This window comes from Methylobacterium carpenticola (assembly GCF_042748905.1).
Classification (GTDB): Bacteria; Pseudomonadota; Alphaproteobacteria; order Rhizobiales; family Beijerinckiaceae; genus Methylobacterium; species Methylobacterium carpenticola.
The window spans coordinates 4203814-4315993 of sequence record NZ_JBHZEO010000001.1; the positions used below are offsets into that span (position 1 = coordinate 4203814).

The following is a 112180-nucleotide window of genomic DNA, read 5'->3' on the forward strand; positions in this document are numbered from 1 at the left end:
TGAACGAGGACGGGCAGATCGCCGACGCGCACTCGATCTCGGCGGGTCTCGATTATCCGGGGATCGGCCCCGAGCATGCGTGGCTGCACGAGATGGGGCGGGTCACCTATCTGTCGGCGACCGATCAGGAGACGCTGGAGGCGTTCCGGCTCTGCTCGCTCCTCGAAGGCATCATCCCGGCCCTGGAGCCCGCCCACGCGCTCGCGAAGGTGGCCGAACTCGCCCCGACGAAGCCGCGCGACCACCTCATGGTGGTCAATCTTTCGGGCCGTGGCGACAAGGACATCCCCCAGGTCGCCGAGATCCTGGGCGACACCCTCTGAGGGGGCGAACGCGGCGCGCAAAAGGTGGGCGGAAGGCTGCAACGGTTCCTTGACAGGCCGCCTCCGCCCCTCCTATACCGCGCCCACCGCAGAGCCGGGGGACGCTTCCCCGGCCCGGAGCGGCGGAGTAGCTCAGCTGGTTAGAGCAGAGGAATCATAATCCTTGTGTCGGGGGTTCGAGTCCCTCCTCCGCTACCAACAAAATCCGGCTTTTCCCTCTCAGGATCAGCCACTTAGCTTTTGAAGCCCTGGACCCGTCGTCCGGGGCTTTCTCGTTCTCGGGCGGATTTTTCTGCACGCTTGCCGGGCGATCCGCCTGGATTCGAACGCCCGGGCGGACCATCCGGCAGCCTGCGCCGGGTGGCGTATCCCTTCCAGGCCACGCCTGCACACCCGACCGGCCTTGCTACCGGGCCTGGCCGACGCGAGTCTGCGGCCATGTCCGACGAGTACGACCCTGCCACTGTCCTGCGCGTCCTCGCCGGCATGGAGCCGCCTCGCCGCCCGGCGGGCCACGTCGACGACGTGCCGCCCCGCTACCCCGTCGAGGACGGCCCCGGCGCCGGCGTTCGCATCGAGCTGACGTTGCGCAGGCTCGTGCGTGTCTGGTTGTGAGACCTCCTTGGCATTGGCAACAACCTTGAGCGCTCCTTCCAGCGCGGTGCGATCGGCATTCTTGGCTGCTGCGCCAGCCAGGGCAGGTTTGTCCTTCAGACGTTGGTGCAAGCCCATCTCGGGCGAGAGACCATTCAGGGCACGCCGTCGACGACCATTGTAGGCGACGTTGAAGCCCGCCAGCAGGATTTCCAGATCCTGGTGGCTGTAGATCGTAATGCCGAGCCCCTCGCGTTGCACGCGACCGTTGAAGCGCTCGACCATGCCGTTGGTTTTCGGGGTGTACGGTCTCGTCTTGCGATGCTCGACCTCGTGGCGCCGGCAAGCAGCTTCGACGGCATCAGCCGTGAAGCAGGATCCGCGGTCGGCCAGCAGGTGGGTGACCCGGAAAGGGAGAGCTGCGACGGCCTCATCCAGGAAGACGACGGTTGAGGCGGTGGTTTCGTCATCTTTGACGGAGAGATGCACGAAGCGCGACGCCCGATCGATAGCGACGTACAGATAGCGTTTACGGGTTGATCCGTCCTGGCCGCGCAACTTGGGCCAGTGCTTCACGTCCATATGCAAGAAGCCGATCTCGTATTCCTTGAACGTGCCGTGTGATTTGCGGGACTGGTTTGCGGGCGGGAGACGGTTGAGGCCTTCGGCCTTGAGGATGCGATAGACGGCATCGCGGTTGAGGTGGGGCAGGAAATGGGTGACCACGCAGGTGAGGTCGTCGAGAGGAAAGCCGGTGGAGCGAGAAGGGCGCAGACGATGGCGCGCTCCTCCTCGCTGGCCTTCCACGGCAGGGTGAGGTCGGGCCGAGCGGTCCTGGCAGTCGTCGGTTCCGCGCTTGCGCCACTTGCGGATGGTTTCGGTGAGAGACGCTGTGGCGGCGGGCGAAAACACCGGAGGGCTCACGAGAGCGGGCGATGTCGGCGCGCACGGCAGGTGTGGTGCGGGCGTTGGGGTGGATCGCGTGCATCAGCGCGTCCTCCGGACGGTGGAGCGGTGTGCCCGCTCGAAGTGCCATGCATGCTCCTCAATCGCCCAACGTGCCGCGTCCCAATAACGTTCGCAACCAGACACCGGGGGAGTTCACGCCTGCCACGTTGGCTGCCCCACCCCGGGAGATCGCCCCGTGACCGCTCGCTTCTTGAAACGGATAGCCCGCCGCCCCGCCTGAGCCCCCAACTCGGCGCCCGCCCGCGCGTGCCCCCGTTCCAGCGAGCCTTCCCCGATGACCGACGACGTCCGGCGCCGCGCCCGGCGCCAAGCCCGCATTGCGACCTGCCGCGAGAGTGAAGACCGCCACCGGCGCGCCGTGGCGATCCCGCCGACGCGCACGCCGACGCTCGACGAGCTCCTCGTCGGGGCGCAGCCGATCGGCGGGAGCTCCGTCGAGGACGCTCGGGTCTGGAGCAAGTATCGGATCGACCTGCCGCGCCCCCGGGACTTTCGCGAGGTTCGCCTGCTTCCCGAGTTCCGTCAGATCTGCGAGACGATCCGGCAAAATCTCGGTGGTGCATCGACGCGTGACGACACATGCAGGGTCGGGCGTCCGAAAGGCAAAGATACCGAGAGTGCATTGCTATGAGCGTCTTCGTGTTCTGTCGCTAAATCCCCTTGACGCCTTCGGATCGGAGGATTTTGTCTTCGCTCAGGCGCATCAGTTCTGCGCTGACGGGGCGGTCGCCGCGTTGAAATCGCGGCTGAACTCCACCGTGACGTCGATCTTGTTGGGGATCGCCTTCGCCTCGAACAGCACGTCGGCGATGCGCTGCTCGCGCCGGATCAGCGCGTCGTCGAGCGGCTGGAAGCTGGCCTTGAGGTACGCGGTCGAGATCTTCGCCCGGGCGGGCGTCTGCTTGAGCTTCTCGACGAGCAGCGATTCCACCTTGCCCGTGTTGGCGGAGAACCAGTCCCAATGCCGGCGCAGGCGCGCCAGAAAGTCGGAGAGCGCTGCCTTCTTCACCGGGTCGCGCAGGACGTCGCCGCGGGCCGTCAGGACGTTGAGCGCCGGGATGTCGAGGTCGTCGCTCGTCACCAGGACCTTGGCGGTGCCCCGCTCGATCGCCTCCGCGACCACGATGGCGCTGCCCGAGAAACCGTCCACGCGGCCGGCCAGGAAGGCGGCCGAGGTCGCGTTCTGGTCGGCGAGTTGCACGGGCTCGTAATCCTTGGGGCCGAAGCCGGCCTTCAGGGTAGAGAGCACGTATTGCAGGTAGTTGAAGCCGCCGAAATTGTAGGCCCAGGTCCGGCCCCGCAGGTCGGCGAGTGCGTTCACCCCTGCGGCGGTGCGGCCGACGGTGACGATCGGCGGGTACTGCGCGTCGGTGGCGCGCCAGCCGGCCACGATCTGAAGCGGCACCGCCTCGGGCGTCCAGGGCGCCTTGGCCTTGCCCTGCTCGATGATGAGCGAGGTGTCGCCCATGTGGCCGATGTCGATGGCTTTCGAGTAGAGCGCCGAGAGCTGCGCGGCCGGTCCCGGCAGCACCACCCACTGGATGTCGTAGGGGGCGCCCGCGAGCACGCCGGAGGCGGCGACGGTCTCGGGCAGCGTCCAGTCCTGGAAGCCGACGAGCAGCTTGGTACGGGCCGCGCCGTCCGGCACCGGACCCTCGGCGAAGGACGGCGCCGGCACCAGGGCGAGGAGCACGGCCAGGAGCGCGCGGCGCGAAGGGAGGAGACGGATCGGCATGGCAAGGGCCTCGAACGGGAAGGGGGAGTGCATCGGGATCAGGCGGCCACGTCCGTCGGGGCGACGCCGAGTTCCGCGAGGAGCCGCGCCCGCAGGGCAGCGAAGGCTTGGTCGAGCCGCTGCCGGGGCCGCCGGAGCGGGATCCGTGCGTCGAAGCGGATCCCGCCCCCGGCCAGCACCAGGATGCGGTCCGAGAGCAGGATTGCCTCGTCGACGTCATGCGTGACGAGCACCACGGCGGGCCGGTGGCGCTCGCAGAGCTGGTCCACCAGCGCGTGCATGCGGATCCGGGTCAGGGCGTCGAGGGCCGCGAAGGGCTCGTCCAGCAGCAGCAGGCCCGGCTCCGTCGCCAGCGCCCGGGCCAGCGCGACGCGCTGGGCCTCGCCGCCGGAGAGGGTCCGCGGCCATGCCTCGGCGTGGTGGGTGAGATCGACCTCCGCGAGGGCCGCTTCGGCGCGCCGCCGCGCCGCGCGCCCTCGCGCATGGCCGAGCACGACGTTGCGCCAGACCCGCATGGCCGGCACCAGCCGCGGCTCCTGAAACACCACCGAGCGCCGAGCGGCCACGCGCACCTCGCCCGCGCTCGCCCGGTCGAGCCCGGCGAGGATGCGCAGCAGCGTGGTCTTGCCGGTGCCCGAAGGGCCGAGCAGGGAGACGAACTCGCCGTGGCGTACCGCGAGGTCGACCCCGTCGAGGACGGTGCGCGCGCCGAAGGCGCGGCGCACGCCGCGCAGGTCGAGCGCAAGGGGCGCCTCATCGGCGAGGTCGGGCTTCGCCCGGTCGAGGCGTGCGAGGTTAGGCGAGGACAAGCTTGCCCCTCCATGGCAGCGCGAGCCGCTCGACGCCGCGCATGATCAGGTCGATGACGATGCCGAGAAGCGCGTAGAGGATGATCCCCGCCACGATGACGTCGGCGCGCTGGTTTACGTTGGCGTTGATCAGGATGTAGCCGATGCCCGAGCGGGCGTTGATCTGCTCGGCCGCGACCAGGGCCAGCAGGGCGACGCCCGCCGCGTAGCGCAGCCCGACCAGGATCGACGGGAGGGCAGTGGGCAGGATCACCCGCAGGGCGATGGCGCGCGGCGCGAGATCGAACACCCGGGCCGCCTCGATCAGCTTGGGATCGACGCCCCGCACGCCCGCGTAGGTGTTCAGGTAGACCGGGAAGATCGTGGCCGCGGTGATCAGTGCGATCTTGGCGCCCTCGCCGATGCCGAACCAGATGATGAAGAGGGGGATCATGGCGATGAACGGCACGGTCCGCAGCATCTGCAGGGCGGCGTCGAAGAGTTCCTCGCCCACTTGCCACAGGCCGGCCCCGAGCCCGAGCAGGAGGCCGACGCCGCCTCCGAGGGCGAGGCCGACCAGCGAGCGCGCCAGGGAGGCCGGCAGCGCCTCCTGGAGCTCCCCGGTGGAGATCAGCTCGCCATAGGCCGCGGCGACGTCCGTCGGGGCCGGGAGCACTTCGCGAGCGACGAGGCCCGTGGCGGAGGCGAGCTGCCATGCCGCGAGCAAGAGCAGGGGGGCGAGGGCCCGCGACGCCAGGCGCCGGCCGCGCGCGAGACGGGTCGCAGGGCCCGGCGCGGTCGCGTCGGAGGGCAGGTTCACGAGCGCGAAGGGCGGGGCGCCGGCCGCCGCCTCGCCGCGCGGACGGGTGGGCGCGGCGGCGCTCATGGGGCGAGGCCCACCGGTCCCTGACCGGCCGGCGGCGCCGCGTGCTCCACCGGGAAGGTCCGGAAGCGCACCGTGTCGTCTCGGCCGATCTGCGCCAGGAGGTTCACCTCCCAGTCGAGGTAGGCGCGGAACGCCGCCTGGCGGTCGCCGGCCGCGTGGTAGGGCGAGCGCCAGACGTCGTCGGGCGCGTGGTGGAGGGCCGTCTCGCCGGTCTCGACCGGCAGGCCGGCCGCCCGCCACGCCTGCGTCCCGCCCGCGAGCCGGCGCACGGGCCGGCCGGTCAGACGGGCGAGCTCGGGTGCCGCGTAGGCGGCCAGCACGCCGTCCGGCGAGGTCACGAGGATCTCCCCCTCCGGCAGGCGGTCGAGACCCTCCGCGAGGCGCGCGCGGACCGCGAACAGGGCGCCCGGTACGTGCCCGGCCGCGTAGTCGAGGCTGGTCGCGAGGTCGAGCACGACGGCCCCGCCGCGGGCGAGCAGCGATTCCGCCTGACGCGGCGAGATCGCCTCGGCGGGTCCCTCCGGCGCGCCGAGCGGCGGGATCCAGTCCGGGCCGGCCTCGCGCCGCCCGGGCGGCAGGCGGTAGGCGTAGACCTCCCCCCAGCCGAGCTGCACGAGCCACGATGCCGTGATCGCGGCACGCGCGCCGTTCTCGTCGTCGATCACCACCAGGCGCGCGTTGCGCACGGCCGCGAACCGGTCGATGCCCTGCACCAGTTGCCCGCCCTCGGCCCAGTGGGAGCCGGGCAGGTGCCCGGCCTCGAATTCCGCCCGCGTCCGGACGTCGTAGAGGTAGAGCGTGCGCGCGGGGCGCTCCGCCTCCAACCCCGCCAGCCCAGCCTCGTCCAGCCAGCGCAGCCCGAAGCGGCGGGTCAGGCGCTCGACCGCGGCGCGGGCCTCGGCGAGACCCGCCGGGCTCGGCGCCGGGGCCGGACGGGAGACGCCGTGATCGAGCGCGTAGCCCGCCTTGAGCCAGGCCATCGTGCCGTTCTCGAGGGCGGCGACGGGGTTCGGCAGGCCCGCGTTGATCAGCGCCTGCGCGCCGATGATCGAGCGGGTGCGCCCAGCGCAGTTGACGACCACCAGGGTCGCGGGCGAGCGGACGAGATCGTGCACGCGGTAGGGGAGTTCGGCATTCGGGACCGCGTGGGCGCCCGGGATGCTGAAGGCCTCGAATTCCGGCAGGGTCCGTCCGTCGAGGACGACAAGGTCCTCTCCCGCGTCGAGGCGGCTTTTCACCTCGACGGCCGACAGGTGCGGAGTCCGGTAGGCGTGCTCGACGAACTCCCCGAAGGCTTTGCTGTAGGCGCTCGACCCCGTGTAGGTCTCGCGGCCCGATGCGATCCAGGCCGCGACCCCGCCGTCGAGGAGCGACACGTCCGTGAAGCCGAGGTCCCGGAGGCGCCGGGCGGCGAGGGCGGCGAGGGCGCCGTCGCCGGCGTCCGTCACGACGAGGCGAACGTCCCGGCGCGGCAGGAGGAGCCCGGCGCGCAGTTCGAGCCGGCTGAGCGGCAGGGGCACCGAGAGGAGGATTTGGCCATCGCGGGCCTGCACGCCCTCCTCGCGCACGTCGACGAGCGCGCTCTCGCCGCCATCCGCGAGGAGGCCGGCGAGCGTCGCGACGTCGATGAGCGGGATCGACCCGTCCTCGGTGGTGCGGGGTTCTACGGCGAGCGTCATGGGGCGGGTCCCTCCGGCGGTCAGAAGAAGGCGGCGGCCGGGAGCGGCGTGCCGTCGAGGACGTGGCGGCCGATCGCCCGCGCCTTGTAGGCGACGGGGTTGTGCGAGGAGATCGTCCGGATGTTGCGCCAGTGGCGGTCGAGGCCGGCGCTCTGCGTCGCCGCGGAGGCGCCGCCGACCTCGAACAGGCGCGTCGCCGCGTTCAGGGCGAGGTCGTCCACCACCACCTTGGCCTTGGCGGCCCGCAGAGCCGCCTCGCGGAACAGCGCCTCGTCGGGGGGGCCGGCGAGGGCGGAGTCGAAGGCGAGTTCGAGCGCCTCGGCGGCCCGGAGCACGGCGGCCTCGGCCACGTAGGCGGTGCCGGCGAGCCGGCCCAGGATCTCCTGCAGCAGCGGGTCCTCGGCAGGCTTGTCCGCGACCGCGTGGTAGTAGTTGCGCGGGCGCGAGGTCAGGAGCGCGGCAGCATCCCGCACCACCGCCCGCAGGATGCCGGCGATGATCGCCGTGAGGTAGAGCTGCTGGAAGGTGGCCTCGTGCGGGACGCGCCGCTCCTGCGCGAGGGGCACGACCTCATCGGCGGCGACCGCGACGTCGTCCAGCACCGTGGTGCCGCTCGCCGTCAGCCGCTGCCCGATCCCGTCCCAATCGTCCGTGAGGTCCACCCCCGGTCGGTCGGCCGGGATGATGGCGGCGACGCGCTCGCCCTCCGGCGTGCGGGCGTTGATGAACAGGAGGTCGGCGTAGAGGTTGCCCGTGCTGTAGTACTTGCGTCCGCTCAGCCGATAGCCATCGCCGTGCGGCGCGAGCAGCGTCTCGCTCGTCCCGTCGCCGATGTTCTGCGTGCCGAGTTCGCTCGCCCCGAGGCCGAACAGGCGCCCGGCGCGGATGGCCGCGAGCCAGCCGTCGTAGCCGGCCGCGCCCCGGTTGCGCAGGGCCCTCTCCACGAAGGCGAAGTGATTGCGCAGGATGTGGGGGATGTTGGAATCCGCCTCGCCGAGCGCGATGACGATCTCGTACAGATCCCGCAGCGAGCCGCCGCTCCCGCCCTCGTCCCGCGGCAGCCGGAAGGCACCGAGGCGGGCACCGCGCACGAGGCCGATCGCCTCGACGGCGCTCGCCTCGCCCCGCTCGCGAGCCGCGGCCCCGTCGGCGATCACGCGCAGCAGCGCGGCGAGGTCGGGGGAATCGACGGCGATCGGGCCGTCCGCGGCCGGGCTCGGCCGAAAGGTGGGAACCGTCATGGCAGGGTCTCCTCCAGGAGGGCCTCGGCGAGGGCCTCGGCCGCGGGACGCGGCGCGGCCGGTCGTCGGGCGGGTCGCGGCAGACCGAGGTGTTCGCGCAGCGTCGTGCCCTCGTAGGCGTGCCGGAACACGCCCTTGCGTCGCAGCAGCGGGACCACCGTCTCGGCGAAAGCCGGGAAGCCGTCCGCGATCACGTCCGGCATGACGTTGAAGCCGTCGACGGCGCCCGACCGGAACCACCGTTCGATGTCGTCGGCGATCTGCTCGGGCGTGCCGACCAGCACGCGGTGCCCGGTGCCGCCGCCCTGGGCGCGGATCAGCCCGCGGACGGTGAGGCCGCGCCGGGCCGCCAGCGACACCGCGCCCCGGAAGAACGTCTGCATGCCATGTTCGGGCAGGGCGAGGTCGGCGGGAAGGGGCTCGTCGAGCCGCAGCCGCGCGGGGTCGACCCCCAGGATGCCCGCGAGCCGCCCGAGGCCGTATTCGAGGGGAACGAGGTCCCAGAGCTCCTCCTCCCGGCGCCTCGCCTCCTCCTCCGTGCTGCCGATGACGGTGACGAGGCCGGGGACGATCAGCAGCCCGTCCGGGTCGCGCCCCTCGGCGGCTGCGCGGGCGCGCAGATCACGCGCGTCCGCCAGCGCGTCGTCGAGGGTGTGGGCGACCGAGAAGACCGCGTCGGCATGCGCCGCCGCAAGCGCCTTGCCGTCGTCGGAGCCGCCGGCCTGCACCAGCACCGGATGGCCCTGCGGCGGCCGAGGCACGTTCAGGGCCCCGAGGACGGTGAAGTGCTCGCCCCGCCACTCCGGCGGATGAATCCGCGCCGGGTCGAGGAACCGCGCCGCGTGCCTGTCGCCGACGAGCGCGTCGTCGTCCCAGCTGTCCCAGAGCGCCTTGACCAGGGCAGTGAACTCGGCCGCGCGGCGATAGCGCGCCCCGTGATCGGCCCGCGCCGTGGCCCCGAAGTTCCGCGCGGCCGCCGGATCGGCGGTCGTCACCACGTTGAGGCCGGCGCGCCCGCGGCTGACATGGTCGAGCGAGGCGAAGCGGCGCGCGATGTTGTAGGGCTCGTTGAAGCTCGACGAGGCGGTGGCGATCAGCCCGATCCGCGACGTCGCCGCCGCGACGCTCGCCAGCACGATGGTGGGTTCGAGCGCGTTGAACGGCCGGAACTCGGGCCGGTCCGACAGGGCGGGGATGTCGGCCAGGAAGATGGCGTCGAACGTCGCGCGTTCGGCGAGTTGCGCCACGTGCACGTAGAAGCCGACATCCGCGAAGTCGCGCGGCGCGGAGGCCGGCCAGCGCCACGCGGACGCGAAGGTCCCTGCGTTGAGGAAGTTCAGGTTGAGGTGGAGTTGCCTGGCGCCCATGGCGTCACCACCACCCGTGCGCGGCGTGCGAAACATCGGCAGGATGCGGGAATTGGGGCATCGACAGGGCCGGCTTTCGGTGCATGTGCGACAAGCATCGGCGAGGATCGGGCGGGCACCGCTGGGGTGATACTCGCCCCTCGACGGATCGAAAGGGACATCATGCGCTCCAGAGGGCACATGATGTTCAATTGATCGAGGTTTTAAAGACCTCTGCGGCGGTGTTGAAATTGATCGATGATCGTGATCTCAATGTCAATAAGAAGCAATTTTCTTTGTTTGACTGGGAACGGTGATTTGATCCCATCTTGAGTGGAGCCGGGAGGCCGTCGTTGTGGCGGCGAGGCCCGGCGAGCCCGCTGCGGGGATGCGCCGTGCCGATGCGCTCACCCGGCGAGCGGGGGGCCGCCTCCGTCGACGAGGAGCCGGGTTCCGTTCACGAGCCGCGCGGCGTCGGACAGCAGGAAAGCGACCGCGTTCGCCACATCCTCCGGCAGCCCGGGACCGGGCGTGGCCGCCCGCGTGGCCGGCCTCCCTTGTCCCATCTCCGCCAGCCGGGGCGACGCGATCGGTCCGGGGGCCACGGCGTTGACCCGGATCCCGTCTGGTCCGTAGCGCCGGCCCAGTCCCTGCACGAGGAGGTCGAGGGCAGCATTGACGGAGGAACCGGGGAAGTGGTGCGGCGGCGGATCGATGCCGCCGCGGCCGCTGATCAGGACGATCGCCCCCGCGCCCTGCTTGAGCAGGGTCGGCAGCGCGGCGCGGACCGGCCGCACGGAGCCTAGGACGCACCGGGATCAGCGTCGTCGCGCTGCTCCGGGCCGCGAGGAGGGCGGCCGTGTCCTTCAACTGCTGAGTGCGGACATCGGCCTTGGCCGTTTCCTCCGGGTGGCGCGCGGCCCACCTCGGGTAGGCGGCGCGTCGCGAGAGGAAGTCGCCGATCGCCGGGCGGAGCCTGCGATCCTCGATGGCGGCGGTCCGGGCCGTCACGGAGGTGAAGCCGGGAAAGTCCACGTCGACGTCGCGCGCCAGCGCCACGAGCGTTCCGTCGCCCAGGGCGTCGGCCACGCGTGCCCGGGTCGCAGGCGCGGCCGCGACGGCACCGGCGATCACGGCCGTCGACGTGGCATCAGGGGCCGAGGCCGCCGGTGTCGCGCATCGTCTCGCCGCGCAGGTGGTGTCTGGCATCGGCTTCCTGGGCGCCCGCAGCATCCTGCTGCGCGGCGACGTGGTGCGGGGGCCCGCCACGGCCGCGAGCCTGGGGGCGTGGCCGCATCGCGGCCGGCACGTGGGCAACCGCGCCTTGAAGAACCTCATCGAGCCGCGCGGGTCGCCCGGGCGTCAGAGGCGGGCGGCCTCAACCAGCCAAGCGCAGAATGCGCGAACGGACGGATCCTCCATCCGGGGCTCCGGCACGTAAGTGTAGTAGCTGCGCGCCGGTAGCGCAGGTCCTGGGAACGGGCAGGTCAGCCTTCCGGCTGCGACGTCGTCGGCAACCAGTCGCTCCGGCCCCATCGCCACGCCCAGACCATCGAGCGCTGCTTGCAGCGTGAGGTAGAAGTGCTCGAGCGTGACCGATGCCTGCGGCTCCAGATCCGGCACTCCGGCCGCCTGAAGCCATTGCGGCCAGACCTGAGGAAGCGTTGCCGCGTGCAGCAGCGTGTGGTTGCGGAGTTCCCGCGGCTCCTCCAGCGGAAGTCGCTGCAGCAGCGCCGGGCTGCAGACCGGGATGCGCCTCTCGGACAGGAAAGGCTGTCCGACATGACCCGGTCGCGCGTCCGGACCGCCGCGGATGGCGACGTCGAACGGCTCGACCAAGCGCAGCAAGGGAACGTTCGAGGTCGTCAGCCGGACCTCGATGGCCGGATTTGCCAACTGGAAGCCGGACAGGCGCGGGATCAACCAGCGCAGGGTGAAGGTCGCCAGCGCGTTCACGCGCAACAAGCGCGGCCGGCCGCGTTCCACTTGACGCGTGGTTGCCAGCGCGATGCGGTCGAGGGCCGCGCCGATCTCCGCGAGGTACAGGCTGCCAGCCTCCGTGAGGCTCACGCGCCGGTTGTGTCGCTCGAACAACGGCACGCCGAGCCACGCTTCGAGTGCCTGGATGTGCCGGCTGACAGCGCCGTGGGTGACGCGCAACTCGGCCGCGGCCTGCGTGAAGCTCACGTGGCGCCCGGCGGCCTCGAAGGCCTTCAGGGCGTTCAGGGGTGGCAGGCGGCGTAGCACGCGTCAGATTTCCTCACACGAGTGTCAGCATAAGGCGTTTGTCGGCCGCCTGCGAGTTCGCGATCCTGTGGTGGCCAACAACCCAGGACGCCGGATGCGGCACGCGACAGACTCAACCGCGCCCCTCGACGATGCATCTGCACAGGAGGCGCGGCGCACGCTGGTGGCCACGGGCATCAACCACGCGCTGCACGACGGCTATACCGACCTGCTCTACGTGCTCCTGCCGGTCTGGCAGGGGGAGTTCGCCCTCGGCTACGCCGCGTTGGCGCTGCTGCGCAGTCTCTACAACGGCGCGCTGGCTGCGCTGCAGATGCCTTCCAGCCATCTTGCCGAACGGCTCGGCGCACGCCCGGTGTTGCTGCTCGGTACGCTGCTCAGCGCCGGCGGCTACGCGCTCGCGGGCGCATCCGGCGGGTTGACCGGCCTGTGCGTCGCGCTCACGCTCGGCGGGGCCGGCAGCAGCACGCAGCATCCTCTTGCGTCGGCGGTGATCGCTCGGGCGTACCGAGGATCGGCCCGCGGCCCGCTCGGCACCTACAACTTCACGGGTGACCTCGGCAAGGCCAGCGTGCCACCCCTCGTCGGCTTCCTGCTGACAGTCACGGACTGGCGCTCGGCGCTCTGGCTGATCGCGGGCCTCGGCATAGTGGTTGCGTGTGTGGTCGGCTGCCTGCTGCCGCGTGACCGCACGTCACGACGGGCGATACCCGAACACGCCGTCCCGGCTGCGTCGCGCACCCGCATGGGGCAGGGCGACCAAGCCGGCTTCAGGCTGCTCGTCTCCATCGGCATGCTCGATAACGCCGCACGTCCCGCCTTCCTGATCTACCTGCCGTTCCTGCTGCGGGAGAAGGGGGCCGAGCTGACCACCGTGGGCCTTGCGCTCTCCTTGGTCTTCATCGGCGGCGCGCTCGGCAAGGCGGTCTGCGGCCGGCTCGGCGAGCGCATCGGCGTGACGCGGACCGTGGTTCTGACCGAGACGGGAACAGCCGTCGCGATCCTGGCGGTCATCGCCCTGCCGCTCACGCCTGCGCTCGTCGTGTTGCCAGGGCTCGGCGTCATGCTCAATGGCACGTCCTCCGTGCTCTACGGCACGGTGCCGGAGCTTGCACCGAACGGACGCGTCGAGAAGGCCTTCGCGATCTTCTACACCTGGACGCTCGGCGGCAGCGCGCTTGCGACGCCCCTGCTCTACGGTCCGCTCGGCGACGCGGTCGGGCCGAACTGGGCCGCCATGGCCGCCGCGGTTACGGCCTTCGCCGTCGTTCCCCTCACGCTCGCCTTGTCGCCGCGGCTCGCGACGCATGCGCCGCTGAGGACAGCGTGAAGCACCAAGGCGACCATGCCGATGACCCCGCTCGTCCTCGCCTGCGTCGTGTGCGCCGCGATCCTGCACGCCGGCTGGAATGCGGTGCTGCGCGGCGGCAGTGACCGCCTCTGGTCGATGACGCTGATGATGATCGCCGTTGCCGGTGCCTCGGCGGTGGCAATGGTGTTCCTTCCCTGGCCGAACGCAGCGAGCTGGCCTTACGTCATCGCCTCCGCCCTGATCCACACCGGTTACAACCTCTCCCTCGTGCGCACCTACCGCTCGGGCGACCTCGGGCAGACCTACCCGATCTCGCGCGGCTCCTCGCCCGTCCTCGTTGCGCTCGGCGCGGCGGCGTTCGCGCACGAGACGCTCGGCCTGATCCCGATCGTCGGCGTCGCCCTGGTGTCCGGCGGCATCCTCTCGCTCGCCATCCCGGGTCGGCGGGTGCGGGCCGACTTCTTGCCCGCCGCGTTCACCACGGGTGTCCTGATCGGGGCCTACACCGTCGTCGACGGGATCGGGGTGCGCCTGTCCGGGAACAGCCTGTCCTACGCGGCGAGCATGTTCCTGCTCTGGAGCCTGACGATGCCGGTCCTGTACGTCGCGATGCGCGGGACGCCGCCGGCCTACACCCGCGTGCAGACGGCGATGGCGCTCGGTGGCGGGCTCGTTTCGATCCTGGCGTACGGCATCGTGATCTGGGCCATGCAATACGACGCGATGGGGGTGGTGTCGGCGTTGCGCGAGACCAGCGTGGTGTACGCGGCCATCATCGGGCGGCTCTTCCTCAGGGAGGAGCTGAGCCCACGGCGGATTGCGTCCTGCCTGGCCGTCGCCCTCGGCGCGGCCTGCCTGGCTTGGTGATGGGTTCTCGAGCGAACGGCTGGACGGAAGAAGGAGTGCCGTGATGGGCGACGCGAAGGTTCGATGTGGCCGGTGCCATTGCGGTTCGGTGCGTTTCGAGGTCACGCTCAGCGACGGCTTCGCTTCGATCCGCCGCTGCACCTGCTCGTACTGCCGCATGCGCGGCGCCGTCGTCGCCATGGCGGAGATGGGTGGCGTCAAGGTCCTGCAGGGCGAGGATGCGTTGACGAGCTACCGCTTCAACACCGGCGCGGCACAACACTTCTTCTGCTCTCGCTGCGGGATCTACACGCACCACCAACGGCGATCCAACACCAGCCTCTACGCCGTGAACGTGGCTTGCCTTGACGGCATCAGCCCCTTCGACTTCCCTGAGGTGCCCGTCACGGATGGGATCAATCACCCGAACGACACCGGCAGGCCAGCACGTCGAGCCGGCACGCTGCGCTTCACCCCGGCGGACTGAGGCTCGCCATCACCTGCATACGTCTCATACGGTTTCCGGATGATCGCTTCGCGATGCGGAAACCGGCCTCGCTCAGGCGCCGCGCGGGCTCGTGATACGGTTTCCGAAAGTGATCTTCCGGAAACCGTATCAGGATCAAGCTGCCGCTCTCGCATCGGCCGTGAAAGGTCCGCGTGGCAGCCGATGCCGATCAACCGTGTCATGAAGTCAAACGTCCGGAGAACCGTCGCAAACGGACGTTCCAGACCTGGGTCGCGTGGGGCCGCTTGGGATCACGTGCTCCCGTTCCGCCGTAGTACTGTCACGCTCTGCGGTCCGGCGGGCGTAACTCCTCGAGGGACAGCGGAGGGGACCCGAGCGGTCGGCTGCGGCTGGCAAGGGATTGGCGCCGCGTCCGCAGCGGACGGCAACGCGCGACGTCCAGACCTTCGGCCGCCCCGCCGAGATGGCCGACAGGAGGCCAGGTCCGGTGGTCGGCGCCAAGCCCGTCAGAGCCTGACGCCCTCCAGATAGCCGCGGTTCCAGGTCGGACTGATCAGGATCTCGTTGACGCACACGGACGGGGGCAGCCGGGCCACGAACAGGATCGTCTCCGCGAGGTCGTCTGCCTGCAGCATGCGCGCCTTGTCTTCCGCCGTGACCGGCACGGGACGCTTGTCGATGATGGGCGTCGCGACCTCGCCGGGACAGATGCAGCAGGACCGGATGCCATGGCCGCATTCCTCCTGGTTCAAGCTTTCCGAGAGCGCGACGAGACCGTGCTTGGCGGCCGAGTAGGCCGGGCCCGTCAGTTTGGACACGTAGCGTCCGGCCCAGGATGACACTTGAATGATCAGCCCGTCCCGCTGGGCCCGCATGGCGGGCAGAACGAGGCGTGAGGCATAGAAGGGCCCGTTGAGATCGACTCCGATGACCGTGTCGATGCCGGCCGGGTCGATCTCGCTCCAACCCCGCTTCGGAACGTTCAGGCCAGCGGAATTCACCAGGATGTCGCAGCGACCATAGTGGGACCGAACGGTCTCCCAGGCGCGCTCGACCTCGTCGGCCCGGCCCATATCGGCAGGCGCGATGAGCGCCTCACCCCCGGCCTCCCGGACGAGATCGGCCGTCGCCTCGAGTGTCTCCTGGCTGCGCCCCGACAATGCGAGCCGCACCCCGGCCTTCGCAAGCGCCACCGCGGCTGCCCGGCCGATACCGGAGCCCGCCCCCGTGACCCAGGCGACCTGCCCTTCGATGTTTCGCAGCATGCTCGGTCTCTCCGATGATCTCGCGGTGATCCCTTCGTACGGCTATCAGAATGCTCATTGGCAGAGTTGCTCTTGAGCCATGTGATAGATTGGCTGTTCTTTTTGACCTTGGCTGATGAACGGTCAATACCGAGTGTCCGGAAGGCGATCGTCGCCGGACATTGCAGGCATTGCCCGCGAGGGACCACCCCTGCGCGCCCGGAGCCGCTGCCCGGAAGGGGTGATACGGTTTCCGGAAGATCACTTTCGGAAACCGTATCACGAGCCCGCGCGGCGCCTGAGCGAGGCCGGTTTCCGCATCGCGAAGCGATCATCCGGAAACCGTATGAGCCCCTGCTCCCGGACAGACGCTCCCGGTGCGCTCCCCGCCCACGATCAGGAAGAGGGGAGGCATCTGTCCGACACCGCCTCATGGATATGCCGCGGCCTTGAGCGAGCGGCAGGACGCACGGATTCCGGGCGAACGGGCGGCCTCCAGCATCGGCCTTCGGCCGAGCTCGATCGCTTTTGAGAAGCCTGGCGCCGGGTGGCTGACCGTCGATCCGAGCTGATCCTCAACCCGCGTTGCCGCCGGACTTGGACGGGACGGAGACGGCCGATCTCGCCGCCTCCACGAGTTCGTCCCTCAGCTCGCGGTCGTTGACGGCGCGCGCCAGGATGATGGCTCCCACCATGGTCGACATGGTCGCGAGGGCCTTCCGCCGCCGCCGCTCGGCCAGGCCCGCCGGCAACGCGCCCGCGATGCGCTCCGCCATGCGCCGCACGCCGCGCGTGAAATGGCGGCGCACCACGCTCCCCTGTTCCTCGCGGGTGATGTCGTTGGCCAGCGCCGCGATGGGACACCCCTCGCCAGGGGCGCCGACGTGCCGCTCGTCGAGGTACATCGAGACGAACGCCTCCAACCCGTCGTAGTCGTTCTGCTGCAGGGCCCAGTCGAACGCCTCCGCGACCAGCGCGTCCTTGCTCTCGAACTGATTGTAGAAGCCGCCATGCGTCAGGCCGGCTGCCTTCATGATGTCGGCGACCCCGGCCTCGCGCAGCCCGCGCTCGCGCACCATCTTGGCCGCCGCCTCGACGACCCTCTGGCGATTGAGCCTCGCCTGGTCCTGGGAAACTCTCGGCATGGGCCGCTCCTCGCCATCGCCGCGTGCGGCGCGCCTGCCGTCCTAGGGATGAGCCGCACCGGCCAAAACCCCGTCGACCCCCTGGGCGGCGATCGCCACCGGCGGGCGCCTCACGCGGAACCAGAGGGCGTAGAGCGCCGGCAGGAACAGCAGGGTGAGCAGGGTGCCCACCCCGACGCCGCCGATGAGGACGTAGGCCAGGGCGCCCCAGAACACCGAGTGCGTCAGCGGGATGAAGGCCAGCATCGCCGCCGCCGCGGTCAGGATGACCGGCCGGGCGCGCCGCACGGTCGATTCGACGATGGCGTCGTAGTCCGAGAGGCCCGCATCCCGGTCGTGGTGGATCTGGTCGACGAGGATCAGGGTGTTTCGCATCAGGATGCCCGACAGCCCGATCAGGCCGAGGATCGCGTTGAAGCCGAAGGGCTGATGGAAGACCAGCAGGGTCGGCACGGCGCCCACGAGCCCCAGCGGGGCGGTCGCGAACACCATGAACATGGTCGAGAACGACCGCACCTGCAGCATGATCACGGTGAGCGTCACGATCAGCATCAGCGGGAAGATCGAGACCAGCGCCGTCATCGCCTTGGCGCTCTCCTCCACGGCGCCGGCCGTGTCGATGCGGTAGCCCGGCGGCAGCTTCGCCTTGAGGGCTTCGAGCTGCGGCAGGATCTGCATCGTGACGTCCGGCGGCTGCTTGCCGTCGAGCACGTCGCCCTGGACCCGGATGTAGCTCTCCCGATTGTACCGCTTGAGCACCGCGTCCTCGGTTCGGCTCTCCAGACGGGCGACCTGGGAGACCGGCACCTGCCGCCCGTCCTTGGTCGCCAGCGTCATGTCGGCGATCTCGCCGAGCGAGCGCCGCTCGGGCCCCGGACTGCGCAGCAGGACGTCGACCGTGCGCAGGTTCTCGCGCACCTGGGTGGCCGGCGTGCCGTTGAGCAGGCTCTGGAGCTGCAGGCCGGCCTCCTTCGGGGTGAGGCCGATCAGGCGCAGCCGCTCCTGGTCGAGGGCGAGGTGCAGGCTTGGGGTCCTGTTGCCCCAGTCGAGGTGGACGAGGCGCATGTTCGGGTTCGCGAGCATGACGTCGCGCACCTGCCCGGCGATGCCGCGAATGACGTCGATGTCCGGCCCGACGACCCGGAAGGCGACCGGGAAGCGGATCGGCGGTCCGAACACGATCTGCAGGACGCGCACCCGGGCTTCGGGAAAGCGGCCCTCGTCCACGAGCCTGCGCAGCTTGACCCGGAGCACGTCGCGGGCGGCGCTGCCGTCAGTCTGGACCACGATCTGCGCGAAGGCGGGGTCGGGCAGTTCGGGATCGAAGGAGAGGACGAAGCGAGGCATGCCCTGGCCGACGTAGCTGGTGATGGCCCGCGCCTCGGGCTGCTCGCGCACGGCCGCCTCGACCTTCCGGACGGTCGCCTCCGTGGCGGCGAAGGCCGAGCCGATCGGCAGCGTCACCTCGACGATGAGCTCGGCGCGCTCGGAGTTCGGGAAGAACTGCTGTTCCAGCTTGCCCATCCCGACCACCGCGAGGGCGAACAGCCCGACCGTGATCCCGGCGGCGAGCCACTTGTGGTTCACCGACAGACGCACGAGCCGACGCAGGCGCCGGTAGTTCGGCGTGGCGTAGATCGCGTCGTGGCCGCCGGCCTTCTTCTTGATGTCGGGCAGGAGCTTGACGCCGAGATAGGGCGTGAAGGTGACCGCCACGACCCAGGACACGATCAGCGAGAAGCCCACGACCCAGAAGATGTTGCCCGCGTACTCGCCGGCCGAGGAGCGTGCGAAGCCGATCGGCAGGAAGCCCGCAATGGTGACGAGGGTGCCGGTGAGCATCGGGGCGGCGGTCGCGCTCCAGGCGTAGGTCGCGGCCGCGATCCGGTCCGCGCCCTCCTCCATGCGCACCACCATCATCTCGATCGCGATGATCGCGTCGTCGACGAGCAGCCCGAGCGACAGGATCAGGGCGCCGAGCGTGATGCGGTCGAAGTCGCGCCCGGTCAGCATCATCACGACGAAGACGGCCGAGAGGGTGAGCGGCACCGCGAGCGCCACCACGATGCCGACCCGGAAGCCGAGCGTCAGGAGGCTGACCACGATGACGACCGAGAGGGCGGTGAAGAACTTCACCATGAATTCATGGATGGCGTCGTCGATGACCTTCGCCTGATCGGTGATCTTGGCAAAGGTGATGCCGGTGGGGAGTTCCCGGTGGATCGCCGCCTCCTCGGCGTTGAGCGTCTCGCCGAGGTTGAGCCCGTTATAGCCGGGCTTCATCACGAGGCCCAGCATCAGGGCCGGCTCGCCGTCGTTGCGGATCGCGAAGGTCTTGGGGTCCTCGTAGCCGCGCTTCACCTCCGCGATGTCGCCGAGCTTGAGGCTGCGCTCGCCCGCCGCGACCGGCAGGTCGCGCAGGACGTCGAGGCTGTCGATGGCGCCGTCGAGGCGCAAGTAGACGCGGGGGCCCGCGGTCTCGACGAAGCCGGCCGGGGTCACGTCGTTCTGGTTGGCGAGCGCCGTCAGGAGCTGCTGGCCGGTGATGCCGAGGGTCGCGAGGCGCTGGTAGGAGACCTCGACGAAGATCTTCTGGGCCTGCTCGCCGAGGATGTTGATCTTCTCGACGCCGGCCACCCGCAGCAGGCGCTGGCGCAGGTCCTCGGCGCGCAGCACGAGTTCCCGGTGCGGCAGGCCGCGGGCCTGGAGCGCATAGAGGGCGAAGTAGACGTCCGAGAACTCGTCGTTGAACAGCGGGCCCATCACCCCGCGGGGCAGGGTCGAGGCCTGATCGGAGAGCTTCTTGCGCGCCTGGTAGAACTCCTCCTGCAGCCGCGCCGGCGGCATCTGATCCTTCAGGTAGACCTTCATCAGCATCAGGCCGGGCCGGACCGTCGTCTCGACGCGGTCGTAGTAGGCCAGCTCCTGAAGGCGCTTCTCCAGCGGGTCGGCCACCTGGCGCTGGATCTCGCCCGTGGTGGCGCCGGGCCAGGCGGCCGCGACGGTCATCGTCTTCACCGTGAAGGTCGGGTCCTCGGCGCGCCCGAGCTTCTCGAAGGCGAAGAGGCCGGCCGCCGCCACGGCGACGAGGAGGTAGAGCGTGACCGCCCGCTCGCGGACCGCGAGCGCAGAGAGGTTGAAGCCGGTCATCGGACGATCCCCGTCAGGCTGAGAGGAGCGACACGGACCTTCTGGCCCGCCTTGAGCAGGTGCGCGCCGAGCGACACGATCCGGTCGCCCGCACCCAGGCCGGAGATCACGTCGGCGCTCTCCTCGCCCATGCGCGCGACGGTGACCGGCTGGGCGGAGACGGTGTCGGTGTCCCCGTCGAGGCGCCACACGGCCGAGCCGTGCCCGTCGTCGAACAGGGCACCCAGCGGCACCGCGACCGAGCCGGCGCGCCGGGAATCGGTCAGCTTGAGCTGGAGCGTGACGGTCGCCCCGAGGGGGGCGGCCTCGCCGCCGCCGGAGAGGATGTAGCGGGCGCGGTAGGTGCGGGTGGCGGGGTCCGCCATGGCGGAGAGCTCGCGCAGCCGCGCCGGATAGGTCACGCCCTCCGCGTCGGCGTAGAGCGTCGCCTGGGCCTCGGACCGGGCGGTGCGCTCGCTGCCCTCGGGCAGGAAAACCTCGGCCTCGCGGGCGCCGTCCCGGGCGAGGCGCACGACGGTCTGCCCGGCGGCGACGACCTGTCCGGGCTCCGCCGGCACGTCCATCACGACGCCGTCGGCATCGGCCTGCAATTCGGAGTAGCCGGCTTGGTTCTCGATCTGGCCCGCCTGCGCCTCGGCCGCGGCGAGTTGGGCGGCGGCCGCGTCGGCGGCGGCCTTGTTCTGGTCGTAGGTCTGGCGGGAGGTCCAACCCTCGCCGACGAGCTTGCGGCTGCGCTCCTCGTCGGCGCGCGTCTTGAGCATCTGCGCGCGGGCAGCCTCGACCGCGGCCTTGGCGGAGTTCAAGGCGAGGGCGAAGTCGGTCCTGTCGAGCCGCATGAGCGGCTGGCCGCGCTTCACCCGGTCGCCCGGGTCGACGAGGCGCTCGAAGATCTTGCCAGCGACGCGGAAGCCGAGGTTGCTCTCGGTGCGGGCCCGGATCACGCCGGTGTAGCGGGCGAGGCCGCCGTCGCCGGCGCGAACCTGGACGGTCTGGACGAGCGGCGGTGCCGGGGGCGCCGCCGTCTCGGCAGGGGAGCAGGCCGCCACGGCCAGGGGTGCAAGCACCAGGATCACCTTCGCATCCATCGCCCGTCTCCGTGGTCGGCGCGCTTTAATATGATGGTCATCATCTATTTGGCCGGACGCGGCCGGTCAACGCCTCCGTCCGCCGGCTGTGCGGTGGCGCACGTGCGGGGGCGCGCTCCCCCGGGGCGACGCCCCGGCGGGGCCTTGCCGGTCCCCGGCGGTCGGACACCGAAGGACCGGGCAGGCGGCAGCTCAGCGCCGGTCGTCGACCTCTTCGGTCGAGACCATCACGACCGTCTTCGAGCGGTCGAGGAAGTTCTCGTCGTCCTTGGCGACGATGGCGGCCGAGCCTCCCGAACCCGTCACCGAGAGCGCTGCCTCGATGCTGTCGAACCAGGCTTCCGCGATCCGGCGCCAGGATGCCGGACGGACAGGCGCGCGGAGCCGGTCGGGAACAGCTTCTCCCGCAAGGTCCCGTCGCGATAGGCGGCCTTGAAGGCGACGCGGGACTGCGGGTCGGGGACGAGACGGTCGACCACCGCGCCGAGCGATTCCGGCATCACCGTGCGGACGAGGGTGAAGCCGTCCAGATCATGCGCCCCGGGCGATCGACAGCCGGGCGCCGTGTGTCAGCGCCGGATCGAGGGCGCCGCTCCCCGCGGGGCCGCGGAAGATCGCGGCGAACGGCCCCTCGCCGCGGGACGCCAGCGCCGCGGCCAAATCGCCCTCCGCCGAGGCCGGGCTCGCCAGGGTGACGGTCGTGCCCCCGCCGAGCGTCAGCGTCGCCGTCCTGGCGCGCGTGCCGGCCACGACCTCCTCGCGGATCGCCGCCGCGGCGCCCGCGCCGAGCAGCGCCGCGTAGCGCGCCCGCGCGGCCTCGACGTCCCGCACCGCCACGGTGACGGAGGCGACGCCCGTGACCCCATTCGGATGGTGCCGCACCGCGCCCTCCTGCACCCGCAGCGCCCGGGGCGTGACGTCGCCGCACAGGAACGGGACGTCGGATCCCGGCGAGCGCGCCGTCTTCCAGTCGAGCCGGGCCCCGTCCGGGCGGTGGCGGCCGCCCGCCACCGGGTCGGCGATGTCGAGGCCGCGTCCCTGCGCGGCGGCCACGACGGCGTCGATGTCGTCGGGCAGGAGCGCGTGGTCGAGGAAGCCCTCGCCCGCCCGGTGAAAGACCTCGGACCAGCGGTTTCCCGGATCGGGGCGCCGGAAGGCGATGAGTTCGAGGTAGGCGCCGTCCTGAAGCACCACCAGCACGTTGTGGGTGATGCCGTTCTGGTGCTCGCCGCCGCGGATGACCGTGAATCCCAGCGCCGCGTAGTCGGCGAAGGCCCGGTCGAGGTCGGCGACCGCGATCACGAGGTGGTCGAGGGAGAGCGTCATGGGGTGATCCTCTCTGGCGGTCCGGACCGCGTCCGGGCGGTCGCGACCGCATCAGGCAGCCGGGACCGTCGCCGGGCCGGCCGGGTTCCAGCCTCGCCCCGGGACGGCGGCGAGGAGCGCGCGGGTGTAGGGGTGCTGTGGGGCCGCGAAGACGGCGGCGGTGTCTCCCGTCTCGACCACGGCCCCGTCCTTCATCACGGCGATGCGGTCGCAGATCCGGGCGGCGACGCGCAGGTCGTGGGTGATGAACAGCATCGAGAGACCGAGACGCGCCCGCAGGTCGTCGAGCAGGGCGAGCACCTGCGCCTGCACCGAGACGTCGAGGGCCGAGACCGGCTCGTCGGCGATCAGCAGTTCGGGCTCGACGGCGAGCGCGCGGGCGAGCCCGATGCGCTGGCGCTGTCCCCCCGAGAATTCGTGCGGGAGGCGGTCGACCGCGGCCGGGTCGAGGCCGACGAGGGTGAACAGCGCGCGCGCCCGGTCGAGCGCCGCGGCGCGCGGCAGACCGCGCAGGCGGGGTCCCTGCGCCACGAGCTCGCCGGCCGTGCGGCGCGGGTTGAGCGAGGCGAAGGGGTCCTGGAACACCATCTGCACGCGGTGGGCCTCGCGCCGCATCGCCCGGCGCGATAGGCCGGCGAGGTCGGTGTACCCGAGCCGGATCTCCCCGGCATCGGGGTCGAGCAACCGCACGATGCAGCGGGCGAGCGTCGACTTGCCCGAGCCGCTCTCGCCGACGAGGCCCAGCGTCGTGCCGCGGGGCAGGTCGAGCCCGACCGCGCGCAGGGCCGCGGTCGCGCGGCCGCGGCCGAGCCAGCCGCCCCGGTAGGTCTTCGAGACGCCACGCAGGCGCAGCGCGGGCGGCCCATCGGCGGCGTGGCGGCCCGGGCGCGGGGTGAGCGCGGGCACCGCAGCGATCAGCGCCCGGGTGTAGGCATGGTGCGGGCGGTTCAACACCGCCTCGGCCGGGCCGGTCTCGACGAGTCGCCCGCCCCGCATCACTGCGACCCGGTCGGCGATCTGCGCGACGACGCCGAAATCGTGGGTGATGAACAGGACGCCCATGCCGCGCCGCCGCTGGATGGCGCGGATCAGCTCCAGGATCCGCCCCTGCGTGGTCACGTCGAGGGCGGTGGTCGGCTCGTCGGCGATCAGAAGCGCCGGCTCCAGGGCGAGGGCCATGGCGATCATCACACGCTGGCGCTGCCCGCCCGACAACTCGTGCGGGTAGGCGGCCAGCACCCGGTCGGGATCGGACAGGCGCACCTCGTCGAGGAGCGCGCGGGTGCGGGCGCGGATCTCCGCACCAGAAAGGCGCGCGTGGACGCGGAACACCTCGGCGATCTGGTCGCCCGCGCGGCGCAGGGGGTTGAGCGCCGTCATCGGCTCCTGGAACACCATGGCGACCGCGGCCCCCCGGATCCGGCGCATGTCGGCCTCCGGTATCGCCAGCAGGTCGCGGCCGCCGAACAGCACGCGCCCGCCCTCCGCCGCCACGCCGGGCGGCAGCAGGCGCATCACCGCGGCGGCGAGCATCGACTTGCCTGAGCCGCTCTCGCCGACCACGCAGAGGATCTCGCCCGGCGCTACGGAGAGAGAGACGCCGTCGAGCGCGCGACTGCGGTCGGCCCCGGCGGGCAGCCGCACCGAGAGGGCCTCGACGCTGAGCAGCGTCACGGCCGCACCCGCCGCAGGCGCGGGTTGAGGGCGTCGTTGAGGCCCTGGCCGACCAGGGAAACGCCCAGCACCGTGAGCAGGATCGCGACGCCCGGAAGCGCCGACACGTACCATTGTGTGCGCAGCACCCCGCGTCCCGCCCCGATCAGGTTGCCCCAGGAGGCGACGTTCGGGTCCGACAGGTTGAGGAAGGCGAGGGCGCTCTCCAACAGGATCGCCACCGCCATCACGACGCTGGCGTAGACGATCACCGGCGGCAGGGCGTTTGGCAGGATCTCGCGCAGGATGATCCGGGCGTCGCCCATGCCGAGCCCTCGGCAGGCCTGCACGAAGTCGCGCCCGCGCAGGGACAGCACCTCGGCCCGGGTGAGCCGGGCCACCGACGGCCAGGAGACGAGACCGATCGCTACCGTGACGGTGGTGATCCGCGAGCCGAACACGGCCACCAGCACCAGGAGCAGCAGAAAGCTCGGCAGAGTCTGAAACGCCTCGGTGACGCGCATCAGCCCCTCGTCGACGAGACCGCCGTAATAGCCTGCCACCGCCCCGACCGCGATGCCGATCGCCACCGCGATCAGTGTCGCCGCCCCGCCGATCAGCAGGGAGATCCGGGCGCCATGGAAGATCTGGGCGGCGATGTCGCGTCCGCTCGGATCGGTGCCGAGCCACAGCTTCGGGTTGGCGAAGGGCCATTGCAGCGGGCGCCCGGCGAGGCCGAGCGGATCCTTCGGGAACAGGAATGGCGCGACGAGGGCCGCCGCGATCACGGCGATGAGCAGGACGAGGCCCAGCGCGGCGGCCGGGTTGCGCAGGTAGGCCCGCAGCAGCGTCATGCGCGGCTTCCCGCGGAGATGCGCGGATCGAGCCAGCCGTAGACGAGGTCGACCGCGAAGTTGACCGCCACGACGAGCAGTGCCGAGACGAAGACGATGCCGAGCAGCGTGTTGAGGTCGCGCTGAACGACGGATTCGTAGGCGAGGCGGCCGAGGCCGGGCAGCGCGAAGACGCTCTCGACCACCACGGATCCGCCCAGCATGGTACCGGCCTGCAGGCCGACCAGGGTCACCATCGGCAGGAGCGCGTTGCGCAGGGCGTGGCGGATCACGATGCCGGTCTCGCCGAGGCCCTTGGCGCGGGCGGTGCGCACGAAGTCGAGGCCCATCACCTCCAGCATCGCGGCGCGCATGATGCGCAGGTAGGTGGCGAGGAACACCAGCGCGAGGGTGAGCGCGGGCAGGACCAGGTGGCGCGCGACGTCGAGAGCGCGGCTGAGGCCGGCGAGTCCGCTCCCCACCTCCTCGAAGCCGCCCGCCGGCAGCCAGCCGAGCCGGATCGAGAACAGCACGATCCCCATCAGCCCGAACCAGAACGAGGGCGTGGCGTAGAAGACGAGCCCGAGCGTCGAGATCAGCGTGTCGGGCCAGCGGTCGAGTCGGCGCGCCGCCACGATCCCGAGTGCGACGCCGCCGGCAAACGAGAGCGTCAGCGCGCTGCCCATCAGCAACAGGGTCACGGGCAGCCGCTCGGCGATGACGGTCGCCACCGGCTTGCCGTAGATCGCCGACTCACCGAGGTCGAGGTGGACGAGGCGCCAGAGGTAGCGCCCGAGCTGCGCCGCCGCCGTGAGGTCGAGCCCGTAATGGCGCCGCAGCTGAGCCGCGGTCGCAGGGTCGCCGCCGCCCATCTGGGCCATCAGCGCGTCGACGGTGTCCCCGGGCGCCAGCTGCAGCAGCAGGAACAGGCCCGCCAGGATCATGAGCAGGGTCGGCACGCTCGCGGCGAGCCGGCGCAGGGCGAGGAGCAGCAGGGTCATCGGACCGTTCCGCCGAGTCCGGAGGTCACGCGTCGATCCAGGTGTCGTGCCAGTCCTGCGAGCCCCAGCGGGGCGTGTTGTGGTCGTCGTGCAGGCGCCGACTCGTCGCCGACAGGAAGCTGCGTTCGGTCAGCATCCAGACCGGGATCTCGTCGTTCACCGCCTTCACCCAGGCGGCGTAGAGGGCCTTGCGCTTGGCCGGGTCGAGTTCGGTCGCGGCCGCGTCGACCAGCCGGTCGACCTCGTCCGACTGCCAGCCGTACTGGTTGGTCCAGGGCGCGCCCTTCGGTGAGCCCGAACGGTACCAGACGGTGGTCGAGACGGCGGGGTCGCCCCGGTACTGGTGCCAGCCGGTGGCGAGGTCGAAGTTCCAGTCGCGGTAGACGGTGGCGAGCGCGCCCGCGATGTCGAGCGTGACGATCTCGACCCGGATGCCGACCGCCTGCAGCGACTGCTGGATGAAGGTGGCCAACAGCGGCACGTCCTCGCCGTTCATGATCGGCACGAGCTTCAGGGAGAATCGGGTGCCGCCCGCGCCGCGCCGGAACCCGGCCTCGTCGAGGAGCGCCTCGGAGCGCTTCGGGTCGAACGCGTAGGGCGGCGGGTTGTCCAGGTAGAAGGCGGTCGAGGAGGACGGGATCGGGCCGGTCGCAGGCTTGCCGAGCCCGTACAGGAAGTTCTCGATGAAGAACGGCACGTCGATGGCGTGGGCGATCGCCCGGCGCACCCGCACGTCGGCGAGTTCCTTGCGGCGGGTGTTGAATTCCAGCGTGTTGTTGAAGGCGTTGGCCTCCAGCCCGCGGCTCGACACGGTGAAGCGGGGATCCGTCTTCAGCCGGTCGAGGTCGGCGAGCGCCAGCGCATTGTAGGGCGCGAGCTGCACCTCGCCCGTCTCGAGCGCCGCCGCGGCAGCCGCCTTGTCGAGGATGAAGCGCCAGACGACACGGTCGAGAAAGGGAAAGCCGGCGCGCCAGTAATCCGGGTTGCGCTCCGCGATGATGTACTGTCCGCGCTCGTAGCGCACGAAGCGGAACGGCCCGGTGCCGATCGGCGCGGTGTTGGCCGGGTTGTCGAGGAGGCTGGTGCCTTCGAAGACGTGACGCGGGGCCACGTAGCCGAGGTCGCACAGGGCCCGAAGCAGCAGGTCGAGGGGCATCGGGCGGGCGTATCGGAACACGGCGGTGTGGGGATCGGGCGTGTCCACCGCCTCCAGGTAGAGCTGGAGCTGCGTGCCGTAATTGAGGTGCTTCTTCCACATCTCCAGGGCGGTGAACTGCACGTCCGCGGCCGTGAAGGGCTTGCCGTCGTGCCAGCGCACCCCCTCGCGCAGCCGGAACGTCACGCTGCGCCCGTCCGGGGCGGCCTGCCAGCCCGTCGCCAGCACCGGCGCGGGCCGGCCCTCCCGATCGAGGTCGACCAGCGGCTCGACGATCTTCGAGGTGACCACGTAGACGCCCGTCGAGGCGCGCAGTGCCGGGTTGAGAACGCGCTGCTCGCCGCTGAGCTGCACGGTGAGCACGCCGCCGCGGCGCGGCGCGGCCGCGCGCGCCGCGGGAATAGCGGCACCGAGCACGGCGGCACCGGCGGCGGAGAGGACGTCACGACGGGTCGGGGGCATTCGTCTTGAGCCTGACGGTTGGGGTGCGTGATCGTCGCCGCGGAGCCGCGACCGCGCAATGGATGAGGCGGAGCGAAATCTCTCCGGATCTTGGAAACGACTTCCCTCGGCCGGGGTCAGCCGCAGAAGATCGTTCCGCGGGCGGCGCGCTCATCGGCGCGTCCGCGCGAGGATCCGGCATTTCGGGCGCCCGAACTCTGCCCGGCGCGTACCGGTGGGTCTCACGCGCGGCTCCGGCGCAGCCGCGGGTTCAGGGCGCCGTGCAGCGCGTCGCTGAGCAGGTTGAGGCCCAGGATGGTCAGCACGATGGCGAGGCCCGGGATCGCGGTCATGTACCAGCCGGTGCGCAGGGCGTCGCGGCCGAGCCCCACCATCGAGCCCCAGCTCACCACGTTCGGATCGCCGAGGCCGAGGAACGACAGCCCGGCCTCGGAGAGGATAGCGTTCGCCACCAGCAGGCCCGTCGACACGATCACCGGCGTCCAGGCGTTCGGCAGGATCTCGCGAACGATCAGATGGACGTCGCCCGCCCCCAGCGCGATGCTGGCGCGAACGAAATCCCGCTCGCGCAGGGTCGCGAACTCGCTGCGCACCAGCCGCGCCACGCTGGTCCAGGAGGTCACACCGAGGGCGAAGACGATGGTGGCGATCGACGGCTTGAGGATGGCCACCAGGATGATCGCCAGCAGGAAGGCCGGGATGGTCTGGAACAGCTCGGTCAGGCGTGTCAGCGTCGCGTCGACGCCGCCGCCGTAGAATCCGGCCGCCGCCCCCACCAGGACGCCGATCAGCAGCGAGACGATCGCCGAGGAGAGCCCCACGAGGAGCGAGATGCGGGCGCCGTGCATCAGACCCGCCAGCAGATCGCGCCCCATCAGGTCCGTGCCGAGGGGCGTTGCGGCCTCGGTGCCGGGCCATGTGAAGGGAGCGCCCACCATATCCAGTGGGTCGTCCGGATAGAGCGTGCCGGCCAGGAGCGCCGCACCGGCGACGACGAGGAGGGTGGCGCCGCCGATCAGGATCGACGGCTGGAGGTACCAGCGTCTCACGCGAGTCTTCCTTGCTGCTCGGGATCGGCCTGCGACGCGGCGGCCGTCCGGGGCCGGCGGACCCGCGGATCGAGCCACATCTGGACCAGATCGACCAGGATGTTGGAGAGCACCACCAGCACGGCGCTGAACAGCAGTACCCCCAGGAGCACGGGGATATCGCGGCTCTTGATGGCCTCGAAGGAGAGCTGCCCGAGCCCCGGCCATGCGAACACGGTCTCCACGACGATCGATCCGCCGAGCAGGGCGCTGCTCTGCACGCCGAGCATGGTGAGCACCGGCAGCACCGCGTTGCGCAGGGCGTGGCCGAAGATCACGCGCCCCTCGCGCGCGCCCTTGGCGCGGGCGGTCCGGATGTAGTCCTCGGTCAGGACGTCGATCATCGAAGCGCGCGACAGCCGCGCATAGACGGCGACGTAGTAGATCGACAGGGTGGCGACCGGCAGGACGAGATGGTGCGCCACGTCGAGGGCGCCCCGCCAGCCGGTATAGCGGGCGCTCACGTCGCGGATGCCGCCGATGGGCAGCCATTCGAGCTGCACACCGAACATCACGATCAGCATCAGCGCGATCCAGAACAGCGGAGCGGAGTAGCCGAGCGTCGACAGGCCCGAGATCAGCGTGTCGGTGACGCCGTGGGGTTTGCGGGCCGCAGCGATCCCGAGCAGCAGCCCGATGCCGACCGACAGCGTCAGCGCCGATCCCACCAGGGCAAGCGTCGTCGGCAGCCGGTCGAGCACCAGGCCGAGGACGGGCTCGCCGTAGCGGAAGGAGAAGCCGAGATCGCCCTGGGCCAGCCGCCCCACATAGGCCACCAGCTGCTCCAGGACGTGGCGATCGAGCCCGTAGAGCCGGCGCAGATCCGCCACGTAGTCCGGCGTCACGCTGCCGCTCTCGCTCGCGATCACGTCCACGAGATCGCCCGGGAGGGACTTCAGCAGGGTGAAGTTCAGGACGGCAATCGCGAGAACGATACTCAGCAATTGCAACAAGCGACGAAGCAACGCCAGCAGCACGTCGGATTCTCCGATCCGGGAACCGCCTCGGCCGTTCCCTGGACAATGTGATCGGGCTCGTCCCCGGGACGGACCGCGTCTCATACGATTTCCGGTTGATTGCTTCGCAATGCGGAAATCGGCTTCGCTCAAGCGCCGCGCGGGCTTGCTGAGACGCAATCCGCTTCGATCAAGCGGATTGCGTCTCAGACGGTTTGCTCGAACCAGACCTGCGCGAAGTTGCTCTGGCTGTGGTTGAACGTGTCGGTCACGTTGCGCAGCCGGGCGTCCCAGACGCCGAACCAGCGGAACTCCAGGATGTTGAGAAGCCCGAGATCCGTCTGTGCCAGTTTCTGGAAATCGCGATAGATCGCGATCCGCCTCGCCGGATCGGTCTCCGACTGAGCCGCCTCCAGGAGTTTGTCGGCCTCGGGACTCGCGTAGCCGGACGCGTTGAACCAGGGCGTGCCCTTCGCCTCGGCCTTCGACCAGTAGTGCTGTTCCACCCCGATCTGCGGATCCTGCCAGTTGATGCCCCAGGAACTGACGAGATCGAAGTTGTAGTCGGTGAACACGTTCTTGGTCCACGCGGCGAGGTCGAGCGCGCGCAGCGTCACGTCGATGCCGACCGCGCGCAGCGACTGGCGCACGAACTCGCCGGTGCGGCGGTAATCGTCGCCGAAGGGAATGAAGTCGTGGTTGAGCTTGAAGCGCCAGCCATCGGCCTGCTTCGGGTAGCCGGCCTCGTCCAGCAGCGCTTCGGCCTTCTTGCGATCGAAGGGATATTGCGGCGTATCGGCCGTGTAGAACGTCTTGAGCAGGGACGAGACGGGGCCGCTGGCCGGCACCGCATAGCCGCCCCACACGGTCTTCACCAGCAGGTCCCGGTTGATGGCGTGCAGGATCGCCTGCCGCACCTTCAGTTTGCCGATCACCGGATGGCGCAGGTTGGGAATCAGCCACAGCCAGCCGGCGAAGCCGTTATAGCCCTCCTTGCTGACCACGAGCTTGTCCGATTTGGCGAGCCTGTCGGCATCCGCGAAGGTCACGGGGTTCCGCTCGCCATATTTCGCCACCCCGGTTTCCAGGGCGTTGGCCCGGCCCGACACGTCCGGGATGATCTTCCAGACGATGCCATCCAGGAAGGGCCGCCCGGGCTGCCAGTACTTGTCGAAGCGTTCGAGGCGGATGTGGCTGCCGCGCGCCCATTCCCTGAACACGAACGGGCCGGTGCCGACGGGGCTGTTGTTGTGAGGGTTGTTGGGGATGTCGGTGCCCTCGTAGAGGTGCCGCGGCAGGATCGGCGCGGCCACCACGTCGAGCGCGTTGATGATCACCGGCGTCGGCTTGGCGAGGGTGAGGATCACCGTGTGCTCGTCCGGCGCCTCGACCTTGGTCAGGTGCTGGAAGATGCGCTTGGCCGTCGGTGCGTAGCGCTTCCAGATGACCTCGGCCGAGAACCGCACATCCGCCGAGGTGAAGGGTGTGCCATCGTGCCAGACGGCGCCCTTGCGCAGCGTCAAGGTCCAGGTCAGGCCGTCGGCGGAGGTCTCCCACCGTTCCGCGAGCTGCGGGCGCGGCTTCAGGTCCGGGCCGTACTCCACGAGTCCGTCGAAGATCTTGCTGACGACGGCGCGGGTCGGTGTGGCGGTGTTGATGAAGTAGGCGAGCGTTGGCGGCTCGGGATGGACCACCGCATCCAGCGTGCCGCCCCGTTGCGCGCCGTTCAGGGTGGCGGGTGGCGCCTCGGTGAGCGCAAGAGCCTCGCGGGAGAACAGCGAGCCCACCACGCCTCCGGCGAGCAGCGCGCCGCCGAGCCCGAACAGCGCGCGGCGATCGATGGCGGGCGCCGGCGCGTCGGTCCGCCGGGCTTCGCCGCTCGGTCCCGCGATGCGCATCTCCTCCGGCGGGATTACCGGCGCGGTCTTCGGATCAAGCATGAGCGGACTGCCGTTCATCGAGGGGAATGGGTTGAGCGCCCGGAATCGCCCCGAGGAGCGTCCGGGTGTAGGGGTGACGGGGGGATTGCCAGATGCTCTCGACGGCGCCCGCCTCCACGATCCGCCCGGCATTCATCACCAGCACGCGGTCGGCGATGTAGCGGATGACGGCGAGGTCGTGGGAGATGAACAGGTAGGAGAGCGCGTAGGCGTCCTTCAGGTCGACGAGCAGGTTGAGGATCTGGGCCTGGACCGAGACGTCGAGGGCGGAGACCGGCTCGTCGCAGATCACCAGCTCCGGGCGCAGCACGAGCGCGCGGGCGATCCCGATGCGCTGGCGCTGGCCCCCCGAGAACTCGTGCGGGTACCGGCGGCGCGCCGCGGCGGGAAGTCCGACATCGTCCAGGATGGCGCCGATGCGGCGTTCCCGTTCGAGGCTGTCGGCGATTCCGTGCAGGCTGAGCGCGTGGCCCAGGATGTCGTCCACGCGCTGGCGCGGGTTGAGCGAACTGTACGGATCCTGGAAGATCATCTGGACCCGGCGGCGCCAGGGCAGCAGCGCGCGCCGCGAGAGCGGCAGCAGATCCACGCCGTCGAACAGGATGCGCCCGCTCTCGGGCGGCGTCAGGCGCACGATGGCGCGCGACAGGCTGGACTTGCCGCAGCCCGACTCGCCCACCAGCCCGACCGTCTCGCCGCGCGCCACGGCGAAGGTCACGCCCCGGACCGCCTGTACCGACGCGCCGCCCGACGGATAGGAGATCCGCAGGTCCTCGACCGAGAGCAGGGGTGGCTGATCGGGTTCCCGGGCCGCCGGCCGCGCGGAGCGGGCGGGCGGGCGGACCAGTTCGAACACGTCGCCGCCGCGGTGACGGATCTCCGCGAGGCGGGCGGTGCGGTAATGCAGGGCCTGGCCACCGTGCAGCGAGGCTTCCAGCAGCCCCCGCGTGTAGAGGCTGCGCGGACGGGCGAACACCGTGCGGGTCGGTCCCTCCTCCAGCTTGCGACCATCATGCATGACCGCGACGCGGTCGGCCCACTGCGCCACCACGCCGAGGTCATGGGTGATGAGCAGGACCGCCATCCCGAGATCGCGGCGAAGGTCGTCGATGAGCCGGAGGATCTGCGCCTGCACCGTCACATCGAGCGCCGTCGTCGGCTCGTCGGCGATCAGGAGGCGCGGCCGGCAGGCCACCGCCATCGCGATTATCACCCGCTGGCGCTGGCCGCCGGAAAGCTGGTGGGGATAGTCGTCGAACCGCCGCACCGGATCCGGCAAGCGCACCCGGTCGAGGAGCGCCAGCGCCTCCTCCCGCGCCTGTCGGGGCGAGCGTGTCTCGTGGAGGGTGATCGCCTCCATCACCTGCCGTCCGATGGAGAGCACCGGGTTCAGCGAGGTCATCGGCTCCTGAAAGATGATCGAGACCGCCTTGCCGCGGATGCGCGCGAGGTCGCGCTCCTTCAGCGTGAGCAGATCGCGGCCTTCGAGGGCGATGGCTCCGGACAGCCGCGCCTGGGCCGAGAGCAGGCGAAGGATCGCCAGAGCCGTGGTTGATTTGCCACATCCGGACTCGCCCACCAGGGCCAGCATCTCGCCCGGATCGATGTGGAGATCCAACGATTTCACTGCGGCGTGCCCGGCAAATTGCACGTCGAGTGATCGGATCTCCAGCAGTGGCCCTGGCCCATTGGATCCTGGTGGCCGTCGCAGCCGATCAGCGCCACCGAACATCATCGAATCTTTCAAGTGAACGCGTGCGGATGTGGCGGAGAGTTCCGCCGACTTGCCTGAACCGGCGGTCACGGAGCGATCGCAGATACAAGAAAATCACCATCGCCAGCCATGACGTCGTACTCGACAGCATCCGACCGCGCATCCACGTCAGCGCATCGTTCCGAGGACCGCCGAAGAACCTGCGCTGGTTTCGGTAATGCGCGCGCTAAAGTCAATATTCGAGGTAAAAAAGCAAATTTATCCTATGTAGATGGACATATATGCAATATATCTGTCGCACCGGCGGCAAGGGCAGGCGTTCTGATCCACTGCCGTGATGGCGGGCCGGTCCTCACTGCAACCAGACAGCCGCTCACGTGGCACGGGGGACCGTTCAGAGCAGCGGCCCGGGCGTCGACAAGGCACCCGCGGCGGGCGGGTCTGACCAGCGCGTCGAGGCCGATGAGTAGGGGGTGCTCGTCGTGCTCGGCGGCCGTTCGGCAGGTCCCGCGCGGTCGCTTGGACGATGGCGAGCCAGGTCGCTGCCGCGGTGGCAGGGCCGAACCTCAGCCGCGGCGGGTCGTGCTCCGGGAAGCGCCGGAGGCCGGTCGGGAACATGGTCGATGCATGTCCTTGGCCCCGACAGACGGGGCGGAGCGGTCAGCAGTCCGCCGTAACCGGTCGCGACTCCCTTGACCTATGAAGTGGGCGCGGGAGGCCCGAGCTTACGGCCGGGTCCGGGGACCGCGGAGCGCTCCCCGGCAGGTGCGCTCCGTTCAGAGGTGCGGGTGCAGGCCGCGGACCGGGCTGACGCCCTCCAGCACCGACGCGGCGTGCAGGAGCGTCGTTTCCGCCTGCCAGCTGCCCACCAGTTGCACGTTGATCGGCAAGCCCTCGCGGCTCGTCCCGAAGCGCATCGACAGGCCCGGCAGGCCGGTCACGTTGAGGGGCACGGTCGCGCCCTGGAGGTAGGTCAGGTCGACCGTCTCGCCGTTGATGAAGAGTTCGCTGATGCCGTGCTTGTGCGCCGGGACCGGCAGCACGGGGGTCAGGAGGACGTCGAAGGCCCGGAAGTAGGCCGCGTACCCGTCTCGGAGCCGCTCCGCCGCCTGCTCGGCCGCGACGTAGTCCTCCATCGATGTGTCCGGCAGCGACAGCATGGTCCGGGCCATCTTGTAGAGCGCGTGCTCGGGACGGCCAGCGGTCGCCTCCCGGAAGGCCGGCTTCATCTCCATGACGTGGAGCTTGTTGAACACGTCGAGGGCGAAGTCGCGCTCCAGCGCCGGGATGCGCACCTCCTCCACGTGGTGGCCCTCGCCCCTGAAGGCTTCGGCCGCTGCCCGCACGGTCGCCGCGACCTCGGTGTCGATGGGCCCGAAGCCCGGCCCGACCATCCAGCCGACGCGGAGTTCGCGGTCCGAGCCGACGCCGGCATCGAACGGGACGGTGCTGCTGGCGAAGGCATCCTCGCCGTCGGGACCGGAGAGCTGCGAGAAGGCGAGCGCGAGGTCGCGGATCGAGCGCGCCATCGGGCCGACATGCCAGAAGCGGCGCGGCGCGCGCGGCCAGATACCGGTCATCGGCACGCGCCCGTGGGTGGCCTTCAGCGCGACGATGCCGGTCTGGGCTGCCGGACCGCGCACCGAGATGGCGAGGTCGGTGCCGAGGCCCAGCGGCGACATGCCCGCCGCGATGGCCGCGGACTCGCCGCCGCTCGAACCGCCCGGGGTGCGGGTCAGATCCCAGGGGTTGTTCGAGCGGCCGGAGAGCAGGTTGTCGCTCTCGATCCAGTAAGAGAACTCGGGGAGGTTGGTCTTGGCGAGCAGGATGCCGCCGGCCTTCTTCAGGCGCGCCACGCTTGTGGCATCGGTGTCGGGCACCCGGCCCTTGAAGATGGGCGAGCCGCGCTGGGTGAGCACGCCGGCGGTGTCGATGCTGTCCTTCGCGGTGAACGGCACGCCGTGCAGGGGTCCGAGATCCCCGCCTGCCATGACCGCCGCCTCGGCGTCCCTCGCGGCGACGAGCGCCCCTTCGGCGACCGTGACGATAGCATTGACCTCGGGGTCGACGGCGTCGATCCGGTCGAGGTGCGCCCGCACGACCTCGACGGGGGAGAGCTGTTTCGTTCGGATCAGCTCGGCCAGTCGGGTGGCGTCCGAGACGATGATGTCCTGGGTCATGGCTGCTTCCCTACCTGTCGTTAGGCAGGTCAGAGCTAGGACTGGATTTTTGGCCCGTCAACCCCTAACTAACGGTTGGTAGGTTCGGTGATGCCGGGGGGAGGCTGAGGTGAGTTCGAACGCGAGGGAGTCGATCCTGGCCGCCGCCAGGAAGACCGCGCAGGCGCACGGCTACGGCGGGCTGAGCTACCGCGACCTCGCGGCCGACGTCGGCATCAAGGCGGCGAGCATCTACCACCACTTCGCCAGCAAGGCGGACCTCGGCGCAGCCGTGGCGAGGCGCTACTGGGAGGACACGGCGGCCGAACTCGACGCGATGCTGGTCGAGACCGGCGACCCGGTCCGCTGCCTGCAGCTCTACCCGAACACCTTCCGCCGGTCGCTTGAGGACGGAAACAGGCTCTGCCTCTGCAGCTTCATGTCGGCGGAGTACGCCGATCTTCCGGAGGTCGTGCAGAGGGAGGCCCAGGGCTTCGCCGACGTCAACATCGCCTGGCTCGCCAAGGTGCTGGTCATGGCGGGAGCGGTGAGGCCCGAGGACGGCGCGGCGCGGGCGCGGGCCATCTTCGCCGCGGTATCCGGAGCCCAGCTCTTCGCCAGGAGCCGCTCGGACATCTCCGCGTTTGACGACCTGATCGAGAGCTACCGCGCCTCGGGCCTCTTGCCGGCGTAGAGCCCGATTTGCCGGACGACAGGGCAGCCCGCCGGTTGTCGGACGCGTGCAGTCGCAGGTCGCGACCGGGATGCGCGGCACGGAAGTCGGCAGGCCGTGGCACGAGCCATTTGGCGACGAACGCGGAAACCGTGAATTCGCAAGGTGGCGGTCTCAACCGGCCGACGGGTCGAGTAGCACCCAGAGGCGCGCGATCCTGCCATCGACGACCTCGGCAACGTCCGTTCCAGTGACCGCGACCGGTCCGCCCTCCGGACCGGCCCTCCACCGCAGGGAACCCAAGCCGTGGTGCCCGACAGCCACGCCGATCGGGGTGAACCGGAAGGTGGGCCCGAACTGGTCCAAGAGCTTGCCGGCGACGGCGGCGATGGCGGCTCGCCCCCGCACGACATCGGTCGGCTCGTACATGACGGGATCGGCCACGAAGAGTTCGTCCAGGGCCGCTTTCCGCTTGCCGGCGTCGCGCTCGTTGAAGACGCGCTCCAGGTTGGTGCGCAGCAGCTTGTCGTAATCCGGCTCCTCCGCCGGCGGGGCCTGGGTGTCGGGCACCGATCTTCTCCTTCGAAGCGCGACGCTCGGCGGCCAACCTCGACGGCGGACCCGCCGAACCGAGGGTGCTTGGTGCAGGCTCAGGCGTTGGCGCCGCCGTCGACGGTGATGGCCGAGCCCGTGATCTGCCGAGCCGAGGGGCCGGCGAGGAACACGACCGCCGCGCCGATGTCCTCGGGCTTCCCGAACCGGCCGAGGGCGTTGAAGCCCAACTGCGCCTCCGCGTCGGGCCCCGTGGCCGGGTTGGCGTCGGTGTCGGTCGAGCCGGGATGGACCAAGTTGACCGTGATGCCGCGCGGGCCGAGCTCCCGCGCGAGGCCCTTGTTGAAGGACACGAGGGCCGACTTCGTCATCGCGTAGACCGTCAGCCCGCCGAAGGGCACGCGCTCGGCGAGGGTGGAGCCGATCGAGATGATGCGCCCGCCGTTGGGTAAATGGGCCAACGCCGCCTGGGAGGCCAGGACGACCGCCCGCACGTTGACGTTCAACAGCGCGTCGATGTCGGCGAGCGGGATCTCGGCGACCGGCCCGGCCCGGCCGATGCCGGCGTTGTTGACCAGGATGTCGAGGCCGCCGAGCCGCTCGGCCGCCTCGTCCACGGAACGCTGGACGGCCGCGGGGTCGGCGCTGTCCGCCTGGATCGCGAAGCCGCGGCCGCCGAGACGCTCGATCCTCGCCACCACCTCCCCGGCCCGGGTGGCAGACTTCTCGTAGGTGATAGCGACGTTGGCCCCGGCCTTGACCAGGGTCTCCGCGATGCCCGCGCCGATGCCGCGCGATCCCCCGGTCACCAGCGCGCGCCTGCCCTTCAGGTCGCTCATCATGCTCTCTCCGTTGTCGAAGGACGCGCGTCCGCGGGCCAGATCACCTGGCCGCCGGAACCGGCGTGTTGAGGAGTTGCTGCTCCCAGAGGTAGGCGATGCCGCTGCCGGCTGCGTGCTGCTTGAGCACCTCGGTGAGGCCGACCGCGGTATCCAGCCGGGCCCAGTCGCGCTGCCATTCGGCCGCGAGCGCCAGCCAGGTCATCACGTTCACGCCGGCCCGGACCATGCGCTGGATGGCGACCTCGTGGGCTTCGACCGAAGTGCCGCCGGAGGCGTCGGTGATGACCGTCACGTCCCAGCCCTCGCCCGCGGCCTGGATCGCCGGCATCGCGACGCAGATCTCGGTCCACAGCCCGGCGATGATCAGCTGCTTGCGGCCCGTGGCCTTGACGGCGTCCACGGCCTTCGCGTCCTCCCAGGTGTTGATGAACGTCCGGTCGATCACCTCCTGGCCCGGGAACACGTCGGTGACCTGCGGGAAGATGACGCCGCCGCGCTCCGCGATGACGCTGGTCAGGATGGTGGGCACACCGAACACCCTCGCCGACTTCGCCAAGCCGGTCGTGTTGTTCACGACCATGTGCGGATCGTGGCTGTTCAGGTTCGCGAGCTGGTAGGGCTGGTGGTCGATCAGGACGACGACCGAGTCCTCGGGGCGAAGAAGAGAGCCAAGTCCGTTCCGAAGAGCCATGTCCGAGTTCAACCTCCGTTGGTGCGGGTCTGCGGCGCGCCGGGCATCGACCGCGGCGTCGACGGGACGAACAGTGGCAGTTCCGATATTCGCGCGGTAGGCTGGCGTTCAGCTACACCGTGTCGCGAAACGAGGAACGGAAAGTTGGAGATCGAAGACCTGCGCACCTTCGTCGAGGTCGCCGACACCGGAGGTGTCTCGGCCGCCGCGCGCCGCCTCGGCGTGTCGAAGTCCATCGTCAGTCGCAGGCTCATGCGGCTGGAGGCCGACCTCGGTGTCCAGCTCCTCGCCCGCAACACGCACGGCGCCTCGCTGACGGAGGCCGGGACGACGTTCCGGGATCATGCGGCGCGGGTCTGCGCCGAGGTCGACCTCGCCCGGGAAACGGTGTCACCCGGCGGTGACCTCCGGGGCCGCCTGCGCGTGGCCGTGCCGCTGACGTTCGGCCCGACCCACTTCGCGCCCGTGGTCGCGGAGATGGCCCGGCGCCACCCGCTGCTCCACGTCCATGCGGCCTACGGCGACCGCTTCGTCGACCTCATCGCCGAGGGTTTCGATTGCGCGATCCGCGTCGGGTACCTCGCCGATTCCAACCTGATCGCGCGGCGTGTGGGGCCGATTCACGGGAGCTTCGTCGCGAGCCCGGACTACGTCAGGGCGCACGGCTCGCCGGAGACGCCCGAGGACCTCGCCGGCCATCAGGCGCTCATGCAGGGGACCGAGACCTGGCAGTACACGGACGGCGACGGGGTCAGGACGTTCCGTCCGCAGGGCCGTTTCAAGGCCGACAATGGCGTCGCCCTCGCGGCCGCGGCCGCGGCAGGCCTCGGCATCGCCTGGCTTCCCGACTGCATCACCTACGCCTACGTCACGTCGGGCAGGCTCGTGCGGGTCATGACGCGTCACCCGCCGCCCCCGGCGGCGGCCTACGTCGTTCGGCCACCCGGCCCCCATGCCTCACGCAAGGTGCGGGAGCTGACCGAGTTGCTGATCGAGCACTTCGCGAGCGCGCCGGAGCTTTGGGGCCTGGACGCCGCGGTGCGCGGGCCCGGCGCCTGACGGCAGGCGTTCCGCATCCCGCGACACGGTTCCACGCCCCGCGCGACTACCCGCGCCGCGCGGCTGCCGGATACACGAAGCGTCATTACGGGGCGTCCCGGATGATGGTCTTCCGCCCGGGCGACAGGATCACTGTCGCCGCGGGTGACCAGGGCGCGCGCCTGATGATCCTCGGCGGGGCGACGCTCGCGGGGCCACGCTACATCTGGTGGAACTTCGTCGCGTCCTCCAAGGAGCGCATCGAGGCGGCAAAGGCCGAATGGCGCGCGGAATTGGGGCGAGGGACGCTTCGACCGACCGGCTGGCGACCGGGACGAGCATATCCCGCTGCCGGAATGAGCAGCGCTGAATTGGCATCGTCCGGAGACGCCGTCGTGCGCTGCGGTGGGCCTGAGGTTTCGGCGCGGCTCCGAACGGAGGTCGTCGAGGATGCCTTGCCTTGATCCCGCTCCGGCAACAGACTAGCCTATCATCATGCGTCCGGTCCTCGCCCACACCCAGCGAATGACCCGGCCCGACCGCACGAGGTCCGGCCGGAGAGGGTGACGCGCAACCAGTGCGCGACAGGCGAGAGCGCCGAACCCCAGCCCTTCCGTGCCGTGCGGGAGGGCTTTTCGTTCATGGGTTCGGCGCGTCCACCCTCTCCGCACGGGACGCATCCTCATGCCATTCTCGAACCCCCGCCGCATCCTGATCACCAGCGCTCTTCCCTACGTCAACGGCATCAAGCATCTGGGCAACCTCGTCGGCTCGCTCCTGCCCGCCGACGTGCACGCCCGCTTCCACCGCCAGATCGGCAGCGAAGTGCTGTTCGTCTGCGCCACCGACGAGCACGGCACCCCGACCGAGATCGCGGCTGCCCAGGCCGGGCTCGATCCGCAGGCCTTCTGTGACGCCCAGCACGCCCGGCAGGCCGACATCTATCGTCGTTTCGGGCTGAGCTTCGACCATTTCGGCCGCTCGTCCTCGCCCGCCAACCACGCCCTGACCCAGCACTTCTACCGCCGCCTCGATGCGGCCGGGCTGATCGACGAGCGGCTCGTGCCGCAGGTCTGGTCGCTGACGGACGGGCGCTACCTGCCCGACCGCTACGTGCTCGGAACCTGCCCGCATTGCGGCGACGGCGGCGCGCGGGGCGACCAGTGCGACGCCTGCGGCAACCTGCTCGATCCCGTCGACCTGATCGCGCCGCGCTCGGCGCTGTCGGGCGAGACGCGGCTGGAGGTGCGCGAGAGTCGCCACCTCTTCCTGCGGCAAGCGGCGCTCCGGGATCGCTTGAGCGACTGGCTCGATGCGCGCTCGGGCTGGCCGCCCTTCGTCGCATCCCTCGCGCGAAGCTGGCTGACCGCCGACCTCAAGGACCGCTGCATCACCCGCGACCTCGCCTGGGGCGTGCCGGTACCGAGGCCAGGCTTCGAGGGCAAGGTGTTCTACGTCTGGTTCGACGCCCCCATCGCCTATATCGGTACGACCCAGGACTGGGCCGCCGCCGGACCGGGCCGCGACTGGCGGGCATGGTGGTGGGGCGAGGCAGCGCGCGAGACGACCTACGTCCAGTTCCTCGGCAAGGACAACGTCCCCTTCCACACGGTCGGCTTCCCGGCGACGCTGATCGGCTCGGGCGAGCCCTGGCGCACGGTGGACGTGATCAAGGGCTTTCACTGGCTGACCCACGAGGGCGGCAAGTTCTCGACGAGCCGGGGTCGGGGCGTGTTCCTCGACGCGGCTCTCGACGCGTTGCCCGCCGACCTCTGGCGCTGGTGGCTGATCGCGAACGCGCCCGAGCGCGCGGACGTGGACTTTCAGGCGGCGCGCTTCGCGGCGGAGGTGAACAAGGACCTGGCCGACGTCTTCGGCAACCTCGTGCAGCGCGTGACCCGCTTCGCGCGGACGGCCTTCGACGGGCGCGTCCCTGAGGGCGGCGAGCCGGGTGAAGCCGCGCGGGTCCTGACAGCCGAGGTGAAGGACCGGGTCGCCGCCATCCGTGCGCATCACGAGGCGCGGGAGTTCCGGCGGGCGGCGGCGGAGACGCGAGGCCTGTGGGCGCGGGCGAACGCCTACGTCCAGGAGACCGCGCCCTGGTCGTCCGTGAGGGTGGATCGGGCTCGGGCAGCTTCGGCAACACGTGTAGCCCTGGCCCTCGTCGAAGTGGGGGCGACCGTGGCCTGGAGCATCGTTCCGGACCTTGCGGCGAACGTCCTCCGCGCGACCGGCGCCCCAGCCAGCTCCGGCACGCCGGCTTGGCCTCACGACCTTGAGGGTCTGATCCTGGGCGGGCGGCGGTCCGGTTCGCAGCTGTCGCATGCCTTCGAGCCGGTCACGAAGTTCGGCGCCGCGCACCTCGATTTCGCGTAGGACGATGCGGGCCCGATCGCTCGGACGGCCGCGCCGCCGCGAGCGATCCGTGCAGACGGAAAGTGTCGTTGCTCCATCCAGAGACGCGGCGCGTCGGCGTCGTCGAGCAGCATTTCGGCCGGTCGCTCGCCGATCCCCACCGCGGGCTGGAGAACGACGCCCGGTCGGATCCGGAGGTCGCCGACTGGTCGCGGCGCAGAAAGCGGCGACCGATGCTCACCTGCGCACGCTGCCTGCCAGGGAGACCTTTCGCGCGCGCCTGACGACTTGTTCGACCACGAGCGGGTGACCGTCCCTCATCGCAAGGGCGGACGCCACTTCTGCACATGGATGGGATTGAAGCCGGGGCCGCCGTCAACGGCGACAGCCAAGCATACCGCTCAACGCCTCCCGGCCCTTGCTAAGGCGGACCGGACGACGAGCACGTGTCCAGGATGGATGGCTGCGAGATAGGCACGGCCGAAAAGGGTATGGCAGCGGACCACGCTGGTGGCCGTGAGGATCTCCTGACCATCGTCGCGCGTGTCCAGGAGGAGCGACAGGCGGAAGTCGAGGTGGCGGTCGTCCTCGCCGAGCACGATCTCCCGTGCCGACCGGGAGAGGACGGGAAAGAAGCCGACCCGGTCCCGACCGCCGCGCTCCAGTCGGCTTCGCATCTCACCCGACGTGAGCACGCCGAAGGGCCGCACCGCGAGGTCACGGACCGCCAGCGCGGTCGAGACCCAAGGCGCCGGATTCCGGAGCGCGCGCTCGGCAAGGCTCGCCACATCGTTTGGACCTAGCCCTTCCAGCATCACCGCGAAGGCATCCGCGAGGTCGGCGGCCTGATACCACGCCGCCACTGCGCTATGGGGCGGGAGCGAAACGGATCGCACCGTCGGCCAAGGTGCACGCCGCCAAGCCATGCGTTCCGTCCTGACACGCGCACCCATCGAACAGAGCGCTGGCTCACCGGCGAACCGGTTCGAGCACGCGCGACGCCACTGTCTCCGCATCACCGGAAGGGGAGCAGATGGCGCCCTGCCGGAATCGGAGCCTATACCCGCCGCTCGCCTCAAACACCTGGGCGGTGACCCTGCGGGCCTCGTCGGAGGCGAGGAAGGCGACCACAACGGCGATGTGAGGAGAAGCTCGGCGCACGGCTCCTGAATAGGTCGACCCGGCGGTTGAGCGTGACGAAGGTCGGACGGGACTACGTCCAATGCGCGGCCTCGATCCTCGCCGCGGCCGTCGCGCAGCAGCGCCAGGAACCCAACGGGTGCCTCGAGATCACGGCGACGCACGAGTTCGGGACCACACGGGTCGACGGCTGGATCGCCGCCTTTCTCTCGGCTTGGCCCACGGTTTCCGTGGACGCGGTGTACAGGAACCGTCCCGTCGACGTCGTACACGAGGGCATCGACGTCGCTATTCGTCTCGGCGCGCTGGCGGACCCGGAGTTGTCGGCCCGCAGGCTCGGGGGTGTGGCCTGCGCCCCGTACGCCTCACCCCGCTACCTCGACCGGGTCGGTGCGCTTGGTTCCGTCGACGACCTGAAGGGTCATGACCTCGTCGTGAAGACCTCCGGCGGCCGATGGTCTCCGGTCGAACGGACCACCGCATCCGTTCTCCTTCGAGACCGCATCGCACCGTCCGGCACCGAAACCTCGGAGCCGACGAACACCGAGCGCCGGGTTCCGACCAGGGTGACCCGAGGCACCGCTCCTCCTCGCCGGATGCCGGCGAAGCGGCCTCGACGGGCTGGCCGACGCGCCGGGCCCACCCTGCTTCCTCCTGCCGGAACAGGCGATGCGCACGGGGCGGGAACGGTCATGGTCCAGGGCGCTACTTCGGGCAGGCGGCCCCCGTATCGATCCACGCCTGCGTCAGGTCGCCGAAGATCTTCTGCGTCCCGGGGACCGGCTCCCGGCCCTTGCCGGGATGCCAGCCCCAGCCGACCAGGCCGTCGGTGGCGTGATGCTCATGGATGTCCGCCAGCGAGCGACCGCCGTTCCGCTCCGGGTCCTTGAGCTGCACGCAGATCTCGGCGACCGACAGCCCCATCCAGGCCATGCTGGCCGGAGCAAGCTGCCAAGGGGCGTGTCCGGGTATGTCCCTGTCGTGGCCGAGGGCCGGCAGGTTCTCGGACCCGTGGCAGGAAGTGCAGTGCAGGCCGGACGGGCCGAAGCTGGCCTCGCTGCCGCGGACCATCGGGGGGTGGTGAAGCCGCCGGTCGTCGCCCTGCCGGGGGATGTTGTCGGCGGGATGGCAGTTCATGCAACGCGGGTGCGTGATGACCTTCGCCATCTCGTTGAACAGGGCGACGGATCGTTCGGTCCTGTCCTGTACCGCATCGAAGGCTTCCGGGCGGCGCAACTCGGCGCCGGCCGCGAGGGCCACGGTCGCGGACAGGGCCGCGGCCGCCGTCAGGATCACGATGCGCATGGTCAGGCTCCCATCGCGGCGCGCACCGCCTCGGGACGGATGGGGAGGTCACGGACGCGGGCCCCGACGGCCGCGAAGACCGCGTTCCCGATGGCCGGGGCGATGGAGATGACGCCGGGCTCGCCCAGGCCGACCGGCATGTGGTCGTTGCGCAGGAACTCGATGTCGAGTTCGGGCACGTCCGTCATGCGCACCGGGGTGTAGGTGTCGAGGTTGAGGTCCCGCGGCAGCCCCTTCTCGTATGCCGTGCCCTCGAACAGGGCGAGCGACAGGCCCCAGAGCATGCTTCCTTCGACCTGCGCGAGCGCGCCATCCGGATGGGCGAGCGTGCCGGCATCGAGCACCGATGTCAGCTTCTCGACCGTGATCGCCCCGCTGGAGGCGTCCACGGACACCTGCGCCACGGTGGCGATCCAGGTCGGCATCTCGCGCTCCTGCCCGGTGCCGAGCGCGAGCCCCATGCCCTTGCCGGACGGCAGCGCCTCCCGGCCGGACCAGCCGGACTTGGCCAGGACGCGCTTCAGGACGGCGCGGAGCCGATTGGCCCCGTCAACGGCGTGCGGGGCGGCGCCCCCGTTGCGGCCCTTCGCGCCGAGGAGCGCGAGCCGGTACTCGGCAGGATCACGACCGAGCTTGTGGGCGAGTTCGTCGATGTGCGTCTCGACCGCCCAGGTGGTGTACCCGGGCGCCACCGACCGCAGGTAACCGGGTAGCATCGTGGTGTGCACGAGGTCGTTGCGGATCGCCCGGATTCGTTGAGTCGCCGTGTCGTACCAATGATCCGCGCCGTTGATGGCGAACGGGTCGACCTTCCCGTGACCGTCCGCGCTCGGCGCCAAGAACTCCGGGGAGATCGAGTCGGTCGGCCAGCCCGAGGCGCAGGCGTGGTCGTAGGCGAGAAGCGCGCCCCTGCCGTCGGTCACGGAGCGAACCCTCTGCACGGTGGGCGAGCGCGGCTGGTCGAACTTGGTGTCATCCGAGCGGGCGAAGACGAGTTTGACCGGACGGCCCATCGCCTTCGCGGCGAGCGCGGCCGGGACGATGTACTCGCAGTACAACCGGCGGCCGAACCCGCCGCCGAGGTAGGAGGTCTCGAATACGAGGTCGGCCTGGTCGATTCCGAGCGCCCTGGCCACCAGCGGCAGCGTGATCGACTGCCACTGGTTGCCGGCGTGCACGCGCCATGTCTTCCCGTCCTGCCAGGCCAGGGCGTTGAGCGGCTCCAGCGGCATGTGCAGCGCGGTGTGCGTGCGATAGACGCCCTCGTGAACCTCGCGGGCTTCGGCGATGCGCTTGAGCGGGTCACCCTCCTGAAAGAAGATCCCTCCCGGGCTCTCCGCCGCCACGAGGCGCTGGCCTTCGGCGAGCATCTGCTCATCGCTCGCAGCGCCGCCTTCGGACCGGTACCTGACCTCGATGAGGTCGGCGGCCTTCGCCGCGACGGGCCACGTCTCCGCCACGGCGACGAGCCACCCTTCGCAGGTCCTCGTCGGATCGACGATCTCGACCGTCCGGAGGTAGCCGGGAAGCTTACGAGCGTCCGCGTCGTCCCAGCTCAGGATGCTGTTCCCGTACCGGGTCGGCGGCAGGATGGGCCGCGCGAACACCATGCCGTCGACCGTCCGGTCGATGCCGTAGACGGCGCTGCCGTTCACCTTCGAAGGCACGTCGCGGGCGACGGTGTCGCGGTTGAGGAACCGGCGTTCCGATGCCGGCTTCAGGGCTATCGCCTTGAGCTCCTCCTCCGTGAACTGGCGGCTGACCCGGCCGGAGGAGACGATGTCGGCATAGCTGACCGTCCGCGTGCCGTGCCGGATCTCGCTGTCGCGGGCGATACAGTCCTTCGCGGGCGCCCCGAGCATCCTCGCGCCCGCTTCCAGAAGCGCGATGCGGCCGGCGGCCCCGGCGCGGCTCAGCTGGTCGAAGCTTTTGTGCACGGACCAAGAGCCGCCGGTGACCATGACGCCCCACTTCGGGTCCGTGTCGACGTGCACGACCTCGACGTGGTCCCACTTCGCCTCAAGTTCCTCGGCGACGACGCGCGCCAGCGCGGTGCCGATGTGCTGGCCCATCTCCGCCCGGGTGACGTGGACCAGGATGCGCCCGTCACCGCCGACCTCGTACCAGAGCGTCGGGCTGTAGCCGCCGGACGTACCGCCGCCGAACAAGGGGCCGGCCTTCGCGCCCGGCGGCATGAAGCCCGTCGCGACGGCAGCGCGGCCGAGGGACGCGAGGAACCACCGTCGCGTGACGTCGACCGCGCTCATTGCCGCCCCCCGTTCCGGGCCTGGACGGCCAGCTTGATCGCCTTCTTGATGCGGACATACGCCATGCAGCGACAGAGGTTCGCGGCCATGCCGTTCCGGATGTCGTCGTCGGAAGGATCGGGGTTCTCACCGAGGAGGGCCGCGGCCTGCATGAGCTGACCCGACTGGCAGTACCCGCATTGCGGGGCCTGGGCCTCGATCCAGGCAGCCTGGAGCGGGTGGAGGTCGCGGCCGTCGCCCGCCGTCGCGGCCAGGCCCTCGATGGTCGTGACGGCTGACCCGGCGACGCTCGACACCGGGGTGACGCAGGAGCGCCGCGCCTGGCCATCGACGTGAACCGTGCAGGCCCCGCACTGGGCGACGCCGCACCCGAACTTGGTGCCGGTCAGGCCGAGCCGATCCCGCAGGACCCAGAGAAGGGGCGTGTCGTCGGGCGCGTCGACCTCGACGTCGACGGTGTTGACTGAGAACGAAATCACCTTGCGTCTCCAAACGCGGGCCGATGATTAGGGGGACACACGCGACAGTGCATCTCGAACCGTCCAAGCGTCACTATAGTCGACGCCACGATGCTGGTTTGCCCGTTCCTGCCAAATGCACGCTGGATCCTGCCAAATGCGCCGGTTCGTGGGCGCGCGAGGGCAAGGCACCCCAGGCAAGGCACCTCAGGATTGCCGACGAACCTTGACCGCTGCCGGCGTCATCCGGAAATGCCGCTTGAACTCGCGGCTGAACTGCGAGCCGCTCTCGTAGCCGACATGTCGCGCGACGGCACCGACCTCGCGCGCTCCGCCCTGCAGCAAGTTCATCGCCATGCTCAGGCGAACGATCTTGATGTATTGCAGCGGCGTCTTGCAGGTCGCCGCCTTGAACGCCCGATGAAAGCTTCTGACGCTCATCCCGGCGACAGCGGCAAGCTCATCCAAGGAGAGCGCTCGCGCGGGATCGCGGTGGATCTCCGAGATCGCGCGGGCGATGCGCGCGTGCTGGCTCGATGGTCTCGTCAGGGCCAGGAGCGTGGCCCCGTGCGCACCCGTCAGTGCCCGGTACACGATCTCGTCGGCGATGGAGGTGCCGAGCGCCAGCGTGTCGCTCGGTGAGCGAAGGGCGCGAACGAGACGTCGGGTGGCATCCGACAGCCCGCCGTCGACCGGTGCCGGTTGAAGGCCGGGCGGGAGGAACGTCGGCTCCTCCGGCGCCTGGGGCTGTACCGCGCCAGGTATGTTCGCGAACCGGTTCAGGGCGGGGAGGTCGATGTCGATGGACACTCCTAGCAAGGGGTTCCGCTCGGTGGCATCGCTCGCGCACGCGAATGGGACCGGCACGCTGACGACGAGGTAGTTGTCCCGGTCGTACTCGATCCGCGCACCATCGAGATGCGCCGTCTTCCGGCCGCTGATCAAGATGACGATGCTCTGGTCCGGCAGCGCCGGCGTCCTCTCGATCCTCTCCGTCGACCAGAAAAGCTTCACGCGAGGCGCCAGCGTCTGGATGGTGCCGGAACGCGCGGGAAACTCGTAGACCTCTTGCAGTCCTCTGAATGTCTCCAGGGCGTCGGACATGGGCGTGCCCCTATCGGTTGAGATGAAGCTGCCCGCGTGAGTTCCGGAACCTCGGCACCGCCGGACTTTCGTCGACGCGTGCCCTGGTCCTACGCAGGGGGAGCCTCTTGGAGGCGGGGCGGTCCGATGCGCGGTCGCCCCTCTCGGTGCGGCCGCGCATCCGTCGCCTCCGAAGGGCGTTTTTCGCCTGCGGCCAGGCGGTGGCCGGAGGCAGCGGGCGGCATCGCTCCCAGCTCTCAGCCGTTCGCGAGCCGTTCGAGGAGACGCTCGGCGGCGGGTCCGGAGGAGGCCGGGTTCTGGCCGGTGATCAGCAGGCCGTCGGCGACCACGTACGGCTGCCAGTCGCCGGACTTGGTGAACCTGCCGCCGTTCCGCTTGAGCTCGTCCTCGACGAGGAAGGGCACCACCTGGGTCAGGCCGACCGCCTCCTCCTCGGTGTTGGTGAAGCCGGTGACGTCCTTACCCTCGACGAGCGGCTTCCCGTCAGGCGTCTTGGCATGGCGCAGCACGCCGGGGGCGTGGCAGACGAGCGTGACCGGCTTGCCGGCCGCGAGTGTCGCCTCGATCAGCCGGACCGAAGCGAGGTCTTCCGCCAAGTCCCACAGCGGCCCGTGCCCGCCGGGGTAGAACACGGCATCGAAGCCCTCGTGGGTCACGTCATCGAGCCGGACCGTGGACGAAAGGGCCGCGTTGGCTTCGGTATCGGCCTCGAAGCGGCGGGTCTGGTCCGTCTGGAAGTCCGGCTCGTTGCTCTTCGGGTCGACCGGGGGCTGGCCACCTTTCGGTGAGGCCAGGACGACCTCCGCGCCGGCATCCTTGAACACGTAGTAGGGGGCGGCGAGCTCCTCCAGCCAGAAGCCCGTCTTCCGGCCGGTGTCGCCGAGTTGGTCGTGGGAGGTCAGCACCATCAGGATCTTCATCGTCGTTCTCCGTCGCCAGGGGGTGGCGTGGATCGCTGGGACGGCGGCGCGAACAGCCGCGGCTACGTTCGCTGGCGGTCAGTTGCGGGGAGCCGACATCCCGGCATCGGCACGCTCGGCAGCAATGTCGCGGGCCGGCGTCGCCTTGGCCCGCCGGGGTGCCCCGTTAGCGGCAGGCATCTCCTCGGAACCGGCCATGCGGACGGCGCCGATAACCTCCAGGGTGATGCGCTCTTCGGCCGAGACGGCGGAGCCACCGAACAGGGCGGCTCCGAGTTCGGCGAGCAGGAGGTAGGGCATGATGGTGTGCGCCGGTTGAATGGTCATGGACACTCTCCTCGTTAACGGAATTGAGTAGACTGGTCGTCTTGAACGGCGGCGCGCCGGATCGGGCCTGCAGCGTCGCGATGTCAGGCCGGTCGTGGGTTCAGGGTGCGCCGTGTCGTGGCCATAGCGGCCTCGAACGGCGCGTCGGTGCGGACGATCTTCGCCATGAGGCTCGCACCGAGCCACACGTGATAGAGCATCTCGGCCGTCGCACGCGGCTCGCCGTCGACCTTCAGCGAGCCCTCGGCCACGCCCGCCTCGATGGCGCCCGTCACCCGGTCGATGATACCCGCCGTGCCGCTCTTGAGCGCGAGGCGCATCGGTTCAGACAGGTCCGAGACCTCCGCCGCGAGCTTCACGGCGAGGCACTTGCGCTGGTAGTCGATGCTGCCCTGCGTCGCCTGCCACTTGCGCCAGTAATTCATCAGGCGTTCGGCATGGCTGAGGCCAGGCTGGGCAAGGGTGGCGTCGATGTCGGCAAGGTAATCCTGGAAGTAGTTCTCCAGCAGTGCCTCGCCGAAGGCCTCCTTCGAACCGAAGTAGTGGTAGAACGAGCCCTTCGGCACACCGGCCGCGGCCAGGATCTCGTTGAGGCCGACGCCGGAGAACCCCTTGGCGCCCACGATCCTATGGGCGGTGTCGAGGATGCCTTGCCGGGTGTCGGTGTTGCCGCTCGCCTGTGCCATAACGCTGACATAGCGCTGAATAGACCGGTCGTCTAGTGTCTTTGAGAGAAAGCTTGATTCTCCCTCGAGGTGGTGGACGCCTCTGATACGCTCCCGAGGGGCGAGGAAGACACGGCGGGAGTTCACCCGCGAGTTCAAGCGGGAGGCGGTGGCTCTCCTGGAGAGCGGCGGGCGGCCGCAGATGCCGGTCGCGGCCGAACTTGGCATCCAGCCCTCGATGTTGCGCACTTGGCGCGCCGTCCTCAACGGCGAGGCGTTCCGCTCGCGGAGGGCCGGTCCGGCAGCACCGCCCGCCTCGCCGGTCGCCTCGGCTGATCCAACACACCGACCGCGGCTGCCACTCCGCGTCAGGAGAGGACCGGCGGCACCTCGATGCAGCGGGCCTGAAGGCCTCGATGGGCCGGCGCGGCAATTGCCTGGACGATGCGCCGATGGAGAGCTTCTTCCACACGCTGAAGGTGGAGTTCGTCCATCAGTGCCGTTGGGTGACCCGCGACGAGGCGCGGCGCGACGGGATATCGCCGCGTGCCGGCGCGCCGATCCGGGCAGGAGGGGGCCGAAAACCCCTGGCACGTGGAATCACCATCCTTGCGTTGGGGGTTCGAGTCCCTCCTCCGCTACAAAGTTTCCAACCCCGCTAGACGTTTGGCGGGGTTCTTTGGCGTCTTGATGCAGCTTGTGGCCCGCTATGCTCGGCGACGGCGGTGCTTTGCATCATGTGGCCTGCCAGGCTTTCAGGTCGCGGGACGCCGCACCAGCGCCAGGCCGAGGCCGAGCGCGACCATCGCGGCACCCGACCCTTCGCGCAGGCGGCGGATCAGGGCGGGGTGGGCTGCTGCGCCATCCCGGATGCTGCTCGCCAAGAGGGCGACGGCGATGTCGGCCAGGGTGTTGAGCGCGACCGACACGAAGCCGAGCACCACGAATTGCAGCGCGATGCGGCCCTCGGCCGGGTTCACGAATTGCGGAACGAAGGCGAGGAAGAACGCGGCCGTCTTGGGGTTCAGCGCCTCGACCAGGATGCCTTCGCGGAACGCCCGTTGCGGCCCGACCGGCGGCGTCGCCGGCCCGGTCTTCAAGGCCACCGACGCCTCCCGGCGCGCGGACAGGATGGTGCGCAGCCCGATCCAGACGAGGGTGGCCGCCCCGACCAGCTTCAGCGCGGTGAAGAGTTCCGCGCTCGCGAGCACGATGGCGGACACGCCGAGGCTGCCCGCGAGGACGTGGGCCATGCCGCCCAATCCGGTGCCGACGCTGGAGGCCACACCCTCCGCGCGCCCGCCTGCGAGCGTGCGCGCCGCGACGTAGAAGAGGCCCGGGCCGGGTGTGACGGCGAGCAAGAACGCTGCGGCGGCGTACAGGGCGAGGTGGGTCAGATCGGGCATGAGGACGATACCGGCAGGTTCACGGCGGGATGGGCAGGGCCGCCACGGGTGGCGGCCCGCTCGCAGCGGGACCCGCCGCGACGCCGGGACAGATGCCGGGACACTGGCGTGCTGGAAACGGCCAGTTTTCCGCGTTTGGGGTGATCCAGTCGGCCGAGGCTCGCGCCGCGGTCGTCCCGCTCCCCACCTGCGGGCTAGCCGATCGGGTCCTCGCCCTCATCCGAGGCGGCGGCTCGCGTGTCTCCGCCGTCCTGCCGGTAGGGTGTGCAGGCCGCATAGTCGCGCAGGGCCTCGCGCACGTAGCCGGTCTCGCGGCGCAGGTAGTCGGCGATGGCCGCGCGCAGGCCGGGATCGGCGATGTCGTGGGCGGAATGCATCATCACCGGTCGGTAGCCGCGGGTGAGCTTGTGCTCGCCCTGCGCCCCGGCCTCGACCCGGGCGAGGCCCCGCGCGATCGCGAAGTCGATCGCCTGATAGTAGCAGACCTCGAAATGCAGGAACGGGTGGTCCTCGATGCAGCCCCAGTTGCGCCCGTAGAGCGCCGCGTCGCCGATCAGGTTGATCGCGCCCGCCACGTAGCGGTCCTCCCGCCGCGCCATGACGAGGAGCACGCGCTCCGGCATGCGCTCGCCGAGGAGCGAGAAGAAGCGGCGGTTGAGATAGGGCCGGCCCCATTTGCGCGAGCCGGTATCCATGTAGAAGCGGAAGAAGGCGTCCCAATGCGCCTCCGTCAGGTCGGAACCGGTCACCCACTCGATCGTGATGCCGTTCGCGAGCGCATCGCGGCGTTCGCGCTTCAGGGCCTTGCGCTTGCGGGAGGCCAGCGCCCCGAGGAATGCGTCGAAATCCGCGTAGCCCCGGTTGTCCCAGTGGAACTGCTGGTCGGTGCGTTTCAGGAAGCCGACCTGGCCGGCCGCCGTCCACTGCGGCTCCGGCATGAAGGTGATGTGGATCGAGGAGGCCTTGGTCTCCTGGCGCAGGGCGCGCAGCCCGGCGAGGAGGGCGGCGCAGGCTTCCGCCACCGGCTCCCCGGGCGCGATCAGCAGGCGCGGCCCCGTCACGGGCGTGAAGGGCACGCTGACCTGGAGTTTCGGATAGTACTCGCCCCCGGCGCGGTCATAGGCGTCCGCCCAGCCGTGATCGAACACGTACTCGCCCTGCGAGTGGGACTTGAGATAGCAGGGCGCCACGCCGACGAGGCGGCCGGCGCGCTCCACCGCGACGTGCAGCGGCAGCCAGCCGGTCCGGCCGGAGACGCAGCCCGCCTCCTCGAGGGCCGACAGGAAGGCGTGGGTGACGAAGGGGTTATGGGTCTCGCCGGTTCCCGCCAGCGATTCCGGCGAGAGGGCGCAGCGATCCCAGTCCGCCGCGGGGATCTCGGCGATCCGCGGCACGACGCGCACCGTCAGGGCGTCCGGCGAGGCCGGGCCGCTTGCTGCTTGTCCGCCGCTCTCCATCGCGCAGCACCTAGGCCGGACAACGGCGGGGAGCAAGATGCTGCGACGCAAGACGCTGCGAGGCAGGAGCCGATCCGGCGATGGGGCGTTGATGCCGGCAACGAAGGAGGTGCCTCGCGTGAACCCGACCGCAGAAGCCTGGGATGCCCGCGTCGACCATTGGACCGGACGTCTGCCCGAGCGCGGGCGGCGCTGGCTCGCGTGGCTGCGGGACCCGTCGCGGCGCTGGATCCGCATCCCCGCTGCGATCCTGCTCATCGTCGGCGGATTCCTGTCGATCCTGCCCGTGCTCGGCCTGTGGATGCTGCCGCTCGGCCTCGCGCTCCTCAGCGAGGACTGGCCCGCGCTCAAGATCCCCCTGGAGCAGACCGCTCGCTTCATCGAGCGGCTGTGGCGCAAGGCATTCCCCGGTTGACAAGCGTGGCCGCAAGGCAACGCCATCACGGGAACAGACGTCGCACCGCGTCAGACAGCCATCGTTCAGACTTGATCCACCATCATGTGACGAAGCTCACAGAACCGGAGGCCGGCTTGCCGGATACTGGCCCCGCGTTCGATAGCGGATCGAGTCATGACCCACTTGTATTTCCACTGCGGTCACACCGGCGAGCTGCTCCTCGACTATCGCGGAGCGGAGGTGACCGACCTCACCGAAGCCCGCGACCGCGCGCTGGCGGTGGCCCGCTCCATCATGGAGACGGCCTACGGGCACGAAGACTTCTCCGACTGGTTCGTCTGCGTGGGCGACGAAGAGGACGAAGAGTTGCTGCGCGTTCCCTTCAGCTCGGCCCTGCCGACGCTTCACTGATGCGTGACCGACGCGGCGCGCCGGTCTGGACGCCGCGGAACTCCGCGCCACCTCCCTCCGCATAGGCGGTCGCGCTACAGCGGAATGGCACGGGGCCATTCCGTCGAGCGTCTCGTTTCTGCATCATCGCCGCCGACGGGGGACCGTCGCGGTGCATGATGCTCAGGCGGCGGGGAGGTTCCGGTGCAGCACCCGCGTTCATCCTGCCTCCGGGTGGAAGCTCCCCCGTGACGGCACAGGTTTCGATCGGACGGCTTCTGGCGGAGCTCGGGACCCTGCGCGCGGTCGACGCTTCGGGCCGCATGCGGCGCGTGCTGCGCGCGCAGGAGGAGGCGGGCCTCGCCTTCGCGTTCCGCGCCCGCCAGGTCGCCATCGGCGTGGTGGCGCTCTGGCTGCTGTTCCTGGTCCCGAGCCCGCGCGACCTCTACTATCTCGCCTTCGCGGCCCTGTTCTTCGGCCTGGGCTGGATTCCGTTCCGGCTGCGCCATCACCGGCAGGCGCTGGCGATCAAGCTCGCCTTCGTCCTCCTCGACGCGGCCCTGGTTACGCTCGTCGTTGTCCTGCCGCCGCCCGCCGCTCTCGGCGTCGACTGGCCGATCCAGACCCGCCTGCGCTCGACCGAATACCTCTACCTCCTGCTGCTGCTCGGGGAGGCGAGCCTGTCCTACTCGCCGCTGGCGGTGATCTGGGCCGGCGGCGCCGTCATGGGGGCGTGGTCCACGGCGGTCGTCACGGTCTACTGCCTGCCCGACACGGTGCGCTATCGCGACGTCCTCGCGCAGGTCGGCTCCCTCACGGACGAAGCGGCGCTGCGGGTGGTCTACGATCCGCGCTACGTCGGCCTGTCGTCGTGGTGGACCCAGATGGTGCTGACGGCGCTGCTCACCGGGCTGATCGCCTGCGCGGTGGCGCGCGCCCGGGCGACCCTGCTCGCCCAGGTGCACGGCGACGTGGTGCGCGCGGACCTCGCCCGCTACGTGTCGCCGGACGTGGCGGATGCGCTGACCGCCACCGCGCATTCCGGCTTCGGCGCGCCGCGCGAGCGGGTGGTCGCCGTGCTCTTCGCCGATCTCGTCGGCTTCACGAGCTTGGCCGAGCGCCTCCGGCCGGAGGCGGTCCTGGCGCTCCTCAAGGCCTTTCGCGAGCGCAGCTGCCGCATCGTCTTCGCGCATGGCGGCACCCTGGACAAGTTCCTGGGCGACGGCTTCATGGCGACCTTCGGCTGCCTGAGCGACGAGCCGGGCGCTTCGAGCACCGCGCTCGCCTGCGCGCTCGCGCTTCAGGAGGAGATGACCCGCTGGAACGCCGAGCGCGAGGCGGCGGGCGAGCCGCGGATCGCCCTGTCGATCGGCCTGCATTGCGGGCCGGTGGTGGTCGGGACGGTCGGGGCGCAGCAGCGGGTCGAGTTCACGGTGATCGGCGACGTCGTGAACGTCGCGAGCCGCCTGCAGCAGGCGACCCGGGAACTCGGCGGCAGCATCGTGGCGTCGGAAGGCTGCGTCGCCGAGGCTGACATGGCCGGCCTCGGCCTCGACGGCTTCGGGGACAGCCGGGACCTCGCCCTGCGCGGGCGCAGCCAGTCGATCCGGGTGCGGGTCTGGCGGGAGGTTGCGGCTACGGCTCCCCGTCCGGCGTGAGGGCCGGCAGGGCCGGCAGGGCCCGCGCGTCGGTTTGCGCGGCTCTCAGTGAAACCACGAGCAGCACCCCGGCGAAGAGGGCGAGAGCGACCGCGGCGAGAAGCGGCGTGAGGGCGCGGGCATGCTGGCGCAGGAGCCGGAGCACGGCGCAACCGGCGACGAAGGCGAACGCGGACAGGATGGGTGCGACCTGCATCGGCATGGAGAAACCCGCATCGGACGATCCGCATTCATGGTTGCAGATCGGGACTGCGCCGTCACCGCCGAAGTGGGCGGCCCGGGACGGTCCCGGCGGTCGTCCGCCGGGCACGGCGTGTCGTGCGGGCGGTCCCTCTCGTGATAGGCAGGCGGGATGAGGGCAGCAGGAGGGTCCGCCATGACGGCGGAGGCGATCGCGAGGGCCGAGCGAGCCGGCGAGCCCGGATTCCGGTACGCCGCCATCGCGCCGATCACCGATTTCCAGCGCGTGCTCGACGAGACGGCCTACCGGCCGGTGCCGGACGCGTGGTGGGTGGCGATGACGGACGTGGTCGATTCGACCGCCGCCATCGCGGCCGGCCGCTACAAGGCGGTGAACTTCGCAGGCGCGGCGGCGATCGCGGCGGTCCGCAACGCGCTCGGGGGCGCGGACATCCCCTTCGTCTTCGGCGGCGACGGGGCGAGCCTCCTCCTCGCCCCCGGCGAGGTCAAGCGGGCGCGCGAAGCGCTCGCCGCGACGGTGGCCTGGGTGCGCGCCGAGATGGACCTGAGGCTGCGCGCCGCGCTGATCCCGGTCTCGGCGATCCGGGAGGCCGGCCGCGACCTGCGCGTGGCGCGCTACGCCCCGTCGCCGCACGTCGCCTACGCGATGATGGCCGGCGGCGGCATCGCCTTCGCGGAGCGCGCCCTGAAGCGCGGCCTCTACGCGGTGCCGCCCCGCGAGGGCGCCCGCCCGGACCTGACCGGCCTGACCTGCCGGTTCTCGCCGGCCCGCGCCCGCTACGGCCTGATCCTCTCCGTGATCGTGGTGGGAGTGGAAGGGGCCGATCCGGGGGCCGTGCGGGCGGTCATCGCCGACGTGCTGCGGATCGTCGCCGCCGCGCCCGCCATGGGCCGCCCGCTGCCGGAGGGCGGGCCGCCCCTGCGCTGGCCGCCCGCCGGCCTCGCCCACGAGGTGAAGGCGGGCGATCCGCCGCCGGGCTGGCGCCGGTTCTCCCTCCTCCTGCGCACGCTTGCCGCCCATCTGCTGTTCCGCCTTCACATCCCGGTCGGACACTTCTCGCCCGGCCGCTACCTGCGCGAACTCGTCGAGAACGCGGATTTCCAGAAATACGACGACGGCCTGCGCATGACGCTCGACTGCGATGCCCGCACGGCGGACGCGATCGAGGCCCGCCTGAATGCGGCCGAGACGGCGGGGCTGGTGCGCTTCGGCCTCCACCGGCAGGGGGCCGCGCTCACCACTTGCATCACGCCGGTGCCGAGCGAGAGCAACCACGTGCATTTCATCGACGGGGAGGACGGGGGCTACACGCGCGCGGCCCAGATGTTGAAGGCCAAGGCCGCCGGTGATCCGGGCGCTGGTCCGAGCCCTCGCGATGCTGACCGGCCGCGTTGATCCCGGCCGTCATCTCCTTCAGAACTGTTGGATTGATCATACGGCTCGACCCACCCAACAGCCTCATCCCGAGGTTGGTGGGGGGACAGGCTGCAATACCGATCCAGCAGAGTTCCCAGGGACGGTAATCGATCCCGCTGCAGGCCGATGAACAGCCGCAGCGGCGGCAAGGAACGAAGCGGGCTTGCGCGGGGCCGCGCCAGGGAGGGGCGGCATGGACATCGTGGGCGGCTCGCCTGAGCCGGAGATCCCGTTCCTGGCGCCGCTCGACGCGACGACGGCCGCTGCCCTGCGCGCGCGGCTCGAACCGATCGTGGTGGCGGGCGGACGGGTGCTGTTCGAGCAGGACGCCCCCGCCGACGCGCTCTACGCCCTCGTCTCCGGCGCGGTCGGGATCTCCGCCCGCGATCCCGTGACCGGGACGCCGCGGCCGGTCGCGCGGGTGCGCCCGCCCGAGACCGTAGGCGAGATGGCCCTGCTCTCGGGCGAGCCGCGCTCGGCCACCGCGACGGCTCTGCGCGATTCCTACCTGCTGCGCCTGTCGAAGGCGGCGTTCGACGACCTCGTGGCGCATCATCCGGCGACGATGCTCTACTTCGCGCGGCTCCTGGCGACGCGGCTGCGCAGCGCCTCGGCGCCCCAGCGGATCGCCACGCCGCTGACCTTCGCGGTGATCGGCGTGACGCAGGGCGTGACGGCCGCCGCCTTCGCGGAAGCCTTCGCGGCGGCTCTGCCGGGACGCTCCGCCATGCTCCCGCAATGGCCTCAGGACGCGGACGAGACGTGGTTCCACGTCCTGGAGAGCGCGCACGATCAGGTCGTCTACGCGGCCGAGGCGCCCGGCACGGCCTGGGCCCGTCTCTGCCTGCGCCGGGCGGACCACGTCCTGCTGCTCGCGGGCCCCGCGCAGCCCGCCTGCGCAGACCTTGCGGGTCGCATCGCCATGCCGGTGCCGGGCTGGACGCGCCAGGATCTCGTCGTGGTCACCGCGGCCGATGCCCGCTCTCCGGGACCCCTCGATGCGGAGGTCACGGCGCTGCCGGTGAGCCTGCGGCTCCAGGCCCGGGCCGGCCTCGCGGCGGATGTGGCTCGGATCGCCCGGATCGCCGGCGGCCGGGCGCGCGGGCTCGTCCTCGGCGGGGGCGGCGCCCGGGGCTTCGCGCATCTCGGGGTGATGCGCGCGCTCGCGGAGGCGGGCATCGCCGTCGATCTCGTGGCGGGCACCAGCATGGGAGCGATCACGGGGGCCAGCCTCGCCATGGGCTGGGATCCGGAGGAGATCGCCGCGCACACGGTCGCGGCCTTCGTCGAGACATCGCCGCTCAACGACTACACGCTGCCGCTCACCGCGCTCACCCGCGGCGTCAAGGTCGACCGGCGCCTCGCGCAGCATTTCGGCGAGACCCGGATCGAGGATCTCCGGCTGCCCTTCTTCTGCGTGTCGTCGAACCTGACCACGGGCGCGGCGATGGTCCACCGCGAGGGACCGCTGGCCCTGGCCCTGCGCGCCAGCATCGCCATTCCGGGCCTGCTGCCGCCCGTCCTCGACGCGGCGGGCGTGCTGGTGGATGGGGGCGTCATGAACAACCTGCCGGCCGATCTCATGGCGGCCCTCGGCCGGGGGGCCGTGCTGGCGGTGGACGTGGCCAGCGACCTCGCCCTCGAGACCATGCCCCGGCGGGGATTGCGCGGGCGGCTGCTGCGCCGGGCGCTCGGCGTGCCCCTGGCCATGCCGAGCATCGCCCAGATCCTGCTGCGCGCCGCCACCGTGTCGAGCGATGCCTCGGCGGCCATGGCGCGGGAGCGCGCGACGGCGGTGCTGCGCCCGCCGCTCGCCGGCATCGACCTGCGGGCGTGGCGCAGCTACGCGCTGGTGGCGGAGATCGGCTACCGCCACGCCCGCGCGCGGCTGGAGGAGGGCGCGCTCGACGCCTGGGCGAACGGCATCCCGGATCAGGCGTGAGGCAGGGCGACGGCCGGCGCCTCAGCGGCCGATCTCGACGCCCTCGATCGCGAGGCGCAGGTGCTGCGGCCCGCGCAGCGACGCGCCCGGCCGGTAGGGCGGCGGATCCTCGATCAGCCGGGGATTGCGCAGCCTCCGCGCCAGGGCGACGAGGGCGGCCTCCGCCTCCAGCCGCGCGAGCGGCGCGCCGACGCAGAAATGCAGGCTGCCGCCGAACCCGAAATGCTGGTTGTCCTCCCGGTCCGGGTCGAATCGGTCGGGATCGGGGAAGCGGGCGGGATCGCGGCTGCCGGAGGCGAAGAGCAGCACCACCGGCGCGCCCTCCGGGATCGTCGTTCCGGCGAACGCGATGGCGGCGAGCGCCTTGCGGGTGCGGAAATGGACCGGCGGCTCGTAGCGCAGCAATTCCTCGATCAGCCGCGGGGCGATCTCGGGATCCGTCCGCAGCCGCTCCAGATGCTCGGGGTGGCGCAGGAGCGTCAGCATGCCGTTGGTGATCAGGTTCACGGTGGTCTCGTGCCCGGCGATCAGCAGCAGGATCGCGGTCGCGATCAGGTCGTAATCGCCCATGCGGCCGAGCTTCGGGTCCGCGTTCGTGGCGAGCCCGGTGAGGAGATCGTCCTTCGGGTGCCGCCGCTTGTCCCGGATGAGGTCCTGCATGTAGGCGGCGATCACGTCGAAGGTCTCGATGTTGCGGCCGAGCGTCTCCTCGTCGTGGCGGGCATCGGGTTCGAGGGCCGTGGCGAGCTGCGTCGCCCAGCCGTGGAAGCGCGCCTCGTCCTCGGGCGGTACGCCGAGCAGCTCGCAGATCACCGTCACGGGCAGCGGGTAGGAGAAATCGTCCACGAGGTCGATCGCGCGCGCATCGCGCTGCTTGTCCAGCAGCTCCTCCACCAGGGCATCGACCCGGCCGTGCATGGCCCGGATGCGCGCGGGCGTGAACTCGCGCATCACGTGCCGGCGCAGGGCGTCGTGGTCGGGCGGATCGCGGAAGATGAAGGGCCGGTGCTTGGTCCGCACATGGTCCTTGATCGGGTTGATGATCCAGTCCTTGAGCGGGTTGCCGGTGCGCGGATGCGAGGCGGAGGGCAGGTCCTCCGAGCTGAGCCGCGGATCGAAGATCAGGGCCCGCAACGCCGCATGGGTGGTCACCACGTAGCTGCCGTCGTCCTGCGGGGCGACCGGCGCCTCGCGCAGCCGCTTGTAGAGCGGATAGGGGTCCGGACGGTTCGCCGGGTCCTTGACCTGGGCGAAGAGGGTCGGGTCGGGCATGGCACTCACGCGCGCGCCGGATGGGACGGGAAGCCGGGATCCACCGGGGCGACGCGGCCCTGGTCGGTGGCCCCGAGGATGGGCGGGAAGGGCGCGCCGGCCTCGATCTGCGCCGCGTAGGCCGGCAGCCAGCGGGCGGAATCGAATGAGACCGCCGCGACCGTGCGGCCCTCGCGGCCGTAGGCCGCCACGAAGCGCCGCTCGGCAACGCTGCCCTGCGTGACCGCGACGCTGTCGGCGCGGTTCGTCAGCCCCACCGACTTGATGTTCACGTCGAACTGGCTCGACCAGAAGGCCGGCATCTCCGCATAGGGCGCCTCCTGCCGGCCGAGCAGCGTGCGGGCGGCCTGCGCGGCCTGCGCGACGGCGTGGCCCCAATGCTCGAAGGCGACCGGGCCGTCGGGAGCGAGCGGGTGGGGAAAGCGCGCGACGTCGCCGGCCGCCGCCACGCCCGCCACGGGCTCCCCCGCCGCGTCGAGCACCCGGCAGAACCCGTCGCAGGTCACCCCGCCCGCATCCGCCGCGACGCCGGATCCGGCGAGCCACTCGGTGTTGCGCACGGCCCCGAGGGCGACGATGACGACATCCGCCGCGACCATGCCGCCCCCGGCGAGATGCGCCGCGCGCACCTGGCCCGCCGCATCCGCCTCCAGCGCCTCGACCCGCGTGGCGGGCCGGTAATCGACGCCCGCTCCTTCGAGCATTCCTGCGACGACGCGGCCGATCACCGTGCCGAGCACCGCGGCGAGGGGCGCCGGGTTGGGATCGACCAGCGTCACCGGCAACCCGATCGTCCGGCAGGCGGCCGCCGCCTCGCAGCCGATGAAGCCCGCCCCGATGATCAGCACCCGCCGCGGCCCGGCGGCGAGCGCCGCCCGCAGCCGCTCGGCATCGTCGCGGTTGCGGATGGCGTGCACGCCCTTCAGCGCCGCCTCCGCCGGCCTCGGCCAGGCGCGCGCCCGCGTGCCGGTGGCGATCAGCAGCGTATCGAAGGCGATCCGCTCGCCCGTGGCCAGCGCCACCGCGCGGGCGGAGAGATCGAGCCCCACCGCCGCGGCGCCGAGCCGCCACGCGAGGTCGAGGCCGGGATGCGAGGGCAGGGTGGTGCGGTCGGGTCGTTCCTCGCCGCTGAGCACGCGCTTCGACAAGGGCGGCCGGTCGTAGGGCCGGTGGGGCTCGTCGCCCACCAGGGTGATGGGGCCGCGATGCCCCTCCCGCCGCAGGGCCTCGGCGGCGCGCAAGCCCGCGAGCGAGGCGCCGACGATGAGGGTGTGCCCGGGCTCAGCCACGGTTCTCCTCCGCCTCCGGCCCGGCCTCCAGCAGGATGGCGCGCACCGGGCAGGCCTGCACGGCCCGCTCGATCTCCCGGCGGCGCTCTGCCGGTGGGGCGGGATCGTAGACCAGCACCTCGCTCCCGTGCAGCACGAAGCTGTCCGGCGCCGCGTAGCAGCACTGGGCATAGGCTTGGCAGCGGTTCAGGTCGACGACGACGCGCATGGCTGTCCCTCACCTCCAGTCGCCGCGTCGCGGCCGCGACGCATTGCTGTCACTGCTGACAACACGGGAGCCGGCCATCCGGTTCTGGCACGAGCCGATTCGTCGCGCTGCCGCAAAGGTTACATCCGGGCGCGGAGCGGCTCGGCTCCGGCGCTCCGGAGACCGAGAACCTGCTCGATCGAAGGTGGCGGAGCGGCCGGATCACCGCGCCGACGATCCGGCCCTTCACCAGAGATCTATGCCGATGGAAAGCGCTCGGCCCGCCCGTGCGGCGCGTCGTAGTCGAGCAGGGGGCCCAGCGGCACGATCCCGGTCGGGTTGATGGTGGGGTGGCTCTCGTAATAGTGCCGCTTGATGTGCGTCAGGTTCACGGTCGGGGCGATGCCCGGGTGTTGGTAGAGGTCGCGCAGGTAGCCCGACAGGTTCGGATAATCCGCGATCCGGCGCAGATTGCACTTGAAGTGCCCGACATAGACCGGATCGAAGCGGACCAGCGTGGTGAACAGGCGGATATCCGCCTCGGTGAGGCGCGCGCCGAAGAGGTAGCGCCCGCGGCCGAGCCGGTCGTCGAGGGCGTCGAGTTCCGCGAACAGGGCGCTCACCGCCTCCGCATAGGCGTCCTGCGCGGTCGCGAAGCCGGCCTTGTAGACGCCGTTGTTGACCCGGTCGTAGACGCGCGCATTGAGATCATCGATCCCGGCGCGCAGGTCCGCCGGGTAGAGGTCGGGTCCGGCCGTGCCGAAGGCGCCGTTGAGCATCCGGATGATCTCGGCGGATTCGTTCGAGACGATGGTGTTTCGGCGCTTGTCCCAGAGCACCGGCACGGTCACGCGGCCGGTATAATGCGGATCGGCCTTGAGGTAGACCTCGGAGAGGCGACGGGCGCCGTTCAGGGTGTCGGGGCCGGCGCCCGGCGTGTCGCCGAACACCCAGCCCTCCGCGCCCATGTGCGGATCGACCACGCTCACCGAGATCGCCTCTTCCAGCCCCTTCAGGGCGCGCACGATCAGGGTGCGGTGGGCCCAGGGGCAGGCGAGGGAGACGTAGAGGTGGTAGCGCCCGGCTTCCGCCGGGAAGCCGCCGTCGCCGGAAGGGCCGGGCGCCCCGTCCGCCGTCACCCAGTGGCGGAAGGCGGAATCCTTGCGGACGAACCGTCCGCCGGTCTCCTTGGTGTCGTACCAGCGGTCCTGCCAGACGCCGTTGACGAGCAGCCCCATGCGCGCCTCCTGAGATCCCGGGGGAGATGGAACGGCGGGCGGGCTTTGCCAGCGCTCACGCCCCCGCGGCCTTCAGCTTCTCCCGTGCGAAGGCCTCGCTGTCGAAGCGGTCGTCGGGGAGTCGGCCGAGGAAGCGCTCGGCCATCTCCACCAGGAGCAGGTGCGGGCGCACCCGCTCGACATAGCCCCAGTCGATGCTCGCCGACCACACGAAATGCACCTCGCGAAAGCTCTCGGCGAGGAGGCCGGTGAGGAAGAAGCCGCCGAAATGCGCGCAGGAATCGCCGAACAGCACCAGCCGTCGCGGATCGGCCTGCGGCCCCTCGTTGCGGAACACCGCCCGGGCGCCGACATGCAGCTCCATGGCGCGGCCCTGCGCCTCGAAGGTCTCGAGGAGGGCGTTCGCCTCGACCCGGCTCGCGTCGCGCTGGTACTGGACCATGCGCGCCGTCTCCACCGGCCGCGAGGCCAGCTTCTGCCCGAGATCGAGCACCGCCGCGGTATCCTGGTAGGGCCGCTCGGCGAGGTCCGGGCGCGGGGTGGCGCCGAGCCCGCGCATGATCTCCGCATAGGCGAGCTGGCAGCCCCGCTCGGTCCAGTGCGTATCCGTGCGCAGGTAGAGCGGCCGGTCTTCGCCCCGCGCGGCGCGCATCGGCCCGACGAGGTCGATCCAGCAGCCCGCGGCGGGCGAGCGCGCCATGCGCAACCCGAGCCGGCGGGCCGGCGAGAGGGCGGGATCGACCGCGATCCCGTCGAGCCGGTCCTCGTAGATGCTGATCTTCTCCGGCACCACGACCTGATGGAAGCGAAGCCCGAGCGCCGCCGCGCGGCTTGCGCGCCGCTCGATCAGCCGCCGCCAGCGCCACAGGCGCCAGGCCGCGAGCGGGGTCGCCCGGTACTGGCGGAGCACCTGGTTGGTGCCGCCGACGAGGAAGAGCCAGCCGTCCCGCCCGACATGGACCGCGTTGCTGCGATGGGTCATGGCGGCGCTGTAGCGGGCGGAGCGGCGCCTGAACAGCGCCGGATGGACAAGCCTCGTCCGCGCGCCATCTCGCAGCAACGATGCCGACCGCACCCCTGATCCTCACCCTCGCGATGGACGACACCGCCGCCGCCCGGTTCGACGCGGAGCGCCGGGCGCATTTCCCGCCCGCGCTCAACCGCATCCCGGCCCACGTCACCCTGTTCCACCACCTGCCGGGCGAGGAGGAGCGCGGCATCGCCGAGACCCTGGCGGCGCTCGTGCGCAGCGAGCCCCCCGCCGAGGTCGCGGCGACGGGCCTGCGCTTCACCGGGCGCGGCGTCGCCTACACCCTCGACGCGCCCGCCGTCGCGTCCCTGCGCGGGCGGCTCGCGCGGGTCTTCGCGCCCTGGCTCACGCCGCAGGACCGTCAGGGCTTCCGACCCCACGTGACGATCCAGAACAAGGTCGCGCCCGAGACCGCCCGGGCCCTGCACGAGCGGCTCGCGGCGGCCTTCGCCCCCTTCCGCTTCACTGCCACCGGGCTCCTGCTCTGGCGGTATTGCGGCGGACCCTGGGAGGCCCGGGGCCGTTTTTCCTTCGGCGTGGAGTCGTGATCCCGATGAGCCGGTTCGACCGCCTGCCGATCCCCCGCCACGCCGGCGCCCTGTGGCGGCGCCTGCGCCTCAACGAGGTCGGCCCGCTCGCCTCACTCCTCGCCGTGAGCCTGTTCGGCTTCGGCTTCTTCAAGGTGGCGGGCGAGGTCGCCGAGGGCGACACCTCGGGCCTCGACGAGAAGCTGCTCCTGGCTTTGCGCCGGCCCGGCGACCTCGCCCAGCCGATCGGGCCCGATTGGCTGCCCGAGACCATGCGGGACATCACCGCCTTCGGCAGCGTGTTCGGCATCGTCTACGTCACGGCCTGCGTGGTGCTCTACCTCGCGGGAACGCGGCGCTGGCGCGCGGCCCTGTTCGTGCTGGCCTCGGTGGGCGGCGGCGAGATCCTCTCGACGGTGCTCAAGCTGTTCTTCCAGCGCCCGCGGCCGGATCTCGTGCCCCACGGCATGGAGACCTTCACGGCGAGCTTCCCGAGCGGCCACGCCATGCTGTCGGCGGTGGCCTATCTCACCCTGGCGATCCTGCTCGCCCGCATCTCGCGGGGGCGGCGCGTCAAGGCCTTCGTGCTGGCCCTCGGCGTGGTGACGACGCTCCTCGTCGGAATCAGCCGGATCTATCTCGGGGTGCATTGGCCGAGCGACGTGCTGGCCGGCTGGTGCATCGGCGCCGCCTGGGCCTCCCTGTGCTGGTTCGTCGCCCTCCAGCTCCAGCGCGAGCAGGTGGTCGAGGCGCCCGATCCGCCGCCGCCCGCTTGAGCCTTGCCGTGGCGCGCCGGCTCTTCTAGCCAGAGGTGGGGAGAGATGCGGGAGGAGCCACGATGGAATACGAGAACATTCGGGTCGAGACGCGGGGGCGGGTCGCCCTCGTCACCCTGCATCGGCCGGCGCAGCTCAACGCGCTCTGCGGGCCGCTGATCGCCGAACTCAACCACGCCCTCGACGGGTTCGAGCGCGACGACGGCATCGGCTGCATCATCCTCACCGGATCCGAGAAGGCCTTCGCGGCCGGCGCCGACATCGCCGAGATGCGCGACCGCACCCATCCGGAATTCTACGTCGCCGATCCCTTCGCCGAGTGGGACAAGGTCGGGCGCAAGCGCAAGCCGATCATCGCCGCGGTGGCGGGCTACGCCCTCGGCGGCGGCTGCGAACTCGCCATGATGTGCGACTTCATCCTCGCGGCCGACACCGCCAAGTTCGGCCAGCCGGAGATCAAGCTCGGGGTGATCCCGGGGGCGGGGGGCACGCAGCGGCTCACCCGGGCGGTCGGCAAGGCCAAGGCGATGGAGCTGTGCCTCACCGGCCGGCTGATGGACGCGGCGGAGGCCGAGCGCGCCGGCCTCGTCGCCCGGATCGTCCCCGCCGCCGATCTCCTCGCCGAGGCGTGGCGGAGTGCCGAGACCATCGCGTCGATGTCGCTGCCCGCCGTGATGGTGGCCAAGGACTGCGTCAACCGCGCCGACGAGACCACTCTCGCCGAGGGCGTGCGCTACGAGCGCGGCGTCTTCTACGGCCTCTTCGCCACCGCCGACCAGAAGGAGGGCATGGCGGCCTTCCTCGAGAAGCGCAAGCCGAGCTTCGGGCACCGCTGATGACCGTCTCCTACGCCGATGTCGAGGCGGCCGCCCGCCGCCTTGACGGGGTCGCCCACCGCACGCCCGTGCTCACCTCCCGCACCGCCGATGCGCGGACGGGCGCCAAGCTGTTCTTCAAGGCGGAGGCCTTGCAGCGCGCGGGGGCCTTCAAGTTCCGGGGCGCCTACAACGCCATCGCGGCGCTCTCCGCGGCCGAGCGGCGGCGCGGCGTGCTCGCCTTCTCGTCGGGCAACCACGCGCAGGCCATCGCCTATGCGGGCGCGCTCCAGGGCGCCCCGACCGTAATCGTGATGCCGCACGACGCCCCCGCCATCAAGGTCGCGGCGACGGAGGGCTACGGCGCCGAGGTGGTGCGCTACGACCGCTACGCCGAGGATCGCGAGGCGGTGAGCCGGCGGCTCGCGGAGGAGCGCGGCCTGACCATGATCCCACCCTACGACCATCCGGAGGTGATCGCCGGGCAGGGCACGGCCGTGAAGGAACTCATCGAGGAGACCGGCCCCCTCGACGTGATCCTGGTCTGCCTCGGCGGCGGCGGTCTCCTGGCCGGCTCGCTCCTCGTGGCCCGCGCGCTCGCCCCGGAGGCGGCGATCTACGGGGTCGAGCCGGAGGCGGGCAACGACGGCCAGATGTCGCTCGCCAAGGGGGAGATCGTGCGCATCCCCGTGCCGGTCTCGATCGCGGACGGCGCGCTCACCACTCATCTCGGCCAGCACACCTTCCCGATCATCCGCCGCGAGGTCACCGGCATCGTCACGGTGCCGGACGCGGCCCTCGTCGCTTCCATGCGCTTCTTCGTGGAGCGGATGAAGCTCGTGGTCGAGCCGACCGGCTGCCTTGCCGCCGCGGCGGCGTTCGAGGGCGCGGTTCCGGTCGCGGGCCTGCGCGTCGGCATCATCCTGTCCGGCGGCAACGTCGATCCGGCCGCGCTCGCCCGTCACCTCGCCGCATGAATCCCGCGAGCCCCGAGGATCTTCTCGCCTCCCTGTCCGATCTCGGCATCCCGGTGCGCACGACGGAGCACCGGCCCGTCCACACGGTGGCGGAATCCCGCGACCTGAAGGCGGGCCTGCCGGGCGGCCACTCGAAGAACCTCTTCCTGAAGGACAAGCGCGGCCGGCTGTTCCTGGTCGTCGCGGAGGCCGAGGCCCGCATCGACCTCAAGCGCCTGCACGGGACGATCGGTGCCACCGGCCGCCTCTCCTTCGGCTCGGCGGAGCTGCTCTTCGCCGTGCTCGGCGTGCGGCCGGGCTCTGTGACGCCCTTCGGCGTGATCAACGATCGCGAGGGCCAGGTCAGCGTGATCCTCGACGCGAACCTGATGGCGCGCGACCCGGTCAACTTCCACCCGCTCCACAACGCCGCCACCACGGCGATCGCGCCGGGCGACCTGATCCGCTTCCTGGAATCCACCGGCCATCCGCCGCGGGTGATGGCGTTGCCGGAGCCGGCGGAGGGCGAGGCGGACTGATCCGAAAGCCGGACGACGACTTCCGGGATTTCGGATCCCGGGCCCGTGCGGCGGAAATCGTATGACGGTCAGCGCCGGGCGGCCGGCGCGATCACCACGAGGCTGCCGCAGGGCGGATCCGAGGTGATGACCGCGCTCGCCACCCCCCACAGGCGCGCGCCGCCCGCGGTGACGACCGGGCCGCCGGAATCGCCGACGCAGACGAGCGCCCCTTCCGCCCGCGCGAAGGTCAGGCCGCTCTCCGTGACCGCGAGCGGCGTCAGGCGCGCGGTCTTGAGCGTGCCGGGCTTGCCGCCCGAGAGGCCGACCCCGGCGATGAGCAGGCGGCCGGGCAGGCGGCGGGGGCCGCGGGTCACCGGCACGGGCGCCCGATCCGGCACCGGCTTGGCGAGCCGCACCACGGCGATGTCGAGGGAGAGCGCCGCGAGGTTGATGCCGAGGTCGCCCGCCTCCGCCGCATCCCGGTCCACCGCGAAGCGCGACACCGCGGCGGCCCGGTAGACCGGGCCGACCGGCCGGCTGCCGCGATAGAACACCGCCACCGCGCCGAGAGGATTCTCGCCGACGCAATGCGCGGCGGTCAGGACCAGATCGCGCCCGATGAGCACGCCCGAGCAGCGCGTGACCTGAATGTCGTCGCCGGACTGGTTGACGGTGCCGAGCGCCACCGTGGCGCGGGCGACGGCATCGCGGGGCCCGGCGGGCATCCCGCCTTCGATCGCCCCTGCCGGCCCGCCCGCTGCCGCCAGCGCGAGGCCGCCCGCGGCAAGGAGCCGCCGCAGGGCGGCAGGATGACGGACCATCGCGGCGATACGGCCCATGCGCGTGAAGCTCTCCAGAGGTGGGCGGCGAGGCCACCCATGCGACCTAAGCCGTTGGGTGCGCGGGTCAAGCCCGGCGCGGGGCCCCGGCCCGCCCCCGGTTCTCCGGGCCTCCTGACGCAAACGTGAGGCTCATCCGGGATTAAATCGCCGGATCATCCGCGTGCGCCACCGCACATGTCGAAAGAAGAACGCTCCCTAGTTTCCACATTGGCGCGATATTCGGCCTCGCGCCGCTCCAAAATCACAACATTGAAAGGATGAATGCGTGCAAGAGATCGTAGTAGGTCCGTTCATCGTCGGAATCATCGCAGCTTCCTCTCCGGCGCTGGCGGCCGACGGCAGCCGTCAGGCGGCCGGAGGGGCGCTGATGAGCACCTATGTCAACGATCCACGCTCGCTCCATGCGCCGCGCCGGGGCAGCGGGCAGATCCTCGGCCAGCCGATGCTACCGGATGGAGGCACGCTGCCGCTCACCGCGAACCGCCCGGCCGAGTCCCGCTGGACCAGCTCACGCTGAATCGCGGACGGAGGACCGGCATCGCGCCGGCGCCGGCGCCTCCCCTTAACCGTCCCAGACCTGACCACGCTTTGCTGGCGCACGAGCCCGTGCGCGCGTCCCCGTGCGGCCACGCCGCCGGGACCACCGCCATCACCACCCATCCCATCGAACTCGGCGAGGATCCATTCATGGACAGCATCATCCAGGGCATCACCACCTTCCGCGACAGCATCTTCCCCGGCCAGCAGCAGATGTACGAGCGGCTGGTCCGCGACGGTCAGCAGCCCAAGGCGCTGATCATCGCCTGCGCGGATTCCCGGGTCGCGCCGGAGCACATCACCCAGACCGGTCCGGGCGAACTCTTCGTCTGCCGCAACGCCGGCAACATCGTGCCGCCCTTCACCCAGCAGAACGGCGGCGTGTCCTCGGCGATCGAGTACGCGGTGGTGGCCCTCGGCGTGCGCGACATCGTCATCTGCGGCCATTCCGATTGCGGCGCCATGAAGGGCCTGATGCAGCCGAAGGCGCTCGAGGCGATGCCGAGCGTGGCGGCGTGGCTGCGCCACAGCTGCGCGGCGGAGCGGATCGTCTGCGAGGCCTATCCGCCGGACATCGACGGCACCACCCGCCTCAGGGCGCTGGCCATGGAGAACGTGGTCGTGCAGCTCCAGCACCTGCGCACGCATCCGAGCGTGGCGGCGGCGATGGCCAAGGGCGAGGTGCGGCTGCACGGCTGGTTCTTCGCCATCGAGACCGGCGAACTCCTCGCCTATGACGGCGAGATCCGGCGCTTCGTCCCCTTCGACACGACGGGCGACGCCATCCCGGTCGCCGCCGCGCCCGAGGCGCGGGCCGCCGCCCCGCTCCCGCGCGCGGCGGAATGAGCCGGATGACGCGGCTGCTGCCGGCCTCCCTCGCGCGGGACCTGCCCGCCTCCTTCGTCGTCTTCCTGGTCGCGCTGCCCCTCTGCATGGGCATCGCGCTCGCCTCGGGTGTTCCGCCCGAGCGGGGGCTCATCACCGGCATCGTCGGCGGAATCGTGGTCGGGCTCCTCGCGGGCTCGCCGCTCCAGGTGAGCGGCCCGGCGGCGGGCCTCGCCGTCATCGTGTTCGAGTTCGTGCGCACGCATGGGCTCGGCATGCTCGGCCCGGTCCTGGTCGCGGCCGGCGTGATCCAGATCGCCGCCGGGCTGATGCGGGTGGGCGGGTGGTTCCGGGCGATCTCGCCCGCCGTCGTCCACGGCATGCTCGCGGGCATCGGCGTGCTGATCGTGCTCGCGCAGCTCCACGTCATCTCCGACGGGTCCCCGCGCGCGAGCGGCCTGGAGAACCTGCAGGCGATCCCCGAGGCGTTCTTCGATCTCGACAACGGGAGCCCGAGCTTCGCGGCGAACCTCGTCGGGCTCGTCACCATCGTGGGGATGATCGGCTGGGAGACGGTGCGGCCCGCGCGGCTGCGTCTCGTCCCCGGCGCCCTCATCGGCGTGCTCGCCGGGACGCTGGCCGCCTCCCTGGGCGGCCTCGCGGTGAAGCGGGTCGAGGTGCCGGACGCCATCCTCTCGACCCTCGCCCTGCCGGCGGCGGGGGATTGGAGCCGGCTCGCGGAGCCCGGCATCATCGCCGCCGTGCTCACCCTGGCGGTGATCGCGAGCGCCGAGAGCCTGCTCTCCGCGGCGGCGGTCGACCGGATGCATGACGGGCCGCGCACGCAGTACAACCGGGAACTCGGCGCGCAGGGCATCGGCAACGTGCTGTGCGGGCTTCTCGGCGGCCTGCCGATGACCGGCGTCATCGTGCGCTCCTCCGCCAACGTGCAGGCGGGCGCGCGCAGCCGGGCCTCGACGGTGCTGCACGGCCTCTGGATCCTCGCCTTCGTGGCCGTGCTGCCGGGCATCCTCCAGCTCGTGCCGACCGCCGCGCTCGCCGGCATCCTGGTCGTGACCGGCTGGCGGCTCGCGAGTCCGGCCCACGCGCTGCACCTCAAGGCGCGCTACGGCCTGGTGCCGGCGGGGATCTGGCTCGTCACGCTGGTGATGGTGGTGGCCACCGACCTGCTGACCGGCGTGCTCACCGGCCTCGTCCTGAGCCTGCTTCAGGTCCTGCCGCCGATCCTGCGCAAGGGCCTCTTGCGAATCGAGCCGCCGCAGCAGGCCGCCCCGGTGCCGGAGCTGCGCCTGTCGGGGTCGGCCACCTTCCTCCAGCTGCCCAAGCTGACGGAGGCCCTGGAGCAGGCGCCCGGCGGCCGGCCGATCCGCATCGCCGCCGACGACCTGCGCCACATCGACCATACCTGCCTGGAGATGGTCGGCGACTGGGCCTCCCGGCAGGTGGCCGGATCCCGCATCGAGGTGGTCGGGCGACCCGATGCCCCGGCGCCGAAGGAACTCGCCCGGGCGGTCAAGGGCACGCTGGTCCCGGCGTGACGATCGATCCGCGCGCCGGGTCATGCTCCCACATGGCTCCGGCCGCGGATGGCAGGCGGGCCCGCGGCCATCCCCGGCACGAGGACCGGTGAATGATACGGCTTCCCGACGATCGCGTCCGGAAAGCGCATCACCCGCCCGCGCGGCGCAGGGCTCCGCGCCCGCCTTGAGCGAAGCCGGCTTTCCGCATCGCGAAAGCGAGGGCGCAGCCATCGCCACGCGATCAATCGGAAACCGTACGAGGCTTCGGGGCGGGTCCTTCCCGCAGATATCGGGCGAACACGGAAAAGGGCGGCCCGGAGACCGGGCCGCCCTTCGTTCGTCCAGACCTGTGAGAGGCCGATCAGCGCTTCGAGAACTGGAAGCTGCGACGGGCCTTCTTGCGGCCGTACTTCTTGCGCTCCACGACGCGCGGGTCGCGGGTGAGGAAGCCTTCGCGCTTCAGGGGCGAGCGCAGCTCCGGCTCGAAGTAGGTCAGCGCCTTGGCGAGGCCGTGGCGCACCGCGCCGGCTTGGCCCGAGAGGCCGCCGCCGCTCACCGTCACGACGATGTCGTACTGGTCGACGCGGTTGGCGATCTGGAGCGGCTGCTGCAGCAGCATCCGCAGCACCGGGCGGGCGAAGTAGGTGTCCAGCGGACGGCTGTTGACCGTGATGACGCCGGCGCCGGGCTTGATCCAGACGCGGGCGATCGCGTCCTTGCGCTTGCCGGTGGCATAGGCACGGCCCTGGGCGTCCAGCTTCTGGACGTGGACCGGGGCTTCGGATTCGGCCGAGGCGAGAGCCGCCTTGTTGGCCTGGCCGAGATCGGCGAGGGACTGAAGGGTCGCCATCTTACGCGCTCACGTTCTTGCGGTTGAGAGCGGCGACGTCGAGCGTCTCCGGCTGCTGGGCGGCGTGGGGGTGCTCCGAGCCCTTGTAGACCCGAAGGTTGCCGAGGATCTGCCGGAACAGCGGCCCGCGCGGCAGCATGCGCTCCACGGCCTTCTCGACCACGCGCTCGGGGAACCGGCCCTCGAGGATGAACTTCGCCGAGCGCTCCTTGATGCCGCCCGGATAGCCGGTATGGTGGTAGTACACCTTCTGATTGTACTTGCGGCCGGTGAACTTCACCTTGTCCGCATTGATGACAATCACGTTGTCGCCGCAATCGACGTGGGGCGTGTACTGGGCCTTGTGCTTGCCCCGCAGACGCATCGCGATGATCGAAGCGAGGCGGCCCACCACGAGGCCCTCGGCGTCGATGATCACCCACTTCTTCTCGACGTCGGCGGGCTTCAGCGAAAACGTCTTCATCGCGCTGGAATCCCGAGAACTTTCTTCAGAAACAGGACGCCGCCGCGCTTGGCGCGCAGCGGCGATGGCGGCTGTCTACGCGAGGCGGTCGCGTCCGTCAATCGCCTCCCTGCGGGGATAGCCGCGAAAAAGTCGAGAGATCCGAATGGTTTCGCTATTGAGGTAGTATGATACCGCTAGTTTTTGCGCGGTGGGATCGCATAGGTGCCGGTGGCATGGCAGACGAGATCCTCCGCACCGTCGCTGCGGATCAGCACCTCGCCGACCGCGAGCTGGCGGCCGAGCTTCATCAGGCGGGCCTCGCCGATCAGGTCGCCGGGGCCGGGCTTGCGCATGAAGTTGAAGGAGAGGTTGGTGGTCACCGCGAGCGCCACCGGGCCGAGATTGGCGAGGATCGCCGCATAGAGCGCGACGTCGGCCAGCATCATCATGGCGGGCCCGGAGAGGGTGCCGCCCGGCCGCAGGTGCCGCTCGTGATAGGGCAGGCGCATGGTGGCGGTGAGCGGTCCCACCGCCTCGATCACCGGCCCCGGGCCGCCATGGTGGAGCTGCGGAAACACCTCGTCGAGGAAGGCGCTCACCGCCTCGCGGCTCATCGTCGTTTCTGTCGGCATCGGCTCCGGGCCCGTCTGGCGCGTTGGTCTGGCTCCCGTCCGCCTTGCAGCACGCCGCCGGCCGCCCGACAATGGGCGCCCTGCCTCGGAGCCCGCGATGGACGAAACCGCCCTGCTCACCCGCCGCGACCATGAAGGCGTCGCCACCCTGACGCTGAACCGTCCGCGGGCCCGCAACGCCCTCTCGATGGCGCTGCTGAGCGCCTTGCGGGAGGAGTTCGCCCGGCTCGCCGCGGACGAGACGGTCCGTGTCGTGGTGCTGGCCGCCGACGGGCCGGCCTTCTGTGCGGGCCACGACCTCAAGGAGATGACCGCCTACCGGGCCGAGCCGGACCGGGGCGCGGCGCGCTTCGCCGCGCTGTTCGATCTCTGCTCGCAGGTGATGATGGCGATCCCGGCCCTGCCGCAGCCGGTGATCGCGGCGGTGGAGGGCGTGGCGACCGCCGCCGGCTGCCAGCTCGTGGCGAGCTGCGACCTCGCGGTGGCCGGCGAGGAGTCGCGCTTCGCGACGCCGGGCGTGCAGATCGGGCTGTTCTGCTCGACGCCGATGGTGGCGCTCTCGCGCAACCTCTCGCGCAAGGCCGCGATGGCGATGCTGCTCACTGCCGAGATGGTGGAGGCGGAGGAGGCGCGGGCGCTCGGGCTCGTCAACCGGGTGGTCCGGGCCGGCACGGCGCTCGCGGAGGCGCAGGCGCTCGCCGCCGGGATCGCCGCCCGCAGCGCCTACACGGTGCGGGTCGGCAAGCGCGCCTTCTACGAGCAGATCGAGATGCCGCTCGCCGAGGCCTACGCCCATGCGGGCCGGGTGATGACCGAGAACATGCTGGCCCGCGCCGCCGAGGAGGGGATCGCCGCCTTCCTGAACCGGAAGGCCTGAGCGCCCGAATCCCTCTCCGCCAATCCTGGACCGCCGATGACCGCCCCCTACGATCCCGCCCGCCACGACGACTACGGCACCGAGGTTCTGCGCCGGCTCCTGCGCTCCGTGCGCTCGATCGCCCTCGTGGGCGCCTCCGCGAGCCCGGCCCGGCCGAGCTGGATCGTCACCAAGTACCTGCTGGAGCGCGGCTACGACGTCATTCCGGTCAATCCGGGCCTCGCCGGCCAGGAACTGCTCGGGCGCCGCGTCGCCGGCCGGTTGGCGGAGATCGGCCGGCCCGTGGACATGGTCGAGATCTTCCGCAACTCGGAGGCCGCCGGTCCCCTCGTCGACGAGGCGCTGGCGCTCGATCCGCTGCCGAAGGTCATCTGGATGCAGCTCGGCGTGCGCAACGACGCGGCGGCGGCGAGGGCGGAGGCGAGGGGCGTCACCGTGGTGATGAACCGCTGCCCCAAGATCGAGTACGGCCGGCTCTCGGGCGAGATCGGCTGGACGGGCGTGAATTCCCGCATCCTCAGCGCCAAGCGGCCGAAGCTCGCCGCGCGCGGCTTCCAGAAGCTCACGATCGAGGAGCGCTAAGCATCATTCGCCGAACCGGCGACAGGTTCGGCGAATGATACGGTTTCCGGACGATCACTTTCGGAAACCGTATCACGAGCCCGCGCGGCGCCTGAGCGAGGCCGGTTTCCGCATCGCGAAGCGATCATCCGGAAACCGTATGATGCGACATCAACCACATTGGCGGGATCGCATCGAGCAATTCTGCCGCGGCGCTGCTCCCCCCGGCCGGCCTCACGCGGCGGGCCGCAGGCGCTCGATCTCCCCGAGAGCCCGGTCGCGGCTCGCCCGCACGGCGGCGATGAGGTCGTCGGCGGTGCCGGTCTGGCAGGCCACCTCCAGCTGCTTGCAGAGGCCGGAGAGTTCCGAGAAGCCGAGCGTGCCCGTGGAGGCGACGAGGCTGTGGGCATCCTGGGCGAGACGCTGCGGATCGTCGGCCGAGAGGCGGGAATCGCTCAGGCGGTCGCGGATCTCGCGGGCGAGTTCGTCCAGGAAGTAGGTGAGCCGGTCGGGGCCGAGCAGGCCCACGACGTCGTCGTAGATGCGGCGGTCGACCGGCAGCGCGGCCTCGGCCGCGTGCCGCGGCGGCTCAGCCGGGGCGCCGATCCAGCGGTCAATCGCGGCCTGCAGCTCGTCGCGCCGGAACGGCTTGCTCAGATGGTCGTTCATGCCGGCCGCCAGGAACTCGCTCACCTGCGCCGGCAGGACGTTCGCCGTCATGGCGATGATCGGGATGTGCGCCACGGGCTGGGCGAGGGCGCGGATGTGCCGGGTGGCCGTGACGCCGTCCATTCCCGGCATCTGCACGTCCATCAGCACGAGGTCGTAGGGCTTGGCCTGGACGGCCGCGATGGCCTCCAGCCCGTCATTGGCGATGTCGACCGCGTGGCCGGCGCGCTCCAGCACCGCGCGGGCGAGGTCCTGATTGACGATCAGATCCTCCACCAGGAGGATCCGCCCCGGCCGTGCCGGGCGTGCCAGGGGCACCTTGGCCGGGAGGGGAGCGGTGCTCGCCTCGGGCAGCAGCACCTCGAACCAGAAGGTCGACCCCTCGCCGGGCGTGCTCACCACGCCGATCGCGCCGCCCATCAGCTCGATCAGCATCTTGGAGATGGCGAGGCCGAGCCCGGTGCCGCCGAATTCCCGCCGGATCGAGCCGTCCACCTGGCTGAACCGCTTGAACAGGCGGGCCTGCTGCTCGGGGGCGATGCCGATGCCCGTATCCGTCACCGAGAAGCGGATCGGCCAGCCGGCCTCGGCCACGCCGGATCGCGCCACCGCGAGGACGACGTGGCCGCGGCGCGTGAACTTCAGGGCGTTGTTGAGGAAGTTGAGCAGGATCTGCCGCAGGCGGCTCTGGTCGCCGACCAGGTTCCGCGGCAGGGCGGGATCGAGATCCACGCGGATCTCCAGCCCCTTGCGCTCGGCGAGCTGGCGCACGATGGCAACGGCGTTCTCGATCAGGCCGTCGAGGGCGAAGGGCGTCAGGTCGAGATCGACCTCGCCGGCCTCGATCTTCGAGAAATCGAGGATGTCGTCGACGACCGTCAGCAAGGCGGACCCCGCCGAGCGGATCCGGGAGGCCTGCAGGCGCTGGCTCTCCGTCAGGTCCGCGTCGTCGAGGAGCATCTCCGTATAGCCGATCACGCTGCTCAGCGGCGTGCGGATCTCGTGGCTCATCGAGGCCAGGAAGTCGGTCTTCGCCTGGCTCGCATGCTCCGCCTGGATGCGTGCGGCCTCGGCCTGCTCGCGCGCGGCGGCGAGTTCCGCGTCGACCGCCCGGCGGGCGGTGACGTCGCGCGCCACGTCGACGAAGCCGAGGGGTGCGCCGGTGGCCTCGTCGTAGAGCACGGTCGGGTTCACTTCGAGCCAGACGTCGTGGCCGAGCCGGTGGCGCACCCGGTACTCGAACTTCGCCCGCGCGCCCGGCCCGTCGGCCACCAGCCAGGCGTAGCGGTGGAGCACGAGGCGGCGCTCGCGGGGGGGCACCAGCGCCATGGCTGAGCGGCCGAGCAGGGCGTCGGCCGGGTAGCCCGTCACCCGCTCCACGGCCGGCGAGAGGTAGCGCAGGGTCCCGTCGAGGTCGGCCCGCGCGATGATGTCGCCCGTCCGCTCGGCGAGGAGGCGGTGGCGCGCCTCGCTCTCGCGCAGGGCCGCGTCGGCCGCCCGCCGGGCGGTGACGTCGCGCGAGGCGACGATCAGCGCCTCCTCCGGCGTGCCGGGCTTGGTGAGGAGCAGCGTCGACTCGACCCAGATGTAGTGGCCGGATTTGTGCCGCAGGCGGTACTCGCTGGTCCGCCGGGGGACCCCCGGCCGGGCGCCGGCCGCCTCGCGCTGCATGCGCTCCACATCGTCCGGATGGAGCCGCTGGTGGATCGAGAGCTGCTTGAACTCCTCGGGCTCCCAGCCCACGACCGCCCGCGAGGAGGGCGAGACGTAGACCTGCTTGCCGCCGCGGATCGGCCGCAGCGAGATCAGGTCGGTGGCATTCTCGGCGAGCAGCCGGTAGCGGTCCTCCGCGCTGCGCCGGTCGGTAATGTCGGTCAGCGTCTGGATCAGGCCACCGTCCTCGGTGCGGACCGTGCGGATCTCCAGAACCATGCCCTCGGCGGTGCGCCGTTCGGCCACGGTGAGCGTCGCCTCCGGGTCGTCCTCCGAGAGGTGCAGGGGCGTGTCCATGACGAGCGCGCCCCAATGCGGGCTGCGCCGGGCCTGCGCGCGCAGGGCGCGGTAGCTCGGCCGGGCGGCGATGAAGGCGTCGGACAGGCCGAGCCACTCGCGCGCGCGCCGGTTCACCACCTGCACGGTGCGGTCCGGCCCGACGAGGATCACCCCCTGGTCCATGCAGTCGAGGGTCTTGCCGAGGAGCGAGGCGGTCCGGTCAGCCTCCGCGAGGGCGCGGCGCTGCGCCTCGGGATCCGCGTCCGGGTCGTCCCGGGCGGGGCCGGCGTCCCGCCTGCGCCGCTGCACCTGCCGGACGAGAAGCACCGCCCCGACCGCGAGGGCGGCTGCGGCGCCTCCGGCGAGGAGCACCGCTCCGTCCCACGGTCCCGCTGCCGGGGCGGCCAGGGCCGGGAACGGCGCCCCGGCGCAGAGGGCGCCGATGCCGGTGGCGCCCGGCTGGATGATCGCGCGGATCGACCGGCGCGCCCGTCCGGCGCGGTCGAGAGACGTCGCGATCGACGCCGTCGTCCCGGCGCGCCCCACTGCCATTATCCAGCTCATCCCGTCACCACGGCACCGGCTGGGAACACGTCACGGCTGGCGTCAGAGCCGCCACCTGACCCAATGGTCGACGGGATGTCAATGCTTTGGATTGTGTGCGATTTATCTCGCGATGCTGCCACGGCCGAGCCGGAAACGATGCCGCCCGAGGTGCTCGTGACTGGATTTCGGTCGCGGGCCGGCCGATCACGGACCTGCTCCTTTCGGGCATCGCGAGCCGGTGGCTTGACCGGCCATGACCGGGCGGCGCGGTTCGGAGGGGCGGTCAGCGGTCGGGAGCCCCGGCCTGGCTGCGGAACGTCTCGATCGCCGAGATGATCGCCGAGGGGCGGTAGGGCTTGTTGAAGAACAGGCTGCCCGGGGCGAGACGCGGCGCGTCGCCGCTGAAGCCGGTCGCGTAGATAACCTTCAGCCGCGGCCGCAGCCGCAAGGCCTCCTCGGCGAGCGCCCAGCCGTCGATCGGGCCGGGCAGGCGGATATCCGTGAACAGCACGTCGACGGCCAAGTCGGTGGCCAGCATCTCGAGGGCCGCATCGGCGGAGGCGGCCTGATGCACCGTCAGCCCCGCATCCTCCAGCTCCGCCGTGACGAGGTCGAGCAGGAGGAGCTCGTCCTCCACCACCAGCACGGTCTCCACCTGCCCGCCATCCATGTCACGCCAGCCTCGCGGTCATGAACATCGATCCTATCGGCTCCGCGGACGGCTCGGAAAGCGCGGCCGCCCGCGGCGGAGCCGCGTTCTCCCGCGGCAGATAGACGTCGATCGTCGTCCCCGCACCCGGGCGGCTGTGCAGGGCGAGGTGGCCGCCGGACTGCTTCACGAACCCGAAGACCTGACTCAGGCCGAGCCCCGTCCCGCGGCCCACCGGCTTGGTGGTGAAGAAGGGTTCGATCGCCCGCTCGGCCACCTCCGGCGCCATGCCGCGGCCGGTATCGCTGAAGCGCAAGTGCACGTAATCGATGTCCTGCAGCGGCGGCTGCGCCCGCGCGGCCTCCCGCGCGAGATTGCGCGTCGCGACCGTGAAGGTCCCGTCCGGCTCCATGGCGTCCCGCGCATTGACCGCGAGGTTGAGCACCACGCTCTCGAGCTGGTTGCGGTCGACGCAGGTGGGCCAGAGATCGGGCTCGAGATCGACCACGAGGCGCCCGGACGGCGACAGGGCGCCCTCGATGAGGTCCAGCATGCAGCGCACGAGATGGTTGGCGTCGACCCGGGTCGGGACGAGGGGCTGCTGGCGGGCGAAGGCGAGAAGGTCGCGCACCAGCCCGGCCGCGCGCTCGGCGCCCTCCATCGCGCTCTGCAGCGGCTTCTCGGCCGCAGCGTTGCCCGGGAGCAGCCGCTGGAGGCGTTCGAGGTTGCCGATGATCACGCCGAGCAGGTTGTTGAAGTCGTGCGCGACCCCGCCCGTGAACTGGCCGATCGCCTCCATCTTCTGGGATTGCCGCAGCATGGCCTCCGCCCGCTCGCGCTCGTCGATGGCGAGGCGCAGCGCGTCCAGGGCCGCGTCGCGCTCGGTGATTCGGGCGGTCAGCGCCGCATTCATCCGCCGCAACTCCTCCGGCGAGGGCAGGGCGAGCGCCCGGGGCAGGAGGGGCCACAACGTCGCCGCGGTGGCGAGCGAGATCACGGCCGTCAGGATCTTCACCAGTGCCTCCGCACCGTAATCGGGCACGAACAGCGTCCAGATCGCGAAGAAATGCGTCGTTCCGCAGGCGAGAATGAAGAGCGCAAAGCACCAGAAGATCCAGCCGAACGCGATATCGCGCCGTTTCGTGACGAAAACGCCGAGCGCCACCGGGATCGAGAAGTAGGCCAGACCGATCAACGCGTCGGAGATCATGTGCGCCCAGATCAGTTCGGGCCGCCAGAGCAGGCAGATGCCGTGAGGAGAGAGGCTCTCCGTGTCCAAGAAGCGGCCGGCTAAATCGCTCATGGTCATGTCACCCGCACTGATTCTCAGCCGGAATACGTCGATTGATTCGAACCTTGAACCAATTATGCCCTTAGGCAAGATGTGACGCACCACTTTCCCAGGGCGGACGGCGGATCGAACCGCGGGCGGCAAGCCCGAAGGCGGTCATTCGGAACCTTGTCCAGCCACGCGCATTGGCCTTGCGCGCCTCGACGGCACCGCTCGTCCGGCCCACGCGCGACGTGGTTGCCGGCCGATCGGTCGCGGGCGCGCGTCAGTTTGTAACGGGACGAGGTGCGAGCGCATGTGCGGAATCTGCGGCGAAATCCGGCTCGACGGCGCGCCGCCGGACGCGGCGGCGGTGGCGGCGATGGCCGGGCCGCTTCGGCCGCGCGGCCCCGACGCGGGCGGCAGCTTCGCGCAGGGCGGGATCGCCTTCGGCCACCGGCGCCTCAGCATCCTCGATCTCAGCCCGGCCTCGCAGCAGCCGATGGTCGATCCGGGGCTCGGCCTCGCCATCGTCTTCAACGGCTGCATCTACAATTTCCGCAGCCTGCGCGAGGAGCTGCGCGCCAAGGGCTACGCCTTCTTCTCGGATGGCGACACGGAGGTGATCCTCAAGGCGTATCACGCCTGGGGGCCTCGCTGCGTCGAGCGCTTCTACGGCATGTTCGCCTTCGTCCTCTGGGAGCGCGACAGCGGCCGGGTGGTGATCGCGCGCGACCGCCTCGGCATCAAGCCGCTCTACTACGCGGAATCCGGGTCGCGCCTGCGCTTCGCGTCGAGCCTGCCGGCGCTGCTCGCCGCCGGCGACGTCGACCGCGCGATCGATCCGGCCGCCCTGCACCATTACATGAGCTTCCACGCCGTGGTGCCCGCGCCGCTCACCATGCTGAAGGGCGTGCGCAAGGTGCCCCCGGCGACGATCATCACGATCGAGCCGGACGGGCGGCGTCACCAGGAGACCTACTGGGAGGCCACGGTCGCGGAGCGCCCCGCGGATCGCGGCATGACCGAGGCCGACTGGCGCGAGGCCGTGCTCGCGACGCTGCGCAAGGCCGTGGAGCGGCGCCTCGTCTCCGATGTGCCGGTCGGCGTGCTGCTCTCCGGCGGGCTCGACAGCTCGATCGTCGTGGCGCTGCTGGCGGAGGCCGGGCAGCGCGGCCTCAAGACCTTCTCGATCGGCTTCGAGAGCGTGGGCGGCGAGGCGGGCGACGAGTTCACCTATTCGGACATCATCGCCGAGCGCTTCGCCACCGATCATCACCGCATCCGCATCGATTCCTCGCGGGCCCTGCCGGCCCTGCACGGCGCCGTGGCGGCGATGTCGGAGCCGATGGTCAGCCACGATGCGATCGGGTTCTATCTCCTCTCGGAGGAGGTCTCGAAGCACGTCAAGGTCGTGCAGAGCGGGCAGGGGGCCGACGAGATCTTCGGCGGCTACCACTGGTATCCGCCGATGATGGACGCGACCGACGCGGTCTCCGCCTATTCGCGCGTGTTCTTCGACCGCGACCACGCGGAGATGCGCGAGGTGCTGTCTCCCGATCTCGTGGGCGAGGATGTCAGCCGCGCCTTCGTGGCGGCGCATTTCGCGCGGCCCGGCGCCCCGCGGCCGATCGACAAGGCGCTGCGGATCGACACCGAGATCATGCTGGTCGACGATCCGGTGAAGCGCGTCGACAACATGACCATGGCCTGGGGGCTCGAAGCCCGGGTGCCGTTCCTCGACCACGATCTCGTGGAACTCGCCGGCCGCGTGCCGGCCGACCTCAAGATCCGCGAGGGCGGCAAGTACATCCTCAAGGAGGCCGGCCGGCGCGTCGTGCCCTCCGAGGTGATCGACCGCCCCAAGGGCTACTTCCCGGTCCCGGCGCTCAAGTACCTGCGCGGGCCCTTCCTCGACCTCGTGCGCGACGTCCTGAACGAGCCCGTCGCCCGCGAGCGCGGCCTGTTCAACCGGGCCTATGTCGACCGCCTGCTGGCCGAGCCCGAGGCGCACATGACCCCGCTGCGCGGCTCCAAGCTCTGGCAGGTCGCGCTGCTCGAATTCTGGCTCCAGACCCACGCGATCTGATGAACATGGCGAGTCCCGCATCCATGCCGTCGACATCAACCCCGGCCGCCCCGGGGGCGGCGAACGTCGCCGTCGAGTGCGGCTGGGGCCGGCTGATCTTCGGACAGACGTTTCGCGATCCGGCCGATCTCGTGGACGTGCTGCTCCAGGAGCAGCCCGGCCACCGCGACGTGGCCTTCTACGTGGCCGAGCCGCACGTCGTGCTGGCGCTCGCCCCCACCGAGCTGTTCCTCGATCCGTCCCACGCCTATCGTCTCGACCTCACGGGCTTCGACGCGGCGGCGGGGGCGCCGCAGGGATTCCGGGTGCGCCCGGTGGCGGCGCTCGCCGATATCGAGGCGATCAACCGGATCTGCCGCGCCCGCAACATGGTGCAGATCGACACCGCCTTCGCGTGGCCGCCGCAGGAGGACGGGATCCTGACCTACCTCGTGGCGGAGGATGCCCGGACCGGCGCGATCCTGGGCGCGGCGACGGGCGTCGACCATGCGGCGGCCTTCGGTGATCCGGAGAACGCCGCCTCGCTGTGGTCCCTCGCCGTCGATCCGCAGACGCCGCATCCGGGCGTCGGGGAGGGGCTGGTGCGGGCTCTGGCCAGCCTGTTCCGGGAGCGCGGCCGGGCGGTCATGGATCTCTCGGTGATGCACGACAACGCCCAGGCGATCGCGCTCTACGACAAGCTCGGCTTCGCGCGCCTGCCGATCTTCACCATCAAGACCCGCAATTCCTTCAACGAGAAGCTCTATACCGGCCCCTCGCCGGACGCCGCCCTGAATCCCTACGCGCAGATCATCACCAACGAGGCGCGCCGCCGCGGCATCACCGTGGAGGTGGTGGACGAGCCGACCTCGATGGTGCGGCTCTCGCACGGGGGCCGCAGCTTCGTCTGCCGCGAGAGCCTGTCCTCGGCGACCTCGGCCGCCGCGATGACCATCTGCGACGACAAGGCGCTCACGCGCCGCCTGCTCGCGGGCGCGGGCCTGCGGGTGCCCGACCAGGGCGTGGCGGGCGACGAGGCCGCCGCCCGGGCCTTCCTGGAGAAGCACGGCGCCGTCGTCGTGAAGCCCGCCCGCGGCGAACAGGGCCGCGGGATCGCCGTGAACCTCACCACGATCGAGGAGGTGGGCACGGCGATCACCGAGGCGAAGCGCGTCTGCGACACGGTGCTGATGGAGGAATTCGTCGCGGGCGACGACCTGCGCGTCGTCGTCATCGACTTCAAGGTGGTGGCGGCGGCGATCCGGCGGCCGGCGGAGGTGGTCGGCACCGGCCGGCACAGCGTGCGCGAGCTGATCGAGCGCCAGAGCCGGCGGCGTGCCGCGGCGACCGGCGGCGAATCCCGCATTCCCCTCGACGACGAGACCCGGCGCTGCGTCGAGCGCACGGGCCATACGCTGGACGACGTGCTGGAGGAGGGCACCACCCTGCGGGTGCGTCGCACCGCGAATCTCCACACCGGCGGCACCATCCACGACGTGACCGACGCGATCCATCCGGACCTCGTCGCGGCTTCCGTCAAGGCCGCCCGGGTCATCGACATCCCGGTGGTCGGCCTCGACCTGATGGTCCCGGACGTGCGCGGCCCCGAGCATTGGTTCATCGAGGCGAACGAGAGGCCCGGCCTCGCCAATCACGAGCCGCAGCCGACCGCCGAGCGCTTCATCGACATGCTGTTTCCCCAGACGATCGCCGCCGCGCGCATCCGGAGACACTGATCCCGTGAACAAGCCCTTTGCCGCCGCGTCCGCGCCGGTGCGGATCGACGTCGATTACATGCTCGACTTCCTCAAGCGTCTGCTCGAGATCCCAAGTCCCACCGGCTACACCGATCAGGTCGTGCATTTCTGCGGGCGGGAGCTGGAGCGGCTCGGGGTGCCCTTCGAACTGACCCGGCGCGGCGCCATCCGGGCGACCCTGAAGGGCGCGGGGCCCGGCCCGGCGCGGGCCATGGTCGCGCATGTCGACACCCTCGGCGCGATGGTCAAGCAGCTCAAGGAGAACGGCCGCCTCGCCCTGATCCCGATCGGCACGTGGTCGTCGCGCTTCGCGGAGGGCGCCCGCTGCACGATCTTCACCGATCAGGGCAGCTATCGCGGCACGATCCTGCCGCTGAAGGCCTCCGGCCACACCTTCAACGAGGAGGTCGACACGCAGCCCGTCGACTGGACCAACGTCGAGATGCGGGTCGACGCCTTCTCGTACCGCGTGGACGACCTGCGGCGCCTCGGCTTCAACGTCGGCGATTTCGTCGCGGTGGATCCCAATCCGGAATTCTCGCCCCGGGGCTACATCAACTCGCGCTACCTCGACGACAAGGCGGGCGTCGCCGTGCTGTTCGCGGCCATGAAGGCCATGAAGGATGCCGGCCGCAAGCCCACGGTCGACACCTACATGCTGTTCACCATCGCGGAGGAGGTCGGCGTCGGTGCCTCCTCCGTCCTGCACGGCGACATCGCCGAGATGGTGACCATCGACAACGGCACCGTGGCGCCGGGGCAGGCGAGCCGGGAATCGGGGGTCACCATTAGCATGGCGGATTCCGCCGGCCCGTTCGACTTCCATCTCACGCGCCGGCTGATCGAACTCTGCGAGACGAACGACATCCGCTACGAGCGCGACGCCTTCCGGTTCTACCGCAGCGACAGCGCCTCGGCGCTGGAGGCCGGCAACGACCTGCGCACGGCGCTGATCTGCTTCGGCGTGGATTCCTCGCACGGCTACGAGCGCACGCACGTGAACGCCCTGCGCTCGCTCGCCGAACTCTCCTGCCTCTACCTCCAGAGCGACGTGCTGTTCGGGCGCGACCTCAAGCCGCTCGGGCCGCTCGCCGGCTTCCCGCATCAGGAGAGCGAGAGCGCGGATCCGGAGGGCGACGCCCTCGAGGACACGATCGTCCCGAGCTGAACGGTCAGGTGCCGAGGATCTGCCCCAGGCGCAGGCCGCCCTCGCGGGCGAAGGCGGCGGCCGGCATCTTGCCGCCGCCCTCCGGCTTCAGCCGGAAGACCTCGATCTGCCCGCCCTGCGCGGTGACGCGGATCGAATCCTCGCCGATCTCCACCACCTCGCCGGGCACGCCCTTCACGGCGGCGAGGGTGCGCACCGGATGCTTGCGGGAATCGAAGAGCTGGAGCTTGCGCCCGTCGAGGGTCGTCCAGGCGCCCGGGGCAGGATTGGCGGCGCGGATCAGGTTGTAGATCTGATCCGCATGGGCGTCCCAGTTCAGGCGCGCGGCCTTGGCCGAGAACCAGCCCTCGTAGCTCGCCATCGACTCGTCCTGCACGGTCTCGCCGTGCCGCCCGGCGGCCACGAGGTCGGCGGCTTCGAGCATCGCGGCGACGCCCATCGGGAACAGCCGGCCGAAATACACCTCCCCGAGGGTGTCGTCGGGACCGATGGCGCAGGTCTTCTGGAGGATCACCGGGCCCTCGTCGAGGCCATCGGTCGGGCGGAAGATGGTGAGACCCGTCTGCGTGTCGCCCTTGGCGATCGGCCAGTTGATCGAGGAGGGGCCGCGATAGCGCGGGAGCAGGGACGGGTGGTACTGGATGGTGCCGTGACGCGGGATGCCGACGAAGCTCTGCGGCGCGAACTGGAGCACGTAGGCCATCACGCCGAGATCGACCTCGAGGGCGCGCAGGGTGTCGGCCGCCTCGCGGCTCTTCAGGCTCGGGAACTGGTGGACCGGCAGGCCGCGCTCGGCGGCGGCGAGGCGCAGGGCGTCGGGTTTGACCCCCTCCTTCTCGGGGGCGCAGAACACCCCGCCGACCGTGTCGCCGCGCGCCAGAAAGGCTTCGAGCACGGCCTTGCCGAAATCCTGCTGACCGATGAGTGCGATGCGCATGGCTGCCTCCGCGTGGGGAGCCCGGCGACAGGCCTCCCCGTTCGGCCGCTCGGAGCGCGGCGGCCGTCCAGTCTGAGGGCAGGCGGCGCCCCTACCGGGCGCCGTCGATGACGGGAGCTATTCGGCGGCGATCTTCTGGATCGCGCCGATGGCGCCGGAGGCGGAGACGTCGAGGATCCGCTCCTCGCCGTAGCCCAGCACCTCCCGCAGCACCTCGTCGGTGTGCTCGCCGAGGAGCGGCGAGCGCTTCACCTCGGTCGGGCTGTCCGAGAGCTTGATGGGATTGCCGACCGTCAGGTACGACCCCCGCACCGGGTGCTCGACCTCCACGATCGTGCCGGTCGCGCGCAGCGACGGCTCCTCGGCCAGTTCCTTCATGGACAGGATCGGTCCGCACGGAATGTCGTCGCGGTTGAGGATCTCCATCGCCTCGAACTTGGTCTTCGACATCGTCCACTGCTCGATGCGCTCGAAGATCTGGTTGAGGCGGGGCAGGCGGGCGGCCGGCTTGGCGTAATCCGGATGCGTCTTCCACTCCGGCTCGCCGATGACGTCGCAGATCTTTTCCCAGACCGGCGCCTGGGTGATGAAGTAGAGGTAGGCGTTGGGATCGGTCTCCCAGCCCTTGCACTTCACGATCCGGCCCGGCTGCCCGCCGCCGGAATCGTTGCCGGCCCGGGGCACGGAATCCCCGAAGGGCACGCCCTCGCCGTACTGGCTGTACTCCTTGAGCGGCCCGGCCGAGAGGCGCTGCTGGTCGCGCAGCTTCACGCGGCACAGGTTCAGCACGCCGTCCTGCATGGCGCAGTCGACGCGCTGGCCGCGGCCGGTCTGGGTGCGCTGGTAGAGGGCGGTGACGATGCCGAGGGCGAGGTGCAGGCCGGTGCCCGAATCGCCGATCTGGGCCCCGGTCACGAGCGGGATCCCGTCCCGGAAGCCGGTGGTGGAGGCCGCGCCGCCCGCACATTGCGCGACGTTCTCGTAGACCTTGCAATCCTCGTAGGGGCCCGGCCCGAAGCCCTTCACGGAGGCCACGATCATGCGCGGGTTGAGCGCCTGGATGCGCTCCCAGGTCAGGCCCATGCGGGCCAGCGCCCCGGGCGCGAAGTTCTCGACCAGCACGTCGCAGGCGCGCACGAGGTCTTCCAGCACCTCCATGCCGGTCCGATTCTTGGTGTCGAGGGTGATGGAACGCTTGTTGGCGTTCAGCATCGTGAAGTAGAGGCTGTCGGCGTCCGGCACGTCCTGCAGTTGCGTGCGCGTGATGTCGCCGACACCGGGGCGCTCCACCTTGATGACATCGGCCCCGAACCACGCGAGGAGCTGGGTGCAGGTCGGCCCGGACTGGACATGCGTGAAGTCCAGGATTCTCACGCCTTCGAGTGCCTTGGTCATGGGATCATCTTCGCTCTGATCGGTTGCACGGGGCCGGCCGCGGGGCGCTGCCGGCCGAGACGGTCCGGCTCACGGGTGAGGGGAGGCGGACTCCACGGCGGTCTCGCGGGGGATCACGGGGACGATCCCGCGGGCATGCCCGATCATGCGGGGCCGGCAGCCTGGCCCGGCGGTGTCCCGCCCCGGTCCGGACCATCCTGGGTCCGGGATCAGCCTCGGCCGTCTCTCCATCGGGCGCTTCCTCGGGTCTCGGCGGTTCGCCGCCCGCGCCGCCTCGAGCCGGAGCGGATCGTGCCCGGCCCTCGGCGGCGCCGCTGCCGGCATCCGCTCTTCCCGCCCAGCGAAGGGCGATGACACAGGTTGGCATACCAGATACCATGTGTCAAACAGAGGTCTTGCCACCGGGGAGATCCGCCCATGCTCCGCGATCCCGCCGCCGAGGTCGCCGCGACCCGCGAGGTCGCCGGGACGGCCTTCGGTCCCTGGAACCCGGGCATCCAATCGGCCCTGCCGCGGGCCTTCCTGCCGCTCGCGACCGTGTTCCGGCCCGAGAACGTCGCCACGCCGCTCGCCGACGCGGAGGATCTCGCGGGGGTCTGCGGGCTCGCCCCCCAGGATCTCGTCGCCTTCCGCCCCGAGCGGCTCGCCGTGCACGAGGTGCTGGTGCGGGTGACCGCCGACCTCTCGGTGCCGACCGGCCGGGAATACGCGGATCTCGGCGTGAACTTCCGGCGCATGACGGAGCGCATCCTGGCGACGGCGATCCGGCCCCGGCTCGGCGCGGTCGCCGCCGCCCTCGACGCGCTCACGGAACGGGCGCACGGCCTGATGGCGGCGGAACTGGCGGCCATCTTCGCGCCCTCGGCGCCCGCGGCCCCCGCAGGCTGGCGGGCGCGGCTCGGCCTCGCGCGCCGGCCGCCCGCGATCCCGGAGGAAGCGCTGGAAGAGCGGGCGCTCCGGCGCCTCGCCGAGGCGCAGGCCCGTGCCACGGACGACGGGGATCCGCTCGCCGCCGCCTCGGCCGAGGCGCTGCTGCGCGTGGTCGGCGCGATCATCCGCCACCGCGGCCGGCTCATCCGCGACCAAGCGCTGATCCTGCGGATCGCCGGCACGCTGGTATCGAACGGCATCGGCAGCCAGCAGATCGGCCGGCTCCTCGATCCGTGGTTCCGCGAGGCGGCCCTGCGGGAGGGCTACCGGCTGCTCGCGCCGCAGGGCCGGCCGGTGGTCATGAACGTCAAGGGCGCCTCCGCCGCGGGCAAGAGCACGATGCGGCCGCTGCAGCGGGCGCTTGCCGGGCGCATCGGCGTGGCATGGTCGGATTTCGCGCTGATCAGCCCCGACATCTGGCGCAAGTTCCTGCTCGACTACGCCGCTCTCGGGCCGGCCCGGCGCTACGCCGGCACGCTCACCGGCCACGAGGTCGAGATCGTCAACACCAAGCTCGACCGCTACATGGCGGCGAAGGCCCGCGACGGGCGGATGTCGCACCTGCTCATCGATCGATTCCGCTTCGACAGCTTCGCGGCGGATTCCCGTGCCGAGGACGGCAGCCAGCTCCTCACGCGCTTCGGCGACCGGATCTACATGCTGTTCATGATCACGCCGCCCGACGCGACGGTGGAGCGGGCGTGGCTGCGCGGGGAGCGGTTCGGCCGCTACAAGGCGGTGGACGATCTCCTCGCCCACAATGTCGAAGCCTTCACCGGCATGCCGCGCCTGTTCTTCACCTGGGCGCTGAAGCCCGACCGGCGGGTGCACACGGAGTTCCTCGACAACAGCGTGCCGGCGGGCGAGCGCCCGCGCACCGTCGCCTTCGGCTGGAACGGCGAGATGACGATCCTCGACGTCGCGCGGCTCCTCGACGTCGACCGGTTCCGGAAGATCAACATCGATGCGGCCTGCCCGCGCGCCGTCTATCCCGGACCCGAGGAGATGGCGCCGGAGCGGAACACCGGCTTCCTCCGGGCCTGCGCCCGGACAATGCGGGTGATCCGCTTCGCCGATCCGGCGACGGGTCGGGTCTATGCCCGGTTCGAACGGGGGCATCTGCGCACGGCCGACCGGGCGCTCTTCCGGCAGGTGCTGGCGACGCCCGAAGGCCAGGCTGCCTTCGCGGCGATCGCGGAAGGGCCGCCGGAGACCTGCCCGGACGGCGCCGAGGCCGAGACCATCGGCCGAGCCGAAAGTCACACCCTCGGCGCCTGGGGACCGGAGCCCGACGAGCCCGCCAGCCTGCCCGCGCCGGAGTGAGCACCCGGCTTCGCCGGAACACTGCCAGCGACCGTGACGTTGATTCGCACGCCAACGCCGAGGCGCCGCAGGACCTCGGCCGACAGGGTGGAGGATGAACATGGCTGGAAGTCAGGCCGGTAGCCATACGACCTCGCGCAGCAGCGGCGTCCCGGGCGGCGACTCGCTCTACGACCAAGCGACGAGCGCTGCCCGCAACCTCGCCGATCAGGCGTCGGACCGCTGGGACGACGTCGCCGAACAGGGCACACGCTACGTCCAGCGCGGACGGGACGTGGTCGGTGACGTGGACGGCACCACGCTGGCCGGGTGGTTCGTGGCGGGGGCGATCGGGTTCGGCCTCGCATGGCTGATGTTCGGCCAGCGGTCGGTGAGCGGCGACTACGTGGCCCGCCGGATGAGCGCGAGCAGCGATCACTATCGCTGAGCCGGGAACCGGGCGCGGCCCTGCGCGGAGGCATGGGGCTGCGCCCGGCAAATCTCCTGATATCATAGCGCCTTGAGCGCGGACTCTCGTGCAATGCGCGAGGTGCCGCGAAGGCGTCCGGTTTTCGTGGCCTCTTCATCGGCGCCGAATCATGTCCGGCCGGATCCGAGGGCTCGAGACCCCGTCATGGCGGATGATTTGGATTTCGTATCAGTGGTTTGGGGTCTTTCATTGAATTCGTTGATCAGGATCGGCGGACCCGCCTCGACTCCTCGCTGTGGCCCGGAAGTGACCGTCGTTCCGATGCCGGCTGTCTCGAGGCCGAGCTGATGCCGCCCGAGCCGATCCCGCCCCAGGGGAAGCAGCCGGCCGGCGCGCCGACGATCCGGACCACCGTGTCCCTGCCGCCGGACGTCGCCCTGGTGCTGGGGGGCGGCAATGCGCTCGGCGCTTACCTGGCAGGGGCTTGCGACCATCTTCTCACCCGCGGCATCACGCCCGGCCGGATCGTCGGCGCATCGATCGGCGCGGTCACGGGGGCGCTCATCGCGGGCAATCCGCCGGCATTGCGCGGGCCACGGCTCCGGGAATTCTGGGCGGAAGCGGCAGTCCATACCGCCGCCGCGCCGGGCGAGCCGCTCAAGCTTCGCCAGATCTACAACGGCTTGCATTCGACCTTCGCTGCCCTGGCCGGCCGGCCCTCGATCTTCCGGCATCGCTTCCCGGGCCTGTGGTCGGCTCTGCCCTGGATGCCGAACGACACCGCGCTCTACGATCTCGCGCCGCTGCGCCGGACGCTCGAACGGCTGGTGGATTTCGACCGGCTCAACCGGGGCGACATCGATCTCTCCGTCTGCGCCGTCGACCTGGAGACCGGGGACGAGGTCGTCTTCCGGACCGGACGGGACGTGATCGGGCCCGCCCACATCCTGGCGAGCGCCGCGATCCCGCCGGCCTTTCCCCCGGTCGAGATCGATGGGCGCCTCCTGTGCGACCCGGGCTACACGAACAACGTGCCGATCGACTTGGTCCTGGCGGAGCCGCCGGAGCGGGATCTCCTGTGCATCGCCGTCGAGCTGTTCAGCCTGCGGGCGCCTCGCCCACGATCGCTCGACGCGGTTCTGGAGCGCGCGCACGACCTCGTCTTCGCGAGCGCCACCCGCCGCACGGTTGCGGCTCTGCGCCGCGAGTACGCGTTGCGGCAGCGTCTGGCGCCGGAGGCCGCGCACGCCACCCTGCTGCACCTCGCTTATCGGGCCGGGCTCGACGAGGTGGCGGCCAAGACCCTCGACTTCTCGCCCGCCTCGATCCGCGACCGCTGGGAGGCAGGCCGCCGCGACATGGAACGCGGCTTGGCACGGCTGCGGGAGGCCGGCCCGACCGCCGACCATCTGCGCTACCTGCCGGTCGACGGCTCCCATGTGCCGGGGTGAGCTCGCGATATGTGAAGGATCGTCGCCCGCCCGGCGGCTTGCGAGAACGGCTTGATGTGGGAGTCGAGGGGCGAGTGCGGATCGAGCCGGCGCCGTTCCCGTCAGTTCGCCACCCGCCAGAGGGCGAGCACCGCCATGCCGAGAAGCGCGCCCGCGATGCCGAGGCGCATCCAGCGCCCGCCCGCAGCGACGAGCCGCCGGAGCGGGGGCCGCGAGAGCACGAAGCCGACGAAGCCGAACCACGTCGCTGCCATCGCGAAGACGAGCAGGCAGGCGAGAGGGGCGGCGTTCGGCATGAGGCCATGCGCCTCGGCCGTGAAGAAGCCGGCGAAGAAGGGGATCGTCACCGGGTTCGAGGCCGCCGCCACGAGCCCGAGGGCGAAGGTCGCGCCGCCCCGGCTCGGCGCGAGGCGGGTCGGATCGACCGGGGCGCCGGCGGTGCCCATCAGCATGCGCAGGGCGGCCCGGGCCAGCAGGACCGCGAACACCACCGAGCCGAGAAGCCGGCCGAGCGGTCCCGACGGCAGCAGCGAGGCGCAGCCCGCCGCGAGTGCGGTCGCGACGGCCGCACCGCAGGCGACGCCGAGCGCCGCCAGGACCGTGTCCCGCCCGGGCGCCACCACGCTCGCGCGCAGCACCACGAGGAGGTTCGGCCCCGGCACGGCGAGGACCAGTGCGTAGGAAGTGGCCAGGGAGCCGAGCAGCGAGGGAAGGGTCGAGGCGTCGCTCATCCGGCCTGTCCGCGGCGCGGCGCCCGATGCGCCGCAGAGAGCGCTGTTGAAGCGCATCGCCGGACCGCGAGCGTCCTCCGATCGGATGACCCTGTGGGGGGTAGGGGTGGGCCGGGGCGCCTCCTTCGAGGTGCGACCCCTCTCCGTCCGATGTCGGAACTCTGCCGAGGTTCCCGTTCCCGCATCATTGTCGCGGCCGGACCGGTGACCACTGTGGTGAATGATGCTTAGACTGCATCGCGACGGGCCTCGCCGCCCGTCCGTCGTCCGGACAGGCCGACGCGATACGGCGCGCCACGCGCCCTAGGGTAAGGAGCGATACGCCATGCTCGGCCTGATGCAGGACTGGCCCCTGCGGATCCATCGCGTCATCGATTACGCGGCCTCCCAGCACCCGGATCGCGCGGTGATCTCCCGCTCGGTCGAGGGGCCTATCCACCGCACGGATTACCGCGCGGTGCGCGAGCGGGCCCTGCGCCTCGCCAAACGTCTGGAGCAGGACGGCATCCGCCTCGGGGACCGCGTCGCGACGCTGGCCTGGAACACCTGGCGCCATCTGGAGGCGTGGTACGGCATCACCGGGATCGGGGCGATCTACCACACGGTGAATCCCCGGCTGTTCACGGAGCAGATCGCCTACATCATCAACCACGCGGAGGATCGCATCCTCCTCCTCGACCTCACCTTCGTGCCGCTGGTGGAGCGCATCGCCGACCAGTTGCCGACGATCGAGCGCTACGTCCTGCTCACGGACGGCGCCCACATGCCGCAGACCAGCCTGCGCAACGCGGTCGCCTACGAGGATTGGCTCGCCGAGGCGGATGCGGACTTCGCCTGGGCCGCCGTCGAGGAGAACACCGCCGCCGGTCTCTGCTACACCTCCGGGACGACGGGCCACCCGAAGGGCGTGCTCTATTCGCACCGCTCGAACATCCTGCACGCCCTGACAGGGAGCGGCCCCGATTACATCGGCCTCGCCAGCCGCGACGTGGCGATGCCGGTGGTGCCGCTGTTCCACGCCAACAGCTGGTCGCTCGCCTTCTCGGCGCCGATGGCGGGCGCTGCGCTGGTGATGCCGGGGCCGAAGCTCGACGGCGCCTCGATCCACGACCTCCTGGAGACGACCGGCGTGACGATGACGGCGGCCGTGCCCACCGTGTGGCTCGGCCTGCTCCAGCACCTCGACGCCACGGGCGGGCGGCTCAGCCATCTCCGCCGGGTGCTGATCGGCGGCTCGGCCTGCCCGCGGGCGATGACGGAGCGCTTCGAGCGCGATCACGGCGTCAGCGTCGTGCATGCCTGGGGCATGACCGAGATGAGCCCGATCGGTTCCTTCTGCTCGCTCAAGCCGGAGGTGGAGACCCTCACGGGCGAGGCGCGCCTCGACCTGAAGATGAAGCAGGGCTATCCGCCCTTCGGGGTCGAGTTCCGGCTCACCGACGACGACGGCCGCGAGCTGCCCTGGGACGGCGTCACCTTCGGGCGGCTCACGGTGGCAGGCCCGGCCGTGGCCAAGGCCTATTACGGGGACGACACGCCGATCCTCGACGAACACGGCTTCTTCGACACCGGCGACATCGCGACGATCGATCCGCACGGCTACATGACGATCACCGACCGCTCGAAGGACGTGATCAAGTCCGGCGGCGAGTGGATCTCCTCGATCGAACTCGAGAACCTCGCCATCGGCCATCCGCAGGTGGCCGAGGCGGCGGTGATCGGCGTCGCGCATCCGAAATGGGACGAGCGGCCGCTCCTCGTCGTGGTGCCGAAGGCCGGCTGCCAGCCGGACAAGGCCGACATCCTCGACTTCATGCGCCCGCGCATCGCGAAATGGTGGCTGCCCGACGACGTGGTGCTGGTCGAGGAGATTCCCCACACCGCCACGGGCAAGATCCAGAAGACCGCCCTGCGCGACCGTTTCCGCGACTACCGGTTGCCGGGAGCGGCCTGAGCCGATCGCGCGAAAGGGATCGCCGGTTTTTGTCGCAGAACCGGCGATCCATCAGGAAGCTCAGCGGACGAAGCGGTGGCCCGCCAATGCGAGTCTGTTCAGGACGGGGCAGGGAGGGGTTTCCTGCGGGCGGGCCGCCCTCTACTAACCGTGGCATGCCCGCCCGCTTCCCGTTCCGCTCCGCATGCGCCGCCTGATCGCCGAGGAGCCCGTGACGCGGGCAGCCCCCTGGTCGCTGCGCTTCGCATGGTTCGCGCTCGCCGTGGTGGGGATCGCCCTCATCCTGGTGCGCGATCCGCGGGCCGAGACCGGCCCGGCCCTCGCGGCGCTCGGGGCGGGCGTCGTGGTCGCGGCGCTGGCAGTGCTCCTCGCCCTCGGCGCCTTCGTGCGGATCTGGAACGAGGGCGCGCGCGGCCTCGGCACCGCGGTCGGCGGCCTGCTCCTCGCGGGCCTCGTCCTGGCCTATCCGGGCTACATGGCCGCGCGGGGGCTGATGCTGCCGCGGCTCACCGATATCTCGACCGACATCGCCGAGCCGCCGGCCTTCTCGCGCTCGCGGGCGGCCTATGCGGCGCGGGCGGGGCGACTGCCGCCCGACGTCACCCCCGCCGCGCGGGCTTTGCAGCGGGAGGCCTATCCGCAGATCGCTCCGCTCACCCTCGACCTCGGCGCGGACGAGGCCTACCAGCTCGCCCTGAAGGCGGCGGCCAACCGCAAGTGGCAAGTGGTGGAAGCCTACCGTCCGGGCGGACGGGTGGGGAACGGGCGCATCGAGGCCGTGGTGCGCTCGCGCCTGCTCGGCCTGCCCTACGACGTCACCGTGCGAGTGAAGCCACGGGCGGACGGCGCCCGCCTCGACGTGCGGGCCGCCTCGCGCTACGGCGACCGCGATTTCGGCCAGAACGCCGATCATATCCGCTCCTACCTGGAGGAGCTGTCGAACCTCGCCATCGCGGTGAAGTGATCCGCGTTCGGGGCGAGCCGTTCGGCCATCGCCAGGGTTGGCCTCATACGGTTTCCGGATGATCGCTTCGCGATGCGGAAACCGGCCTCGCTCAGGCGCCGCGCGGGCTCGTGATACCGTTTCCGAAAGTGATCGTCCGGAAACCGTATCAGACGGTCCGGTACTCGCCCTCCAGCGTCGGCTCCCCGTCGGTGGCGGCGAGGCCGCGGCCGACGAGATCCTCCAGATGGGCGAAGACCGAGAGGGCCGCCGCGCCCTTCAGGCGCGGGTCGAGCCCCTGGTAGATCTGCGCGACCAGTGCCGGGATGGTGCGGTCGCCCGTCGCCAGCCGGTCGAGGACCGCCGCCTCGCGGGCGCGGCGGTGGTGGGAGAGCGCCCGCACGAAGCGCTGGGGCTCGCGCACGGGGCCGCCATGGCCGGGCCAGTAGATCCGCTCCGACCGGCCCTTCAGCCGGTCGAGGGAGGCCATGTAGGCGCCCATCGCCCCGTCCGGCGGTGCCACGATGCTGGTCGACCACGCCATCACATGGTCGCCCGAGAACAGTGTCTCCTCCTCCGGCAACGCGAAGGCGAGGTGGTTCATGGTGTGGCCCGGGGTTTCGAGCGCTCGCAGGGTCCAGCCGGGCCCGTCGAGCACGTCGCCGTCGCGCATCTCCCGGTCCGGGCGATGGTCGCAGTCGCCGGCCGCATCGAGGAGGTTCTGCTCGCTGCCGCGCAGGGCCCGGGCGGCGCGGTGCGGCCCGCAGCCGACGATGGGCGCGCCCGTCGCCGCCTTGAGGGCGCGCGCGCCCGGGGAATGGTCGCGATGGGTGTGCGTGACGACGATCGCCGTCACGGTCTCGCTGCCGAGCGCGGCGAGCAGCGCCTCCACCTGCCCCGCTTCGCCGGGCCCCGGATCGATCACTGCGACGCGGCCGTGCCCGACGACGTAGGTGCAGGTCCCCGTCTGGGTGAAGGGGCCGCCATTCGGGCAGACCAGCCGTCGCACCAGGGGCGACACCGCCTCGATCCGGCCGCTCTGCGGCGCCTCACGGGTGAAGACCGGCGCTTCGGACTGGGTCAACCGGATATCTCCTCGCGCGACCCTCGCGCATTCGGGGTTGTCGGTCGGGGTTATCGGCGGCGGCGGCTCCTGTCGAGGGCGACTCAGCGATAGGGCGAGGGCGCCACCACCCGCACCGGGGCGAAGGCCGCCCGGGCCGACAGGACCGTGAAGCCGCCCGCCTCGGCGAGGCGGACCGGCTTTGCCGCCGCGCGCGCGGTGCGGGCGAGTTCCAGGCGGAAGGCGGCGCGGACGCGCTCCCGGCGGCTCACGTCGAGGATGCGGTCGAGATCCTGACGCGACGCGGACGAGACGGCTGCGGACCGGCGGAAATCGGCGAAGAGCGGCTGCCCTCCCGCGCCCCGGCCGGTGAAGATCGCCGCCGTGTCGCGCATCGCAACGGCGTCGCCCATGTGCAGCGTCGGGTCGCGCGCGATCGCGTGCGCCACTGGGCCCGTCGTGCCGCCCGGGTGGCAGGTGCAGCCGGGAACGCTGCGGGTCCGGTAGACGAGGGCGCTGGCGAGCCGGCGGTAAGGCTGTCCGCCGAGGCTTACGGCCTGATCGAGTTCCCGGCCGCCCGCGAGCGTGTAGAGCGCCGTCTCGGCCCCCGGGCAGGCCGCCGCGCAGGCACTCCGATGCCGGTCGAGATCGCCTTTCGCGCGCAGGGTCGCGAGGGGGAACATGAAGCCGTCGCAGGTCCGCACGCAGACCGTCCGGGCGCCGCCGATGGCGGCCCGCCGATCCGCGCGTGGCGTTGCTCCGGGGCGCAGGTGCAGGGGCGAGGCGGATCGCCGGATGGCTCGCTCCGGCCGCGGGACGCGCCGCAAGGCGCCGAGGACGGGCCGGGTTGCGATGGGCGCCAGGGCTTCGATCCGGCGCGGCGATTCGCCGAACAGCGTCTCGATGAGGCCGGCGGCGTCGGCGGTTCGCACCAGCGTCGTGGCGCCGATCGCGCCGCCGAGGCCGATCATCGCGCCGAGGAGAACGCTGCGCAGCCGACACGAAGCGACGAGCCGGCTCGGAACCATGGTGACGCCTCCCGTCGGAACAGGAGGCAGATAAGAGGACGCCTCTCACGCGGGCAATCGGTGTGAAACACCGACGACGGGGCGGGGCCGGCCGGACATCTCCGATCCGGCCGCTTCGCAATCAGGCCGCGATCACGGCCGCGGGCGGAGATGGATCAGCGGCGTGGACGCCGGGCACGGACGGGCACCGGGACGGGCTGCGCACCGCCGCGCAGGGCCGCGAGGGCGGCGGCAGCGGCGACGATCGCGCCGGCCGTCAGAACCGGGACCAGGGAGCCGGCCGACGCGAACCCGACCAGGAGCAGCCCGATCAGGAGGGCGAGGCCGGCCTGCAGGGCAATGGATCGGTTCATCGTGCAGCCTCCAATGGTTCGCCGGAGCAACGTGCGGTGCGGAACGCCGGTTCCGGCACCCCCGCGCCCCTGGGCGTCTTCCCCAAGATGGAGGTTCATCGGCCGTTCGTCGCTGCGACAAAGCGGAACCGCGGGGCAGGCTTGACGTTTTTCAGGCTCAAGATCGGCCGCCGGCCGATGACGTAATGAACGAAAGGTTCTCGCCATGCTGGGTTGGGCGGTTACTTTCCTCGTCGTGGCCCTGGTGGCCGCGCTCTTCGGCTTCGGCGGCATCGCGGGCACCGCGGTGGAGGCCGCGAAGATCATCTTCTTCGTCGCCGTCGTGCTCTTCGCCATCTCGGCGGTGGTCGGCCTCCTGCGCGGGCGGTCCCCCACACTCTGACGGCGGCCCCGCTCGCGGGGCATGGCAGCTCCCGGCGGAGCGCAACGGTGTCGCGGGGAGGCCTGCGGCGCCGGTTCCCAAGCAGAAGGCTCGAAGCAGCGCCTCAGGTGTCGCGCTCGGCCTTCTTCCGGCTGCCGTCGAGTTCGGCGAGCAGATCGATGAAGCGGTCCGGAATCGGCTGCTGCATCAGTTCGTCGTACATCGCACGGAGATGGGATCCGATACGTCCCTGGGTGGTGCGATCGAGCCCGGGCTGCTCGGGGCTTGCGGCAATTCCATCATCCGAGGGCACCTGAGCACCCCCCAACCCCTTGCAGTCGATCATGCAAATCCCCTTCGTCCTGTCCTCGACGAGCGGGCAGGACGACGCCGCGGCGCTTGTTGACCAACACGCGCTCTTGCGCCGACAACGCGGTCGGACCCGGGCGGTTCCCCGTGCCGGAACGAACGTGCGAGCGGGGCGTTGAGACCAGGGATCTCGCACGCGCGACACCACTCAAGGGGACATGAATGTCGACAGCACAACTCGTCGTGCAGCACCTGCCGTACCTGCGTCGCTACGCGCGCGCGCTGACCGGTAGTCAGGTGGCCGGCGATGCCTACGTGGCCGCGACGCTCGAGACGCTGGTCAACGAGCCCGAGACGCTCGGCCGGAGCGCGAACGTCAAGGCCGATCTGTTCCGAGTCTTCACGCGAATCTGGAACTCCCTCTCGGTGAACGGGCAGAGCGACCAGGTGCAGCACGACCTGCCGGCGGAGGTGCGCCTCGGCCAGATCACCCCGCTGCCGCGTCAGGCTTTCCTGCTCTCCTGCCTCGAAGGCTTCTCGGAGGAGGATGCCGCCACGATCCTCGGCGTGGACGTGTCCGAGGTGCGCGACCTCGTCGACGAGGCCGGCCGCGAACTGGCCGCCGACATGGCGACCGAGATCCTCATCATCGAGGACGAGCCGCTCATCGCGATGGACCTCGAAGCCCTGGTGGAGGGGCTCGGCCACAACGTCACCGGCGTGGCGCGCACCCGGACCGAGGCGATCAAGCTGGCGGAAGGCCGTCGTCCCGGCCTGATCCTCGCCGACATCCAGCTCGCCGACGGCAGCTCGGGCCTCGACGCGGTCAACGACCTGCTCAAGACCTTCGAAGTGCCGGTGATCTTCATCACCGCCTATCCGGAGCGCTTCCTCACCGGCGAGCGGCCCGAACCGGCCTTCCTCATCGCCAAGCCCTTCCAGCCGGCCAACGTCTCGGCCGTGATCAGCCAAGCGCTGTTCTTCCAGCAGAGCGCCCGCCGCCGCGAGGCCAAGGCCACCGTCTGAACGAGAGCCTCGGCCCGATGCCACGGCCTCTCCCTCTGGGGGAGGCCGTCCGTCTTTTCAGATCCCGACAATAAAGAACGGGCCGGATCATGATCCGGCCCGTTTTCAGTTTCCGGCCAATGCACAAGGGGAATGCGGGGAGGACCAGGTGGCCGGGTTGCTGTCTCAACGTCCCCCCGACCCGGCTGGTTCCCGGACACGCGCGCGGTTTTTCGGCGAGTGTGTCTTTCGTGCCGCGCCCGGGGTGCGCCGACGCACCTCTTCGGGGTTACCGAGGCGTTAAGGCACTCCCTCGAATGGTCGCCATGCACTGTCCCGTTTTCGCACCGGGACGCGGAACGACTTGGCTGGCCACGACGTTATAAAAGTGACGTGTCAAGCTTCGCTCCGAGGACCCGCGTATGCTGCGCGCTCAACTCTTCTTCGGCATCACCGCACCGGCGGCACTTCTTGCGATCGTCGCTCAGCCGCTGATCGAGCATTCGATGGTCGCGCTCGCCCGCCCGGCGGCAGGCGCGGTTGAGCTTGTCAAGGGGGATCGGTTGGCGCCCGCGCAGCCCGCGCGGGTTCCGCAGAAGCCCGTGGCAGTCGAGATCACCGGGCTCGGCGCGACGAAGGTCACGCTGCGGAACGAGGCGGGGGACATCGTGTTCCAGACCGACTCGGCCGCGAACACCACCCTCGTCGCCCGCGACACCGCGCTTCCCCAGGTGACCGTGCGCAGTCGCGACGGTGCCCCCGTGGTCGAGCAGCGCGGCCCGGCCACGCCCACCGCCAAGGAGATCGGGACCGGACGCCGGATGCTGGAGGGCTGCGAGGGCGCGATCAGCGGTCTCGCCGGTCAAGAGGCACGCCGCCTGCTGCCGAGCCGCTGCCTCGCGCAGATCGGACCTGGTCCGGTCGCGGGCTGAAATCCGGTCGCGGGCTGGTCCGGCCGGCCAACCAAGAACCGATCGTTACAGGGAGAGAACCATGCTCGGCTATCAGGAGCCCGATACCCAAACGCCCCCCCCGGCCCCGGAGCGGGTGCGTTGCGAGGCGGCGGTGTCCTCGTCCGAGAGCGAGCGGCTGGAACGGCTCCTCGCCGGCATCGTGCTCACGCGCCCCGAGGACGACACGATCTGCGCGCTGCTGCTCAAGCGGAACCTCGTGGTCACGCAGCTCGCCGCCTGACGGAACGGTTCCGTCTCTCCCGTACCCTGCCGCAAGGCCCGGAACGGCTCTGCGCAGGGTGCGAACGCGCGTGAGGCCGCCGCAACGAAAACGGGCGCCGATGAGGCGCCCGTATTGCTGTCGGCCGGGAGGATGAGGACGGACGCGCGAAAAACCACCGTGACCCGGCGTCGTGTCGGGTCACGGCGGTGTCGGAGGGTCCGTCAGTCCTCGCTGGACCGGCCCGAGCCCGAAGCCTGCCCGCCCTTGCGGCCGGCGGACGAGGCGAGTTCCCGATCCTGGGAGAAGGACCGCTTCTCGGCGGGAACGCTGCGGCCGCCCTTGCTGGCGATCTCGCGCTGCCGCTCCATATCCATCGAGGCGAAACCACGCTTCGAGGTCGAATTTCCGGTAGCCATGAATGCCTCCTTGGCCGGTGTCCTCGACCACTCAACCTTCAGCGCAATTGATGGTTCCTGTGCCGTTTCGGAGCAGGGGGGAAATCGAGGGGGGCCGCGCTGCCGCCTCCCGGAACCGCCCCGGTCGGGATCACGTTCGCCAGGGGCCGGATCCGCCCCGGAACCGGCATGAACAGGCCGAGCCCGTGCCCTGGCGGCGTGGCCGGCCGAGCTGGGAGCCCATCGCGATGACGAACCCCGCCATGGTGAAGCGACAAGCCGCCTTGCAGCCCGATCGGGCGCCGGCACCGAACTGCGACGCTCTGCCACCCATGCCGGCCTCGGAGAATGCCGCGGAGCCGGTCACCGGCCGCGAGCCCGAGGATTCGCCGCACGCCCAGGACCTGCTCGTCACCCGCCGGCCGGGCGGCCTCACGACCCGCAAGGATTGAGGCCGCGCATCTGCCGAGCTCCTCGGCCAAGCTCGTCGGCCCCAAAGCCCATTTCCTCCCAGGCCGCCGCGCCGTAAGCAGATCCACGGCCCGACGGCTCCGACGAGCGGCCGAGCCTCGCCGAGCCCGCAGCGTGTCGCCGCGGTGCCCGGGGGCCTGGCGGGGGCCTGGACGGCGGCGCGTCGAGCATCGGACCGCGAAACGGGGGGCGCATGACGGACGGGGCAGGAGCGGTCGAGCACAATCGGGCCGTGACCGGCTTCGCCGGCCGCTCCGCTCCGCCGGCCGCCGCCCCGCTCGCCGGAAACGACCCGGAGGCGGCCGACGCGGCGGGCGGTCTCGACCGGAGCCTGTTCCGCTACATCTGGCGGCACTCGAAGCGCGATCAGATCCTGATCTGCGCGGTCGTGCTCGCTTCGCTGCCGCTCTACTTCGCGTCCCTCGACCTGCCCCGTCGCATCGTCAACGAGGCGATCCAGGGCCATGCCTTCGAGCACGGCAACGGGTCGGCCCGCTTCCTGGTGCTCCGGCTGCACGTGCCGGACCTGTTCGGCGGCGACCGGCCGCTCTTCGACGGCTTCGAGGTCGACCGGTTCCAGCTGCTGTTCGGCCTGTCCTCGTTGTTCCTGCTGTTGGTGATGATCAACGGCGCCTTCAAGTACTGGATCAACGTCGCCAAGGGCGCGCTCGGCGAGCGGATGCTGCGGCGGCTGCGCTTCCAGCTGTTCTCGCTGATCCTGCGCTTCTCGCCGGAATCGGTCCGGCAGGCCAAATCCTCGGAACTCGCCACCATCGTGCGCGACGAGGTCGAGCCGATCGGCGGCTTCATCGGCGATGCCTACATCCTGCCGGCCTTCCTCGGCACCCAGGCCGCCACGGCCATGGCCTTCATCCTCATCCAGAACGTCTGGCTCGGGCTGATGGCGGCTGGCGTGGTCGGCGTGCAGTTCGTGGTGATCCCGCGCCTGCGCCGCGAACTCCTGCGCCTGGGCCGCCGCCGGCAGCTCGCCTCCCGCCGGCTCGCCGGCCGCGTCGGCGAGGTGGTGGACGGGATCGAGGCGGTGCACGCCAACGGGGCCGAGCCGTGGGAGCGGGCCGAGATCGGCCAGCGGCTCTACGGGCTCTTCGAGCTTCGCCTGCGCATCTACCAGCGCAAGTTCATGGTGAAGTTCCTGAACAACCTGCTCGCGCAGATGACGCCGTTCCTGTTCTACTGCATCGGCGGCTATTTCGCGCTCAAGGGGCAGCTCAGCATCGGCCAGCTGGTGGCGGTGATCGCCGCCTATCGCGACCTGCCGCCGCCGCTCAAGGAGCTGATCGACTGGGACCAGCAGCGGCTCGACGTGCAGGTGAAGTACGAGCAGGTCGTGCAGCAATTCCTGCCCGACCGGCTCCTGCCCCCGGAGACGCCGGGGCGCGACGCGCCGCTCGTCGGCACCCTCGTGGTCGAGGACGTGTGGGTGAAGGAGGCGCACGGCCCGCTCCTCGAAGGGGTCTCGCTCACCGTCGGGCTGCCGACGCGCTTGGGCATCATCAGCGACGGAAGCCCCGCGGCGAGCGCGCTCGCGCGCATCCTCGCCAACCGGCTCGCGCCGTCCCGCGGCCGGGTCATGATCGGCGGGGACGATCTCAACGAATGGGCGTCCCGCGCGCTCGCGCGCCGGATCGCCTATGCGAGCGTCGAGCCGGTGCTGTTTCCCGGGTCGCTGCGCGACAACATCGTGTACGGGCTGCACCGGCCGCCCGAGACGGAGCCGCGGCCCGACAGTCCGGAGGAGCGGCGCCGCCTCGCGGAGGCCCGCCGCACCGGCAACCCGTCCCAGGGCCTCGTCGGCGGCTGGATCGACTACGAGCAGGCGGGCGTGTCCGATGAGCCGAGCCTCGACGCGCTGATCCTCGACTGGCTGCGCCGCGTCGGCATGGGCGAGGAGGTCTACCGGTTCGGCCTGCTCGGGCAGGTCGATCCGGTGCGGCATGCCGACCTCGCCGCGCGGCTGATCGAGGCGCGCCGCGCCCTGCGCGAGCGGCTCGCCGCCAAGGGGATGGAGCACCTCGTCGAGCCCTTCGATCCGGACCGCTACAACCGGCAGGCCACGGTCGGCGAGAACCTGCTCTTCGGCGTGCCCACCACCCCGAGCCTCACCGGCCGGGCGATGGCGGAGCACCCCATCGTCCGCAGCGTCCTCGACGCCAGCGGCCTCACGGGCGACCTCGTGCTGATGGGCGAGCGCATCGCCCAGACGATGCTGGAGATCTTCCAGGGCCTGCCGATGGGCCATCCGCTCTTCGAGCAGTTCTCCTTCCTGTCGGCGGACGAACTGCCGGAATACGAGGCGATCCTGGCGCGGCGCACCGCCACCGAGGCTTCCGACGAGCGCCACGGCGGCTCGTGGTTCTCGCGCACGCGTCGGCGCTGGCTCGGCCTCGAACGCTATAGCGCGGCGGATGCGACGCGGCTCATCGCCCTGCCGCTCGCCTATATCGAGCCGCGCCACCGTCTCGGCCTTCTCGACGAGACCTTGCGCAAGCGGCTCGTTCTCGCCCGCGCGGCCCTGCACAAGGCCTTCGACGATGCCGGGGAGGGCGGCGTCGAGTTCTACGAGCCCAGCGCCGTCTGCGCGGCGGCCCCCTTGCGGGACAACCTGCTGTTCGGGCGCATCAACCAGTCGGTGGCCGACGCGACCGCCACGGTCACGGCGGCGATCTCGGCCACCGTCGAGGCGCTCGACCTCGCGGACGCGGTCGCCCGCGTCGGGCTCGACCATCAGGTCGGCCCGGCCGGGCGCTTCCTCACCGGCGGCCAGCGGGCGGCGATCAGCCTGATCCGCGCGCTCGTGCGCCGGCCCGACCTCCTGGTCCTCGACGGCGCTCTCTCGCCGATGGGCGAGAATCGCGCGCGGGCGGTGCTGACGCTCCTCCTCGAGCATTTCGGCCGCGAGACCAGCCTCGTCGCCGTCCTGCCGAACGACCGCACCGCCCCGCTCTTCGACATGGTGCTGCGGGCGCAGGGCACCTCCATCGCGCCGGAGCGGGAGATGACGGGCACCTAGGCGGACGGGCCGCATGGCTTTTCCCGCCCTGCATGCAACCCAGGGCTGGCGCCGGGCGCAGCCCTGCGGCAAGGTTCGCTCCAGAGAGCCGGGAAGAGAGGCATGACGCTCGAGACCGAGGTGCAGTCGCTGCGCCAAGTGCCGATGTTCCGGGAGGTCGATCCGTCCCGCCTCAAGCTCCTCGCCTTCACGAGCGAGCGGGTGCATTTCGCGGCGGACCAGAAGTTCTTCGACCAGGGCGACATGGCCGACGCCGCCTACCTGATCCTGGAGGGGGAGGCGGCGGTGACGATCGAGGGACCGGGGGGCGCGATCCGCCTCGCGGTGCTCGGCGCCAACGCTCTCGTCGGCGAGATGGGCATCCTGGCCGACCAGCCCCGTTCCGCCACGGTCACGGCGGTCGGCCCGACCACCGCTTTGCGCATCGACCGGCGGGTCTTCCTGGAGCTTCTGAGCCAGTTCCCGCAGATCGCCATCGCGGTCATGCGGGAACTCGCCCACCGCCTGGAGCTGACGAACCAGCAGCTCGCCCAGCGGTGAACGGGCTGATCGTCCGCTGCGCATCGGAGATCAGGCGCCGTGATGCCGGTGCCCGACAATCAAGACGACGAGGAAGCGCCATGGATCTCGCTGCCGGCCTGAAGGGCCGCCACGTGCTGGTGACCGGTGCGTCGAGCGGGCTCGGCGACCATTTCGCCCGTCTCTGCGCCGCCTGCGGGGCGGCCGTGACCGTCGCGGCCCGGCGCAAGGACCGCCTCGACGCCCTCCTCGCCGCCCTCGAAGCCGCCGGCTCGCCGCGGGCCCGCGCGGTCGCCCTCGACGTGGCGGATGCGGATTCGGTCGAGGCGGCCTTCGCGGCCCTCGACGACCTGCCGGACGTGGTCGTGAACAATGCGGGCATCGCCGAGGGTGGGGCGGCGATCGACACGCCCCTCGACGTGTTCGACCGGGTGCTCGCCACCAACCTGCGCGGAGTCTGGGTGATGTCGACCGCGGCGGCGCGGCGCTGGCGCGATGCCGGGCGCGGCGGCGTCATCCTCAACGTCGCCTCGATCCTCGGGCTTCGGGTCGCGGGCGGCGTCGGCCCCTACACGGTGTCGAAGGCCGCCGTGGTGCAGATGACGGAGGCGCTCGCCCTCGAATGGGCGCGCTACGGCATCCGGGTCAACGCGCTGGCGCCGGGCTACATCGACACCGACATCAACCGCGATTTCTTCGAGAGTCCCGCCGGGACGGCGCTCGTCAAGCGCATCCCCATGCGCCGGCTCGGGCAGCCCTCGGATCTCGACGGCGCCTTCCTGCTCCTCGCCGGCGAGGCCTCGGCCTGGATGACCGGAGCCACCGTGCCGGTGGATGGCGGCCACCTCGTCTCGGGGCTGTGAACACCGCGCCGGCTACGGGGGCGGATACGTGATGAATTCCATCAGCGAGCCGTCCGGATCGCGGAAATAGACGCTGATGCCGGGGCCGGCCGCGCCGTTGCGCGGGACCGGACCGAGTTCGACCGGCACCCCGTGCCGGTCGAGATGGGCGATCGCCTCCTCGATCGGGCCCGACCAGCGGAAGCAGAGATCGCTGCCGCCCGGCATGACCGGCCGGCTCGCCCGCGGCTCGCCGATCTGGCCGGGGCCGTGGACGTTGAGCTGCACGCCGCCGAACCGGTAGGCGAAGCCCTTGCCGACCGGCACCGGCTCGGCCCCGAGCACGTCCCGATAGAAGGCCGTGGCCCGGTCCCAGTCCGAGACGTGGATGACGCAGTGATCGAGATGGATCGCCGGCCGCAGCGGCACCTCGGGGAGGTCCGCGGCGAGGTCGGGGAAGGGTTCGGGATCGGGCATCGCGGTCTCGTTCGAGGGGGCGCAAGAGGGGCCGCCAAGCGGGGCGCCACCGTGAGATAGCGCGCCCGCTCCCGGCGGCAGGGGCGGGATCAGCCGGTCACGTCGTGCTCGATCGCGCCGAAGACCGTGTGCCCCGCCCGGTCCTTCACTTCGAGGCGCAGGCGGTCGCCGGGGGCGAGATAGGGCAGGCGGGCCCAGCCCGTGGTCAGGCTCTCGGCCGCCCGCGCCTCGGCGAGGCAGGCATAGCCCGCTCCGCCCTCCGCCACCGGGCGTCCCGGGCCCCCGTCGATGCCGCGGTTCGAGACCGGCCCGGCGCTCACGATGGTGCCGGCCCCGAGCGCCTGCCGCTGCGCCGCCTCCGCGACGAGCGCACCGAAATCCGTGCCGAGATCGGCGCCCGGATCGGGCCGGCCGAGGAGCGTACCGTTATGCGTCACGCAGAGCGGGCGGCGGACCATCCCGTCCTGCCACGCCTCGCCGAGTTCGTCCGGCGTCACCGCCACCGGACCCAGGCTCGCCGAGAAACCCGCCGCGAGCGGCCCCTCGCGGTCGATCCCGTCCGGCTTGAGTCGGTCGCGGCGGATCACCTCGCCGACCAGGGTCACGAGGCGGATGGCACCGAGCGCCGTAGCGGCATCCGCGCCCCGCGCCACGTCGTCCGTGATCACGGCGAGGCCCGCGGCGAGGTCGAGGGAGGCAGCCGGATCCGCCGGGATCGCGGCGCGGGGACCGAGGAAGCCGTCGGAGACCGCTCGGCGCCAGGGCGCCTCGGCGAGGGCAGGGGCTTCCGCACCCTCGGCCTGCCGCAGCAGGCGGTGATGGCTCGGCCATGCCGCGGCGTGCAGGCGCGCGAAGGCCCGTGGCAGCGGCGCCGCGCAATCGTGCTCGTGGAAGCGGAAGGAGGGCACCGACCCGTGTTCGAGCTGCTCGGCCAGCGCTTCGAGGGCGGGCGCGTAACGCTGCCAATCATCGAGCGCCCGCTGGAGCGTCGGCACGACGATGAAGGCATCGGTCGCGCGGGTGAGATCCCGCGAGACGACGACGAGACGGCCGTCCCGGCCGTGCGCGAGGCTGGCGAGCTTCATGCGGCGTTTCTCCCTGCCCGCTCGACGGGAGGCGCCGATGGCGTCGGACGCGTCCCCGGGGCTTCGACCCCATCATGGACGCGTCCGACCGGTCGCGCTACCGCCGAGGCGGCGCGGCGCGCGACTCGGTCTCCTTCGCCGAAGCAGCTGCCGGTTGGGCGGCGATGGTGCAGGGCGGCAAGGTGAGCCGCATGCCTTTCCGCCCGGCCGGCTCACACGCGGCCGTGCACGAGGTCGTGGATGAAGCCGAGCTTGGCGATCACCGGCGGCGCGAGCACGAAGGGATAGAGGTCGTTGAGGCCCATCGCCCGGTTCACGCTGTTGAGCGCGAAGGTGACGGGCAGCCACGTGCTCACGATCTGCTCGATGCTCTCCGCCGCGTAGGGATCGAACCCGATCCGTGCCGCGAGCGTGCCGGTCGCGTCGAGGAGCGGCTGGACCTGCATGCCGAAGGCGCTCGCCATCTCCAGCGTGTCGACGATGTGCAGGTAATGCGCCCAGGTCTCGGCGAAATCCTCCCACGGATGCGTGGTGGCGTAGGCCGAGACGAAGTTCTCCTGCCAGTTCGGCGGCACACCCTCGTTGTAGTGGCGCTGCAGCGCCTCGCCGTAATCCTGGGAATCGTCGCCGAACACCGCCCGGCAGGCGTCGAGCTTGCCGGCATCGCGGACGAGCACGTCCCAGTAATGGTGGCCGACCTCGTGCCGGAAATGCCCGAGCAGGGTCCGGTAGGGTTCGCCCATGGCGGTGCGGCGCTTCTCGCGCTCGGCGTCGTCCGCCTCCACCAGGGCGATGGTGATGACGCCGTTGTCGTGCCCGGTCATCACCTTCGGGCCGTCCGCAGGCGGATCGGCCAGGAAGTTGAAGATCAGGCCGTGCTCCGGATCCTCGGCGCGGGTCGTGAGCGGCAGCTTCCAGCGCAGCAGGGTGTAGAACAGCCGGTGCTTGGCCACCTCCATCTTGCGCCATGCCTCGAGATGGTCGGGGTTCGAGATGTCCGGGATGATGCCGTTGTGGCGGCAGGCGAGGCAGAACTGGTCGTCCGAATCCGGCGGCACCAGCCAATTGCAGGCGTCATGCACCGCGTTGGCGCAGAATCGGCTGGACCGGTCCGGCAGGGCGAGCGGGGTCCATCGGTCACCGCCCGCCGGCTCCAGCGCGGACATCGTGCCGGTCTCGGGAAGATAGGCGAGGCTGTGGCCGCAACGCTCGCAGGTCCGGTTCTCGAAGTACAGGATGTTGCCGCAGGACTGGCATTGGAAGAGTCGCATCGGAGTCTCGCTGCCGCAAAGGAAGGAGGCCGCGGCGCCGAACGGCCCAGCCTCACCCTCCAACGAGCGGGTGGCCTTCGGGATCCCTCGCGCTGCACTATGTCGGCGGATGTTCCGTCCGCCCGGGAGTGGCGCCCGATCGCCTTGCCCTCGGGCGCCACTCTCAACCGAAGACGTGATGCGCCCCCATGCCGGACCGGGACCCGCGCCGGCGGGGCGCGCTCGAGGGAGTATCGTGCCGATGGCCATGAACGGTGCCGAAAGTCTCGTCCGCACGCTCGTCGCGGGCGGCGTTGAAGTGTGCTTCACCAATCCGGGCACGTCCGAGATGCATTTTGTGGCGGCCCTCGACCGGGTCGAGGGGATGCGGGCGGTGCTGTGCCTGTTCGAGGGCGGGGCGACCGGCGCGGCGGACGGCTATGCCCGCATGGCCGACAAGCCGGCCTCGACGCTGCTCCATCTCGGCCCCGGGCTCGGCAACGGCATCGCCAACCTGCACAATGCCCGACGCGCACGCACGCCCCTCGTCAACATCGTGGGCGAGCACGCGACCTATCACCGGGCCTACGACGCGCCGCTGACCTCCGACATCGAATCCCTCGCCAAGCCCGTCTCGGCCTGGGTGCGCACGGGGCTGAGCGCCCGCGACGTGGCGGCGGACGGCGCCGCGGCGGTCGCGGCCGCGCTCACGCCCCCCGGCGGCGTCGCCACCCTGATCCTGCCCGCCGACACGGCCTGGGAGGAGGGCGGCGACGTCGCCGCGGCGCTGCCGGTGCCGCCGCGGACCAGGGTTCCCGACGAGGCGATCACCCATGCGGCCGCGGCCCTGCGCAGCGGGGAGCCGGTGCTCCTGCATCTCGGCGACCGGGCGGTGCGCGGGGAGGGCCGGCGCATCGCGGCCCGCATCGCCGCGAAGACGGGGGCGAAGCTCCTCGCCATGACCTCGAACGCCCGCATCGATCGCGGCGCCGGCAGCGTGCCGATCGAGCGGCTGCCCTATCCGGTCGATCAGGCCCGCGCAGTCCTCGAACCCTATCGGCACATCGTCCTCGTCGGGGCGACGCTGCCGGTCGCCTTCTTCGCCTATCCGGGCAAGCCCTCGGCGCTGGCGCCGGCCACCTGCGACGTCTTCGCCCTGGCGAGCCCCGAGCACGACCAGATCGACGCGCTGGAGCGCCTCGCCGAGGCGGTGGGCGCACCCGCCGCGATCGACGCGCCGGCTCCCGCGCGGCCCGGCCTCCCGGAGGGTGGGCGCCTCGACCAGGACAGCATCGGGCAGGTGCTCGGCGCCCTGATTCCCGAGGGCGCCATCGTCTGCGACGAGTCGATCACGACGGGCCGGAACTTCTTCCCGGTGACGCAGGCCGCCGCGCCGCATACGTGGCTTCAGCTCAGCGGCGGCTCGATCGGCCTCGGCATCCCGATGGCGACGGGCGCCGCCGTCGCCTGCCCCGACCGCAAGGTCATCACCCTGCAGGCGGACGGCAGCGCCCTCTACACGGCGCAGTCCCTCTGGACCCAGGCGCGCGAGAAGCTCGACGTCGTCACGCTGATCTGGTCGAACCGCTCCTACGCCATCCTGCGGGCGGAACTCGCCAATGTCGGGGCCAATCCGGGCCGCAAGGCCATCGACATGCTCACCCTGGACGATCCGCCGATCGACTGGCCGAGCCTCGCCCGCGGCTACGGCGTGGAAGGCCGCCGGGTCGAGACCCTGCCGCAGTTCATCGATGTCTTCCGCCACGCCCTCGCCCGCCGCGGGCCGTTCCTGATCGAAGTGGCGCTATAGGATCGCGGCCACCGGAACGGGCCTGGCCGCCGGAATTCGGCCTCGCGACGGTGCTTCTCCTGATCGTGAGCCGGCGCAATTCAGTTCCCCGTAACGAATATCCCCGCACAAGACAGAGACTGCCGCGGGGGCATGGGTGATGAATACGGGAGCCGACTCGACTGGCGCGCTGCTCCGAGGCTGGGTCTCCGCACGGCTGACGAGCCGGGACATGCCGGCCTACGAGGATGTCGTCCTCGGCGGGCTCGGGCGCATGGCGAGTCGATGCGCCCTCGTATCCGCCGGGCCGGCGCAGGACGCCACGATCTTCTGGGGCGGGGAGGCCTTCGAGGCGTGGCTGGGCGTCGACCCGCGCGGCCGCGCGATCGCGGGGCTGGGCGAGGGTCTGGCGCAGTCCCTGTCGGAGATCATCCGGGACGCGCTCGCCACCGCCGAGCCGGTGCGGTCCCGCTGCAACCGCGTCAGCGGCGGCGTCGTCGCGACGACCGAGATCCTCGGCCTGCCGCTGCGCGGGCGCACGGGCGAGCGCTTCGTCCTTGTCTGCCTCGCGGGCGAGACGACGCGCACGAACCTGCTGAAGGCGCTGTTCGCCGCGACCGGGCACGGGATGGTGGCGGCGAGCGCCGTGCGGGACCCGGACGGGCGCCCCGTCGACCTGCAGATCATCGCCCTCAACGAGGCGGCCGCGGCGATGCTGGGACGCCCGGCCGAGGCGCTGATCTGGCAGCGGGTGAGCGTGGCCCTGCCGCATCTCCGCCATTCGGCCGCCCTGGCGCTCCTGTTCGACGCGCTCGACGGCCAGCAGCGCGTCGCCTTCGAGGTGAACGACCGCGCGGTCGCGGGGGCGCCGCGCCACCTGCGGATCGAGGGCGCCCCCCTCGGCGATCTCCTCGGCCTGATCCTCACCGACATCGACGACAGCAAGGCGCGCGAATCCTCGGCGCGCCTGCTGTTCGAGACCAATCCGCTGCCGATGTGGGTCACGGGGGAGGACGGCCGCTTCCTGGCGGTCAACGACGCCGCCGTCGCGCATTACGGCTTCGCTCGCGACGCCTTCCTCTCGATGGACCTCTCCGAGATCGCCGTCGGCACGCCCGCCGGTTTCGACGGGTCGTCGCGCCACCGCCGCCGCGACGGCAGCCTGATCGACGTCACGGCCTTCACCCGCGCGATCCCTTTCGAGGGGCGCTCGGCGCGGCTGACGGCCCTCGTCGACGTGACGAGCCAGCGCCGGGCCGAGGCGCGCATCGTCCACATGGCGCATCACGACGCCCTGACGGATCTGCCCAACCGCGTGCTCTTCCGCGAGCGGCTGATGGCGGCGATCGCCCATCAGGCGGCGGGTGGCATCGTCGCGCTGCTCTGCCTCGACCTCGACCGCTTCAAGCTCGTGAACGACACGCTCGGCCATCCCGCCGGCGACGCGCTGCTGCGTCAGGCCGCCGCCCGGCTCACGGCCTGCGTGCCGGACGGGATCGTCTCCCGTCTCGGCGGCGACGAGTTCGCCATCCTGGTCGGGGTGCCGGAGCGCGAGGCGGCCAGCGCGATCGGCGAGCGGGTGATCGCCGCGCTCACCCGGCCCTTCACCATCGGCGGCCACGAGGTCTGCGTCGGCGCGAGCGTCGGCATCGCGCTCGCCCCCGGCGATGCCGGGGATCCGGACATGCTCCTGCGCAAGGCCGACATGGCGCTCTACGCGGCCAAGGCCGCCGGGCGCCGGACGGCGCGCGCCTTCGAGCCCGCGATGGAGGCCGAGATCCAGGCCCGCCGCGCGCTGGAACGCGACCTGCGCGCCGCCTTCGCCGCCTCCGGCCTGCAGGTGCATTACCAGCCGCAGCGCGAGAGCCGCGACCTCGGCATCGTCGGCTGCGAGGCGCTGCTGCGCTGGAACCACCCCGAGCGGGGCTTCATCTCGCCCGCCGAATTCGTGCCGATCGCGGAGGATATCGGGCTGATCGGCCCGCTCGGCGAATGGGTGCTCCGGACGGCCTGCCGGGAGGCCGCCGGCTGGGCCCGGCCGGTCCGGGTCGCCGTCAACCTCTCGCCCCTCCAGTTCCGCACCGCCGACCTCGCCGGGCAGGTGCGGGCGGTCCTCGCGGAATCGGGCCTCGATCCGCGCCGGCTGGAACTGGAGATCACCGAGTCGGTGCTCCTCTCCGACAGCGCCGCCAACATCGCGCTGCTGCACGACCTGCGCGCGCTCGGCGTGCGCATCGCCATCGATGATTTCGGAATCGGCTATTCCTCACTGAGCTATCTGCGCACCTTCCCGTTCGACAAGATCAAGATCGACCGCTCGTTCACCGCGGCCCTCGGCAGCGACCCGCACTCGGCGGCGATCGTGCGGGCGGTGGCCGACCTCGCGGTCAATCTCGGGATGGACACCGTGGCGGAGGGGGTGGAGACGCAGGAGCAATCCGTGCTGCTGCGCCTGTGCGGCTGCACCGAACTCCAGGGTTTCCTGCTCGGGCGGCCGGTCCCGGCCGAGGAGTTCCGCCGTCTCGTCGCCATGACCGACATCCCGCCGATCGCCGCCTGAG

The 112180-nt window shown here is 71.1% G+C and carries 101 protein-coding genes, 1 tRNA gene and 5 pseudogenes (1 of these 107 cut by a window edge); 46 read left to right on the forward strand and 61 right to left on the reverse strand.

The window, feature by feature from the left end; translation table 11 throughout:
- Window positions 1–323, forward strand: the 3' portion of a protein-coding gene (gene trpB, locus ACE101_RS19675; RefSeq protein ID WP_379132989.1) for a tryptophan synthase subunit beta. 898 nt of this gene lie to the left of the window's left edge; 323 of the gene's 1221 nt are visible here — the last part of the coding sequence; its start codon lies off the left edge, out of view; it ends in the stop codon at window positions 321–323.
- Window positions 324–444: 121 nt separating this feature from the next.
- Window positions 445–521, forward strand: a tRNA-Met gene (locus tag ACE101_RS19680).
- 405 nt (window positions 522–926) lie between these two features.
- Here ACE101_RS19680 and ACE101_RS19685 read toward each other — a convergent pair.
- Window positions 927–1905, reverse strand: a pseudogene (locus ACE101_RS19685) (DDE-type integrase/transposase/recombinase); the annotation flags it as partial.
- 255 nt (window positions 1906–2160) lie between these two features.
- Here ACE101_RS19685 and ACE101_RS19690 point away from each other — a divergent pair.
- Entirely contained in the window at window positions 2161–2517 is a 357-nt protein-coding gene (locus tag ACE101_RS19690; RefSeq protein WP_379132991.1) for a hypothetical protein, read from the forward strand.
- Between the two features lie 72 nt (window positions 2518–2589).
- Here ACE101_RS19690 and ACE101_RS19695 read toward each other — a convergent pair whose 3' ends face one another.
- From ACE101_RS19695 to ACE101_RS19725, 7 genes are all read right to left on the reverse strand, one after another.
- Entirely contained in the window at window positions 2590–3621 is a 1032-nt protein-coding gene (locus ACE101_RS19695) for an ABC transporter substrate-binding protein (protein ID WP_379132994.1), read from the reverse strand.
- 38 nt (window positions 3622–3659) lie between these two features.
- Window positions 3660–4430: an ABC transporter ATP-binding protein gene (locus ACE101_RS19700; protein ID WP_379132997.1), complete on the reverse strand. Its 771-nt coding sequence runs from the start codon at window positions 4428–4430 to the stop codon at window positions 3660–3662.
- Window positions 4417–5295: an ABC transporter permease gene (locus tag ACE101_RS19705; protein WP_379132999.1), complete on the reverse strand. Its 879-nt coding sequence runs from the start codon at window positions 5293–5295 to the stop codon at window positions 4417–4419. The genes ACE101_RS19700 and ACE101_RS19705 overlap by 14 nt, the downstream gene beginning before the upstream one ends.
- Window positions 5292–6974 carry a rhodanese-like domain-containing protein gene (locus tag ACE101_RS19710; RefSeq protein WP_379133001.1) on the reverse strand — a complete coding sequence of 561 codons (1683 nt, stop codon included), beginning with the start codon at window positions 6972–6974 and terminating at the stop codon, window positions 5292–5294. Before ACE101_RS19710 ends, ACE101_RS19705 begins: the two co-directional genes overlap by 4 nt.
- Before the next feature lie 20 nt (window positions 6975–6994).
- Window positions 6995–8215, reverse strand: coding sequence for an acyl-CoA dehydrogenase family protein (locus ACE101_RS19715; protein ID WP_379133004.1), 1221 nt, complete (start codon window positions 8213–8215; stop codon window positions 6995–6997).
- Window positions 8212–9582 carry an NtaA/DmoA family FMN-dependent monooxygenase gene (locus tag ACE101_RS19720; protein WP_379133006.1) on the reverse strand — a complete coding sequence of 457 codons (1371 nt, stop codon included), beginning with the start codon at window positions 9580–9582 and terminating at the stop codon, window positions 8212–8214. The genes ACE101_RS19715 and ACE101_RS19720 overlap by 4 nt, the downstream gene beginning before the upstream one ends.
- Before the next feature lie 386 nt (window positions 9583–9968).
- The gene (locus ACE101_RS19725; RefSeq protein WP_379133009.1) at window positions 9969–10358 is read right to left on the reverse strand and encodes an SDR family NAD(P)-dependent oxidoreductase; all 390 of its coding nucleotides are present in this window, start codon (window positions 10356–10358) and stop codon (window positions 9969–9971) included.
- A gap of 383 nt (window positions 10359–10741) precedes the next feature.
- Here ACE101_RS19725 and ACE101_RS19730 point away from each other — a divergent pair.
- Window positions 10742–10876 (forward strand): annotated as a pseudogene (locus ACE101_RS19730) (MgtC/SapB family protein); the annotation flags it as partial.
- A 47-nt stretch (window positions 10877–10923) separates the two neighbouring features.
- Here ACE101_RS19730 and gcvA read toward each other — a convergent pair.
- Window positions 10924–11808: a transcriptional regulator GcvA gene (gcvA, locus tag ACE101_RS19735; RefSeq protein WP_379133012.1), complete on the reverse strand. Its 885-nt coding sequence runs from the start codon at window positions 11806–11808 to the stop codon at window positions 10924–10926.
- A gap of 94 nt (window positions 11809–11902) precedes the next feature.
- Here gcvA and ACE101_RS19740 point away from each other — a divergent pair, with 94 nt between their 5' ends.
- Genes ACE101_RS19740 through ACE101_RS19750 form a run of 3 tightly spaced genes read left to right on the forward strand, consistent with a single transcriptional unit; the run spans window position 11903 to window position 14453 of the window.
- On the forward strand, window positions 11903–13138 hold the full coding sequence (locus ACE101_RS19740; RefSeq protein WP_379133015.1) for an MFS transporter: 1236 nt from the start codon (window positions 11903–11905) through the stop codon (window positions 13136–13138).
- A 21-nt stretch (window positions 13139–13159) separates the two neighbouring features.
- Window positions 13160–13987 carry an EamA family transporter gene (locus tag ACE101_RS19745; RefSeq protein WP_379133018.1) on the forward strand — a complete coding sequence of 276 codons (828 nt, stop codon included), beginning with the start codon at window positions 13160–13162 and terminating at the stop codon, window positions 13985–13987.
- A gap of 43 nt (window positions 13988–14030) precedes the next feature.
- Entirely contained in the window at window positions 14031–14453 is a 423-nt protein-coding gene (locus tag ACE101_RS19750; RefSeq protein ID WP_379133021.1) for a GFA family protein, read from the forward strand.
- Window positions 14454–14941: 488 nt separating this feature from the next.
- On the opposite strand, the gene ACE101_RS19755 is transcribed toward ACE101_RS19750, so the two are convergent.
- From ACE101_RS19755 to ACE101_RS19825, 15 genes are all read right to left on the reverse strand, one after another.
- Window positions 14942–15700, reverse strand: a complete 759-nt coding sequence (locus tag ACE101_RS19755; protein WP_379133024.1) for an SDR family oxidoreductase — start codon at window positions 15698–15700, stop codon at window positions 14942–14944.
- Window positions 15701–16254: 554 nt separating this feature from the next.
- Window positions 16255–16824, reverse strand: a complete 570-nt coding sequence (locus ACE101_RS19760; RefSeq protein ID WP_379133027.1) for a TetR/AcrR family transcriptional regulator — start codon at window positions 16822–16824, stop codon at window positions 16255–16257.
- A gap of 42 nt (window positions 16825–16866) precedes the next feature.
- Window positions 16867–19974 carry an efflux RND transporter permease subunit gene (locus tag ACE101_RS19765; protein ID WP_379133029.1) on the reverse strand — a complete coding sequence of 1036 codons (3108 nt, stop codon included), beginning with the start codon at window positions 19972–19974 and terminating at the stop codon, window positions 16867–16869.
- A complete protein-coding gene (locus ACE101_RS19770) occupies window positions 19971–21059 on the reverse strand; it encodes an efflux RND transporter periplasmic adaptor subunit (protein WP_379133031.1) in 1089 nt (362 codons plus the stop codon). Before ACE101_RS19770 ends, ACE101_RS19765 begins: the two co-directional genes overlap by 4 nt.
- Window positions 21060–21251: 192 nt before the next feature.
- The gene (locus ACE101_RS19775; protein WP_379138805.1) at window positions 21252–21551 is read right to left on the reverse strand and encodes an EthD domain-containing protein; all 300 of its coding nucleotides are present in this window, start codon (window positions 21549–21551) and stop codon (window positions 21252–21254) included.
- Between the two features lie 39 nt (window positions 21552–21590).
- Entirely contained in the window at window positions 21591–22385 is a 795-nt protein-coding gene (locus tag ACE101_RS19780; protein ID WP_379133034.1) for a VOC family protein, read from the reverse strand.
- A gap of 51 nt (window positions 22386–22436) precedes the next feature.
- Window positions 22437–24059, reverse strand: a complete 1623-nt coding sequence (locus ACE101_RS19785) for an ABC transporter ATP-binding protein (RefSeq protein WP_379133037.1) — start codon at window positions 24057–24059, stop codon at window positions 22437–22439.
- A complete protein-coding gene (locus ACE101_RS19790) occupies window positions 24056–24892 on the reverse strand; it encodes an ABC transporter permease (RefSeq protein ID WP_379133040.1) in 837 nt (278 codons plus the stop codon). The genes ACE101_RS19785 and ACE101_RS19790 overlap by 4 nt, the downstream gene beginning before the upstream one ends.
- Window positions 24889–25872, reverse strand: a complete 984-nt coding sequence (locus ACE101_RS19795) for an ABC transporter permease (RefSeq protein ID WP_379133043.1) — start codon at window positions 25870–25872, stop codon at window positions 24889–24891. The genes ACE101_RS19790 and ACE101_RS19795 overlap by 4 nt, the downstream gene beginning before the upstream one ends.
- 25 nt (window positions 25873–25897) lie before the next feature.
- On the reverse strand, window positions 25898–27490 hold the full coding sequence (locus ACE101_RS19800; protein ID WP_379133046.1) for an ABC transporter substrate-binding protein: 1593 nt from the start codon (window positions 27488–27490) through the stop codon (window positions 25898–25900).
- 221 nt (window positions 27491–27711) lie between these two features.
- Window positions 27712–28539, reverse strand: coding sequence for an ABC transporter permease (locus ACE101_RS19805; RefSeq protein ID WP_379133049.1), 828 nt, complete (start codon window positions 28537–28539; stop codon window positions 27712–27714).
- Window positions 28536–29555: an ABC transporter permease gene (locus ACE101_RS19810; protein WP_379133052.1), complete on the reverse strand. Its 1020-nt coding sequence runs from the start codon at window positions 29553–29555 to the stop codon at window positions 28536–28538. Before ACE101_RS19810 ends, ACE101_RS19805 begins: the two co-directional genes overlap by 4 nt.
- 185 nt (window positions 29556–29740) lie before the next feature.
- Complete coding sequence (locus tag ACE101_RS19815; RefSeq protein WP_379133055.1) at window positions 29741–31474, reverse strand: ABC transporter substrate-binding protein; 1734 nt, start codon at window positions 31472–31474, stop codon at window positions 29741–29743.
- Window positions 31467–33209, reverse strand: a complete 1743-nt coding sequence (locus ACE101_RS19820) for an ABC transporter ATP-binding protein (protein WP_379133058.1) — start codon at window positions 33207–33209, stop codon at window positions 31467–31469. Before ACE101_RS19820 ends, ACE101_RS19815 begins: the two co-directional genes overlap by 8 nt.
- 755 nt (window positions 33210–33964) lie before the next feature.
- Window positions 33965–35368, reverse strand: a complete 1404-nt coding sequence (locus ACE101_RS19825) for an amidase (RefSeq protein WP_379133061.1) — start codon at window positions 35366–35368, stop codon at window positions 33965–33967.
- Window positions 35369–35477: 109 nt separating this feature from the next.
- Here ACE101_RS19825 and ACE101_RS19830 point away from each other — a divergent pair, with 109 nt between their 5' ends.
- A complete protein-coding gene (locus ACE101_RS19830) occupies window positions 35478–36041 on the forward strand; it encodes a TetR/AcrR family transcriptional regulator (RefSeq protein WP_379133063.1) in 564 nt (187 codons plus the stop codon).
- 153 nt (window positions 36042–36194) lie between these two features.
- Here the strand turns inward: ACE101_RS19830 and ACE101_RS19835 are convergent, their stop codons facing one another.
- From ACE101_RS19835 to ACE101_RS19845, 3 genes are all read right to left on the reverse strand, one after another.
- Complete coding sequence (locus tag ACE101_RS19835) at window positions 36195–36590, reverse strand: nuclear transport factor 2 family protein (protein WP_379133065.1); 396 nt, start codon at window positions 36588–36590, stop codon at window positions 36195–36197.
- Window positions 36591–36670: 80 nt separating this feature from the next.
- Window positions 36671–37411, reverse strand: coding sequence for an SDR family NAD(P)-dependent oxidoreductase (locus tag ACE101_RS19840; RefSeq protein WP_379133067.1), 741 nt, complete (start codon window positions 37409–37411; stop codon window positions 36671–36673).
- Between the two features lie 43 nt (window positions 37412–37454).
- A complete protein-coding gene (locus ACE101_RS19845; RefSeq protein ID WP_379133070.1) occupies window positions 37455–38105 on the reverse strand; it encodes a hydrolase in 651 nt (216 codons plus the stop codon).
- A gap of 144 nt (window positions 38106–38249) precedes the next feature.
- On the opposite strand from ACE101_RS19845, the gene ACE101_RS19850 reads away from it, so the two are divergent.
- The 3 genes and pseudogenes from ACE101_RS19850 (at window position 38250) to metG (ending at window position 41519) form a co-directional block, all read left to right on the forward strand.
- Window positions 38250–39164 carry a LysR family transcriptional regulator gene (locus ACE101_RS19850; protein ID WP_379133073.1) on the forward strand — a complete coding sequence of 305 codons (915 nt, stop codon included), beginning with the start codon at window positions 38250–38252 and terminating at the stop codon, window positions 39162–39164.
- 92 nt (window positions 39165–39256) lie between these two features.
- Window positions 39257–39503 (forward strand): annotated as a pseudogene (locus tag ACE101_RS19855) (pirin-like C-terminal cupin domain-containing protein); the annotation flags it as partial.
- Window positions 39504–39827: 324 nt separating this feature from the next.
- Window positions 39828–41519 carry a methionine--tRNA ligase gene (gene metG / locus ACE101_RS19860; protein WP_379133076.1) on the forward strand — a complete coding sequence of 564 codons (1692 nt, stop codon included), beginning with the start codon at window positions 39828–39830 and terminating at the stop codon, window positions 41517–41519.
- A 380-nt stretch (window positions 41520–41899) separates the two neighbouring features.
- On the opposite strand, the gene ACE101_RS19865 is transcribed toward metG, so the two are convergent.
- Window positions 41900–42361, reverse strand: a complete 462-nt coding sequence (locus ACE101_RS19865; protein ID WP_379133078.1) for a DUF2867 domain-containing protein — start codon at window positions 42359–42361, stop codon at window positions 41900–41902.
- Between the two features lie 330 nt (window positions 42362–42691).
- Here ACE101_RS19865 and ACE101_RS19870 point away from each other — a divergent pair.
- Window positions 42692–43111: pseudogene (locus ACE101_RS19870) on the forward strand (LysR substrate-binding domain-containing protein); the annotation flags it as partial.
- A gap of 232 nt (window positions 43112–43343) precedes the next feature.
- Here ACE101_RS19870 and ACE101_RS19875 read toward each other — a convergent pair.
- From ACE101_RS19875 to ACE101_RS19905, 7 genes are all read right to left on the reverse strand, one after another.
- Window positions 43344–43943 carry an Isoquinoline 1-oxidoreductase subunit gene (locus tag ACE101_RS19875; RefSeq protein WP_379133081.1) on the reverse strand — a complete coding sequence of 200 codons (600 nt, stop codon included), beginning with the start codon at window positions 43941–43943 and terminating at the stop codon, window positions 43344–43346.
- A gap of 2 nt (window positions 43944–43945) precedes the next feature.
- Entirely contained in the window at window positions 43946–46210 is a 2265-nt protein-coding gene (locus tag ACE101_RS19880) for a xanthine dehydrogenase family protein molybdopterin-binding subunit (protein ID WP_379133084.1), read from the reverse strand.
- The gene (locus ACE101_RS19885) at window positions 46207–46689 is read right to left on the reverse strand and encodes a (2Fe-2S)-binding protein (RefSeq protein ID WP_379133087.1); all 483 of its coding nucleotides are present in this window, start codon (window positions 46687–46689) and stop codon (window positions 46207–46209) included. The genes ACE101_RS19880 and ACE101_RS19885 overlap by 4 nt, the downstream gene beginning before the upstream one ends.
- A gap of 186 nt (window positions 46690–46875) precedes the next feature.
- A complete protein-coding gene (locus ACE101_RS19890; protein WP_379133090.1) occupies window positions 46876–47772 on the reverse strand; it encodes an AraC family transcriptional regulator in 897 nt (298 codons plus the stop codon).
- A gap of 236 nt (window positions 47773–48008) precedes the next feature.
- Window positions 48009–48692 (reverse strand): type 1 glutamine amidotransferase domain-containing protein, encoded by a 684-nt coding sequence (locus tag ACE101_RS19895; protein WP_379133093.1) that lies wholly within the window; start codon window positions 48690–48692, stop codon window positions 48009–48011.
- A gap of 78 nt (window positions 48693–48770) precedes the next feature.
- Window positions 48771–49019, reverse strand: coding sequence for a hypothetical protein (locus ACE101_RS19900; protein ID WP_379133095.1), 249 nt, complete (start codon window positions 49017–49019; stop codon window positions 48771–48773).
- A gap of 83 nt (window positions 49020–49102) precedes the next feature.
- Window positions 49103–49705, reverse strand: coding sequence for a TetR/AcrR family transcriptional regulator (locus tag ACE101_RS19905; RefSeq protein WP_379133097.1), 603 nt, complete (start codon window positions 49703–49705; stop codon window positions 49103–49105).
- Between the two features lie 85 nt (window positions 49706–49790).
- Here ACE101_RS19905 and ACE101_RS19910 point away from each other — a divergent pair.
- A pseudogene (locus tag ACE101_RS19910) lies at window positions 49791–50060 on the forward strand (transposase); the annotation flags it as partial.
- Between the two features lie 379 nt (window positions 50061–50439).
- Here ACE101_RS19910 and ACE101_RS19915 read toward each other — a convergent pair.
- Window positions 50440–51090 (reverse strand): LysE family translocator, encoded by a 651-nt coding sequence (locus ACE101_RS19915; protein ID WP_379133100.1) that lies wholly within the window; start codon window positions 51088–51090, stop codon window positions 50440–50442.
- Window positions 51091–51284: 194 nt separating this feature from the next.
- Complete coding sequence (locus ACE101_RS19920) at window positions 51285–52547, reverse strand: GNAT family N-acetyltransferase (protein WP_379133102.1); 1263 nt, start codon at window positions 52545–52547, stop codon at window positions 51285–51287.
- A 118-nt stretch (window positions 52548–52665) separates the two neighbouring features.
- Here ACE101_RS19920 and ACE101_RS19925 point away from each other — a divergent pair, with 118 nt between their 5' ends.
- From ACE101_RS19925 to ACE101_RS19935, 3 genes are all read left to right on the forward strand, one after another.
- The gene (locus tag ACE101_RS19925) at window positions 52666–52962 is read left to right on the forward strand and encodes a hypothetical protein (protein ID WP_379133105.1); all 297 of its coding nucleotides are present in this window, start codon (window positions 52666–52668) and stop codon (window positions 52960–52962) included.
- 156 nt (window positions 52963–53118) lie between these two features.
- Window positions 53119–53355: a DUF6894 family protein gene (locus ACE101_RS19930; RefSeq protein ID WP_379133107.1), complete on the forward strand. Its 237-nt coding sequence runs from the start codon at window positions 53119–53121 to the stop codon at window positions 53353–53355.
- 227 nt (window positions 53356–53582) lie between these two features.
- On the forward strand, window positions 53583–54992 hold the full coding sequence (locus tag ACE101_RS19935; RefSeq protein WP_379133110.1) for an adenylate/guanylate cyclase domain-containing protein: 1410 nt from the start codon (window positions 53583–53585) through the stop codon (window positions 54990–54992).
- On the opposite strand, the gene ACE101_RS19940 is transcribed toward ACE101_RS19935, so the two are convergent.
- Entirely contained in the window at window positions 54970–55194 is a 225-nt protein-coding gene (locus tag ACE101_RS19940; RefSeq protein WP_379133113.1) for a hypothetical protein, read from the reverse strand. The two genes, ACE101_RS19935 and ACE101_RS19940, sit on opposite strands and share 23 nt — an antisense overlap.
- A 174-nt stretch (window positions 55195–55368) precedes the next feature.
- On the opposite strand from ACE101_RS19940, the gene ACE101_RS19945 reads away from it, so the two are divergent.
- Together ACE101_RS19945 and ACE101_RS19950 are read left to right on the forward strand one after the other, a co-directional pair.
- A complete protein-coding gene (locus ACE101_RS19945; RefSeq protein ID WP_379133116.1) occupies window positions 55369–56589 on the forward strand; it encodes a DUF3095 domain-containing protein in 1221 nt (406 codons plus the stop codon).
- Window positions 56590–56803: 214 nt separating this feature from the next.
- The gene (locus ACE101_RS19950) at window positions 56804–58552 is read left to right on the forward strand and encodes a patatin-like phospholipase family protein (RefSeq protein ID WP_379133119.1); all 1749 of its coding nucleotides are present in this window, start codon (window positions 56804–56806) and stop codon (window positions 58550–58552) included.
- A gap of 21 nt (window positions 58553–58573) precedes the next feature.
- Here the strand turns inward: ACE101_RS19950 and ACE101_RS19955 are convergent, their stop codons facing one another.
- The 5 genes from ACE101_RS19955 to ACE101_RS19975 all read right to left on the reverse strand — a co-directional run bounded on the left by ACE101_RS19955 (window position 58574) and on the right by ACE101_RS19975 (window position 63520).
- On the reverse strand, window positions 58574–59824 hold the full coding sequence (locus ACE101_RS19955; protein WP_379133122.1) for a cytochrome P450: 1251 nt from the start codon (window positions 59822–59824) through the stop codon (window positions 58574–58576).
- Between the two features lie 5 nt (window positions 59825–59829).
- The gene (locus tag ACE101_RS19960; RefSeq protein WP_379133124.1) at window positions 59830–61113 is read right to left on the reverse strand and encodes an NAD(P)/FAD-dependent oxidoreductase; all 1284 of its coding nucleotides are present in this window, start codon (window positions 61111–61113) and stop codon (window positions 59830–59832) included.
- Window positions 61106–61321 (reverse strand): ferredoxin, encoded by a 216-nt coding sequence (locus ACE101_RS19965; protein ID WP_379133127.1) that lies wholly within the window; start codon window positions 61319–61321, stop codon window positions 61106–61108. Before ACE101_RS19965 ends, ACE101_RS19960 begins: the two co-directional genes overlap by 8 nt.
- Window positions 61322–61557: 236 nt before the next feature.
- Window positions 61558–62538 carry a glutathione S-transferase family protein gene (locus ACE101_RS19970; protein WP_379133129.1) on the reverse strand — a complete coding sequence of 327 codons (981 nt, stop codon included), beginning with the start codon at window positions 62536–62538 and terminating at the stop codon, window positions 61558–61560.
- A 55-nt stretch (window positions 62539–62593) separates the two neighbouring features.
- Window positions 62594–63520 carry an alginate O-acetyltransferase AlgX-related protein gene (locus ACE101_RS19975; RefSeq protein WP_379133131.1) on the reverse strand — a complete coding sequence of 309 codons (927 nt, stop codon included), beginning with the start codon at window positions 63518–63520 and terminating at the stop codon, window positions 62594–62596.
- Window positions 63521–63600: 80 nt separating this feature from the next.
- On the opposite strand from ACE101_RS19975, the gene ACE101_RS19980 reads away from it, so the two are divergent.
- The 5 genes from ACE101_RS19980 to ACE101_RS20000 all read left to right on the forward strand — a co-directional run bounded on the left by ACE101_RS19980 (window position 63601) and on the right by ACE101_RS20000 (window position 67181).
- Window positions 63601–64116: a 2'-5' RNA ligase family protein gene (locus ACE101_RS19980; protein ID WP_379133133.1), complete on the forward strand. Its 516-nt coding sequence runs from the start codon at window positions 63601–63603 to the stop codon at window positions 64114–64116.
- Between the two features lie 5 nt (window positions 64117–64121).
- Window positions 64122–64871 carry a phosphatase PAP2 family protein gene (locus ACE101_RS19985; protein WP_379133135.1) on the forward strand — a complete coding sequence of 250 codons (750 nt, stop codon included), beginning with the start codon at window positions 64122–64124 and terminating at the stop codon, window positions 64869–64871.
- A gap of 62 nt (window positions 64872–64933) precedes the next feature.
- Window positions 64934–65707, forward strand: a complete 774-nt coding sequence (locus ACE101_RS19990; protein WP_379133137.1) for an enoyl-CoA hydratase — start codon at window positions 64934–64936, stop codon at window positions 65705–65707.
- Complete coding sequence (locus ACE101_RS19995; protein WP_379133140.1) at window positions 65707–66663, forward strand: threo-3-hydroxy-L-aspartate ammonia-lyase; 957 nt, start codon at window positions 65707–65709, stop codon at window positions 66661–66663. Before ACE101_RS19990 ends, ACE101_RS19995 begins: the two co-directional genes overlap by 1 nt.
- Window positions 66660–67181: a prolyl-tRNA synthetase associated domain-containing protein gene (locus ACE101_RS20000; protein WP_379133142.1), complete on the forward strand. Its 522-nt coding sequence runs from the start codon at window positions 66660–66662 to the stop codon at window positions 67179–67181. Before ACE101_RS19995 ends, ACE101_RS20000 begins: the two co-directional genes overlap by 4 nt.
- A 68-nt stretch (window positions 67182–67249) precedes the next feature.
- On the opposite strand, the gene ACE101_RS20005 is transcribed toward ACE101_RS20000, so the two are convergent.
- On the reverse strand, window positions 67250–67984 hold the full coding sequence (locus ACE101_RS20005; protein WP_379138808.1) for a trypsin-like serine protease: 735 nt from the start codon (window positions 67982–67984) through the stop codon (window positions 67250–67252).
- A gap of 286 nt (window positions 67985–68270) precedes the next feature.
- Between ACE101_RS20005 and ACE101_RS20010 the strand changes: the two genes are divergently transcribed.
- The 3 genes from ACE101_RS20010 (at window position 68271) to ACE101_RS20020 (ending at window position 70926) form a co-directional block, all read left to right on the forward strand.
- Window positions 68271–68522, forward strand: coding sequence for a hypothetical protein (locus tag ACE101_RS20010; RefSeq protein ID WP_379133145.1), 252 nt, complete (start codon window positions 68271–68273; stop codon window positions 68520–68522).
- A 170-nt stretch (window positions 68523–68692) separates the two neighbouring features.
- Window positions 68693–69388, forward strand: coding sequence for a carbonic anhydrase (locus ACE101_RS20015; RefSeq protein WP_379138811.1), 696 nt, complete (start codon window positions 68693–68695; stop codon window positions 69386–69388).
- A 5-nt stretch (window positions 69389–69393) separates the two neighbouring features.
- The gene (locus tag ACE101_RS20020) at window positions 69394–70926 is read left to right on the forward strand and encodes a SulP family inorganic anion transporter (protein ID WP_379133148.1); all 1533 of its coding nucleotides are present in this window, start codon (window positions 69394–69396) and stop codon (window positions 70924–70926) included.
- A 343-nt stretch (window positions 70927–71269) separates the two neighbouring features.
- Here the strand turns inward: ACE101_RS20020 and rpsI are convergent, their stop codons facing one another.
- The 3 genes from rpsI to ACE101_RS20035 all read right to left on the reverse strand — a co-directional run bounded on the left by rpsI (window position 71270) and on the right by ACE101_RS20035 (window position 72835).
- Window positions 71270–71758 (reverse strand): 30S ribosomal protein S9, encoded by a 489-nt coding sequence (rpsI, locus tag ACE101_RS20025; RefSeq protein WP_379133151.1) that lies wholly within the window; start codon window positions 71756–71758, stop codon window positions 71270–71272.
- 1 nt (window position 71759) lies between these two features.
- Complete coding sequence (gene rplM, locus ACE101_RS20030) at window positions 71760–72221, reverse strand: 50S ribosomal protein L13 (protein ID WP_379133153.1); 462 nt, start codon at window positions 72219–72221, stop codon at window positions 71760–71762.
- Between the two features lie 176 nt (window positions 72222–72397).
- Complete coding sequence (locus ACE101_RS20035; protein ID WP_379133156.1) at window positions 72398–72835, reverse strand: PaaI family thioesterase; 438 nt, start codon at window positions 72833–72835, stop codon at window positions 72398–72400.
- Between the two features lie 97 nt (window positions 72836–72932).
- Between ACE101_RS20035 and ACE101_RS20040 the strand changes: the two genes are divergently transcribed.
- Both ACE101_RS20040 and ACE101_RS20045 read left to right on the forward strand, forming a co-directional pair.
- The gene (locus ACE101_RS20040) at window positions 72933–73712 is read left to right on the forward strand and encodes an enoyl-CoA hydratase (protein WP_379133159.1); all 780 of its coding nucleotides are present in this window, start codon (window positions 72933–72935) and stop codon (window positions 73710–73712) included.
- A gap of 36 nt (window positions 73713–73748) precedes the next feature.
- A complete protein-coding gene (locus tag ACE101_RS20045) occupies window positions 73749–74294 on the forward strand; it encodes a CoA-binding protein (RefSeq protein WP_379133162.1) in 546 nt (181 codons plus the stop codon).
- Window positions 74295–74507: 213 nt separating this feature from the next.
- Here the strand turns inward: ACE101_RS20045 and ACE101_RS20050 are convergent, their stop codons facing one another.
- The 3 genes from ACE101_RS20050 to ACE101_RS20060 all read right to left on the reverse strand — a co-directional run bounded on the left by ACE101_RS20050 (window position 74508) and on the right by ACE101_RS20060 (window position 79432).
- Window positions 74508–77486, reverse strand: coding sequence for a PAS domain-containing hybrid sensor histidine kinase/response regulator (locus ACE101_RS20050; RefSeq protein WP_379133165.1), 2979 nt, complete (start codon window positions 77484–77486; stop codon window positions 74508–74510).
- Window positions 77487–77763: 277 nt separating this feature from the next.
- On the reverse strand, window positions 77764–78150 hold the full coding sequence (locus ACE101_RS20055; protein ID WP_379133167.1) for a response regulator: 387 nt from the start codon (window positions 78148–78150) through the stop codon (window positions 77764–77766).
- A gap of 1 nt (window position 78151) precedes the next feature.
- A complete protein-coding gene (locus ACE101_RS20060) occupies window positions 78152–79432 on the reverse strand; it encodes a sensor histidine kinase (RefSeq protein WP_379133170.1) in 1281 nt (426 codons plus the stop codon).
- Window positions 79433–79715: 283 nt separating this feature from the next.
- Between ACE101_RS20060 and ACE101_RS20065 the strand changes: the two genes are divergently transcribed.
- From ACE101_RS20065 to ACE101_RS20075, 3 genes are read left to right on the forward strand one after another with little or no spacing between them, the layout of a single operon-like run.
- The gene (locus ACE101_RS20065) at window positions 79716–81488 is read left to right on the forward strand and encodes an N-acetylglutaminylglutamine amidotransferase (protein WP_379133173.1); all 1773 of its coding nucleotides are present in this window, start codon (window positions 79716–79718) and stop codon (window positions 81486–81488) included.
- Window positions 81489–81493: 5 nt separating this feature from the next.
- A complete protein-coding gene (gene ngg, locus ACE101_RS20070) occupies window positions 81494–83203 on the forward strand; it encodes an N-acetylglutaminylglutamine synthetase (RefSeq protein WP_379133176.1) in 1710 nt (569 codons plus the stop codon).
- A 4-nt stretch (window positions 83204–83207) separates the two neighbouring features.
- Entirely contained in the window at window positions 83208–84392 is a 1185-nt protein-coding gene (locus ACE101_RS20075) for an osmoprotectant NAGGN system M42 family peptidase (protein WP_379133178.1), read from the forward strand.
- 4 nt (window positions 84393–84396) lie between these two features.
- Here the strand turns inward: ACE101_RS20075 and ACE101_RS20080 are convergent, their stop codons facing one another.
- Both ACE101_RS20080 and frc read right to left on the reverse strand, forming a co-directional pair.
- Window positions 84397–85329, reverse strand: a complete 933-nt coding sequence (locus tag ACE101_RS20080; RefSeq protein WP_379133181.1) for a methionyl-tRNA formyltransferase — start codon at window positions 85327–85329, stop codon at window positions 84397–84399.
- Between the two features lie 117 nt (window positions 85330–85446).
- Window positions 85447–86724, reverse strand: a complete 1278-nt coding sequence (gene frc / locus ACE101_RS20085; RefSeq protein ID WP_379133184.1) for a formyl-CoA transferase — start codon at window positions 86722–86724, stop codon at window positions 85447–85449.
- A gap of 417 nt (window positions 86725–87141) precedes the next feature.
- Between frc and ACE101_RS20090 the strand changes: the two genes are divergently transcribed.
- From ACE101_RS20090 to ACE101_RS20100, 3 genes are all read left to right on the forward strand, one after another.
- Window positions 87142–88977, forward strand: a complete 1836-nt coding sequence (locus tag ACE101_RS20090; protein ID WP_379133187.1) for a hypothetical protein — start codon at window positions 87142–87144, stop codon at window positions 88975–88977.
- A 100-nt stretch (window positions 88978–89077) separates the two neighbouring features.
- Window positions 89078–89404, forward strand: coding sequence for a hypothetical protein (locus tag ACE101_RS20095; RefSeq protein WP_379133190.1), 327 nt, complete (start codon window positions 89078–89080; stop codon window positions 89402–89404).
- Between the two features lie 329 nt (window positions 89405–89733).
- On the forward strand, window positions 89734–90837 hold the full coding sequence (locus ACE101_RS20100; RefSeq protein ID WP_379133192.1) for a patatin-like phospholipase family protein: 1104 nt from the start codon (window positions 89734–89736) through the stop codon (window positions 90835–90837).
- A 101-nt stretch (window positions 90838–90938) separates the two neighbouring features.
- Here ACE101_RS20100 and ACE101_RS20105 read toward each other — a convergent pair whose 3' ends face one another.
- Window positions 90939–91568 carry a LysE family transporter gene (locus ACE101_RS20105; RefSeq protein WP_379133196.1) on the reverse strand — a complete coding sequence of 210 codons (630 nt, stop codon included), beginning with the start codon at window positions 91566–91568 and terminating at the stop codon, window positions 90939–90941.
- Window positions 91569–91893: 325 nt separating this feature from the next.
- Here ACE101_RS20105 and ACE101_RS20110 point away from each other — a divergent pair, with 325 nt between their 5' ends.
- Both ACE101_RS20110 and ACE101_RS20115 read left to right on the forward strand, forming a co-directional pair.
- Window positions 91894–93522: a long-chain-fatty-acid--CoA ligase gene (locus tag ACE101_RS20110; protein ID WP_379133199.1), complete on the forward strand. Its 1629-nt coding sequence runs from the start codon at window positions 91894–91896 to the stop codon at window positions 93520–93522.
- 184 nt (window positions 93523–93706) lie between these two features.
- Complete coding sequence (locus tag ACE101_RS20115; protein WP_379133201.1) at window positions 93707–94486, forward strand: DUF1499 domain-containing protein; 780 nt, start codon at window positions 93707–93709, stop codon at window positions 94484–94486.
- Window positions 94487–94634: 148 nt separating this feature from the next.
- Here ACE101_RS20115 and ACE101_RS20120 read toward each other — a convergent pair whose 3' ends face one another.
- The 3 genes from ACE101_RS20120 to ACE101_RS20130 form a co-directional block, all read right to left on the reverse strand.
- The gene (locus ACE101_RS20120) at window positions 94635–95549 is read right to left on the reverse strand and encodes an MBL fold metallo-hydrolase (protein ID WP_379133204.1); all 915 of its coding nucleotides are present in this window, start codon (window positions 95547–95549) and stop codon (window positions 94635–94637) included.
- Between the two features lie 83 nt (window positions 95550–95632).
- Window positions 95633–96556 carry a DUF2865 domain-containing protein gene (locus ACE101_RS20125; protein ID WP_379133207.1) on the reverse strand — a complete coding sequence of 308 codons (924 nt, stop codon included), beginning with the start codon at window positions 96554–96556 and terminating at the stop codon, window positions 95633–95635.
- Window positions 96557–96711: 155 nt separating this feature from the next.
- On the reverse strand, window positions 96712–96909 hold the full coding sequence (locus tag ACE101_RS20130) for a hypothetical protein (RefSeq protein WP_379133210.1): 198 nt from the start codon (window positions 96907–96909) through the stop codon (window positions 96712–96714).
- A gap of 205 nt (window positions 96910–97114) precedes the next feature.
- Here ACE101_RS20130 and ACE101_RS20135 point away from each other — a divergent pair, with 205 nt between their 5' ends.
- Entirely contained in the window at window positions 97115–97291 is a 177-nt protein-coding gene (locus ACE101_RS20135; RefSeq protein WP_379133213.1) for a DUF1328 domain-containing protein, read from the forward strand.
- A 103-nt stretch (window positions 97292–97394) separates the two neighbouring features.
- Here ACE101_RS20135 and ACE101_RS20140 read toward each other — a convergent pair whose 3' ends face one another.
- Complete coding sequence (locus ACE101_RS20140) at window positions 97395–97616, reverse strand: NepR family anti-sigma factor (RefSeq protein WP_379133215.1); 222 nt, start codon at window positions 97614–97616, stop codon at window positions 97395–97397.
- Between the two features lie 185 nt (window positions 97617–97801).
- Here ACE101_RS20140 and ACE101_RS20145 point away from each other — a divergent pair, with 185 nt between their 5' ends.
- The 3 genes from ACE101_RS20145 to ACE101_RS20155 all read left to right on the forward strand — a co-directional run bounded on the left by ACE101_RS20145 (window position 97802) and on the right by ACE101_RS20155 (window position 99778).
- Window positions 97802–98605 (forward strand): response regulator, encoded by an 804-nt coding sequence (locus ACE101_RS20145; RefSeq protein WP_379133218.1) that lies wholly within the window; start codon window positions 97802–97804, stop codon window positions 98603–98605.
- 401 nt (window positions 98606–99006) lie between these two features.
- Window positions 99007–99516, forward strand: coding sequence for a hypothetical protein (locus tag ACE101_RS20150; RefSeq protein ID WP_379133221.1), 510 nt, complete (start codon window positions 99007–99009; stop codon window positions 99514–99516).
- A 61-nt stretch (window positions 99517–99577) separates the two neighbouring features.
- Window positions 99578–99778 carry a hypothetical protein gene (locus tag ACE101_RS20155; protein ID WP_379133223.1) on the forward strand — a complete coding sequence of 67 codons (201 nt, stop codon included), beginning with the start codon at window positions 99578–99580 and terminating at the stop codon, window positions 99776–99778.
- 203 nt (window positions 99779–99981) lie between these two features.
- Here the strand turns inward: ACE101_RS20155 and ACE101_RS20160 are convergent, their stop codons facing one another.
- Window positions 99982–100176, reverse strand: a complete 195-nt coding sequence (locus ACE101_RS20160) for a con-10 family general stress protein (RefSeq protein WP_012332567.1) — start codon at window positions 100174–100176, stop codon at window positions 99982–99984.
- A 227-nt stretch (window positions 100177–100403) separates the two neighbouring features.
- Here ACE101_RS20160 and ACE101_RS20165 point away from each other — a divergent pair, with 227 nt between their 5' ends.
- The 4 genes from ACE101_RS20165 to ACE101_RS20180 all read left to right on the forward strand — a co-directional run bounded on the left by ACE101_RS20165 (window position 100404) and on the right by ACE101_RS20180 (window position 105039).
- Window positions 100404–100607 (forward strand): hypothetical protein, encoded by a 204-nt coding sequence (locus tag ACE101_RS20165; RefSeq protein WP_379133228.1) that lies wholly within the window; start codon window positions 100404–100406, stop codon window positions 100605–100607.
- A 251-nt stretch (window positions 100608–100858) separates the two neighbouring features.
- Window positions 100859–103657: an ABC transporter transmembrane domain-containing protein gene (locus tag ACE101_RS20170; RefSeq protein ID WP_379133231.1), complete on the forward strand. Its 2799-nt coding sequence runs from the start codon at window positions 100859–100861 to the stop codon at window positions 103655–103657.
- Between the two features lie 102 nt (window positions 103658–103759).
- Complete coding sequence (locus tag ACE101_RS20175) at window positions 103760–104197, forward strand: Crp/Fnr family transcriptional regulator (RefSeq protein WP_379133234.1); 438 nt, start codon at window positions 103760–103762, stop codon at window positions 104195–104197.
- Between the two features lie 80 nt (window positions 104198–104277).
- Window positions 104278–105039 (forward strand): SDR family NAD(P)-dependent oxidoreductase, encoded by a 762-nt coding sequence (locus ACE101_RS20180; protein ID WP_379133237.1) that lies wholly within the window; start codon window positions 104278–104280, stop codon window positions 105037–105039.
- 12 nt (window positions 105040–105051) lie between these two features.
- On the opposite strand, the gene ACE101_RS20185 is transcribed toward ACE101_RS20180, so the two are convergent.
- The 3 genes from ACE101_RS20185 to ACE101_RS20195 form a co-directional block, all read right to left on the reverse strand.
- Entirely contained in the window at window positions 105052–105495 is a 444-nt protein-coding gene (locus ACE101_RS20185) for a VOC family protein (RefSeq protein ID WP_379133239.1), read from the reverse strand.
- Between the two features lie 89 nt (window positions 105496–105584).
- The gene (locus tag ACE101_RS20190) at window positions 105585–106580 is read right to left on the reverse strand and encodes a fumarylacetoacetate hydrolase family protein (RefSeq protein ID WP_379133241.1); all 996 of its coding nucleotides are present in this window, start codon (window positions 106578–106580) and stop codon (window positions 105585–105587) included.
- A gap of 212 nt (window positions 106581–106792) precedes the next feature.
- The gene (locus ACE101_RS20195; RefSeq protein ID WP_379133244.1) at window positions 106793–107851 is read right to left on the reverse strand and encodes a zinc-binding metallopeptidase family protein; all 1059 of its coding nucleotides are present in this window, start codon (window positions 107849–107851) and stop codon (window positions 106793–106795) included.
- 241 nt (window positions 107852–108092) lie between these two features.
- On the opposite strand from ACE101_RS20195, the gene ACE101_RS20200 reads away from it, so the two are divergent.
- Together ACE101_RS20200 and ACE101_RS20205 are read left to right on the forward strand one after the other, a co-directional pair.
- On the forward strand, window positions 108093–109640 hold the full coding sequence (locus ACE101_RS20200; protein WP_379133246.1) for an acetolactate synthase large subunit: 1548 nt from the start codon (window positions 108093–108095) through the stop codon (window positions 109638–109640).
- A gap of 211 nt (window positions 109641–109851) precedes the next feature.
- Window positions 109852–112179, forward strand: coding sequence for a putative bifunctional diguanylate cyclase/phosphodiesterase (locus tag ACE101_RS20205; RefSeq protein ID WP_379133249.1), 2328 nt, complete (start codon window positions 109852–109854; stop codon window positions 112177–112179).
- Window position 112180 lies beyond the last annotated feature (1 nt).

Excerpts from the sequence above, each read along its gene's own strand:
- ACE101_RS20125 (WP_379133207.1), bottom strand. The coding sequence starts at position 96,556 with ATGGTTCCGAGCCGGCTCGTCGCTTCGTGTCGGCTGCGCAGCGTTCTC.
- metG (WP_379133076.1), top strand. The coding sequence starts at position 39,828 with ATGCCATTCTCGAACCCCCGCCGCATCCTGATCACCAGCGCTCTTCCC.
- ACE101_RS19825 (WP_379133061.1), bottom strand. The coding sequence starts at position 35,368 with ATGACCCAGGACATCATCGTCTCGGACGCCACCCGACTGGCCGAGCTG.
- ACE101_RS19895 (WP_379133093.1), bottom strand. The coding sequence starts at position 48,692 with ATGAAGATCCTGATGGTGCTGACCTCCCACGACCAACTCGGCGACACC.
- ACE101_RS20155 (WP_379133223.1), top strand. The coding sequence starts at position 99,578 with ATGCTCGGCTATCAGGAGCCCGATACCCAAACGCCCCCCCCGGCCCCG.
- ACE101_RS19975 (WP_379133131.1), bottom strand. The coding sequence starts at position 63,520 with ATGACCCATCGCAGCAACGCGGTCCATGTCGGGCGGGACGGCTGGCTC.
- ACE101_RS19740 (WP_379133015.1), top strand. The coding sequence starts at position 11,903 with ATGCGGCACGCGACAGACTCAACCGCGCCCCTCGACGATGCATCTGCA.
- ACE101_RS19765 (WP_379133029.1), bottom strand. The coding sequence starts at position 19,974 with ATGACCGGCTTCAACCTCTCTGCGCTCGCGGTCCGCGAGCGGGCGGTC.
- ACE101_RS19900 (WP_379133095.1), bottom strand. The coding sequence starts at position 49,019 with ATGACCATTCAACCGGCGCACACCATCATGCCCTACCTCCTGCTCGCC.
- rpsI (WP_379133151.1), bottom strand. The coding sequence starts at position 71,758 with ATGGCGACCCTTCAGTCCCTCGCCGATCTCGGCCAGGCCAACAAGGCG.
- ACE101_RS20205 (WP_379133249.1), top strand. The coding sequence starts at position 109,852 with ATGCCGGCCTACGAGGATGTCGTCCTCGGCGGGCTCGGGCGCATGGCG.
- ACE101_RS20015 (WP_379138811.1), top strand. The coding sequence starts at position 68,693 with ATGGACAGCATCATCCAGGGCATCACCACCTTCCGCGACAGCATCTTC.
- ACE101_RS19965 (WP_379133127.1), bottom strand. The coding sequence starts at position 61,321 with ATGCGCGTCGTCGTCGACCTGAACCGCTGCCAAGCCTATGCCCAGTGC.
- ACE101_RS20110 (WP_379133199.1), top strand. The coding sequence starts at position 91,894 with ATGCTCGGCCTGATGCAGGACTGGCCCCTGCGGATCCATCGCGTCATC.
- ACE101_RS19905 (WP_379133097.1), bottom strand. The coding sequence starts at position 49,705 with ATGGCACAGGCGAGCGGCAACACCGACACCCGGCAAGGCATCCTCGAC.
- ACE101_RS20005 (WP_379138808.1), bottom strand. The coding sequence starts at position 67,984 with ATGGTCCGTCATCCTGCCGCCCTGCGGCGGCTCCTTGCCGCGGGCGGC.
- ACE101_RS19755 (WP_379133024.1), bottom strand. The coding sequence starts at position 15,700 with ATGCTGCGAAACATCGAAGGGCAGGTCGCCTGGGTCACGGGGGCGGGC.
- ACE101_RS20115 (WP_379133201.1), top strand. The coding sequence starts at position 93,707 with ATGCGCCGCCTGATCGCCGAGGAGCCCGTGACGCGGGCAGCCCCCTGG.
- ACE101_RS20200 (WP_379133246.1), top strand. The coding sequence starts at position 108,093 with ATGGCCATGAACGGTGCCGAAAGTCTCGTCCGCACGCTCGTCGCGGGC.
- ACE101_RS19970 (WP_379133129.1), bottom strand. The coding sequence starts at position 62,538 with ATGGGGCTGCTCGTCAACGGCGTCTGGCAGGACCGCTGGTACGACACC.
- ACE101_RS19745 (WP_379133018.1), top strand. The coding sequence starts at position 13,160 with ATGACCCCGCTCGTCCTCGCCTGCGTCGTGTGCGCCGCGATCCTGCAC.
- ACE101_RS20195 (WP_379133244.1), bottom strand. The coding sequence starts at position 107,851 with ATGCGACTCTTCCAATGCCAGTCCTGCGGCAACATCCTGTACTTCGAG.
- ACE101_RS19875 (WP_379133081.1), bottom strand. The coding sequence starts at position 43,943 with ATGCGCATCGTGATCCTGACGGCGGCCGCGGCCCTGTCCGCGACCGTG.
- ACE101_RS20020 (WP_379133148.1), top strand. The coding sequence starts at position 69,394 with ATGACGCGGCTGCTGCCGGCCTCCCTCGCGCGGGACCTGCCCGCCTCC.
- ACE101_RS20095 (WP_379133190.1), top strand. The coding sequence starts at position 89,078 with ATGGCTGGAAGTCAGGCCGGTAGCCATACGACCTCGCGCAGCAGCGGC.
- ACE101_RS20160 (WP_012332567.1), bottom strand. The coding sequence starts at position 100,176 with ATGGCTACCGGAAATTCGACCTCGAAGCGTGGTTTCGCCTCGATGGAT.
- ACE101_RS20185 (WP_379133239.1), bottom strand. The coding sequence starts at position 105,495 with ATGCCCGATCCCGAACCCTTCCCCGACCTCGCCGCGGACCTCCCCGAG.
- ACE101_RS19795 (WP_379133043.1), bottom strand. The coding sequence starts at position 25,872 with ATGACCCTGCTGCTCCTCGCCCTGCGCCGGCTCGCCGCGAGCGTGCCG.
- ACE101_RS20060 (WP_379133170.1), bottom strand. The coding sequence starts at position 79,432 with ATGAGCGATTTAGCCGGCCGCTTCTTGGACACGGAGAGCCTCTCTCCT.
- ACE101_RS19990 (WP_379133137.1), top strand. The coding sequence starts at position 64,934 with ATGGAATACGAGAACATTCGGGTCGAGACGCGGGGGCGGGTCGCCCTC.
- ACE101_RS20145 (WP_379133218.1), top strand. The coding sequence starts at position 97,802 with ATGTCGACAGCACAACTCGTCGTGCAGCACCTGCCGTACCTGCGTCGC.
- ACE101_RS19760 (WP_379133027.1), bottom strand. The coding sequence starts at position 16,824 with ATGCCGAGAGTTTCCCAGGACCAGGCGAGGCTCAATCGCCAGAGGGTC.
- ACE101_RS19890 (WP_379133090.1), bottom strand. The coding sequence starts at position 47,772 with ATGTCCGACGCCCTGGAGACATTCAGAGGACTGCAAGAGGTCTACGAG.
- ACE101_RS19930 (WP_379133107.1), top strand. The coding sequence starts at position 53,119 with ATGACCCACTTGTATTTCCACTGCGGTCACACCGGCGAGCTGCTCCTC.
- ACE101_RS19880 (WP_379133084.1), bottom strand. The coding sequence starts at position 46,210 with ATGAGCGCGGTCGACGTCACGCGACGGTGGTTCCTCGCGTCCCTCGGC.
- ACE101_RS20050 (WP_379133165.1), bottom strand. The coding sequence starts at position 77,486 with ATGGCAGTGGGGCGCGCCGGGACGACGGCGTCGATCGCGACGTCTCTC.
- ACE101_RS20140 (WP_379133215.1), bottom strand. The coding sequence starts at position 97,616 with ATGATCGACTGCAAGGGGTTGGGGGGTGCTCAGGTGCCCTCGGATGAT.
- ACE101_RS20150 (WP_379133221.1), top strand. The coding sequence starts at position 99,007 with ATGCTGCGCGCTCAACTCTTCTTCGGCATCACCGCACCGGCGGCACTT.
- ACE101_RS20045 (WP_379133162.1), top strand. The coding sequence starts at position 73,749 with ATGACCGCCCCCTACGATCCCGCCCGCCACGACGACTACGGCACCGAG.
- ACE101_RS19950 (WP_379133119.1), top strand. The coding sequence starts at position 56,804 with ATGGACATCGTGGGCGGCTCGCCTGAGCCGGAGATCCCGTTCCTGGCG.
- ACE101_RS19710 (WP_379133001.1), bottom strand. The coding sequence starts at position 6,974 with ATGACGCTCGCCGTAGAACCCCGCACCACCGAGGACGGGTCGATCCCG.
- ACE101_RS20000 (WP_379133142.1), top strand. The coding sequence starts at position 66,660 with ATGAATCCCGCGAGCCCCGAGGATCTTCTCGCCTCCCTGTCCGATCTC.
- ACE101_RS19945 (WP_379133116.1), top strand. The coding sequence starts at position 55,369 with ATGACGGCGGAGGCGATCGCGAGGGCCGAGCGAGCCGGCGAGCCCGGA.
- ACE101_RS20065 (WP_379133173.1), top strand. The coding sequence starts at position 79,716 with ATGTGCGGAATCTGCGGCGAAATCCGGCTCGACGGCGCGCCGCCGGAC.
- ACE101_RS19820 (WP_379133058.1), bottom strand. The coding sequence starts at position 33,209 with ATGATGTTCGGTGGCGCTGATCGGCTGCGACGGCCACCAGGATCCAAT.
- ACE101_RS19780 (WP_379133034.1), bottom strand. The coding sequence starts at position 22,385 with ATGACGCTCTCCCTCGACCACCTCGTGATCGCGGTCGCCGACCTCGAC.
- ACE101_RS19980 (WP_379133133.1), top strand. The coding sequence starts at position 63,601 with ATGCCGACCGCACCCCTGATCCTCACCCTCGCGATGGACGACACCGCC.
- ACE101_RS19705 (WP_379132999.1), bottom strand. The coding sequence starts at position 5,295 with ATGAGCGCCGCCGCGCCCACCCGTCCGCGCGGCGAGGCGGCGGCCGGC.
- ACE101_RS19920 (WP_379133102.1), bottom strand. The coding sequence starts at position 52,547 with ATGGAGAGCGGCGGACAAGCAGCAAGCGGCCCGGCCTCGCCGGACGCC.
- ACE101_RS20135 (WP_379133213.1), top strand. The coding sequence starts at position 97,115 with ATGCTGGGTTGGGCGGTTACTTTCCTCGTCGTGGCCCTGGTGGCCGCG.
- ACE101_RS20040 (WP_379133159.1), top strand. The coding sequence starts at position 72,933 with ATGGACGAAACCGCCCTGCTCACCCGCCGCGACCATGAAGGCGTCGCC.
- ACE101_RS20100 (WP_379133192.1), top strand. The coding sequence starts at position 89,734 with ATGCCGCCCGAGCCGATCCCGCCCCAGGGGAAGCAGCCGGCCGGCGCG.
- ACE101_RS19800 (WP_379133046.1), bottom strand. The coding sequence starts at position 27,490 with ATGCCCCCGACCCGTCGTGACGTCCTCTCCGCCGCCGGTGCCGCCGTG.
- ACE101_RS19940 (WP_379133113.1), bottom strand. The coding sequence starts at position 55,194 with ATGCCGATGCAGGTCGCACCCATCCTGTCCGCGTTCGCCTTCGTCGCC.
- ACE101_RS20055 (WP_379133167.1), bottom strand. The coding sequence starts at position 78,150 with ATGGATGGCGGGCAGGTGGAGACCGTGCTGGTGGTGGAGGACGAGCTC.
- ACE101_RS19955 (WP_379133122.1), bottom strand. The coding sequence starts at position 59,824 with ATGCCCGACCCGACCCTCTTCGCCCAGGTCAAGGACCCGGCGAACCGT.
- ACE101_RS19690 (WP_379132991.1), top strand. The coding sequence starts at position 2,161 with ATGACCGACGACGTCCGGCGCCGCGCCCGGCGCCAAGCCCGCATTGCG.
- ACE101_RS19915 (WP_379133100.1), bottom strand. The coding sequence starts at position 51,090 with ATGCCCGATCTGACCCACCTCGCCCTGTACGCCGCCGCAGCGTTCTTG.
- ACE101_RS20035 (WP_379133156.1), bottom strand. The coding sequence starts at position 72,835 with ATGCCGACAGAAACGACGATGAGCCGCGAGGCGGTGAGCGCCTTCCTC.
- ACE101_RS20130 (WP_379133210.1), bottom strand. The coding sequence starts at position 96,909 with ATGAACCGATCCATTGCCCTGCAGGCCGGCCTCGCCCTCCTGATCGGG.
- ACE101_RS20180 (WP_379133237.1), top strand. The coding sequence starts at position 104,278 with ATGGATCTCGCTGCCGGCCTGAAGGGCCGCCACGTGCTGGTGACCGGT.
- frc (WP_379133184.1), bottom strand. The coding sequence starts at position 86,724 with ATGACCAAGGCACTCGAAGGCGTGAGAATCCTGGACTTCACGCATGTC.
- ACE101_RS19750 (WP_379133021.1), top strand. The coding sequence starts at position 14,031 with ATGGGCGACGCGAAGGTTCGATGTGGCCGGTGCCATTGCGGTTCGGTG.
- ngg (WP_379133176.1), top strand. The coding sequence starts at position 81,494 with ATGGCGAGTCCCGCATCCATGCCGTCGACATCAACCCCGGCCGCCCCG.
- ACE101_RS19695 (WP_379132994.1), bottom strand. The coding sequence starts at position 3,621 with ATGCCGATCCGTCTCCTCCCTTCGCGCCGCGCGCTCCTGGCCGTGCTC.
- ACE101_RS20105 (WP_379133196.1), bottom strand. The coding sequence starts at position 91,568 with ATGAGCGACGCCTCGACCCTTCCCTCGCTGCTCGGCTCCCTGGCCACT.
- ACE101_RS19715 (WP_379133004.1), bottom strand. The coding sequence starts at position 8,215 with ATGACGGTTCCCACCTTTCGGCCGAGCCCGGCCGCGGACGGCCCGATC.
- ACE101_RS19840 (WP_379133067.1), bottom strand. The coding sequence starts at position 37,411 with ATGAGCGACCTGAAGGGCAGGCGCGCGCTGGTGACCGGGGGATCGCGC.
- ACE101_RS20090 (WP_379133187.1), top strand. The coding sequence starts at position 87,142 with ATGCTCCGCGATCCCGCCGCCGAGGTCGCCGCGACCCGCGAGGTCGCC.
- ACE101_RS19720 (WP_379133006.1), bottom strand. The coding sequence starts at position 9,582 with ATGGGCGCCAGGCAACTCCACCTCAACCTGAACTTCCTCAACGCAGGG.
- ACE101_RS19845 (WP_379133070.1), bottom strand. The coding sequence starts at position 38,105 with ATGGCTCTTCGGAACGGACTTGGCTCTCTTCTTCGCCCCGAGGACTCG.
- rplM (WP_379133153.1), bottom strand. The coding sequence starts at position 72,221 with ATGAAGACGTTTTCGCTGAAGCCCGCCGACGTCGAGAAGAAGTGGGTG.
- ACE101_RS19770 (WP_379133031.1), bottom strand. The coding sequence starts at position 21,059 with ATGGATGCGAAGGTGATCCTGGTGCTTGCACCCCTGGCCGTGGCGGCC.
- ACE101_RS19985 (WP_379133135.1), top strand. The coding sequence starts at position 64,122 with ATGAGCCGGTTCGACCGCCTGCCGATCCCCCGCCACGCCGGCGCCCTG.
- ACE101_RS20175 (WP_379133234.1), top strand. The coding sequence starts at position 103,760 with ATGACGCTCGAGACCGAGGTGCAGTCGCTGCGCCAAGTGCCGATGTTC.
- ACE101_RS19790 (WP_379133040.1), bottom strand. The coding sequence starts at position 24,892 with ATGACGCTGCTGCGGGCCTACCTGCGCAACCCGGCCGCCGCGCTGGGC.
- ACE101_RS19995 (WP_379133140.1), top strand. The coding sequence starts at position 65,707 with ATGACCGTCTCCTACGCCGATGTCGAGGCGGCCGCCCGCCGCCTTGAC.
- ACE101_RS20165 (WP_379133228.1), top strand. The coding sequence starts at position 100,404 with ATGACGAACCCCGCCATGGTGAAGCGACAAGCCGCCTTGCAGCCCGAT.
- ACE101_RS20190 (WP_379133241.1), bottom strand. The coding sequence starts at position 106,580 with ATGAAGCTCGCCAGCCTCGCGCACGGCCGGGACGGCCGTCTCGTCGTC.
- ACE101_RS20080 (WP_379133181.1), bottom strand. The coding sequence starts at position 85,329 with ATGCGCATCGCACTCATCGGTCAGCAGGATTTCGGCAAGGCCGTGCTC.
- ACE101_RS19815 (WP_379133055.1), bottom strand. The coding sequence starts at position 31,474 with ATGCTTGATCCGAAGACCGCGCCGGTAATCCCGCCGGAGGAGATGCGC.